We start from the raw sequence: 115,343 nt of genomic DNA on the forward strand, positions 1-115,343 counted from the left end.
ACGTCAATGCCTCTGGTTGGTTCATCAAAAATCACTACCCGTGAATTCCTTGCCAGCCATTTACCTACAACCACTTTTTGCTGGTTGCCGCCGGATAAGCTTCCGGCTTCCACTTCTGCGTTCGGCAGCTTGATTTTTAAGGAAACCACAGTTTTTTCCGTCATTTCCCGTTCTTTTTTCCTGTTGACGATTCCCAACTTTCCGCATAACATATCCAGATTGGGAAGTGCAATGTTATCCCGTATACTGAGTTTCGTACAGAGTCCATCCTTTTTCCTATCTTCCGGAGCCAGTACAATGCCTGCTTTTATGGAATCTTCTACCTTATGTATGATGACTTCTTTCCCATCTAGGAAAACCTGCCCGGATTCCTTTGGATCCGCTCCAAATATGGCCCTGGTGGTCTCTGTCCTTCCAGCCCCCATTAACCCGGCTATGCCGACGATCTCGCCTTCATTGAGTTCCAGATTGATGTCGCGGACCATATGTCCGGCATTTAAATTACGGACCTCCAGTATCTTCTTCCCTTTTGGACAGGAGACACGTGGAAATTTCTGTTTTATTTCACGGCCGACCATGTGGGAAATGATCTCATCCATCTGCTTCTGATCAAAATCCATGGATGTGATAAATCTTCCGTCTCTCATAATGGTGACCCGATCCACAATATGTTTCAGTTCTTCCAGGCGGTGGGATATGTATACAATTCCGCATCCTTCTTTTTTTAACTTTTTAATAATGGTGAACAGATCCGTGATTTCCTTTGATGTCAGAGCTGACGTAGGCTCATCCATAATTAGAACCCTGGCATTCATGGAAAGCGCCTTGGCGATCTCAACCATCTGCTGCTTGGATACTGCCAGATTGCCAACCAGTTCCTCCGGATCTAATTCTATATTCATTCGGCTTAAGATCTCGGCCGCCGCTTTGTTCATCTCTTTTTCAGAGAGGATCATTCCCTTTGTCCGTTCCCGGCCCAGAAATATGTTTTCCGCTACGGTCAAATGCTGACACATGTTCAGTTCCTGGTGGATGATCGCTATTCCCAGGTCCTTTGCCTTCTGTGTGGTCATTTCCCGGATATTGTCGCCGAATACCTCGATGGTCCCTCCATCTCTTGGATAGACACCGCTTAATATTTTAACAAGCGTTGATTTTCCCGCACCATTTTCACCCAGCAATGCCATAACCTCTCCTGATTTCAAGTAAAACGAAACATCGTCAAGCGCTTTTACACCAGGGAATGTCTTTATAATATTCTGCATCCGCACAATATCTTCCTGCATACCTATCACCCTCATATTTCTCTCAAATTCTAGCTTCTGTAAACAGTATATCATCGGAAACCCATGGATAGTAGGGGAGATTCTTCCGTTTAAGGGGGGCATTCTTTGGCAGTCAAATCCCTTGCGGAAATGAAAAACAGGCAGCCAGACCGCCTGTTAATCCTTTTCATTACCAACCTACTTTATAAAATTCCTCTTTGGCGTATTCTGCCGCCACTTTTCCATCCTGCAGAATTATCATCCGGTCTGATACATCCATGTTGTCGGCAAGGTTGCTGGTGAGAATGAGTACCGAAATCCCGCTGTTTTTCAGCTCCTGGATCAGGTCCAGCACATAACGTCTTAAGTACATGTCCCCTTTTGCCAGCGGCTGCACACACACAGCAACCTTAGGGTGAAGGAGATGGATCCGGTAATAGGCAAGGCCATATCTTTCCCGCAGGCTTAAACGGTCAATCTTTCCTGAATCAATGCAGGGCCCTACCTTTTTCATATATTCTTTCCGCACACTGCGAAGATGGCTGCGCTTTATATTCCCAAACCACACCTTCCGGTCCAAAAGAAACGTCAGGTTTTCCATATAGCTCATATCCCGAAACAGAAAGGTTTCTGCCGGATCATCCGGGATGACGGCAACCCCCTCCTTAAAAAAGTCCGTAGGCTCCTCTCCTGCAAAGACCCTTTCTCCCAGGTAAATCCTGCCGTCCCTGATTCCCCTGCTGCCGGAAAGGACCTCCACCAGAGGCTCCCAGGTCTGGTTATCCGTATCCAGTATCATCAGGCATTCCCCTTTTCGCAGAGAAAACCCCACCGGCTCTTTCCCATTTAAATGCACTCCGTCTAACTTAAGAACTGCCTCTTCCATAGGTTCCCGGACCTGGCTGCCTGATAAGTCAAAGGAGATGGTATAAGGCTGAAGGGCCGTTTCCACCATTTCCTCCTTTTCAAACACCTTCCATATGATTCCCTGATGAAAAAGAGCCGCCCGGTCCGCAATCTGGAACACCTCCTGATGGTGGTTTCCCATATAAAGAAATGCAGTCCCCCGTTTGGCCTGCTTCCTAATAATATCCTGAAACTGTTTAAGTTCCATCTGGCTTAAGAAATTGCTGATCCTATCCAGAATAATGAACCGGCACCCGGCCAAAATGGCTTTTAAAAGCTCAGTCACGCAGCGTTCAAAAGCGCTTAAGGTTGAAACCCGGCGTTTGGGATCAATGGACAACCCCAGTTCTGCCATTAAAAGCTCCACCTGATGATCCAGTACCCTGCTGTTAATAATATACTTTTTAAATCCCTTCCGCATAACAAACAGGTTATCGGATATGGTCAGGCTGTCTATGAGCCGTCCCCGCTCCTCAATGACATAAACCCGATTGTCAGTATAGTCCGCATGGGAATAATGATTTACCCGGTCTCCTTCATAATATACTCCGCCAAAGCTTATGGGAATATTATGGCAAATAAGGCGGATCAACTGGGAACAGCCCTTTGCATCGGATATGATGAGCCCCATAATTTCTCCCTTGAGAATATAAAAATCCAGATTATCCAGATAACGCTCTCCGTTTTCTTCCAGGGTAACATGATTCAGCCGGAGAATTTCCTTTCTCATCTCATCACCTCTTTGTCCTGTTAATCCTTTACCAGAGGAAGGGATATCTCCACATCCGTTCCTGCCTCCACCTGGCTGTAAACGTGTATGCCATATTCCTCTCCGAAGAGCAGCTTAATTCTATTATTGACATTCTGGATTGCAATGCCGCCTTTCCGGTCTATATCCGGGTTTACGTCGTCTAAGGATAAGCTTTTAAGCTTTTCATTCAGCATCTTCACCCTTTCAGCCTCCATGCCAAGTCCGTCATCAGATACCTTGATGATCAACCGGGAATCCGTTACCGAAATTTTAATGATCAGATGCCCTTCCCCTATTTTCCGTTCAATACCGTGATAAATGGAATTTTCAACAACCGGCTGCAAAGTCAGCTTTGGCAGGCGGTACTGCAGGATCTCCATTTCATCCAGTTCCTCTGAACATGCATATTGGATATTCAGCTGTAATTTTTTGCCGAAGCGGAACTGTTGGATGTAATAGTAGTTCTCAATATTTGCAAGCTCATCCTCTAAGTTTACCAGGTGGTCTACATTGGATATGGTATAACGGAAAAAGGTGGCAAGGGCCTCCGTCATCTCCGCTATGCTGTCTACCCCAAGGCTTAGCGCCTCACTCCGTATTCCCTCCAAAGTGTTGTACAAGAAATGAGGATTGATCTGGTTTTGCAGGGCAAGATATTCCGCCTGCTTTTTTGAAACATTGATCAGTTCCCTTGTTCCAAGCATTTCAAAAAACCTTTGATTTACTTTCTCGGATTCCGGGCAGTGGGGATAGCGTATCTTTAGTAAGTCATTTAAAACACTGCCAGAGGCAAACTGCCGTTCCACCCGTTTGGTTTCCTGCATGGGCTTATAAATGCCATAATAGCCGTTGTAAAAAAATAAGACTAAGAGAACGGAAGCTGCCATTAAAAGCCAAATCTGCTCCGGCTGGCCCCTGGTTAAGTACAGGGCATAGCAAAGCAAAAGCATGAACCCGGTCAAAATACCTGCCAATAGAAGAATCACTCTGACGGACAGAAACCGAAACTTTTCCTTCATAATACGCCTCCCATCAGGAATAAAGCTTCCGATACTCGTTTGGCTTTAAACCGGAATATTTAGTAAAGTTCTTTGTAAAATACTTTACATCGCTGTAGCCCACTTCCTCACATATGACGGCAACACTTAAATTTGATTCCTTTAGAAGGCCTTTCGCCTGTTCCATCCGCACCTCGGATAAAAACTCCAAAAAATTCTTTCCTGTCTCCTTTTTAAATAGGGAACTGAAATATGTAGGATTGAATCCGGCGACTTCACTGACTGTTTCTAAGGTAATGGCTTCCCTATAATGGTCCCTGATGTATTTTTTGGCTATGCGGATGGGGCGGTTATTCTCCTGCATCTTTCCGACCACGGCCTTATCGTAGGATGCGGAAATCTCTTTTATGAGATAGCGCAGGACCTCTCTTGCTGAAGAACAGAATTCCACTCCCTGATTAAACCGTTCCATAAAATTCTGTTCAATGGGGATCTTATGGTTTTTCATGAAGAACAGATAAAGATTGCAGACCTCTCTGCACATCTGCAAAATTTCATGTCCGGTCATATCCGGCTGCTCCAAGAGTCCGTCTTTCAGTTTCATCAGGCAATCTCCCACCTGCTGCCTGTCCAGACTCTCCAGAGCTGTGCTCATATTCTGGTTAAACTGTGTGAACCACTGACTTGATGCCAGATGAAAAGAGCTGCGCAGTTCCCCCTCTAAGAGTTTGCCGTTCCCGGCCACCAGCCGCTGCTCCACTAAGTACCTTGCGGATTTGAGGGAACTTCTCAGCTGAGTGATATTCCATACGGTTGTACCAAAGCCAATGGTCACTCGAAGCCCTTCCAAAATGGATTCCAGTACTGCAAGCTCATTTAATATATTTTTACATTGGCGGCGGATAAGCCTCCTGTTTTCCTCTCCATAATTCAGGAATAGATAAATATGGCTGTTTTCCACATACAATTCCCAGTCGAATACATGGCCTTTCAGCATTTGCTCAGCAATCTGAGTTGTCTTTTCTGTTAGAAATTCCAGGTTTTTCTCGTCAGGCATGGAAATTCCATCAAATTTAACACAAACAATCTGGAAATAGCCCGGCTTTAGCTGATAATAATACTGCTTATTGATTTCTTCCAGACTGGAGCAATCCTGTTCGCTCCGGTCCCGGTACAAGACATTGGAAAACCATGTGGTCCGAAGCCTCTCCGCATCACTTTTCCTCGCCAGCCTGACCCGTTCCTCGTAGGTCAGCTGCTCACTTTTTTCATTGTACCTTACTCTTATTTTTTCCAGAGTTTCTGTTAGCTCCTGCTTTTTGATAGGCTTTAATAAATAATCGCTGACCCCATATTTGATCGCTGTCTGGGCATATTCAAAATGGCGGTATCCGCTGATAATCACAAATTCCACACCTACATTCAGTTCCCTGGTCTTTTTCACCAGGTCCAGGCCGTCATATCCCGGCATTCGGATATCTGTAATCACCACATCAGGAGACAGGGCTTCGATCTTTTCAAGCGCCTCGATCCCATTATTTGCCACACCGCAGAGCTTCATATCCAGTGTCTGCCAGTCGATCAGTTTCTCGATCAGCTGACAAATTTTTTCTTCATCATCTGCTATCAGTACTTTTAACATGTTTATCCCCCTGCTTTGCCCCGATTCTTTTGTCATTATAACATGTCAATGCGGGTGAAGGAAGTAGGGTAAAAAATAAAAAGTTAATCCAATCTGTTATTCCCATTTGAAAAAGCGGAGGGAAATGCTGATACATATCACTGCTATGACGATCATCACCATAATCGGAATGAAAACCCTGTCCATTGGCAGCCCCAATGAAGCAGCCTTAAGAAGCTTTATTCCCTGTGTCAATGGAAGGATGTCTGCTGCTTTTTGGAATGCAGAAGGCATCACCTCATAAGGCAGAGTGGCACCTGAAAAAATAAGCATTGGAAAGTACAGCAGACTTGCGGCGGCACCGGCTATTTTCGTGTTCGGTGCAATTCCGCCCACCAACACCCCAATGCTGAACATAGACAACATAACCAGTAAGTATGCTCCCAGGAATGGAAGCAATGAGCCTTTTAATTGAAATCCAAAAAATAACGCCCCAGTTGCGTAGACAAGGATAAGGGATGCAAGCGAATAAAGTGCGTAAATAGCAACCTGCACCGCCAAGATAAGTGCTGGGTCAGTGGGTGTTACCTTAAACCGCTTTAAGATTTTTCTGCTTCGATAATCAGATACAACCAAGGGAAGCCCCATTACGCCTCCGGCACAAATGGCAATGGTTGAAACCGCACCAAAGGATTGCTCCAGGAATGTATATTCCGCACCATCAAAAGCGGGTTTGTCTCCAAAAACTGCCCCTAAGATTATAACCACGACGATTGGCATGCAAATAGCAAAAATAAACATATCCAGTCCACGAAGGGACAATTTTCCTTCTGTTTTAAGTAACGTTTTAAATGTTTTCATATTCACCCTCCCCATCCGTATACCATAGATATGCATCCTCAAATTTTTCATAAGGACTTGCTTCCACCGCTTCCTTTACGGAACCGCAAAATATGCTCTCCCCATTCTTCAAAATCATGATCCTGTCACAAAGAGTTTCCACCTCATCCATAAAATGTGAGGTCAGCAAAATGGTAATTCCTTTTTCTTTTAACTGGGAAAGACTCCTCCACACTTCCCTCCGTGCCCTGGCATCCAATCCTGTGGTCAGTTCGTCTAAAAACACTACTTCGGGATCTGGGATTAGCGCAAGCACGATAAAAAGCCGTTGCTTCTGACCTCCCGAAAGTTCACTGACCAGGCTTTTTGACTTTTCATAAAGTCCGAACTGTTCTAAAAGGACGCCATAATCCAAAGTGTTTTTGTAAAGCGAAGCAGTAACTTCACAAAGCTCATCTACTCTGATTTTTTCCTGATAATTGGCCTCTTGAAATTGAACACCCACCCTCTCAAAAAGTTTCTTTCGATCTTTTTTCGGATTCATTCCTAATATGGATACCGTCCCGCTATCCTGTTTTTTCGTCCCCAGGATACATTCGATTGCGGTGCTTTTACCCGCACCATTTGCTCCAAGTAAGCCAAACACTTCCCCGCGGCAAATTGAGATATTAATATTCTCTATGGCTTTTATTTGGGCGTAAGACTTGCACAGTTCCTTTACTTCAATGGTTGTTTCCATGCGATAAAATCCCTCCTTTTTTCTTTTCATAAAAAGAATAACACCAGAGCAAAGTCTGGTGTTAAAGTGTAGGGTTTGTTTCAAATTGTTTTTTCATCTCTTCAAGGTGCATCAGCATGACTTTCGCATTTTCTTCCGCATAATGCAGGGAAGTGAGAAGCTTATCGCATACGGAAATAATATCATCGCTTTCGTCCGGTGTATCAATCACTTGGCGGATATCTGCTTTGGGATTCTGGGATAATGTATTCAGCATTCGCAAAATTGCAGAAAGGGAATAATTTGCGCAGCGCAGAGAACGTATGATTTTGAGCCGCCGAATATCTTTATCCGTATAAACCCGGTATCCGTTTTGTTTTCGTTTTATAGTGAGCAGGCCATTCATTTCCCAATTTCTTAAAGCGTCCATTGAAATTTGTAAATAATCGGCCGTTTCTTTTCTGGTTAATACCATTGTGCCGGATTTTTCTCCCCTGCTGCTGCCTGATAACAGCCTTTGGGTGATTTCTATGGCTTCTTCCGCATTTTTCTGCTCATTTTTTATCTGCTGCAAATTATGTTCCGCCAAGCCAATCGCCTTATCAAAATTTCCGGAAGCTGAGGTCTTAATAATAGTAATTGCCTGTTTTCTCAATCCATTTTGCAAAACCTCGACCTTTAGCGCGATTCTTGCAAACTTTATCTGTTCCATATGAAAATCTGTAAATACGCGATACCCGTTTTCCTTCCGCTCCGCTTTAGGAATAAGCTCTAGTTCTTCATAAAGTCGTACTGTATTGGAATGGATTCCTATACTACGCGCAATTTCAGATGTCGTGTAAGTTTTCATTTTATCTATCACCACCATTCTATTCCACCATAATAGCATCATATAAAAGTCTGGTGTTATAGTGGATAGTTTGATTGTAACGAATAAGAATAAAAAGTACAAGGTCGGAATGATATCGGCTAAGCGCAAAAAAACAAGCATATCGTCCATCGTATACGATACGCTTGTTTTCCAGTCAGCCTTTCAGTGATATAAACAAAATTTACTCTTACCTATTTATTTCAAATTCAACCGCCCCGGCCGCTCCAGGTGCTATCTCATATTTGTCAAAAACTATAACCGGGTTTCCATTATCCTTCATATAAAATTTTGTCTCATCAGAAATACTTTCGAAACCGCCTTCCTCAGGAGTAAAAAACGGAATACCGATTTCCTTTGATTTTTCCTCTATCTGGCTATTAATGCTGTCATTTGCCTTATTGATGTAATCCTCTCCAAGAACATCACCTAGAGATAATAGCTTTCCTGATTTTAAGTCTATGTTATAATATTTTTCCTGACTGTAGGCAGAGGTCCAGCTCTCTGTTCCCCTTACCACAAAAGAAAGATAGTCATCGCTTTGGGCCTTGATCTCATACCACACCTTGATCTCGATCTTATGCTCCGCCCATTCTGCTTCTGTTCCTCCTGTATCCAAAAATGCCTGTTTGTAATCCTGTGCACGCTCCAATGATTCATCCGCATATCTGCTGCAGATTTCCTGGATTTCTTCATTTATTTGCTTGGAAAGTCCTTGGGTGTCATTTTGGATAAATTCTACCCCCGGCACTTCTACCGAAACTTTTTCATCCCCTACAGTCTTTTTATAGGAGCTTACAGTCAGGATCCTTGCTATGGCACCTACAACCGGAAGCTGATGTACCTCCTCAGCAAATGCTGTGTTTATGTTCAGTGCTGCAGTAAATGTAAGAAAGAAAGCTGCTGCTGTTCCCAATCCCCATTTATAGTACCTTCTTTTTCCGATCCCAGTATTATTCTGGCTGCTCGCTGCTTTTTTTTCTTCAAATTCCTCAATGGCCCCCAGTATACGTCCGTTTAATTCCTCTGGAATGGGAGTCTCATCGTATCTTTTTTTTGCATGATCCATCTGGTTCATAGGTTTACCTCCTGAATATTCTGCTTTAACATTTTTAAGCCACGGTACAGCCTTGCCTTTACCGTGTTTAAATTGTCACCGGTGATTTCTGCAATCTCTTTCAGCGACATTTCTTCAAAAAAACGAAGCTTAATGATGTTTTGTATTTCAATATCCAATCGATTGATCTCGTCATAAAGGTCATCCGATGGTTCATAGCCCTGTTCATAATAGGGGATCTCCAGACCCAGTTCTTCTCCTGAGGCGATCTCTTTTTTATTTTTCTTTAGGAAGTAAATGCTTTCGTTCACAAGAATTCTGTAAAACCACGTTTTAATAGCGTCGTAATTTTTTAAGGATTCATAATGATCCAGGGCTTTTAATACCGCATTCTGAACAATATCCAGGGCATCCTCCTGGTTCTGGGCGTAGCTGAATGCCAGCCGGTAAAATTTTTTCTGATTTTCAATGATGTAGCCTGTCATCTTATCATAGTTCTCTTGTCTCATTTGTTACCCTTTCTGTCTTTTAACAGACATTTTTGCCGTTCTGTTATATAGATGATTTCAGACGCAAAAAAGTTGCAGAAAATGAAAAAAAGGCTCTAAAAAATCAAGCCAGGCCGGCTCAGTCCCTTCCGATCTATAGCAAAGCGGCGGCTTAGAATCATTCCGATTACTAAACTGCCGCTTTTTTTATTGAATATGACACTCTGTAAATTTAACCGTCAATTTTGTGAACAGGGATCCATATCTCACTTTTATAATCCGGACTACTCGTATCTGGGGTTTCATTCCACAATAACTCTGGCCCCCCGGTCAATTCATATCCAGATGCCGGGAACCATTCAGCAAATATTTGGGACCACGTGTCCTGAATCGCATCCGGAAACGTACCAACCACTTTAAATACTGCCCAAGTAGAGGCTGCAACATGCAAGATGTCATAACCGTTTGAAGCCGCCCTGGAAGTGGCAACTCCCACATACTGGTCAAGCTGAGAGCCTTCTGTAGTACGTTCATCAAAATTCGCAGAAACACTGAGTATTCCCTTTGGTTCTACATCGCAAAAACCTTTTAACTCATCTATGACCTGAGGAGTTAGTTTTTGTACCAATGAGTCCATCTGTGTATTGATACCTTTAAACTGCATTGTAATTCTTTTTTTAAATCCAACAATATAAAATCCATCTTTTTCTACAACACGATAATTCATTTCCAATCCCCCTTTGATTGTTAACTGAAAAGTCATTGGCGGCAGGACTTTAAGTTCTGTATTTGCTTTCTTAGCTTGCGACGGGGTAACTCCATGCATCACTTGAAACGCTTTACTAAAGGCTTCCGGTGATTCGTAACCAAGCTGCAATGCTAAATCAATGACTTTTACTGATTCCTTCTGTAAGATAAGCCCTGCTACCGAAAGCCGTCTGCGGCGAATATATTCACCTAATGGCATTCCGGCAAGAAAAGAAAACATTCTGCGAAAATGGTATTCTGAACAGCCGGATATGCGTGATATTTGACTTGGCTCAATATCAAACATCAAATTTTTTTCAATATATGCCATCGCATCATTCCATTGAGCCAGTGTATTCATAGCCTGATTCCTCCTTTCAAAACAATCATACCTAAATTTTTAGTTAAATTCCGGATAATTTTGCTGCGGCTTTTCACAGATTTAATAATATACCGTTAATATGAGAATTTATAAGATTTTAAATGTTTTTACTATGTTCCACCTATTTTGATTTCATCATACCATGCAGCGTCTCCGGATAAAAGAAGAAATATTATGAATGATTCCAAAGCCAAAGAGGCAATTCATAAAAAACAGCGGCATCAGACCGAATTGATCGGTCTGATGCCGCTGCTAATAAAAATATAGATTATTCTTTTGTAACTAATTCATTTACGTTATCAGCTGTTACCAGTTCGTTATCCAGGATCACATACTTATCTACGTCTTTTCCCTGCAGATGATTGTATGCAGCGGTCATAATTGCTTTTCCCAGGAAGAAAGGAGGCTCTGCAATCGTTGCATTAACCTTTCCTGCTTTAATGGCTTCAATGGTGTCATCAATGGCATCACAGCCGATCATGGTAATCTCATCTAAACGGCCGGCAGCTTCAATCGCTTCCAAAGCACCAAGAAGCATTTCATCGTTGGCAGCATATAATCCGTCAATGTGGTCATTGGCCTGAAGGATATTTTCCATTACGCTCATGCCCTTAGCACGGTCAAAATCTGCAACCTGGCAGGCAACGATCTTCATGTCAGGATGCTGGCTTATGGCTTCGTTAAAGCCCTTGGAACGGCTCTGAGCCACATTGGTTCCCATAATACCCTGGATTTCTACGATATTTCCTTTGCCTCCAAGTGTATCTACCAGATACTCGCCGGCCAGTTTACCGGATTTGATGGCATCGTAGCCGATATGAGAAACCACTTCCCCGCCGCTGGCCTCACGGTCCATGGTAAGTACCGGGATACCGGCTTCGTTACAAGCTTCTATAGAAGATACAATTGCATCCGAATCACAAGTATCAATGATAATGCAATCCGGTTTTTTGGTGATTAAGTTTTCTACATCCTTCATCTGAATTGCAGGGTCATCCTGCGCATCTGTAATATAAAGTTCTACTCCTAATTCGTCTGCGGCCTTTTGTACCCCGTCTTTTACATCCACAAAGAATGGATTTGTCTGAGTATTCATAGCAAGACCTACTACGTATTTCTTGTCCCCTGACTTTGCCTCTGCCTTAGTTTCCGCTGCTGTCGTAGCTGCTTCTGTCTGTGTGGTCTCCTGTTTGGTTTCAGGTGCCTTTCCACCGCTGCATCCTGCCAGTGATGCAAGGACAAATCCTGCAGCTGCTAAAACTGCCATGTGTTTTCTTTTGATCATAATCTTTTACCTTCCCTTCTTTTATACATTAATAGTTTTATTTATTCTGCTTTCGCAGATAAATCCTTAACCTTTTTGTCCACCAGAACTGCAATGAGTACAACTGCGCCCTTAACAATATTGGTGGCATGGGGATTTACGTTCATAAGCGTAAGAATATTATCGATAATTCCCATGATCATGGCACCTACCACAGTAGGCAGCACAAATCCGGTTCCCCCGCTTAAACTAGTACCTCCAAGAATAACCGCTGCAATGGCATCCATCTCGATTCCCTGTCCGCTGGTGGATTGTGCAGATCCAAGTCTGGCTGTTAAAACCACTGCTGCGATGCCGCTTAAAAAGCCATTAATGATGTAAGCCATCCACTCCGTCTTTTTAACGGAAATTCCGGATAAGCGGGCTGCTTCCCGGTTTCCGCCAAATGCATAAATGCTGCGTCCAAAGCTGGTTTGTGTCAATATGTAGTGTGCCAGCAGGAAAAGAGCGATCAGTATAATAACAGGTACCGGAACCCCCAGAACCGTACCTTTTCCAATAAACTTATAGGAATCCACCTTGACAGGAATGGGAGAACCTTTGGTGTAGACCAAAACACAGCCACGAAGCAGGGTCATCATGCCAAGGGTGGCGATAAATGGGGGAATCCCGCACTGAGAAATAAAAAATCCATTTACAATTCCGCAGGTTATTCCGATTGCGACTGCTGTAAGTACCGCAAGAAAAGTATTGCCGGTGGAAGCCAGCACACCGGAGGCTACAACTCCGGCAAAGCCCAGAATGGAACCTACGGACAAATCGATTCCGCCGGTAAGGATTACAAAGGTCATGCCGCATCCGATGATGCCGGCAACTGTCACCTGCTTAAATACATTAAACAGGTTGGAAACACTTAAGAAGCTTTCCGATAAAAAAGCGGCAAAGATACAGATTACCAGCAAGATCAAAACCGAGCGATATATATTAATTTGGTTGATTAACCGTTTCTTAGTTTCCTGTTTCATTTTCACTTACCCCTCCAGACGCATGTGCTAATATTTTTTCCTGATTCATTTCCTGTTTGGAGATTTCTAATACCGTTCGTCCTTCCCGCATAACAATGACGCGGTCACTGACCCCAATCAGCTCCGGAAGATCCGTAGAAATTACCAGAATACTCTTCCCCGCTTCCGTCAGCTTGTTCATAATGGCATAGATTTCCGCTTTGGCCCCAACATCGACACCTCGTGTGGGTTCGTCTAAAATCAGAATATCAGAATCCGCTAAAAGCACCTTTGCAAACACTACCTTCTGCTGGTTGCCGCCGCTTAACTTTCCGGCAGGCTGCTGTGCGGAACTGACTTTAATATTAAGCGCTTTCACCTGTTCCTGTACACGGTCCGCTTCCAGCTTGTTATCCAGCCGGAATCCTTTGGTCAGCTTTTTTAAAGATGACATAGAGATATTTTCTTTGATGCTTCTTAATAAAACAAGCCCCTCCTGCTTTCTGTCATCCGAGACAAACCCGATTCCTGCTTCTAATGCTTTTCTGGGAGAAGAACAATCCTTTTTTTCACCATGTACGTAAATCTCTCCGCTATCCATTGGAATGGCCCCGTAAATCAGCTTGGAAAGTTCTATGGTACCGGCACCTAAAAGGCCTGTAATCCCCAAAATTTCTCCTTTGTGAAGCTTTAAGCTGACGTCATGGACCCCGCGGCTGTTTACTTTCCTGGCTTCAAATACCACTTCCTGGGTTTTATAATCCCTTACCGGATACAGATTGGATACATTGCGCCCGACCATCATGGATACCACATCATCATAATCCGTCTCTCCAATGAGTTTTGATGCAACGAATTTTCCGTCGCGGAAAACGGTAAGACGGTCTGAAATCTGAAATATCTCATCCATACGGTGGGATATATAAACGATTGCAATTCCCTTTTTCTTCAGTTCCTCAATTGTCCGAAAGAGAATCTGAATTTCCTCTTCTGCCAGTGCTGCGGTGGGTTCATCCATAATAATGATTTTTGCCCCGATAGTCAGGCACTTGGCAATCTCCGTCATCTGAGCCTCTGCCACCGACAGATTCTTTACCTTAGTCTTTGCACTGAACTTTAAACCCAGATGATCTAAATTTTCCTGTGCTTCCCGGTACAGCTTGTTCCAATCCACTTTCCCAAAGGGACTGACAGGTAGTCTTCCAAGATACATATTTTCTGCTACCGACAGTTCCGGAACCATATTAAATTCCTGATAGATCATGGCGATTCCATGTTTTTCCGCATCTTTAGCGGAATGGAACACCACCTCTTTCCCATCCAGATACATGGCTCCCGAAGTATAAGGCTGTGCTCCCGCGATTATTTTCATCAAGGTAGATTTCCCTGCCCCGTTTTCTCCGCACAGGGCATGGACTTCTCCCTCAAAAATCTCCAGATGAACCCCGTCAAGAGCCTTGACACCGGGAAACGTCTTTACGATTGATTCCAGTTTTAAAACTAACCTTCCTCCCATATGTTTTCACCACTTCCCCTTTGATTCCGGTCAATATGCGCATCCTGAGACTAATACTACGTTGGTATATCCTGTAAATTCGCCTGTCAGGATGATTGCCTTGGCCCCCTCAGTCATCTTTTTTAATTCCTTATGGGGTATATACTCCACCGGAATTCCTTCCGGCAGAAGTGCCAGCGCCTTTTTATGTAGTTCAGGGCTTACTGCAAGTGCCTCCTCTGCAAATATAGCCTTTTCCGTTACCATATACTTTTCTATTTCTTCCAGTACCTCAAGATAAGCAGGGCTTCCCGGCTTCCAGCCTAAGTCCACCCGTTCCACTCCCTTTGGAATTGGAAGTCCGGCATCTCCGATTACCAGCATATCCATATGCCTGAGTTCTGCCATGACTCTTGCTAATTGAGGGTGTAAAATTCCTGTTTTTAACATGACCGCTTCTCCTTCTCCTGCTCTTTAATAAATGAGTCAATTTCTTCCCGGTCAGGCATGGCCGGTGTGGTTCCGATCCTCTGTACCGAAATAGCGGCTAATGCGTTGGCAAAGGATGCCGCCTCCCATAGATCTTTTCCTTCGGCCAGGGCTGCCACCAGGCCGCCATTAAACGCATCCCCCGCGCCGGTCGTATCAACTGCATTTACCCGGTAAGCTGGCAGGATGCCCCTCTTCTCTGGAGTTGCTAAGTAAACACCTTTTCCCCCTAAGGTGATCAATACATTTTTAACCCCTTTTTCAAAAAAGTAATCTGCAGCTCTTCCTGCATTTTCTTCCCCATCCACTGGTATTCCGGTTAATATCTCGGCTTCCACCTCATTGGGCGTGATCAAATCCACTTTACTTAAGATGCTGTCACTGACCGGCTGTACAGGAGCTGTATTTAAAATGATTTTTACGCCTTTCTCATATGCGATATCAATTACTTTTTCTACAGAAGATATATTGGTTTCCAGCTGGGTAAGCAAAAATTCAGAATCATCCAGTAAGTCAGAAATTGATTCTACCTCTTCGTCTGTAATCGTGTCACAGGCGCCCAGAATGACAACAATTTCATTCTGACTGGTGTTTTCATCCACCATGATCAGTGCACAGCCGGTCTCTGTCTGTCCGGTGCGGAATATCCGCTTGGTATCCATTCCCAGGTCTTTCATGGTATTTAAAGCCACATCTGCGAATGCATCCTCTCCAAGCTTTGTTACCATGGTCACATCTGCTCCGGCCTTATGAGCAGCTACCCCCTGATTAAATCCCTTGCCGCCCGGACCCATTTTAAAAATACTTCCTTTAACCGTTTCACCCGGAACCGGAAGATGAGGGCTTCTTCCCATCAGATCCACTACAAAACTTCCGAAAACTGTTACTTTCTTCCCCATAATCCTTCTCCTTTTTTATAGCAAGGCGATTCCGTTGCCTGCTCCAATCCGGTCTGCTCCGGCTTCTACCATGGCCTTTGCCTCTTCTGGTGTGCGGATTCCTCCGCTTGCCTTTACTCTTGCCCGGTTTCCTACCGTCTGCTTCATAAGTGCTACATCCTCGGTTACAGCACCGCCTGTGCTAAAACCTGTGGATGTTTTTACAAAATCTGCTCCGGCTTCAATAGAAAGTTCACATGCCTTTACAATTTCCTCTTTTGTTAAAAGGCAGTTTTCTAAAATAACTTTAACAACCTTACCCTTAGAAGCTTCCACAACTGCTTTTATATCGTCACGCACCAGATCATAATTTTTATCCTTCATGGCACCGATATTAATTACCGTATCAACCTCATCAGCCCCTGCCTTCACTGCCTCAGCAGCTTCAAAGGCTTTTGCAGAAGCTAACATCGCTCCAAGCGGGAAACCTACTACACAGCAAACGGCAACTCCGCTGCCTTTTAATTCCTGTGCGACGAGAGGTACCTGACAAGTATTCACGCACACCGATGCAAATCCATATTCTTTTGCTTCTGAACAGTATCTCTTAATTGTTTCTGATGTGGCATCTGCCTTTAACATCGTGTGATCCACTAATTTTGCAATATCCATTTTCTTCTCCTCTTTTCTTTCATTCTCTATCACCCAGGATATGTAACCGGTTACATATCCTGGGTAAAAATAAACTGCTTACCGCAGCCTATTTTATTAATTCTGACCCGCGAAGCACCACCTGGTACGGAACAAAGATTTTTCTGCCGGAGCTTTTACTCTCCTTGTGGGACAGCTTGTCAATCAGCATTGCCATAGCTTCATATCCCTGCTTCTTTGCATCTCGTTCGATGGTAGATAGCCTGTAATCGATTATTTTAAGAGATTCAATCTGGTCAAAGCCTACCATTGATATGTCCCTGCCCATTTTAAGTTTCTGCTCGGTCAGATACTTAAGGACTCCCAGACTTGTCTGGTTATTGGAGGCAAAAATTGCGGTCGGCGGATCCGGAAGCTGCAGCAATTCCTTTGTCCTTTCATAGGCCTTGATGATCTTGAAATCTCCGGATACAATATACTCTTCCTTTAATTCAATCCTATAATCCATTAAGGCTACCTTGTATCCCTTTAACCGGTCCTTCCCCGGCATAGAGGTGCTGGGACCTGTAATAATTGCAATCTTACGATGACCGGCATGGATCAATGCTTCCACTCCTTTATAAGCGGCGGCGGCATTTTCTACGAAAACACCATCCAGATTGGAATTTTTAATATTACGGTCTACTAAAACCACTGGAATTCCCTTGTTTTCAAATTGTATCAGCTTATCCCGGGTTACCATATCAAGCTCAGAAACCGGGGTTATAATCAAACCGGAAAGTCTTTGTCCTTCTGCCATCTGAAGGTACTGATGCTCTCTTTCCTGCATTTCACCTGTATCAAACAAAACAATGTTATACTGGTTATTGACCGCGATCTCTCCCATTCCGCTAATAACGCTGGAGAAAAATTCATTGGCTATATCAGGAACTATAACACCGATACTGGAAGAGTCACGAGTGCTTAAACTTCTGGCTATAGCATTCGGCACGAAATCCGCTTCTTCAATCGCTGCTAAAACCTTCTGCTTTGTTTCGTCCTTTACGTATCCTGACTGATTAATCACTCTGGACACTGTCGCAGAAGAAACACCTACTTTTTTGGCAATATCCCGTATATTCATCTTATGTCTCCTTTATGTAACCGGTTACATATGCATATTAACATATTGTGCTGCGGATGTAAAGCTTATTTTATCATTTTTTACAATTCCTTCTGAACATTTTCAATAAAACTATAAAAATTGCCAGGCATTAAGGAAATGCATGGATGTCTATGACTAGTTATGGCTGTAAAAAACCACAATTGTAATTGCCCTATTTGGTGTAATTACCTATATAGCAAAAAACAAGGCTCTGAAAATTCAAGAGCCCTGTTTTTATAGCTTTATCCTCTATTGGCAGGAGGTTCCTTTATTCGTTTATTACCCCTTCCGCAATGGCTTTTTTCATCCAGTCCTTTCCGTCGACGATCCTTGCTATCACCATAGCAAGTCCTGTATCCCCGGTTACATTAACTACCGTAGCAGGAGCATCTGTTATGGTACCGATCAATACCATAACCGGTATGGCAACAGTAGGGAATCCAAATGCTGATATAATAAATATTTCGGCAACATATCCGCCAGCCGGAATTCCTCCCATGACAACAGATGCTACCACAGCCACAACGATGGACATAATAATATTTCTGGGCGTTGCATAAGGAATTCCAAATATAGAACATAAGAAAGCAATTTTCAGGATCTGGATAATACATGCACCGTCTTTATGTAAATTTGCTCCTAACGGTATGGTAATATCTGCAATATCATCAGGAATCCCCAATTGTTTGCCCTGAATCATATTCAGAGGCAGAGTTGCCGCTGAGGAACAAGTTCCCAGCGCTGTTAATGTTGGAGCCAGTGCTGTCTTCCACCACCGCTTCACTCCGGCTGTACCGGCACCAATATAAGCCATGATAGATTGTGAAAGAACAAAATAGACAATGATGACAGCACAATAAATGATAATGGCACGGGAAAGAGGTCCAATTACCTGATCCCCATATTCTCCGATTAAGATCGCAAAGTAACAACCTAACCCAATCGGTGCAATTTTCATTACGATTCCAATCACATTCACAATGATATCGGACAATGCTTCCATAAGTTTTAAAACCGGCTTTCCTTTTTCACCAGCCATAATAATTGCGATTGAAAACATAACAGTAAATACAATCAAAGCCATCAGATTGCTTTTAGAAAATAACAGCGGAAAATCTTTAACTGTAAACATACCTAAAAAATTCATGCTGCCATTTACATCTTCCACCTTTTCTGCCAGATCCAGCACAGCACCTTTGGCCGGGTCAAACATCAGTGCGGCAGCTACCATGAAAAGGCATGAAATCACTCCTGTTAGGATTGTGCCAATCAGAAATGTAATCAGTATTTTTCTTAGTTTTACCAAATTCTCCATTTTAGCAATCGCAGAAGTTAATGAGCAAAAAATCAGGGGAACAACACAACAGTAAAGCAAATTTAAGAAGATGTCTGCAACCGGCTGCAATATTTTTGCACCTTTCCCCCAGAAAAGACCGATCACTCCTCCCAGAACCATTGAACCCAGTAATATTACGGAAGATTTATATGTATTCCAAATGTTTTTCATATGTTTCTCTCCAATCACTTATCAGTATTTACCCATTAACTTTTCTTAAATTTGTCTTTATGCTATCAATTGCACTCATCACTATATCAGGCGTCGTTCCCAGGTTCAGCCGGATAAAACCTTTCCAGTTCTCACCAAACCACTCACCGTAATCGACAGCCAGTCTGCACTGATTTTGTGTAAATTCCTTTATTTGTTCACTGTCTACATAATTCCTTAAATCCATGAAAAGCAGGTAAGTTCCTTCAAGTGGAGCGATATAAACTTCCGGAAACTCTTTCATCTCTTCCACTACCATCTGATAATTGTGATAAATCACCTTCTTCAGGGATTGATACCACTCATTGCCACCTCTCAAGGCGGCCTCCACTGCCGTAATACCGAATATATTTACCTCCACATTATTAAACACTCTAGTAAACTCATCCCAGGTTTTTCTTAATTCTTCATTTTTGATTACAATCGTTGAAGTTAAGCAGGTGGCTAGATTAAATGTTTTAGATGCTGCAAAGGCAGTAATCATGTTGTCTGCATATTTTCCGTTCGCTATAGTAGCCGCCGGAATATGTTTTTTCTCTCCAAACACCAAATCCTGATGTATTTCGTCAGACACAACCAATACATTATGGCGCGCACAGATCTCCAGCATTTTCTCCAGTTCTACTTCAGTCCATACACGGCCTGCAGGATTGTGAGGAGAACACATAATATACATCTTTACTTGATTCTCTTCAATCTTCTTTTCAAATGCTTCAAAATCAATGGTATAGATACCTTTATCATAATTCAAATCACAAGTAACCAGATTACGATGGCTCTCTTTTACACAGTTGTGGAATGGATAATATACCGGTGTAAGAATGATGACAGAATCATCTTCTTTCGTATACATATTAACCGCCCAATATAAGGCTGCCACAACTCCGGGAGAAATCCGCATCCATTCTTTTTCCAGTTTGTAACCATGATGGCTGTATTCCCAATCAATAACAGCCTCGTAATAGGAATCCGGCACGAAAGAATAACCAAATATGCCGTGATCAACCCTATTATGTAATGCTTCAACAACTGCTTCCGGTACTTTAAATTCCATATCTGCCACCCACATGGATATCAAATCCGGATCCCCAAACCGTAGATCGAGTGCATCCCATTTTAAGGAAGCTGTCCCCATACGATCCACATAATACTTGCTGCAAAAATCTTTGACTCCCATTTAATAAACCCTCCTGTTAGTTTAATGCCTAAACCATTTTACATTTGAATTATATCCATATACATGGGACTTGTCAATATGTTTTTGTTTAATGTCTATACTATTTTGATGTTTTTATTGATTTTTTAATTGATTTTTTCAGATTATTGTGCTAGACTTATGATTGGGTAAGCTTACCTTTATGGAACATATACAAAATTTAATTAAAAGGGATTGAGTAAATGAAAGAGAACCAGAATTTAAATGATAGTATTATTGATGAAACTTTTCATACCTTAAACGAAAGGCACAATAGTATTTATCAGTTTGTTATGCGATATAATGACTATATAATCTCAACACATGATTATGGGCTTGGCATCCTGCTCAGCATGATTGAAGCACACACGCTCACTTATATTGAAGAAAATCCAGGTATCACCGTTACAGAACTGGCCTCCTATTGGAATAAGACAAAAGGTGCATTATCACAAACGGTCAGCCGGTTATCTGATAAAGGACTTGTTACAAAAGAAAAAAAAGAAGGAAACGCCAAGAATGTACTCCTATATGCTACAGAAATCGGAGTAAAGCTCAGCAAAGCACATAAACTCTATGATACAATAGATATCGCCAAGACAATGGGGGAACTAAAAAAAGAATGCAGCCCTGAAGAAATCGATAATTTTTATAAAGTAATATCGGTATACAACAAAGTCATCCAAAATGATTTTGAAATCAACCGGGGCAAGAAAAATAATGTACGTTCCTCTGAAGAATCTATTTAACTGAATTCTTTCAAAAAATGAAAAGTCAATACTACATTCAGCAATACCGAAAAAATACGGATAAAATCATGATAGTTTCCTTAAATCTTTTTATCGCATCATATCAAAAAAAGTACCCTGATAGTCAAGCACCGCCACTTTTTTGTGTCGAACTGTCAGGGTACCATTTTATCTATGGATTCTGAGGATTCTCCCCCAGCCACTCCACATCCAGTTCATGCAGCATGGTCGTATTCTGCCACCCACCTGAACCTGTGGTCCCGGTATGCAATAGGCTCACGCCACCAAAACCATTCTCTGTTATCTCTCCGTTCAAATCCACCGAATGAATATATCCATCCTTTGCCTGATCTGCCAACTGTGGAGTCTGGGTTTCCACATGAGCGGTCAGCTTCGTCCCCTCCGCCTTCATTGTAATTTCACAGCCGGTCAGATAGCAGGATGAAAGAACTTCATCGGATATGTAGCTTATCTGTCCTTTTTCATACCGAACAAGAACAAAGGTGCAGGCGTTGGAGGCTGCCTCGGTACGGATAATCCGCAGACCATAGCCGGTCAGTGTTTCTGTGTCAAACTTTATGCACAGGTCCATATACTGGCCTGCACTCCCGAAGCCCTGACCTGCTATTTTTGCGGGATCCGCCAGAAGCTTGAAGCTCATGCTTCCATACGTTCCTGCTACAGGTGTATACATAAGCCGTACGCCCTGGGTTCCCTGATAAATTCCCATTCCTACGCTGCCATCTCCCGTTTGACCATAAATCCAGGGCTGATTGGTGTCCTCCCCCTTCCAGCCGCTGTAATCCTTCATGTCAGCCGGTTGGAACGTATCAACGGTCCAGTATCCAGGCTTAATCTCCGTCTGCCGGACCACCGGAAAATCAGAAAAATCGGTGTGGAAATTGTGGGCCGTCACATTTGCTGCCGTGATTTTGTCTGGAAACATGGCTGATACGGCTGATCCCGGATTGCTCCGTATGTGCTTTGGCTCAACCTTGGCGGTCAGATAGCTGCCGATGTCACCCGCCGTAAGTCGGTATTCGTATTTGGGCTGATCCTGCGTTGAAACAGCAACCAGAATCGGGTTGCTTCCTGCTGCATCATGGCTGCGGTACCAGGAAATCACTGACTGGTCTTCCCTGTCTCCCAGATCCAGGTCATATTCAGCCGTCAGATAACCCTCCTTCTCTTTTTGAACCGTCAATTTCTTTGTGAATGATGGCGGCTCCAGAACACTTGGCTTAACGGTCAGTTCTAAGGATGCCTCCAGCCCCTCCGGCGTCTTTGCGTGAACCATAACCTGCTTTGTCTCGTCCTTATCATTGATTCCCTGAATGGTACAGGTCCCGTTCCCATGATCTGTAAGCGTCGCATAAGCCCCATCTTTTTCGGAAATTGTATAGGTCACAGCGCTGCCCGTTTCTTCCGTCTGATAGAAATACAGCACTTTGCTGGAAATAACCGCCTCATTGCTGCCGGATACAATGATATCTTCCGTTGTCTCCAGGGTAAGCATCGTCGGTATCTTGTCTGCTCCCGCTGCAGTTACGGAAGCTTTTACGTCCAGCGGATCCCACTGGTCATTTCCTCTTAAGAGATTATAAGTATTATAGTAACTCTTTCCATCAGATTCTATCCGGTAAGCTTTCAAAACCTCCGTACCGGTCATATCCACAGTTTCCTGTGCGCCCTCACCTGCAATTGTAATGGGTTTCCCATTGTGCAGGATGTTGTATTGGTAACATTTTAAGGACGATTCCGGATATTTGGTCCAGGCAATTTCAAACGGAATGTTAAAATTACTCTGATACGTACAGTCCACTGCCGCTATCGCGCCTCCCCGCTTGGTAAAATACTGCACAGGCTCTGTTTCCACAGTCAAGGTCACACACCAAAACGTACAATCTAAAAACACGGAACCAGTTTTTGTTGCCTCGGCCAGCGGCCTATTTCCGTAAAAATCAAAATCGCAGCCCACAAAAACTGCATTTCCGTTTATGGCATCATCTGTGCTCTCGAAATGGCAGTTATTGTACAGGCTTCTTTCTCCGCCATTGATGGGACGAAGATTTAAGCGGCTGATAAAATTACAGTTTTCCGCAAACATCCTATCCCCGGACAAATCTGCCAACTGGGCCTGTGTAATGGTGGAGGTTCGTTTCTCATGATTTAACTCCGGCTTCAGCGCATAATCTAAATTCACATTGCAGTAATTGCCAATCGTTAAATTCTGAACCTGCAGTCCGGTTCCATTGTTATTGAACCGGAACATCGTATAGTTTCCGTCGGCGCCGTGGGACTGGCCCCGGTTGCCTGCTAAAACCACATGGTCCGGGTCTTGGGTAAGTCCCTTTAGCGAAAGCCACTCACAATCCACCACCATACCGTAGGGAACCTCATAGCCTTCCGTTTTTTCCAGAGTATCTGACGCTTCCGGATCGTCAATCCAGTACACATATGGTGCAATATAAACCGTCATTGGCTCCTGCTCCGTGCCATTTGTCAACGTCTGGGCGCTTAAAGCCTCTGTTATGTCATTGTACACATAATCATAGCGGCCTGCTGTCTCATCGGCCAGGGAACCATCCAGATAGATTGCCTTTGGACCGAGAGGAATGGTTATTCCCTGATACGTGATATTAGTCCCGGCAAATTCTATGGGATCCTCCACGTTTAACGGGATATACTCTCCTGCCGGCACAGAATCCGTCACCGCAGCCACCGGCGCTGACTCATTTGCGCTCTTGTTTCCGCCGCATGCGCTTAAGGACACTGCCATAGCTGCCGCCACCCCTGCCGTTGCCCACTGTTTAACCTTTTTCATGGTTTTCTCTCCTTTCAACTTTTCGCTTAAATAAATGAGGTCTTAAAGCATGTTTAAGCGTCTTCACTTTTACTGTTATTGTAAGCGCTTACACTAAACTTTTTTAAATTATAGCACCTAATTCTTTATAATTCATTTCAAATATTATACAAAACATTGCAAATTTTGACATTCTATGGCTTAATTTTAATGAAATTCATAAAGGGTTTCAAATAAATGAAAGCGCTTACTTTTTCTCTTGTTCTGTAACTGGATATTTGGTAAATCTCGCAACTGTCCGATCAGTATTTATAAAGGACTGCAGGATACCGAAAAGTCTCTTACGTAAAGGGGAATTTTATTGTATTCGTTGAAACGGTCTGGCATCGCAAAAGGAAATCTCAGCCGTCCTCCTTACCCACGGTCATGATGATCATGCTGGTTGTGCAGCCTATTTTTAAAATCAAGGTGCAAAAATTAATGTTGGTGTCACCTCCCTGTGTTGCTGATTGCCAAAATTGATGATGTCAGGGTTTTATTTACAGGAGATATGTTTTTTTCGAGGATGAAACCGGGACAGACGTTAAAACCGGCTGGAAAGGGATCTAAGCTATAGAGCCAACATTATATTAGCAGGTCATGGGATTCCGTTCATCAATAAAAATGCAAAAGATGCGATTCGAAGCGCCTATAAGTACTTTTTATTAATAATAGGTAAAAAATTAACATAAAAATAGGCCGTCATTTTGACGGCCTAAAGCTCTGCTACATTCGTTAACCTTTGTTTTATTGAAATGCCACTAATACTTTCATAATTGCATCTGGATAATCTTTCACTTCTGTAAACGCCCTTTCTGCATCCGCAAATACATAAACACGGCTGATTAACTTACTCAAATCAAATCTGCCGGCCACGGCAAAATCAATCAGTTCTACAAAATCCTCCTTTACCGCATTACGGGAACCAAAAATGTCCAGTTCTTTCGTCTGAATACAGGAGTAAGCAAAGTCAAGATTCTTATTGCCGATTCCCACAACTACCACACGCCCGCGAAAAGACGCCGCATCAATACAGTTCTGGAAGGTCGAAGGCTGACCAACACACTCTATACAAACATCAAAACCGTCTCCACCGGTTAATTCACGGACACGCTCGTCGAAATTCTCCTTATTGATCACGATAACATCATCCGCTCCCATTTCCGTGGCAACCTGAAGACGTCCTTCACTTATATCGCTGACCGCGACCGTGGCTCCCATCAGCTTGGCGCCCATAACGGCTAGTACGCCGATCGGCCCGGCGCCAACCACCAGTACACGGTCCCCGGCTTTCACACTCCCCCGTTTTACTGCATGATAACTGATACAAAATGGTTCAATCATTGCCAACACCTGGGGATCCAGGCCTTTTCCGTCATAGATCCGTTCCACCGGCATGGAGAAATACTGACGGAAAATGCCATCACGTTGTGCTCCAAGAGTCTGATTGCTTGTACAGCAGTTGATCATACCACGTCGACAGGAATAGCAGCGGCCGCAATTAAAATAGGGATTACCAGTTACAATCATACCTCGCTTGATTCCATACTTATTGTCATCGACCGCTACCACACGAGCGGAAAACTCATGTCCGGGAATCCGCGGATAGCTGGAATACAGAAAGGTTCCCCGATAAGTTCCCATATCCGAACCACAGATGCCTCCAATTAATATTTCCAACAACGCTTCTCCTTGTTCCTTTTCCGGTTTTTCCATTTCCCGGACTTGTACCTTTCCCGGTTCTGGAATCAAGATATAATTCATCTTCTCCATGCTTTTTGCCCTCTTTCTCTCTGTGGATTAATGTTTTTCCTTGACCGACCGGTGTACTTACAAAAAGCAGCTGTGGTATGCTGGCTGGTTATTTCACAAGGAAGCCAGCGATCCCTGTTCCATCTATCTTTTTGCGAAAAATCTCAAAACTCCAAAATCATGCATTTTTTCTTCATCACCAATTAAATCAAGGTAATCTTCTTTCGATGTTTCGATATGCTCTGCAATTGCTTTTTGAGCCTCTTGACTGTTACCCTTTTTTAGGTTATCCAATACTCTATCATGCTCCCGAAATGCTTTATCCTGATGGGTTCTCTCCAAATAAGAAAGCATTCTGATCCGACGCAGCTGCATAAGTAAGCTTTCATGGAATCGCATCAGCTTTTTGTTCTCTGAAATATATACTAGATAATCGTGGAACTCCTGATCAGTCCTAAATGCATCATATATTTTCCCTTCCTTATTGAACGCTTCCATTTTATGATTAATCCTGTCAAGCTCCATAATCTTTAATTCAGTGTTTTCCTTCTCAAGAATCAGACGAACAGCCATAACCTCAATACATAAGCGGGCGTCAAACAACTCCTTAATCTCTTCCTTTGTAAGTCGGCTGACTTCATAGCTCTTCCCCAAACCAGCATTGATTACCAAACCATCCCGTTCAAGCCGTTGAAGGGCTTCACGTATCGGTGTCCGGCTCATGCCGATTTCCTTGCTGAGCGTAAAATCAGAAACAACTTGTCCTGGCTGCAATTCAAAATTACAAATCTTTTCTTTTATTTCCTCATATGCCTGATCTACTAGTGAAATTGCTTTATCCAATGTTATACCTCTCCTCTTAAAATCTTCTATATATATTACCATAAAATATGTCTTAATTAAACATATTTCTTTTAGTTTTAATAATATATCAATAAGGAGATGTAGTAGACTGCATTCTCAATTAACTTCAACCATTTTATGTAAATATTCAAGTCCTAATTTTGCTGCCGTTTTACCATCCGGGAATTGGAAACACTCTATTGTAACACTATTTTTATACTGTATTTCCTTTAATGCTTTACATATTTCAGCAAAATCGATGTGTCCCCAGTCAGGATAATTTCGGTTATTATCCGCAACATGGAAGTGTCCTAGATGATCACCGCAGCGCCGGATAGCCGCTGCCGGATTTTCTTCTTCAATATTCATATGAAACGTATCCAGATGCACCTTTAACCGGTTACTCCCTATCTTTTCTATCAAATCAAGGACCTCATCAGCGGAATAAAGATTATTGGTTTCATATCGATCGATTGCCTCAATAACAACATTTACATTCTTTTCTTCTCCATAAGCAGCCAGTTGCTTCATTGCATCATTCAGCCACTTTTCATAAACAGAAAAAGGGTACTTAGTCCCAATTGTCCCACGCATGGACCCCAATACAACATCACATTCTAAAACAGCCGCCAAATCCATCTGATCCTTTAATCTTTGAAGCGCTTTTCTGCGGATCCGTTCATCTTCATCAAGAAGAGTCAGGCCTTCATAATGAACAGCCATCCCTGTTCCAATGGTTGAAATCTCCAGATTTTTTAAATCACAATACTGCTTTACTGCCCTCCCGTCAATTTGGTCCGGATGTAAGAGGTGCAGTTCGATTGAATCAAATCCTGATTCTTTAACAAAATCTATGGTCGCATAGATATCTGTATCGACGATTGGGAATGGCGATCCCTCCGGCGCCTCCAGCGCAACGGTGATACCGAACTTCAAAGGTTTTCCGGATTCTTTCAGATGCTTCAAACCCTCTTCTACTGCAATAGCACTATTAGGAATCGGATAGCACTCCATAGATACGGAGCCTTTGTAATGGATTTTTTCAAGAGCACAAATAATTTCATTGAAATTAATGATACCTGCTCCTGGAAAAGCTCTGGTATTGTCTGCAACATGTACATGGCCAATATAGGAACCGCTCTCCAGTATAGCACTTATCATGCTGCTCTCCTCAATATTCATATGGTACGTATCTAAATGCAATTTAAGATACGGATTATCAATCATATCAATAAAGCGCCTCACCTCTGCCGCAGTATTTAAGAAGGGAAGCTCGTATCGATTAATAACCTCTAATACCAGAGTGACCTGTTTTTTCTCAGCATAACCAGCAACCTCTCCAAGCTCTTTTGCTAAAATAGAAGCGTATGAATCATAATCCTTGAGATTGTCAGCCTTCCCCCGTATACTGCCTAAAATCACAACCGCCTCCAGCTCTTTCGCCATATCGGTAAAGGCAAATAATCGCTCCTTTGCTTTTGCCCGTACCTCTGCATCAGAATCGGTTAATGATAAACCGTCCATAACATAAGCTAATCCGGTTCCAATTGCAGAAACAGCAATGTGATTATCTGCAAGAGACTGCTTGAGTTCTTTCATATCAATTAAATCAGGTTCCCGCAAATGAAGCTCGATGGTATCTGCGCCGGCCATCGCCGCAATTTTTGCATTTTCATAAGGATCTCCGGTATAAAGTACCGGGAATTTCTCTGGCGCTTCTACCGCAATTGCAAATCCATATTTCACTATCAATACCTCCTGGTCTTATATCACTGATTTTTTAAATTTTCCTAAATATGCCTCAACAACACGTGGATCATTCCTTAATTCCTTTGCCCGACCTTCAATTGTAATTTTACCTTGTTCGATTACATAAGCATGATGGGAAACCTCTAACGCCAACTTTGCATTTTGCTCTATCAATAAAATAGGAATTCCTTCTATCTTATTAATTTCAACAATTTTTTCGAACAATTCCGCCACGATTACAGGAGCAAGGCCCATGGATGGTTCATCCAATAACAGCAATTTGGGATGCCCCATAAGTGCCCGTCCAATCGCAAGCATCTGCTGCTCCCCACCTGACAAGCTCCAGGCTAGCTGCTTATTCCGTTCTTTTAAACGCGGGAAAATCTCAAAAACTTTTTCCATATCTTCCTTGTATGGTTTATTACCGAAAAAACCATGCCAGTTTGCTGTTCCAACTTCCAAGTTCTCATACACACTTAATCCCGGAAACACATGACGGCCTTCTGGTACATGCATAATACCTGCTTTCGAAATAGCAATCGGGCTGCTGTAGATGATTTCATTTCCATCAAACACAATACTACCTTTACGAGTAATCATACCAGAGATGGATTTTAATGTTGAGGTTTTCCCGGCTCCGTTCGCTCCAATTAAACAGCAAATCTCTTTTTCCCCAACGGATAGCTCAATCCCTTTTATGGCTTCTATCGCGCCATAATATGAATGTAATTCTTTAATTTTAAGCATTTAACACCTCCACCGCATTGCCGTCTTCCACTTCGAGGCGCTTTCCTAAATATGCTTCTATCACTAAATCATTGGAAAGCGCTTCTTCCGGAGTTCCCTGAGCAATAATACGCCCAAAGTTTAAAACAGATACATTGTGGCAAATGTTAAGAACCATATCCATTTGATGTTCTATTAAGACAATCCCCATGTTCCTTTTTTCACTTGCTAAGCGAAGAAGATTATTTGCATTTTCGATTTCTTTATTATTTAACCCGGCCGCAGGTTCATCTACAAGCATTACACTTGGATTGGCCAGCATCGCTCTGACAATCTCCAGTAACTTCATCTGGCCATATGAAAGGGAAGAAATATCATCATCTAAATTAATCGAAAAACCGGCAACGTCTAAAAGCCTGTTCAGTTCTGCTTCAAAATTTTTTCCGGCATTGCCCTTAATGTTAAAATAAGATTTAAAATATCCCAACTGATCCGCTAGGTCTGTTCCCAATTCCAGGTTCTCTCTGATATTTGAACGCTGTAAGAACCGCGGCGTCTGGAACGTCCTTCCAAGTCCCATGCGTGAACGCAGATGTGCTTTCATATTGGTTACATCCTGATCAGCAATCAGTACCTTACCAGCGTCTACATCATAAATCCCACTTATAAGATTAAGAGTTGTGCTCTTTCCTGCCCCATTAGGACCAATCAATCCCATGATTTCTCCGCGCTCCACGGTGAAATTCACATTTTCGGCAGCTACAACACCTCCAAAGGCTTTACAAACACCTTGCAATTCTAAAATTTTAGACATTCTGCTCCACCGCCTTTCCTTTTGCTTTCCGGAACATATTTTTCATTTTTGCATGCAGAATATCCCACATACCAGCAAGTCCCATCGGCATAAATATCATCAAAAGAATAACAAACACACCATAAATAAGGCGCATATATGTTTGCAGCGGACGTAACCATTCCGGTAGCATGGTAACCAGCAGAGAACCGATAAAGGTGCCGATTGTGGAATTTATACCGCCAAGCATGACAATAACAATATAATTAACGGTTAAGTCGTAAGTATAGAGATATGCACTGATTGCCGAATTATGATGAGCTAGCAGTGCGCCGGCAAATCCGGCGAGGGCTCCGGCAATGACAAATGCATTTACTTTTGTATTATAAACATCCACGCCAAGGGAAAGGGCTGCAATTTCATTATCACGGACTGCCCCCAGCGAACGTCCTAATGATGTCTGGCGTACATGTTCCACAAGCATAAGGCAAATAGCAGAAAGCACTACTAATATATAAAACCAGTGAATCGGTTTTGTAGGTGTGAAAAAAAACAGATTCAACTTTGGAATTCCTGTAATTCCATCTGGCCCTCCGGTAACCGGCTTCCAGTTTAAATATACGTTATTCATAATCTGTGCAAAGCCGATTGTTGCAAATGTGAAATAGGTACCTTTCAGCCGAAACAAGACCTTTCCTAATATAAAAGCCGATACCATACAGAACAGTACCGCCAGAATTACTGACAACACCGGAGGTATTCCGAAATTTTTCGATAGAATTGCAGATGTATAAGAACCGGCTCCTAAAAATGCAACGGTCGCAAATGTAACCTGCCCTCCCATTCCCAGCATCATCGTCACTCCCAGCGCTGCAATAAAATGCAGCATGACCAAATTCATGACACCCATTGAATAATTGTTTGTTACCATCGGGATGATAATTGAAAAAGGAATCATGAGTAAAATAAAAACCAACGTTTGTTTGTTTAGCTTCTTAATGCTATTAATCAATTTGCTCACCTCACGCCTTATCTGCAATTCGGTCACCAAAGATGCCCTGGGGACGTACAATCAGGAATATAATCAAAACCAAAAATACAATTGCATCCTTATAGGTTGATGTAATCAAAATACTAAATGATTCAACTAAGCCAATAAGCAAACTGCCAATCACCGCGCCCTTAAGATTTCCAAATCCACCAATAATGGCTCCTGCAAATGCTCGTAACTGAATCGTACTTAAAGATACAGAAACCAGAAAAATAGGTGCCACTAAATATCCCGCCATACCGGCAATAACCATAACGATCATATAGGTAACCATTGTAGTAATAATGTTAGGAATGCCCAACAGGGATGCCGCGTATGGGTCCTGTGCCGCAGCCTGCATTAAACGTCCGGAATACAGTTTCTCAAATAATTGGAATATACACCAAATCATAACCGCACCAACTGCAATGATGATTAAATACTGATACTCTAATCTAGTCGGACCAATCTGTACATATCCTTTAACAATCGGATCTACGCCCAATGGGGAACCGCCCCAGATCAATTTTGCCCCTTCTTTAATAACCATAGATGCGCCAATGGTACAGACAACCGCTGCAGTTGGCCATTTCGATTTTCTGACCGGCCAATACACGGAAAACATAAATAACGCACCAAAGACCACAAAGAATAATATAGATACAATTAACATTGGAACTAACGGCAGGTTTAAGGGGCCGCCCAGATGATATGTCGCAAATGCTCCAAGCATCAGCAAATCTCCCTGTGCAAAATTCAGAACACCAATTGCACGAATCAGCAAAATGAGACCCATTGCCAGCAGCGAATATATCATCCCCATTGCAATACCATTTACAGATAATTGAACTACAGTATTTAACATCTCCAACCTCCCATCCGCGTTATAGAGCAGTTATCCTGACACTCTATAACGCGGTATATATACTAACGAAATGTTTCCTTTACCGGTTTACTATTTCAATAACCTCTACTTCACCATTCTCGACCCTTACCAATGGCTGAGAATTCGCTAAACTACGATCTTCATGCCAGGTGTATTTACACATAACACCATCATAATCTTTGATTTTCTTAATACCTTCCAGCACCGAAGCCGGGTCTGACGCACCTTGAAGCTTAATTGCTTCACACATAAGCATTAATGAATCGTAAGTAATAACTGCTGCTTTGTCTGGTTTTGTCCCAAATCGTTCCTGAAAACGAGCAGAGAATTCTGCGCCCTTTTCATTAATTGCATTAGGCGACCAATCACCGATAGAATACCATCCGTCCATTGCATCACCGGCAGCATCAATGGATATAACAGAACAGTAGGAGGCTGAACCAATAAGCGGTAAATCAATGTTCATTGACTGTACAGTTTTGGCAAGAACCGCCGCGTCAAAATTATGGCTGACTGCTATAATGCCATCACAACCACTGTTCAGAACCTGAGTTAAGATTGGGGTAAATTGTTTTTCATCTACATTGTAAGAAACGACAATCGCTGGAGTGATTCCGTAAGTTTTAAGATTTGTAATAATTTCCGAAGATAAGCTGGTTCCGTATGCTTCCGATACATGGATAATGGCAGGATTTTTCATTTTCAGTATTTCTGCCACTGATTTTGCAAATAAAGCACCCGCATGATCATCACTCATACGATTAAGAAGCATATAAGGATTATTTTCTTTATAAATATTGGCACTGCTACCAAAGACAAAACATGGTACTTCTGATTCTAAAATGGACGGAGCAGATGCCAGTGCATCAGCACTTGTATTGCCGCAGCCAAACCATGCTGAAATATTCTCACGCGCCAATAATTTGTTTGTCGCATTAATCGAACCTTGCTGATCGGAGCCGCAGTCCTCAACAACAACCTCTACCTTTTTTCCTAGAACATCCATCTTCTCAACATCTTCCAAAAATAATTCCAAGCCTTGTTGGCAAAACTCACCGCTTGCACTTAAGTTACCTGTTAAAGTGAAAGTTGCACCTAATTGAATAACATCTGAAACCTCGCTCTTTTGTGAACATCCCATCACGCCTGTACTAACCGCTAGCGTCGATGCCAGCAATCCTGCAATTATTCTTTTTTTCATAAGCTTATAATCTCCTTTTTATATTTTTTCCATTGTGCAAATTTTTGTGTACTGTTCACTTGTGAGTTTATATTATCCTATTTTAAAATACTTGTCAATATTTTTTGTATATTTTTTATGTATACACTCAATTTTATAATATGTATACATAAGTTTTGTACAATAAAATGCATTTTTAGCATTTAAAACGCTCTCATGCAGATGGCTGCCCATTATTTAATTGGCCGCATATCAAATCGCTTGTACAACCGTTTGGTATATGGCAGTTCTCTAGTTTTTACAGATTTCCAGATAATATCCTGCCATGTAACTTTATCCAGGAAGGGCTATTTTTATCAGTGAGCACAATGTTTAATAATTGTGCCATTCGTCAATATCCTTTACAACTATCAACTAATTCATGCTCTCTCTTCTCCTGAAACCTCATGGCACTAAAAATCAAATACCTTGTTTTAATTTCTTTCACTGCTTTCACTAGGCTGCCGTGTGGATTGTGGATTATTAACCCATTTGAACCCTTGCTTAACGGACACAAAAAAATCCAGCCTGGTGATCATTGTCAATACACTGGCTGGTTTCCGCTATTCCATTATTCTATAAAATCATAGTTAAATAAAAGCAAAAGGATGTTTCATCGTATGGTTGTAGTCCATGCTCGTCACACATAAAAAAGCTGCTACTCAATTCCTTGAGTAACAGCTTTTTTTAATGTAATTTTCTAATTAATTCTTACACGGTTTAAATCTTATTTCATAAAATCCGTAGAAAATTAAGCTTCAACATTGATGATTTCTTTCTTGTTGTAAGAACCGCAAGCTTTGCATACTCTGTGAGGCATCATAAGTGCACCGCACTTGCTGCACTTCACTAAGTTTGGAGCGCTCATCTTCCAGTTTGCTCTACGTTTGTCTCTTCTTCCTTTAGAAGATTTGTTCTTTGGACAGATAGACATGGTTACACCTCCTTAAACTTTTTAAAAATATCCTGGATGACTGCCATTCTAGGGTCTGTCGACCTAATATCGCAGTCACAAGTCTCATGATTGAGATTTGTTCCACATCTATTACAAATCCCCTTGCAGTCTTCACTACAGAGAACTTTCATAGGCAGGTTCAGTATGAGTTCATCACAAACCAACTGGTCTACATCCAGATTATAACCATTAATAAATGGTTGTTCTTCGAAATCCTCTACAATTCCCGAATCCGTTTCACTTAAATCAAGAGCACGGATCACATCAAAACTTAAGTCAACACGCACCGGATCCAAGCAGCGGTCACATGGAATGATCAAAGCTAATTTCACTTTTCCTTCCACTACCAGCTTTTTGTCTCCCAGGTTCATAATCCGCAACAGCACAGGTTCTGCATCCGCTACTTCATAATCACCGTTTGGCCCGTGATATACCTTCATATCGATATCGGGTGTGTAAGTTTTCTCTTTCCCTTCCAGGGTGAACAACTCAGTCAAATTAATAAGCATACTAGTCTCCTAATACGCACCTATGTTATTATACATATGAGTGCAACATTTGTCAACAAATATTTCCATATTTGAAGTAACAGTTCAGCCATGCTTATGAATGGTATGGCTGAACTGTGACCCATACACAACATCATGTACCGTTTTTCTACGGATTATACCAGTGCCTTTGTCTCTCTTGCAATAGCCAGCTCTTCATTGGTAGGAATTACACATACCTTTACCTTAGATTCTGGTGTGGAGATCATGACACGCTTTCCTCTTGCTTTATTGGCTTCTGCATCAATGGAAATACCAAGGTAGCCTAAATATTCGCAAACTGCACCTCTGATCGGCTTATCGTTCTCGCCAACGCCTGCAGTAAATACAATCGCGTCAACACCGTTCATTGCTGCTACATAAGAACCGATGTATTTTGCTACACGGTAAATAAATGCCTGGATTGCAATATCAGCCAGCTGATTGCCTTCTCCCTGTGCCTTCTGAACATCACGGAAATCGCTGGAAATGCCGCCGGACATACCAAGGATACCGGATTTTTTATTTAAAATATCCAGGACCTCATTCACGCTCTTGCCTTCCTTGTTGCAGATAAACTGAACAACAGCAGGATCGATGTCACCACTTCTGGTTCCCATGATAAGACCCTCTAATGGAGTAAGTCCCATGCTGGTATCCACGCACTTGCCGCCGATGGAAGCAGAAATGCTGGCTCCGTTTCCTAAGTGGCATACGATTACCTTGCCATTTTTATGATCCAGATCACAATATGTTAAGGCTTCGTTGGATACAAATTTGTGGCTTGTTCCATGGAAACCGTAACGGCGAATGCTGTATTTCTCATAATATTCATGAGGAATAGCGTACATACCGGCTTTGTCAGGCATACCCATACCGAAAGAAGTATCAAATACCGCTACATTAGGAACTCCCGGTACTGCTTCCTCACATGCTTCAATTCCCATCAGGTTTGCAGGATTATGCAAAGGTCCTAAATCAAAACAGTCACGGATAACCTTTTTCACGTCTTCATTTACTACGATAGAATCGCTGTAAATTGTTCCGGCATGAAGAACCCTGTGTCCTACTGCAGAAATTTCACTGGTATCTTTGATTACACCGTATTTCGGGTCAACCAATGCATCCAGAACCAACTTGATCGCAACGGTATGGTTCGGCATCTCTTTCTCTACTACCATATCCTCATTGCCTTCTGACTTGTGAGTCAGCTTGGAACCGGCAATGCCGATTCTCTCGCATAAGCCTATTGCTAAGACTCCCTCGTTCTCCATATCGATCAGCTGGTACTTTAAGGAAGAGCTTCCGCAGTTAATAACTAAAATTTTCATATTTCTTTGATTCTCCTTCATTTATTTAATAATTTCGCCGTATTGTTCTCTGCCACAGCTTGCTGCGTTGGATTCATCTGTATCGATGTGCATAGCCAAAGCATAATTTTCATTTACACGCACAACCACATCTCCGAAAATAAGGCTTCTACCGTCTGTGTCTATTTTCACAGAAACAACTTCACCATCTTTAACACCAAGCTTTTCTGCTTCTGCAGGAGTTGCATGGATATGACGCTTTGCAACAATCACGCCCTCTGTTATCTCAATTTCACCAACAGGTCCAATGATCTTGCATGCACCGCTGCCGGCAACGTCGCCGGATTCTCTCAATGGGGCAGCAATTCCAATGGAACGGGCATCGGTTGCAGAAAGCTCTATCTGAGTCGCTTTTCTAACCGGGCCTAAAATGGAAATTCCTTTAAACTCGCCCTTGGAACCAACAACAGTTACTCTCTCCTCACAGGCATACTGGCCTGGCTGAGATAATGATTTTTTCTTTGTTAACTCATAGCCGGTTCCAAATAAAATCTCAAGATGTTCCTGAGTTAGATGTACATGTCGAGCTGATGTTTCAACGATAAAATTCATACCTATCTATTCTCCTGTTCTTTTAATCGATGTTTTTCACCGATTCTCACTCTATTCTATGAGGATTCGCTAAAATTTTCAAGTGTTGTGCTAAAATAATTTGCATTTTTTGCGAAACAATCGCATAATAGAGGATAAGAAAAAGAAAAAGGATATTTTTTACCATGAAAAACAATAGTTCTCTAGCCGTTGGTATTATCGCTGAATACAACCCTTTCCACGATGGACATGCCTATCATATTAAGAAAGCCAAGGAAATGACTCAGGCAGACTACTGCATCGTTGCTATGAGCGGGGACTTTGTCCAAAGAGGAGGTCCTGCGATCTATGATAAATATACCAGAACAGCCATGGCTTTATCTTGCGGAGCCGATTTAGTGATCGAACTTCCTTCAGTCTTTGCTTCCAGCAGCGCAGAGGATTTTGCGGCCTGTGGGATCGCCCTTCTTAACAATCTGGGAGTGGTAGGCAGCGTTTGTTTTGGAAGCGAATGCGGAAATGTGGAAAAACTTTCCGGTATTGCTTCTATTTTAGCCACAGAACCCCCTGTTTATACGAAGGAGCTGCGCAGAGAGCTAAAAAAAGGAGCCACCTTTCCCCAAGCAAGAAATCTGGCTCTTATTTCCTGCGGGATCTTAAATGAAGATGAGGCCTCCATTCTGGCATCCCCAAATAACATTCTGGGAATTGAATATTGTAAAGCTCTTTACAGGCAGAAAAGCCCTATGACTCCTGTCACCATTTCAAGAAAAGGATATGGATACCACGATACCAGTCTTGCCCCGGAAGGGTTCAGTTCTGCCACCGGAATCCGGAAAGCCATTCATGAAAACCCGGATATCCTCATGCAGATGGAGTCTTCCCTCATACAGGTGCCAGATCCAGTAAAGCAGATGATGTCACAAGGCTTTCCTGTATTCCCTGATGATTTCAGCGCTTTATTAAATACCACGCTGCTTAAATTGGACTGTGAAGGAATTCCATTTGAGAAGTATGCCGACGTATCAGAGGAACTGGCAGCCAGACTTTTAAGGCAGCTTCCGGATTACCTTCCTTTTGAAGAAAAAATCAACCAACTAAAAACTAAACAGTATACTTATACGCGGATCAGCCGGGCACTTCTCCATATCGCTCTTGGAGTTACTACCCAGCAGGTTGTTTTGGGCCGGAACGCCGGCTACGCCCCTTATGCCCGTATTTTAGGCTTTAAAAAAACTTCCGCAGATCTTATGGGAGAAATAAAAAAGAGAGGGAGCATCCCTCTCATCACAAAAACTGCCGATGCCAGACTCATTCTTTCCGGAGCAGCCTGGTCTATGCTCCGCCAGGATTTTTACTGCTCCCACATTTATCAGACCATTGTGCAGGACAAATATCAAATAAAAATGAAAAATGAGTTCACTCATTCCGTCGTCATCCTATGACGACGGCTGAATGAATTCCCTGATCTTATCTTTATATAGAAGAAACCGGGATTTCGGAACTACGATTCCCTGCTTCCACATCTCAAGGAGCTGTTCAAACGTAACAAATTTCGCATCCACCACTTCTTCTTGCTGAATGGTTATGTCCTTTATGGTAACATTTTGTCTGGTGATATAGGTGTCCACAAACCGCTCTTTCAGACGGATGGCATGAATCAGGCGGAGCTGCTCTTTTACCGCCCGGATCCCAACCTCTTCAGAAAGCTCTCGAAGGGCTCCTTCTATGCTGGTTTCTCCCGCAAGGACAGAGCCCCCAGAGCATTCCCACATAAGCCCATAAGGCTTATCCGGATGCCTTTTGGTGAGCAAAATCTCCTGATTCCCATTGACAAGCCAGATATCCGATACAAGGTGATATTCTCCTGTGCCAAGCGGAACTCCGCGAACATGAGTTTTTCCAGTGGCCACCCGGTTTTCATCATAAACATCCCAAAGCTCCATAAACCATTCCTCCCGACCTAAGAATAAGCTGGTGCAGCTAAAAGTTTCCCCCGTTCCAACCCCAGTGATCCACTTCCTCATATTTCACATAAATTTTATCCTGGGCAATGGAAAGCACATCTTTATAGATTTTACAGATTTCAGCGGTCAGTCTGTCGTAATCCCGCTCTGATGCATGACCGAAAATCTTCACTTCCACAAAAGCCAGCTTTGTATTATTATTCCCCTTAAAGTAAAGGGAACAGTTATCCTCAAAGCCAACCATGAGCCAGCTTTCCGATTTGCCGGGTATGAGGCTGATGGCCTGTCCAAGCTTTGTTTTTAGTGCTGTTTTTTCTTCTTCTGATAATGCAACATTTACTTTCGAGTTGATGAAAGGCACTGATTTCTCCTCCTTAAATCGTTTTTTATATCATACCACATATAATCAAAAATTACCATCCACTTTCTAATTCATATCCTCTTCTAACAGCAGATCAGCAAGAGTCAGCTTCCCATGAAGAAATTCCAAGATCTCCTGGATCTCCTTACGGTTATCCTTCTTTCCGCCCTGTTTTACTCCGCGGATCAGAATATTTTTCGGTGTATGCTCCATATCAATGAATTCCAGGATTTGAGTCCGGTATCCCTGGTTTTCCAGAATCTCTGCTCTGAGTGCATCCGTATAAAGAGCTGCCATCCGTTCCCGGATCAGACCATATTGAAATACCGGAGCCATAAGCTCCTGATCCATGGTTTTATTCAACTCATGCTGGCAGCAGGGAACAGACAAAATAACAGAGGCGCCCCAGCGCACCGCCTTTGCCATGGCATAATCCGTAGCAGTATCACAGGCATGAAGAGTTACCACCATATCCACATGATCCACCCCCTCATAGGAAGCGATGTCTCCATGATAAAATTTTAACATATCATATCCATACCGCTCTCCCAGACGGTTACAGTCGTCAATGACCGTCTGCTTTAAATCCAGCCCAATAACACGGATCGAATATCCCTTCAGCTCATGAAGATAATAATACATGGCAAAGGTCAGATAGGATTTCCCACAGCCAAAGTCAATGATTACATTTTCTCTGCTCTTATCAAGCCTGGGGAGAATATCCTCAATAAACTCCAAGAACCGGTTGATCTGGCGAAACTTATCATATCTGGAAGCAATGATTTTCCCTTCCGCTGTCATGACTCCCAGATCCACCAGAAAGGGGACTGGTGTGCCTTCTTTTAAAATATAACTTTTCTGTCTGTTATGCTGAAGAACCGAGGAAGGCGCCGCAATTTTTTGCTGCCGCTTTATCTTGATGCTTGGACACCCCTTTTTGCTCATCAGTACTCTGACCTGGCCTTTTCTGGACTCCAGCTCCATCTGGCGAAGCGTTCCATCAAGCAGATCCACGATATAGGAGATGCATTCTTCTGCAGAATAATTCTTATGAAAAGCCTGGGTTCCCAACAGCTCTTCCGCTTGGAAAATCAAGCTTCCTTTTAGTAAAAGCGGGCGTACCTTTACTTTGGAAACGCCCTGCTTATCCGAAGGATTGCTGATTACGATCCGAAGCAGATTTTCATCAAGAAACTCTCTTCCAATCTGAATTAATTGTTCTTTTTCCTTTTCTTCCATGAAATCAGGCAATTCCTTTCCTATTTCAGTTTTCTGCATCCACCCAGCTTGCCCGCAAAAGCTCCGGGTAAGGCTCCAGATGCGCATAATCATTAAAACGCTCCATTAAGAAACGCCCTGTTTTTTCGTTCCAGTGCACTTCTGTAATACTGCAGTTCTCAAGGGAATTTCCAAGGAGACGATAATATTTCGGTTCCATATGAAGCAATGCGGATGTCACGGTGCGGATCACGCCTCCGTGAGTCACAACAGCTACATTCTGATAGCCGCTTGCAGCAATTTCTTCAAGGACAGGGATGGCCCGTTTCATTACATCCCCGGCGCACTCGCCTCCCGGATAAGGATTGTCGTGTTCCAGCCGCTCCTGTTCTTTCTTAAAATCTCTAAAATTTACAGCTATCTCCTCATCCGACATGCCTTCCATATCTCCGAAGGAAATCTCCCTAAGCTCCTGTCTTATGATGTGCTTTGCATTCCAGTACCGGTTTGCTTCCCTGGCTGTTTCCACCGCCCGGATCAAATGGCTGGAATATACCGCTTCAATGCCTGCACAAGCCAGCCGTTCTCCGACTAAAGCCGACTGACGGCGGCCTGCCTCGGATAAATCTACATTGATATTACAGAGTTTGCTGCTTTGCCGTCCATGGCGAATCAAATAGATATTCATCTTCCGTATCCATCCTCCACCGGCATTTAATTCTTGAAGCTATGAATAGGCGCCGGAATCCGTCCGCCTCTGGTTACGAATTTCTCGCAGGAGTACTTGCTGACCGGCATAACAGGCGCATATCCCAATAAACCGCCGAATTCCACCGTATCTCCCACGGATTTTCCAATAACCGGAATAATACGGACTGCCGTTGTCTTCTGGTTTACCATTCCGATCGCAGATTCGTCTGCAATAATACCTGCGATGGTAGTTGGAGGTGTATCTCCAGGAATTGCGATCATATCAAGACCAACCGAGCAGACGCAGGTCATCGCTTCTAACTTCTCGATATTTAACGCTCCCATGGCAACCGCATCGATCATTCCCTGATCTTCGCTGACCGGAATAAACGCACCGCTTAAACCGCCTACATAAGAGGAGGCCATAACGCCGCCTTTTTTTACCTGGTCATTTAACATGGCTAGAGCGGCCGTGGTACCTGGTGCACCTACCCGTTCCAGGCCGATTTCTTCCAGTATTTCAGCCACACTGTCGCCAACGGCCGGAGTCGGTGCAAGAGATAAGTCAATGATACCAAATGGAACATTCAGCCTTCTTGACGCCTCCTGGGCAACCAGCTGACCAACACGTGTTATCTTAAAGGCGGTTTTCTTAATGGTTTCACAGAGAACTTCAAAATCCTTCCCTCTGGCTGCTTCAATGGCAGTCTTAACAACTCCCGGGCCACTGACTCCCACATTAATGATGACATCCGCTTCCGTCACTCCGTGGAACGCTCCTGCCATAAAAGGATTATCATCCGGTGCATTGCAGAATACCACCAATTTGGCACAGCCAAGGGAATCAATGTCCTTGGTGGCCTTTGCCGTTTCCACTACGGTCTCTCCCATAAGGGCTACCGCATCCATGTTAATGCCTGTTTTTGTGGAACCTACATTGACAGAGCTGCATACACGGTCTGTACAGGCGAGGGCCTTTGGTATGGAGCAGATCAGGTTTTTATCCGCTGCGGTCATTCCCTTGCTCACCAGAGCAGAATAGCCGCCGATGAAATTAACGCCTACTTCCTTGGCTGCACGGTCAAGAGTCTGTGCAATGGTCACAAAGTCTTCCGGGCTCTTGCAGGCTGCGCCGCCGACTAAGGCAATGGGGGTCACAGAAATTCTTTTATTTACAATGGGAATTCCAAAATCCTTTTCAATCTCCTTCCCCACTGCTACAAGATCTTTTGCAACGGTTGTGATTTTATTGTAAATTTTTTCATTTACTGCTTTTAAATCACTGTCACTGCAGTCAAGAAGGCTGATGCCCATGGTTATGGTACGTACATCAAGCAGCTCCTGTTCGATCATTTTATTGGTTTCATTCACTTCAAACATATTTAACATATCGGGAACCCATCCTTTTCTTGTGCCTTGAACTTGTCATCAGATACGGTGCATGCTGGTAAAAATTTCCTCACGCTGGCATTTTACCTTTACTCCGATTTCATCGCCAATCTGTTCCAGCTCGTCAGACAACTCACCAAAAGGTTTTGTTGCATCATTGATATCCACGATCATCATCATGTTAAAGAAGCCCTGGACAATGGTCTGGGAAATATCCAATATGTTCACCTGGTTGCTTGCTAAATAAGTACAAATCTTTGCTATAATCCCTACGGTGTCTTTCCCAACTACTGTAATAATCGTTTTGTTCATAATTTTTCTCCTCTTCATTAGATTATATCGTAATAATCTCTGACATCTGATCCCTTTTTGCAACCGCAATGGAAAAATCCGATGCCTTAAATGGATTATCTCCTTCTGTAATCTCAAGTCTTACCGTCTCATAAGCAAGCTCTTCATAATTGTTCTCTTTGCTCAAGTGACCAAGCAGAATCTTCTTTAAGTTTTCATGAAGAATACAGCATAATAGCCGCCCTGCATTCTCATTGGAAAGGTGTCCGTGATCCCCAAGGATCCGGCGTTTTAAATAGTAGGGATAAGGCCCTGCCTGCAACATATTTACATCGTGATTGGACTCAATAAGTACTGCATCAAGTCCCTGAAGATGCTCAATAATATACTGGTCGTAATGCCCCATATCCGTGGCAACCGCAACAGACTTGCGGCCATGCTGGATCCGGTAAGCCACAGGCTTCACCGCATCGTGATCAATGGAAAATGGCTTTACTTCCAGATCCCCAACATTAAAATCCACGTCAGGCCTGATGGCACAAAATAATTCCCTAGGGTATTCTCCCAGATACTTCTGCTTTGATATCTCTTCTAAGGTCTCACTGGTTCCGTAAATAGGAACCCCATATTTCCTGGCCAGCACTCCCAGTCCTTTCGTATGGTCGGAATGTTCATGGGTAATTACGATCCCTGTCAGTTCACTGCCCTTTACTCCGATTTCATTTAACCCCTGTTCAATCCGTTTGTTGCTTATCCCGGCATCCACCAGGATATGCGTGGTTTCGGAACCCACATAAATGCAGTTTCCGCTGCTTCCGCTTGCAATACTTACCAATCTCATATTATCCTCTTTTCAGACCTGCTTTTTAGGGAACATTCCCGCAGGGTGTTACCCTCTACTTCTCAATATTTCAGCCAGCTGGCGTTTTACATCTTCCATGGAGCCGTTATTTTCAATCACCCGCGTACAGCGGTTTAAAAACTCAGATTCAGAGGCTTGACTCGCTATAATACGTTCCGAATGCTCTCTCGTATAGCCCCTGTTTTCCTCCAAACGGCGGATCCGGTTCTCCTTTGATGCACGGACGTACCACATTTCCTCCCAGCTGTCATCCATTTTTTCGTCCATAATTGCAAATTCTACCACAATAAGCCCTGCTTGGGAAGTAGCAATTTTATCCCTGATGGTTTTCCATACCATAGGGTGAATGATTCCATCTACGGTTTTTCTTGCCCTGTCATCCTGAAAGATGCGTGCGGCCAAAGCCTTACGGTCAATGGTTCCATCGGGGTTTAGAAGGTCTTCCCCCAAGGCTGATTTAACAGCCAGATAGCCTTCTTCTCCCGGCTCCATGAGCTCATGGGCCACTTCATCCGCTTTGATTACTTCCGCACCGTACGTCTCTTTTAAAATGGAAAGAACCAGACTTTTTCCGGCTCCGACTCCTCCGGTCAATCCAATCACTCTCATCCTGTCACCAACCCTTTATTCTCGTAAAGGCCGCAAGCCAAACGGACATGCCTGCATGACCATCTGGCGGCGGCCCATATAATACGTTGTAGCCTGCTGCGAGGTATTTTACTTTGCATCAAACCAGGAGTCACCTACATTGGCCTCTACCTCGAGGGACACTGCAAGGTCCGCTGCATGTTTCATTTCTTCCGCAAGAAGCTCTTTTACCTTATCAACCTCATTCTGATATGCTTCAATGAGAAGCTCATCATGAACCTGAAGGACGATCCTGGACTTTAATCCCTGTTTTCTTAGGGCATTGTCCACCCGGATCATAGCAATCTTAATAATATCTGCCGCAGTACCCTGGATCGGTGAATTCATGGCGACCCGCTCTCCAAAGGAGCGCTGCATGAAGTTTGAGGATTTTAACTCAGGAACGGGACGGCGTCTGCCAAACATGCTGACCGCATAGCCCTGTTCTTTCGCCTCAGATACAAGGTCGTCTAAAAACGTCTTCACACCCGGATAGGTTTCAAAATATTTGCTGATATATTCCGAAGCTTCTTTTCTGGTAATGCTTAAGCCCTCGCTCAGTCCAAAGGAGCTGATCCCATATACAATACCAAAGTTAACGGCCTTTGCGTTCCTTCTCTGAAGCGGAGTCACCTCATTTAGGGGTACATGAAACACCTGGGAAGCCGTGATGGCATGGATATCCTCTGCCTGTCGGTAAGCATCAATCAGACGCTGGTCCCCTGACATATGAGCCAGCACCCTAAGTTCAATCTGAGAATAGTCCGCATCAACAAACCGGCAGCCCTCCTGAGGTACAAAAACTTTCCTGATTTCCCTTCCCAACTCCACGCGGACCGGAATATTCTGTAAATTAGGCTCTGTGCTGCTGATTCTTCCCGTAGCCGTAATGGTTTGGTTAAAGGTTCCGTGAATCCTCTCATCCGGCCCAATATAAGCTGCCAACCCGTCCGCGTAGGTAGAATTTAATTTCGTCAGCTGTCTGTAATCCAGAATTAAGTTGACCGCAGGCCAGTCAGGCGCCAGCTTTTCCAATACATCCGCTGCCGTTGAATAACCGGTTTTTGTCTTTTTCCCTCCCGGAATCTTCATACGGTCAAAGAGAACTTCTCCCAACTGCTTAGGAGAATTGATATTAAAGGTTTCTCCTGTTTCTTCATATATCTTCTGCTCCAGCTCCGCAATGCGGACCTTTAAGCGATCACCATATTCCTTCAAGCGTTCCCTTTCCACACGGATTCCTGCTTCTTCCATGTGAAACAGGCTGTAGATCAATGGCATTTCGATCTCATAAAACAGCTTATCCATGCGTTCCTTTTCCAATGACTCGTGAAGCAGGTCATGGCATTTTAAGGCAACATAAGACATATAGCAAATGCAGGAAACAGCTTTTTCCCTGTTTTCTTCCAGAGCACGTTTAAAGGAGCTTTTTCCTATAAGTTCTGTTTTTGACGGGATGGAGAGATCTAAGTAATCCTCCGCCAGATCATTGTATTCATAGGAATCCTTTAACGGATCTAACAGATATCCGGCAACTCCTGCATCAAATACCGGACTATCCAGCGTAAGCTTTAAAAACGCCAGCTGGCTCTTTAAGTGAAGGACGGTTGTCTGTCCTGCTCTTTTACAAATTTCCTCTGCTTTCTCTGCCAGATATTGCGGACTAAGTTCCCCCGCAGAAATGAAGCAGTAGCACTCCGTCTCACTGAGGCAAAGTGACAGGGCTGACACAGCCTTGTCCTCAACCACCAGCTGAAGCCCCAGCCGGCACCCCTCCCCGCACTTTAAGAATATGGTTTCAGCTTCCGAAAGGTCTGTTACGGCATGAAAACCAGATTCCAAGGACGGTTCCTCATCCTCTCCAGGGAAAACAGCCGGAACGAAATCCATATCAATAATTTTCTGAATCTCTGCCTGCTCAATAGTTTTCGTGTAATCCAGGTGGATATCGCAATCCCTTCGAAGAGAAGCAAATTCTTCCTTCTGCTTTATCGCTTCCTGATTCCCGGTAAGCGCATCTTTGATTCTCTGAGATCCTATTTCTTCTATGTGGTCATAAATTTTTTCTACGTTGTGATACTCTCTTATTAACTGACAGGCGGTTTTCTCGCCTATCCCCCAATCACCGGCCAGTGCAAAAACTCCGGCCAGGGACTCCGGCTCCAGGCCAAATTCTTCCCGTATAAGCTCTACGGAGTAGGACTTAAACTCCAGCCCCCCTTCTTTAACAACCGGAATCTTAAGGGTCACATGCTCTTCCACTGCCTGCAAAAGCTTTCGTTCCCCAGACAGAAGTAGAATTTCCCTCTCTTCTTCCTGGCACCTTTTTGCCAGTGAAGCCAGAATATCGGCGGAAGCATATCCTTCCTTATCCAAAACAGGAATATCCAGAGAGACCAACGCCTCCCTTAAGCGCTCTTCCTCCTTTAATAGCCCTTCATACACCGCTGTGTTTTTATACATCTCCTTACAGCTGCCTTCTGTTTTGGAATCAAAGGCCACAGCCAGAAAGTCCGCTTCTTTTGCCTCTAAAAGCTTCACGATCAGATTTTGAATGCCTCTCGCTCCATTGGAAGGAAGTCCAAAAAAAGCGTTCCTTAGCATACTGCTTCCATCTACTAAAACTATATTTTTTCTATTCATGTTACCTCTTTCCTGCCCATGCTCTTTGGGCATAAAGGTATACCCGGTATACCCATTGTGCACGTTCTCCCATCATAGTAAGCCCCACTGCAACCAGATCCGGCATTGCAGAAGGACCGTGAGAAACAGTGCCATTACACTTATCGTAGCCACCGCATACCTGGCAATTTTAATGCACTGTATAACCTGAAGCCTTTGTCTGGACTGTTCTATGGTTGCCTCCAGCGCTCCTTTTATATTATAATTCCCTGTTTCGGAATCCAGCTGCCTGATTCCCACGTCCACAGTAAAGTATATTTCCAGTTCCTCCCGGCAATCCGGACAGGACTCCATATGTTCCAGAAATTTACTTAACTCTTCATCTGTCAATTCATCATTGATGTATGGCATGACCAGACGTTCTGCTTCCTTACATGTCATGGTCCAGACACCTCCTTAATTACATCTTTTGTCTATCATACAATATATTTAACTCATTTTCAATTTAATAATCGCAAAAAAACACTTGCCAAATGGAAAATCCTATGATAAAATAATGAGCGTTGTAAGAAAGGCCGGCATGTCGGAATGGCAGACGAGGCGGACTCAAAATCCGTTGATGGCAACATCGTGTGGGTTCAAGTCCCACTGCCGGCACTACACCCTTGGCAGGGAGCAAGGCTCTGGAAAGCTGAAAAAGTTCAGTTTTCCAGAGCCTTTTCTCTATTCTGCGTCTTGTACATCTCTTCGCAGCTTGACTTCTAAAATTTTCCTATATTTTTCTTAATTCGACGGAAATCACAGGCACATCTGCTATATTTGTGATATACTGTAGAAAAATCCGCAATACAAAAGGGAGGTAATCCTATGAAACGAAATAATGTTATCCCAGCCCTTTTCATCGGCTGCACCCTTATTTTAAGCGGCTGCGGGCAAAAAAATTATGTTAAAACAGACTTACCAGCCACCTCCGCCGCTGCATCCGGAGAAACCATGTCCGCTGCCACAGAAGCATCAGAACCTGTAAAAATCGAAAACCCGGATACCCAGGCTCAGCAGACGGAATCAGGCACGAACACCTCTGCCGCCGGCATCACTGCTGCCCTCCACACCTATAAGGAGGGAAACGTTTCCATTCAGTATCCAGCCGTCTCCGGATTGGATGATGGTGCTATGGAAGAAAAAATCAATGCTCTGTTAAAAAGCAATGCCCTTGAGATATTAAAAGCCTATTCTGTCAGCGGGGAAAAGGACAGCCTTTCTCTTACAGCAAAAGTAAACTCCGTAGACAGGAAGCGCATCACAGTTGTATATACCGGACTTTTTTCCGGGGATGGTGCAGCGCATCCGATTAATTTGTTTTTTACTAACACGGTTGATCTGTCTCTGGCAAAGGATCTAAGCCTCACGGATTATGTGGACCCCAATGCGCTGGCTGAATACATCCGTTCTGATGACTGTCAGCTCTATGATGCCACTCCTGAACTTACGGAAGCCCTGATCCCTTATTTGGCTCAAACCAGCCTGGAAACCTATACAAAGATGTTCCAAAAAGCGGATTTTCCTATGGAGGCAGCATCTTCAGGCCACACTCCTGCCTTTCCGGAATCCTTTAGCTATGAAGATCGCGGCACCATTATTATTTCCATTCCGGTACCCCATAGTCTGGGTGATTTTGCGCTAATAAAATATACTCCTGAGACAAAATAGGAAAAATAGTTGCCTTTTACCTCGTTCTCTGTTAAAATAGGACGGAAAATAAAAGGAATTGGGGTAGAAAAATGAGTAACAACGAAAAACTGACCACCCGAGATTATCTGCTCAGTATCCAGCATCTGTTCACCGCCTTTGGTGTAACCGTGCACAGTCATACTGACAAGTCACAATCCATCGCTGGCATTACTTTCCACAGGTGCCGGCAACTTAATATTCCACTGCTGTACTAAATTTAAGGTTCCTGTATTTCCTGGTTCCTCCTTCGCTTTTCTGGCCGCTGCCACCGCAGTTATCCGGCCGGAAGGAACCGTGATCCCAGGAAACGTACCTTTAGCACAGGGTGGAATTATTTTCGCCCTGGGAGGAACATTACGACTAACGGTACTGTTGCATGGAAAAACTTTTAAAGGAAAGCAAATCGTTGTTCTCATAAACCTCATATTACCGGTAACCCCTGATACTCTAAGAGAATAAAGAAAGGATTTAAAACAATTATGGACTTTTCAATGGACAATGTAACCGTTTTTACTCACCCGCTTATTCAGCACAAGATCTCTATTTTAAGAGATAAGAGGACAGGCACCAATGAGTTCCGTGCCCTCATCGAAGAAATCGCAATGCTGATGGGATTTGAGGCCTTAAGAGATCTCCCCTTACAGGATGTAGAGGTGGAAACTCCCATTGAGACCTGTATGACTCCTATGATTGCCGGCAAAAAAATGGCTGTCGTTCCGATCCTTCGTGCAGGACTGGGCATGGTCAACGGAATCCTGGCTTTGGTTCCCTCAGCAAAGGTAGGCCACATCGGTCTGTACCGGGATGAAGTTACCCATGAGCCTCACGAATACTACTGTAAGCTGCCAAGCCCAATCGAGCAGAGAACCATTGTTGTGACAGATCCCATGCTGGCAACCGGCGGTTCCGCAGTAGCCGCTGTGGATTTCATCAAACAGCATGGCGGAAGAAACATCAAATTCATGGCCATTATCGCTGCTCCGGAAGGCTTAAAGAGACTTCGTGAGGCACATCCTGACATACAGATCTATATCGGACATCTGGACCGCCAGTTAAATGATAACGCCTATATCTGTCCTGGTCTTGGAGATGCAGGAGACAGAATCTTCGGTACAAAATAACAGACCACAAAGAACCACAAAAAACGCGCTTTGATCCGGCATATCCTGCCACTTCAAAGCGCGTTTCTTATTAACTTTATTTTATCCGATTCCTTTATATAGAATACTAAGTGCGAACACTAACGCAGCAAGGAAAACATAGACGTATTTGGCAGTAAAAAGATAAGCGGCCCCTAAAGGCTTCTTCCTTCCCCTGTTTAATTCTTCCATAATCTTTCCATCTTTTAATACCCAATAAATCATAATAGAGCATAAAACAGCTCCAAAGGGAACTACGTATATTGTAATCAGATCCATAAAGAATCCCATATAAGGCTCGTATTCAATGAAGAGTCCCGGAATAAACACCGCAGCTCCTACCAAAAAGATAGCCTTTTTACGGGACAAATGCAAGTGAGTCTGTACAGCCTCTGAGCACACCTCAAGCATGTTTACCAGAGAAGTGACTCCTGCAAACAGCACAGAAAGGAAAAACAGCACTGCCACCCATCTTCCTGCCGGAATCATGGAAAAGACCTTTGGTACTGTGATGAACATAAGAGGCGGACCGCTTGCAGGGTCCATCTGGAAAGCAAATACCGCCGGTATGATGGCGAAACCAGCCAATAGGGCAGCAACCGTGTCAAGTAATGCAGTCGTAACGGCTGCCTTGGGTATATCTTCTTTCTTATCCAGATAACTTCCGTAAATAACCATTCCGGAGCCCGTAATGGATAAGGAAAAGAATGCCTGTCCCATAGCCATCACCCAGGTTTCCGGCTTCAGTAAGTACTCCCATCTGGGAACCAGCAGGTATTCATAGCCTGCCAGAGCACCTGGAAGAAAAAAGACCCGGATCGCAATGATCGCAAACAGGATAAAAAAAGACGGCATCATGATTGCATTTACTTTTTCAATCCCCTTTAAAACACCACCTGCAAGCACTGCCACAGTAATGACAACAACAAGGAAATGCCAGGGTACGCTGCCAAATTTTCCTGTCATGCTGGAAAAGTATTCCGTTGCATCCGTATTCATCATCACGCCGCTTAAGGATCCGAATAAATACTTAAGAACCCAGCCTACGATGATGGCATAGCCAATGGCAATGCCAAAAGACCCGATCAAAGGAATTGCTCCAATAAAGGCGCCTCCTTTTTTTCCTCTGGTCTTCATGGCATAGTCGTAAGAACCAATAGGTCCTGTCCCTGTCAGCCTTCCAAAGGCAAACTCACCGGAAAGCCCGACCATACCAAACAAAAACACAAAGCCAAAATACACCAATAAAAAAGCAGCTCCCCCATACTGGCCCAGGCGGTAGGGAAACATCCAGATGTTTCCCATACCTACCGCAGAGCCGACAGAAGCGAGAATAAACCCGATCCTGGAACCAAAGGTTCCATTCTTCGCCGCAGTGTGTTGTTTATCCATTGTACTGTTCCTTATTCCTCAATCATTTTTTTCTCTACGATTTCTCCCTGGTTCTTATAGATGGAGTTAGCATCCACACAACCTCTAACGCAGGAAAGAGGATAAATATTGGATTTCGGTCCAATTACGGTTCCTGGATTCAAGACTGCACCGCAGCCAACTTCCGTGAAATCACCAATGATCGCACCGAATTTCTTAAGTCCTGTCTCAATATCCCCGTCTTCTGCATGAACAGTAACCAAAGACTTGTCGGATTTAACGTTGGAAGCCAGAGAAGAAGCGCCCATATGAGACTTGTAGCCTAAGATGGAATCTCCTACATAGTTATAGTGAGGAACCTGTACGCCATCAAAAAGAATGGAGTTCTTAATTTCAGAAGAGTTTCCTATTACAGCACCTTCTCCAATGATAGCGTTGCCTCTAATAAATGCACAATGACGGATCTGTGCGCCCTTACAGATGATTACATGCTCACCCATACAAGCTGTTGGCGGAAGATTAATGGATTTATGAATCCACACTGCTTTTCCTACGTGAACATACTCATCCTTTGGAAGACGCTCTCCCAGAGAAACAATGAATTCACTGATTTTCGGGATGATTTCCCATGGATAAGTGGTCTGCTCAAATAATAATTTTGCTATCGTATGGGTAGTATCAAATAAATCCTGGTTTGTCATATCTTCTTTTTTCATTTTATAATCTCCTATTTTTGTTTATTATAATTAGCTGCCGCAGCATCAAATACACCATGCAGATCGTAATGATTGTTAAGTCTCAAAACTCCTGCGGTCCGCCCGGCAACAAAATTCTCCAGCTTCTGCATATACTCTTCCGGGGTTATGGACCCCTCGGCCACATAAGTCAGCCCTTTTTCCCAGCTTGCTGTCAATTCCGGATTAAGAAGCTGTCTGATGGAAGCATTGACTACGTCGAAAATCATTTCTCCCAATAGAGTGGGAACAATTACCTGGGTCTTGCTGTTCAAGGAAAGATACTTGATATTGCACAGCTTTTTTAAAATCTCAGCCCGGGTAGCACTGGTTCCTATTCCGCTTCCCTTGATCTGGGCGCGGAGCTCTTCATCTTCTATAAGCTGTCCGGCGTTTTCCATGGCTAAGATCATGGAACCGGAGGTATAGCGCTTGGGAGGGGAGGTTTCTCCTTCTTTAATCGTCAGCTTTTTAAGAGGAAGCTTCATTCCTTTTTTCAGAGTGCCAAGCATGGCAACGAATGCGGGATTATCCATTTGATTCTGAGAGGACTCCTGGTTGTTCTCCTCTTGTCCATTGTCCTCAGATGGCGCTTCGCCGTTTCCTTCATCCTGCTGCTTCTTTTTTCCCCAGGACACGTCTGCGACTTTTAAATATCCCGCTTCCAGCATGACCCGGAAATTAGCATAAAAATGTTCCTTTCCCGGCTCCTGATTCGGGGCTGGATCTGAAACGGGGCCTGTATCCGCCACAAGCTCCAAAGCATACTTCTGATAAATAGCCGGCGGATAAAAGACACTTATAAATCTTCTCGCTATGACTTCATAAACCTTCAATGTCAGGGGAGACAGTCCCCTCAACGCGCCAAGTCCCTGACCGGTGGGTATGATGGCATAATGGTCCGTGATCTGCTTATCATTGACGTACCTGGTTTTTTCAATTGTCTTAAAAGAGCCCTTCTCCATAACCTCTGCCGCTGCTTCTGCCAAAGGTTCAAAGCCCTTAAGTCCGGCTATGTTCTTATGGATCTCCTTTGCAACCGCCGTGGATAATACTCTGGCATCGGTTCTTGGGTAAGTGACCAGTTTCTTTTCATAAAGCTCTTGAACCTGCTTTAGGGTCTCATCAGGACTGATCTTAAACATCTTAGAGCAGTCATTCTGAAGCTCAGCCAGATTGTAAAGCAATGGAGGGTTCTTTGTTTCCTTTTTCTTTTCGATGGAAGCAACGGTTCCTTCCATGGGATCCATGAATGACAGGGTGTTTATCAGCTCTTCTGCATACTTTCGTTCCTTAAAGCCGTTTTCCTTATAAAGGAACGGGGATTCAAAGTACTTGGACCCAGGAGCGCTTCTCCACTCCCCATCAAAATCCATACCCGACAATTCGGGGTTCGCCGCATCCTCTCTGGAAAAGGTTCCGATTACACGGTAAAACGGAGTTTTAACAAAATCCCTGACCTCTCGCTCTCTCCGCACCACCATTCCCATGACACAGGTCATGACCCGGCCGACGGATATTACCGTATTCTTCCCGCTTTTTAAGTAATTGGAAATATGCTGGCCATATCTTAGTGTAAGCAATCGGGAAAAATTAATTCCCATGAGATAATCTTCTTTTGCCCTTAAATAGGCTGAGGCTGAAAGATTATCGTATTCGGATTCATCCTTTGCTTCCCGTATACCTCTTAAAATCTCATCCTCTGTCTGGGAATCAATCCACACACGTTTCTGCTTCTTGTCCCTCACTCCTGCCATTTGCGCCACCAGGCGGTATATGTACTCTCCTTCCCGCCCGGAGTCCGTGCATACATAAATGGTATCCACATCAGGACGGTTTAGCAGACTGCTAACAATTTTAAATTGTTTTTCAGCGTTTGGAATCACCTCGTACTTAAATTCCTTGGGAAGAAAAGGAAGGGTGGATAGACTCCACCGCTTAAATTTGGGATCATAGCTTTCCGGATAGCTCATCGTTACCAGATGCCCTACGCACCAGGTAATGATCACCTGATCCGATTCTATATATCCATCCCTGCGCCTTCCGTTCGCCTTTAAAGCATTGGCAAACTCTTGGGCTACACTTGGTTTTTCTGCAATGTATAACGATTTCGACATATATCTCCCTACCGCTTTATGATAGTAACCTGTTCATTATAACACTAAAATTCATGAATGGCAAATCTTTCTGATAACTATGCGTTCGCGGAACCTTTCCTTTTATATTCAGATAAGATGACGGAGGCGAACATCAGCACACATCCTGCCGCCAGTTTTATCGTCACCTGCTCCCCCAAAAACAGAACGGAAAACATCAGGCCGAATACAGCTTCAAAGGATAAAATAATGGAGGAAGTATTGGGAGTCAAATGCTTTTGTCCCACATTCTGGAGAAGAAAACAGATCATCGTGCAAAAGATACCCAGATATAACAAACCGGTCATCATAGAAGTGTCAATCACGGTTAAATCTAAGGAACCTTCCAAAAACGGAGCAATTGCCCAGCTTAAGATTGCAGCCAGGACCATCTGGATCACAGTCAGGATAATGGGATCATGGTCTTCGGTATAACGGTCAATAAAAACAATATGAAACGCAAAGAAAAAGCCGCATACCAAAGTCATCAAATCCCCAATATTCACGGAAAGGTCTCCCTCCAGGGACAACAGCGCAAGTCCCAGCACTGCGATTCCTGCTGCCGCCACATTGTTTCGGGAAGGCTTTTTTCTGTTATAAAACCAATGGAGAAATGGAACCAGGATTACGTACAATGTGGTGATAAAGGCATTTTTACTGGCAGTGGTATATTTCAGTCCATAGGTCTGAAAAAGATAACTGACAAATAAAAATACGCCTAAAAGTCCGCCGCACATCAGATCCGATTGATTGATCTTTTTTATCCGCTTCCAGAATACAGCTACCAGCGCAACAGAAGCAATGGTAAAACGTAAAGCCAGCAAGTAAACCGGAGTAACCACTTCCACCGAATTCTTCATCACAACAAAGCCGCTGCCCCATATGATGGTTGTAATAATCAGACCCAAGGCAGATAATGCCTTAATCCCTTTTCCGTCCTGTTTATTCATATGTACACCTAGATGTCCTTTCACATAAGAGCAGGGGCGCAGTCTCCTGCGTCCCTGGTTTATTTTATCTGCTCATTACTATTTGATATTTGAGAACTTGTAAATGGTTGTTGTCTTATATTCTTCGCCGGCTTTTAAGACTGGAGACTGGAATTCCGGTTTATTTACGGAATCAGGATAATACTGGGTTTCAAAGCAATAGCAGCAACGTTTTTCATATACCGCTCCGCCTTTTCCCGTCATATTTTTCAAGAAGTTCGCAGTGTAGAATTGTATTCCAGGAAGGTCAGTATAAACCTCCATCCGGATGCCTGTCTTATCTGATTCCGATGCGGCACACAGGGAAACCTCACCTTGCGGATGGTTTAAGACCCAGTTATGATCATAACCTCCGCCGAATACCAGTGCCTCATAGTCTTCATGGATATCCTGCTCAATGGGTTTCATCACAGTGAAGTCCATAGGGGTTCCCTTAACAGGGGTGAACTCCCCGGTGGGAATCGAGCCTTCATCTGCCCTTGTATATGTATCTGCATCTATCCAGACACGCTGCTTCAAGGTATCTTTGCCATCATGTCCATCCAGGTTGAAATAACTGTGATTGGTAAAGTTTGCTACGGTATCTGCATCGCAGATCATATGGTAGGAAATATCAAGGCTGTTATCCGGTGTAAGTGTATAGGTTATTGTAATGTTTGCATTCCCAGGAAATCCCTGATCTCCATCTGGCGAAAAGAGAGAAAAGCTGACACTGGTTCCAAGGTCATTTTCCTCCGCCTCACTGTCCCAAAGACGGCTCTGGTAAAGATCCGGGCCGCTGTGAAGATTGTTAGGTCCATTATTGGGCTCCAGTTTGTAATCTTTTCCATTAATGGTGAATTTCGCACCTGCAATACGGTTGGCATTCCTTCCGATGGGAGCTCCAAAATGAGGCGGGTTTATAAGATACTCATCCGCACTGTCAAATCCCAGAACCACATCAACTACATTCCCATCCCTGTCAGGCACATTCATATTGACCCAGACTGCACCCAGATTAGTGAAAGAAGCGGAAACTCCGTTTCTATTTACCAGTGTATACAAATACACTTCCCTTCCATCGGGCATGTTTCCCCAAAGCTCTTTCTTGTATGCCATTTTCCTTCCTCCATATATCTTTTTACTTAAAGCTCTCTCCCGGAAGGTCGAGAGCTCTATGATCCAATCATTCTTTGGCTTTGATATATCCTTTTGCGGTTAAAAGCTCTGCTGAGAGAACTGCACCGCCGGCCGCACCGCGGACCGTGTTGTGGGACAGACCCACAAATTTATAATCGTAAACAGAATCTTCTCTTAAACGTCCTACTGAAATTCCCATTCCCTTTTCAAAATCCACATCTAGAGTTACCTGGGGACGGTTATCCTCTTCCAGATACTGTATAAACTGCTTGGGAGCACTAGGAAGATCAAGTTCCTGTGGAAGGCCTTTAAAATTCACCATGCGGTCAATCAATTCCTCTTTGGTAGGTTTTTTGCGGAATTTTACAAATACAGCTGCCGTATGTCCATTTAATACGGGTACCCGGATGCACTGGCAGGTGATGACCGGTTCACTGGCTTTAACGATCTCTCCGTTTTCAATCTTTCCCCAGAGGCGAAGAGGTTCCTGCTCGCTCTTTTCTTCTTCTCCTCCTATATAAGGAATGATGTTTTCTACCATCTCCGGCCAGTCTTTAAAGGTCTTTCCGGCTCCGGAGATTGCCTGATAGGTGGTAGCCACCACTTCATATGGTTCAAATTCCTTCCAGGCGGTCAAAACAGGTGCATAACTTTGGATCGAGCAGTTGGGTTTAACCACAATGAATCCACGGTCCGTGCCCAGACGCTTTTTCTGATCCTCAATGACTTCAAAATGCTCAGGATTGATCTCAGGCACCACCATAGGAACATCCGGTGTCCACCGATGGGCGCTGTTATTGGATACAACCGGTGTTCCGGTCTTTGCATATGCTTCCTCAATGGCCTTTATTTCTTCCTTGGTCATATCCACAGCGCTGAAAACAAAATCAACACTTGCGGCAACTGATTCCACTTCATTTACATTCATGACAGTTAGATTTTTTACGGCCTCAGGCATTGGAGTGGTCATTTTCCAGCGGCCGCCCACTGCTTCCTCATAAGTTCTGCCAGCAGAACGAGGACTTGCTGCCACTGTCACCACCTCATACCATGGATGATTCTCCAGAAGAGAAATAAATCTCTGTCCCACCATACCGGTTGCTCCTAAAACGCCAACTCGCAATCTTTTTTCCATCGCTTTCTCCTCTTTTCTTTTCATTTTGTATTCTTATCATATGCTAAATTCTTAACTATCCTATAACAAAGTGAAAAAAAAATCAATATTTATTCGTCAGAAAAATACATTTGTGCGCCACGGGCGTACATTTCTTAAAAGTGTATGCTGCAGCCAAGCATTAAAGGCGTACCTTGCTGCCCTTTCCGTCACGTTTTCCGATCTTCAGCCGGTTTAAATGGACCTCTTTTTCCTTGTAATGAATGATAGGATCCTCGCCTAAAAGATATACAGTCTCCAGTTCTTCACCAGGCGCCAGCTTGATTCCCCGCACACCTCTTGCATTCTTCTTCATCTCAGGAATCTCTTCCGTCTGGAAACGTAAAAATACGCCTGCCGACGTCTGCAGCACCACATCCGTCTGTCCTTCCACAACCTGAACGCTGATGACCCCATCTTCGTCCTGAAGCTTAGTAGCCGCTACAGTCCTGTTATTTGTTTCAAATTCCTCGCCCGGTACCAGTTTTACAAGGGCTTGTCTGGTAGCGAATAAAAATTTACGGTTCTTGAAGCTCTGTGCATGGCATAGGTGTATGATCTCTTCCTTTGCCCCATCAAACTTGCTTAAATTATCTATAGGTGTCCCTTTATCCCGCAGCTTGCCGCCTGGGATATCCAGGACCTTCACCTGATGTAAGTTTCCTGTATTGGTGAAGATACATATTTTATCCGTATTCAGACAGTTTACCACATAAGGATTCTCTGTTTCAATGGTTTCTTTGTTTCTTTCGTAGGTATTCTTATCAAGCACCTTACAGTAGCCAAAACGGTCCATGACAAAGGTGACCTCTGATACGGCGACTGCGTCTTCCTCATAAACTGCTTCCCTGCCATCCTCAATAAGAGTCCTTCTTGGAGTCGAATATTCGGCTTTGATATTGTCCAAGTCTTTTTTAATGACTGCATCCATATTTTTGCGGCTGGACAGGATTTTTTCATATTCAGCGATTTTAGCAAGCGTTTCCTTATACTCCTTTTCCAACTGAAGGATCTCTAAGCCGATCAACTTGTAAAGACGCATTTCCAGAATGGCTCCCGCCTGTTTTTCCGTAAAGCACAGCTTCTTCGCATCCTCTTCAAATCCCTTGACCCGGAAATTAATATTGGAGATATCCCCGGTCATCAGACAGTTCTTTGCGTCTTTTAAGTTCTTGGAACCTCTCAAAACTGCGATGATCAAGTCAATGACGTCACAAGCTTTTATAAGGCCTTCCCGGATCTCTTTCTTCTCTAACTCTTTTTCCAAAAGGGTCTGATATTTTCTGGTAGCATTTTTATATTGAAAATCCAGGTAGTTTTTAAGGATTCCCTTTAAATCCAGGGTTTCCGGGCGCCCGCCTGCAATGGCCAGCATGTTGACTCCAAAGGTATCTTCCAGCTTTGTTTTCTTATAAAGGATGTTGCGGATTTTCTCCACATCTGCATCCTTTCTCAGCTCCAGAACAATCCTGATCCCATCTTTGTTGGACTGGTTGGAAATATCTACCACATCCGTAAGCTTTTTGCTCTCAACCAGGTCTGCCACATCGATCAGAAATTTATTGATTCCGGCTCCCACCATGGTGTAGGGGATCTCAGTGATTACCAGTTTATCCTTATCTGCCTTTCGTTTTCCAAGCTCCACTTCTATTTTGCCTCTGAGCTTGATTTTTCCTGCACCGGTTTCGTAAATGGCAGGTAGATCACTTTTATTAGCTATAATACCGCCAGTGGGAAAATCCGGCCCAGGTAAATACTCCATTAATTCCTGAATGGAAATATCCGGATTGTCAATATACGCACGAACCGCATCTAACACTTCACCAAGGTTGTGGGGGGGAATGCTGGTGCTCATGCCTACCGCAATCCCTTCCGCCCCGTTGATCAGTAAGTTCGGAACCCTAACGGGAAGAACTTCCGGTTCCTTTTCCGTTTCATCATAATTTGGAACAAACTCGACCGTCTTATCTAAGTCCTTTAAATAGACTTCTTCCGCAAATTTTTCCAGCCTGGCTTCCGTGTAACGCATGGCTGCCGCCCCGTCTCCCTCAATGGAACCAAAGTTTCCGTGGCCGTTGACCAGAGGCATCCCCTTTTTAAATATCTGGGACATGACTACCAAAGTTTCGTAAATGGAGCTGTCTCCATGGGGATGGTATTTACCCATGGTATCACCCACGATACGCGCCGACTTCCGGTGGGGCTTATCATGATTTAAATGAAGCTCGCTCATGTCATATAATACTCGCCGCTGTACCGGCTTTAATCCGTCTCTTGCATCCGGGATCGCTCTGGCTGTGATTACGCTCATGGAATAATTCATGTAGCTCTTCTGCATTTCCTCGGAATACTCTGTTTTAATGATTTTTTCTGCCATTACTCCTTCTCCTTACGCGTCAATCTCAGCTTCATCCGCATGCTCATAGATAAACTGCCGCCTTGGAGGCACATCACTTCCCATGAGCATTTCAGTTATTTCCGAAGCCATACGGGCATCCTCGATTTCCACCTGTTTCAGCACCCGCCTTTCAGGGTCCAGAGTGGTTTCCCACAGCTGTTCTGCATCCATTTCTCCAAGTCCCTTATACCGCTGCAGGGTAAATTCTCCCGTATGGGTTCTGCGGTAGCGCTCCAGCTCCTTTTCATCATATAGGTACTGTTCTGCTCCCCGCTTTGGAATCACTTTAAACAGAGGCGGCATGGCAATAAATACATGTCCGTTATAAATAAGCTCCGGCATAAACCGGTATAAAAAGGTGAGAAGAAGGGTGTCGATATGGCTTCCATCCACATCGGCATCGGTCATAAGAATGATTTTATGATACCGCAGCTTTGAAATATCAAAATCATTGCCATATCCTTCTGAAAAGCCGCAGCCAAAGGTATTGATCATGGTCTTGATCTCCGCATTGGCCAGAACCTTGTCCATAGAGGCCTTTTCTACGTTTAATATCTTTCCTCGGATCGGAAGAATGGCTTGATGCTGCCTGTTACGGGCCGTTTTCGCAGAACCGCCCGCAGAATCTCCCTCTACGATAAAAATTTCACATTCTTTGGCGTCCCGGCTTTCACAGTTTGCCAGCTTCCCGTTGCTGTCAAAGGAAAACTTAGACTTAGAAAGCATGTTGGTTTTCGCCTTCTCTTCTGCTTTACGGATCTTTGCAGACTTTTCCGCACAGCCGATCACTGCTTTTAAGACTTCCAGATTTCGGTCAAAATATCGCTGAAGCTCATCTCCTGCCACAGTAAATACCGCCTTTGTGGCATCAGCGCTTGCAAGCTTTGTCTTAGTTTGTCCTTCAAAAATGGGATCCGGATGCTTTACTGCCACCACGGCTGTTAAACCGTTTCTCGTATCGGCTCCTGTAAAGTTGGCATCCTTTTCTTTTAAGATACCCAGTTCTCTTGCATAGTTATTGATCATTTGAGTGAAGCGGGTCTTAAATCCAGCTAAGTGGGTTCCCCCTTCCTGGGTGAAAATATTGTTACAGAAGCCAAGGATATTCTCCTCAAAGGTATCCACAAACTGCAGGGAAGCCTCCACTTCAACCTTATCCAGGGTTCCCTTAAAATAAATCGGATCGTGAATTGCATCCTTCCCGGAATTTAACTCCCTTACATAAGCGATAATTCCATCCGGTTCATGATAAATGACGGTCTCCTCTTCTCCCTGCCTTTTGTTGACATAGGTGATATGAAGCTCCGGATTCAAATACGCGGTTTCATGAAGACGGCTTTTTAACCATTCCGCTTTAAAACGGATCCGTTCAAAAATCTCACTGTCAGGCAGGAAGTTGATTTCTGTTCCTGTCTCCTTTGTTTTTCCTAACGTGGGAAGCAGGCCATCCACCAGATCTACCGTTGGTATGCCCCGCTCATATTCGTCGTAATGAATCAGACCATTCTTATATATTTTAATTTTCATGTGGGCAGACAGGGCGTTCACAACCGAGGAACCGACTCCGTGTAGGCCGCCGCTGGTCTTGTAGGCGTCATTATCAAATTTACCGCCTGCATGAAGGGTAGACAGTACGACTCGCTCTGCCGATATTCCCTTTTTATGCATCTCTACCGGAATTCCTCGTCCAGCATCCTTTACGGTACAGGATCCATCTGCTTCCAGGGTGACCCATATCTGACTGCAAAAACCGGCAAGATGCTCGTCTACCGCGTTATCTACAATCTCATAAATCAAATGGTTCAATCCCTTTGTCCCAACACTGCCTATATACATGCCCGGACGTTTTCGAACCGCCTCAAGGCCTTCCAATACGGTAATACTATCCGCATTATACTGTGCTTTTGCCATGTTACTCCTCCACATCTGGTATTATCATTTCCCATTATACAATGCCTTTTCCAGTTTTGGCAAGTTTCTGGCATTTATTTTGATAAATTCATAAAAAAGTATTGAACTTTTCCAACACCCTATGCTATAATGTAAAACGTATCGAATGAGAATATGCAGATATAGTTCATTGGTAGAACATCAGCTTCCCAAGCTGAGGAGGCGGGTCCGATTCCCGTTATCTGCTTTAAACCTTTTATTTACAAGGAAAAAGAGGGCTTCCAAAATAATTTGGATAGTCCTCTTTTTTTGACTTGACACCACTTTGACACCACTTCTATTTTTTTACAGTATTTTTTCGATCTTTTTCATTTCCTCGGCTTTCGTATCGGGCAGTACATGCGAATATAAATCTGCAGTCATGGCAAGGCTGCTATGGCCTAAGATCACCTGCATGACCTTTAATGGAATTCCCTGTTCCAGGCCTCTTGTGGCAAATGTATGGCGTAAGGTATGTGGGGTTATTGGATCGAATTCTATACCATCTTTCTTGATCTTATTGGCGATTTTTTTCATGTCCACCCGGATCCCCGTATCCCAAAATGCTCCGCCATCTTCATAAGTTAAGACCATATTCTTTAGGTTATCTTCTTCTTTCCATTTTTCGCCCAGTTTTAACCGGTTTTCAAGCTGCCTATGCCTGATATTTTTCAGAAGTTCTTCTATATTATTAAGCATCGGTATATCTCTCCGGCTGCTCTCTGTCTTCGGGCTATCCTTGTACCGGCCTGATCCCTCACGAAGATATACCAGGGTCCCTGTTACATGGATCAGCTTATTCTTCCAATCTATATCGGACCATTGCAGGCCGGTTATCTCATTGACACGCATTCCCGTTGATAAAGCCATGACGTAAAAATCATAGTATACGGAATCTTTTGCATATTTCAAAAATAACTTCTGCTCTTCCAGTGACATTACCCTTTTTTCACTTTGACCCTTTTTCCTGTATTTGGGAAATACCAGAGCATCAGCCGGGTTATTTATTATTAGCTTATTCTTCTGTGCCTGATTAAACATTCCTGTCAATATAACAAATACAAAATTAACTCTAGACTTGGAGAATCCCTTCTTGTAAAGATCATTAATGATTTTCTGTAAAACCTGCGGCTGAATATCTGTCACTTTTCTTTTGCCCAAGATCGGATTAATATAACTTGCGTAAGATTGCCTATAAGTCTGGATTGTTGAGGCTTTGCTCGTATTATTCTTGTATTGCTCCAACCATGTTTCAAACCAGGCAGAAACCGTAATTTCTTTGGGCTTACAGAAAATTCCATGCTTCAGCTCATATTTCATGTTGTCCATCTTTTCCAGTAAGTCTTTGATATTAATATCATAAATAGTATACCGCTCTCCATCATACTGGAAACGGGCCATGTATCTACCGTCTGAGCGCAGGGTAATTCCTTTCGGTAACGTCTTTCCGTTCTTATCTAATGCCATATCTTCTCACTCCTTTTTAGAAAGGCAGCAACTAAAAACACTATCTACTGCCCTCCTCAACATTATTCAACATCAAACTGCTTTTCCTGAAACCCCCAAAGATAAATAATATACACGATCCAATGCTTCCTCATCCATCTCCATTAGGAGCCTTATTACTCTTTCAATACGCCACGGATTTTCTCGAAAGTGCTTTACTGGTTCCAAAGATCTATTATGCTCTACCAATTCTTCCCTTGCTTCATAATAGCTATCTATCATGCGATTGTACTGCTCAACCGGCACAAGAATCATTTTCTGCATAATCTTCCCCCAATTCTTCCCGCTTACATTGAATGACCAGATCAATAAGTCCGTTACAACATTCCTGTATTTCCACGCTACGATCAGAATGCTCGACTTGTTTTAACCATAGAGGCCTAAGAGTTTCTAGTTCTTCTATACTTAATCCAAATAATTGTTCAATCATTTTTCGGGCTAATCTATCTTCTTTATTCATTTCAAATACCCCGTTCTTCCTCTGGAAACTGGACAAGAGTATCTACTACATCAGCATTAATACCGATGGTGCTTTTCAACTCTTCCCCCGACTCCTCCATCTTGATTCTAATAGCAAAATCAAAGCATTTTCTCCCTGAATACTTCAGCTTCTCAAACATACCATTATCAGCAACACGTTCTATATCTTTAAGATACATTTCTCTCATGATTCCAAGTTCCTTCACACTGTAACACGTTAGTGATTTAAGGAGCTCCACAATTCTTTCATCTGATTTACTCATTTCGAAATCCTCTCTTTTACAGTTTGCAAAGGGATAAATCTGTGTTATAATCAAAATATCCCTTTTGCATGGTGTGTGATCGGGTTATATTTTTTTATTAGCCCTGTGCGTTTGCCGATGCATGGGGTTTTTACTTTGGTGTGTGGTCCGGCAGCAGTTAAAAGTAATTGCCGTTACTCGCTGCTGCCAGTTATTCTTTTATTAGTCCTGAGCGCTTACCTGGACTGTTATGCTACGGTAAAGCGTTACCATCTGTCTGCTTTAGGTACTGGATGTAAAGGGCTTCATGCTCTTTCCTGAATGCCTTGCTGTCAAATCGGTTGCCTATAACACGCTTCTACCTTACAAGGAAGTTTCCTACCTGCATTTCCTCCGCTCCTCTGGCTTCCAGCTCCTTCTTGATCTCCACCTTTAGCTTGTCTGCCTCCAGTTCCAGTGCTTTGATCTGCTCCTCGATTGCTTTCAGCTTTTTCACTCTGTTTTCAATAGCTCTTTCTCCCATATTGCAATTCTCCTTTCCTTCAAGTGGATTCATCCTGACTATTGCTCGCCAGCATTGGCATCTCCTCACCGGAATTGAATCCTTGCACCGTTCCTGTAATCTTCCCGACTATTAGTTTTGCCGTTACTCACTCACAGGTATATTGACTGGAATTTCATAACCATTTCGGGGTTATCGGTGCTTTGTTGTTTCCTTTACTGTAATTACAGCATAACCCTTTTCGGGTTATTTGTCAACCTTTTTATAATACATTTTTTATTATTTCTATGCTTTTTTGTTTGACTTATAACCAATATTAGGTTATAATCATAATATAAAGAACCAGGAGGAATTAAAATGTCAATTATATACCAAAGCAATGATCAAATTATCATTGAGATTAAAAAACTCATGTTAGAAAATAATGTATCTCAGAGAGAAATAGCTGAAAAGTTAAATATTACTCCTCAAGGTCTCACGAAGCTTCTTAATAAAAAAAACTTTGGTTTTGAGGATGCCAGTAAAATTCTCAATGCAATGGGTCATGTACTTATTTTGCAATTTGATAAACAATAGAAGAAATATGAGTGTTATTTACAACCAGGTTGGTAAATTGTAAATAGACTAAAGCAAAACTGCTATTGTAGTGGACCAGCTCTCATGCGGATTTTTTGGAATATAAGCATTTAGTGAAATATGTACCAGACGAGAAAGAATAGGCCTAAAATGTTGCTCCAGATATGCTTATGGAATTCGTGTTTTTTATTTTTCTCATTCACATGTAAATAAAGAAAACCATTGCAACAATGCCTTAGATATGCTATATTGAAACTACAAAAGGAACAACCGCCCACAAGGGGTTGACCCGAATTAGGATAGAGAAGCCACCCGTACCGGTCAAGTATCAGGGTGGTTTTTCTTATGTATTGCTACTTACTAAACGTAAAAACGAACGTAAGTAATGCCAGAAGGAAAAGACCAAAGGTCATAAGATCTTTAAAGTCGAACTTCATTAGCATCACCCCCATTCTATTAAAGAATGAGGTCAACACACCCTGTAACACGATTGTTCCATGTCACAATGGTAACATATCCAATTTCAATGTGCAATTACTTTTCCCGGTTACAGCCGGACTTTTCTTTTTCAGATTCATTCTTATCTCTGAGGCTCAATAATTTGACTTCCACCCCATACTTATCACCGATGATCCTTCCAAGGGCCTCAAAAGCTTTCCAGGGATCGAGTGTACCAACAGTGGTTATTGTATCTTCCATAATATCACCTTGCTTTCTGGTAATTTATTTATAAAACGGCTCCCTTTTAGAGTGGAATTCTCCACCCTGACTGCTCAAAATTTAGCCGTCCTTTTATTTAGACTATAAAAAACTGCGTTGTCCTAATCCAATATAGAAATTCCTTGTACAGTACACCCCCGTACCTTAAAGCACAAGGACTCCTCACCTATATACTTATTTCTCTGCCAACACCTCCAATAACCATACCTTTCCGACCGGGAATCTTTCTATATGTGTCTTCCAGTAATTGAAGGTACTAAGAGGGGTGTCGAGCTTCTTGGCCAGTTGAGCATTCGTAAATTTATACTTAATTTTTACTGTAGCTATAAGTATTCTTAATTCATCTGCTCGTTGTTGCACGTGACATTTTTTCATTGTGGTTTTCTCCTTTAATTTAAAATTTATTTAAATACTATTACATGAGAATTGTACCACTATATCTAAGCCTTTTTCCCTCATAGATATAAGTTCAAATAACTTTCCTATATGTTGTCAGCCCCTACGCTCGTCTACTGGCACTACCCCGAAGGGAACGTCAATTTGCCGCCCCCCTTCTTCCTTACTGTGCAAAATTGCGTTGTCCTTCACTCAGCCGAATTTTCGGCTCACTTGATTTGGATTCTTTTCTCCACAAGTGGGAAATCAATCAAGAGTAATAGTCCTTAGTCAACTTTGAAAACCGATATCAGTACAACGGAATTTTCCGTTCTATTCCGCTTTGCTTCTTACAAAAATATTCTCATAAATAAAATATTGCATCACAGCCTTATTTTCGGCTCAGACCTGCAGCAGCCGTTGTAACTCCTCCGGGCCCCGTTTTAAACTGTAGTTCCAGCTCCAACGCTTTCAGAACCAGATTAGCCGAATAAAAAATTGAATTCGCTTCCTTTGCCGTGATCTCCCCATTCAGTACCATGTTATTAATCTTTGCCAGGGAACGCCGTACTTCTGTCGGAGTATTCCATCGAAGCTTTTTCTTTTTACCGCCGTTCTCCTTTTCTTTCATTAATAGCGAAAGGCGGTATCTCTCTACAATATCACTCATTTTATAAACCTCCTGTAGCATCTATAACTTTTAAATCTTGTTTTGGTGGGTACATCTCCGCAATCTGCCGCAGCTGCTTAAACGCAGTTTCCTTGCATTTTGACTGTATCTTGATATCACTTGCCCCATATCTGGCTTGTTCTTTTCCTTTCTCCTTTAACAGTAATATCCCCTCATAGTTCTTTGTCTCTTCCAAATAAAACACTGATGCCATGATTACAAAGTATTGTTCTGTTACTCCTGCTTTAATTGTAATGTTTTGCATATTATCACCTCGATTTTCGCTATATTGTTTTCTCTGCCGGCCGCATAGAATAAGGGATTTTCGCACTATACTCCCTTTAAAAGCCTATAATCCCCCTTTAATACGCCAACATCATCAATTTAATATATCTTAAAAAATAAGCTCATTTTTGAGCCAAAGTCCGTTTACTCTCCTAATCTGGCAGCGGAATTTTCCGCCACGAGTATACCGAACGTTCGCAACGTTGCGTTGTGCTTTTGGCGTTGCGTTTACATGCTATCGTTGCATATAAAACAACCGAAAATTCAGCATTTAAGGCTATTTTCACCATTTGAGTTGTTTTTCAAAAATACAAAATACTAAGATGATTTTAGTACAACACTTTGGTATGCATTCGCATTACTAAAAATTCCCGACACCTCTATATCATTTGGATTCCCCGGAAAATCTATATAACCTTTATCCCAGTTATAGAAGTATTTATCAATGTCATACAAGTCAAGGACATAAAGTAAAGTATTCTTGCCCTGCATCACACTCCTTATTGTTTTCTCAGAATATCTCTTATTGAAAGAAAGTGCCTGGATTCGCATATTTTCCAATCCCTGGAGCTTCTTCAGAATCATTTCCCATGCATCATCATTCTTGCCCTTTGGCTTTGGGTAGATGTAATAATGAAACGGACCTTTTAAAATAATTCCATTCTTTGCAGCAAATCGCTGCATTCTATATTTTATGTATTTGCTTCCACCCTTTGTAGTATGTGTAAGACCACTGTAAATGGAATACGGAAGGCAATCTCGACATAATAGCTTTCCACCGCACAGATAAAGCTTTACACGCCTATGGGCGCATCTAGGGCAGTATAGAAAGGCCTTTTTTCCGAAGCCTGTCTTTTGATATCCTATTCTTACATGAAAAGGCAACTCATCAATAGATAAATATGCATTATATTGGTCTGCACCTGGATACTCTGATCCCTTCATGATTTTCAATACTTCTTTTACATCAATATAACGCACATCTGCTCCTTTTCATATTTATAAAATCATTTTAAAAGTACTTCCTACATTAAGGTGCTGGCAATGCCAAGCTGAAAACAGCTTATCATCTTCATCATGCAACTAATTATAGGGCTGTTAGTTGGCTGAATTTACAAAGGTTTTGAATAAAATTTCCTTATTCGAGTTTTTTATTTTCTTCTGATTCTTGGTCCTTATGTTCAGCAAGCCTACGTTCGTTCTCTTCATAGGCTTCTATGACAGCTTTAGTCCATCGCTGCTGATAACCGGGTGTTAGAATAAAGACTACCTCTGGTTTTTCATGTTTTCTTTTTCCCATAATCATTCCACCTTTTTTATACGCTTTTTTGATTAATTATCAGGTATAGATAAAAATGATACAGATGAAATATCTTTCTTTCACATACCGATCTCGTCCGATTCAATAGCATTATGTTCTATTGTAGCAAGCCGCCCCGATTAATGACATCATATTAAATGTCAAACGGACAAATTGGCCTTATGCCATTAGCTCCCTATAGACTTACTATAAAACATTGCAACCGTCTGAATGAAAGTAAGGGATTCACCTATACTAGCATGTGCTTTATACTTGCTCCTTTCCCCTGATGATCTGTAATATTTCCTGATCGCTCAATCCAAGGATTAATACCAAGGTCCATAAATCGTCTAACCTCATTATTTCAGGGTGTGCAAAACGATTGTACAAAGTACTTGCTGGCATGTTTATCCTCTTTGCTATTCCCTTCACGCTAATTTGCTTAATCTCCATTCGATTTTTAATTGTTGCACGGGCAATTAGTCTTTTTTGTTCATAATCAGTAAGTTTTACTTTTGGCATACTTTTGCCTCCTTCATTTGTGATGATTTCAGTATATCACCGAACAGAATAATTGAAAGTTACCTAAAAATATTTAAATTTTATCCTCTATCATACCTCAAAATGAAGGGCTGCTCTTTCCGTTGCACTGGTCCATGTATGGTTAAACCTATCTAGACCAGTTCCTTTTAAGCCCATGTTGTAGATTTCTTCTGCCTCTGTCAGGAATGGCCGCAGTCTCCTTGCATTACGAGGCTTACGCAATTCCCGAAACGCCTTACTTTGATCCTGCCGGATAGCTTCTCGCCAGACCCCTAAAGATTCCCCGATTGCATCTAAAGTCATATTATCCTGGAATCTTTTACGGATAATTTCCGGCTGTCGCCCCGGCAAACTATCTACACATTCCCATAGTACCGTAGAAAGCTGTTCCTGCTGCAACCGGTCAAGCGTTTCCTCTTCCATATCTTCAGCCGATGGAATACCGTCACCCGTTGAAAACCCTTCCTCTTCAAATCCCTTTATAGGAGCGTCCAGGCTTACCAAATTCTCCATGCAGGCATTCTTATGGATTTCTCTTACCTGATCTATACTTAAGCCCATAGAAGCGGCTATTTCGGCTTCTAAAGGTTCACGACCATATTCTTTCACAAAGGAATCACGGAACCGTTTATACTTCCGTAATCTTGCCTGGCTTTGATAAGAAATCCGTAGACTACTAGAGTTTTTTTCTATGTATCTCCCCATGGCCTGTCTAACCCAACTCTCCGCATAGGTAAGAAATTTATATCCAGTGTTCGGATCATAACCGTCAATGGCATCGTACAAAGCAAGATACCCTTCTTGCTCCAAATCCTCTATTTCTTCCCGTCCCCGATACTTCCAGGCAATAGAGCTAATAAAGGCTTTTACCTGCTCATACAGGACAAGCATGTTTTCCTCCGGGTCTATACCAGTCTTGATTCTGATTACAAGTTCCTCGTTGGTCATATCCTGCTGCCTCCTTGCATTTAACAATATAGGTTTAAACTTCAACTTTTTTCAATGTTTGCATTCCCATTCACATATAATCCGTACCACCCTTATTAGACAGTTTGGGAGGTGGCTGGATTTTCAGCCTTCCCCCCTCCATACAAATCCCGTATCTTCCCACAACTTCTTAGGAGAAATATAGAAATTTCTTTTACTTCCTCTCCACACCATGTGACCAATAGGCAACCAACCATCTTCTATCCCTTGGCGAACCCATGTAGCATCTTTCCCGTAAACGTTTGCAGCTATTTCCATCGGCACACCACCAATGCCAAATTGGGGGTATTGAGCTGCGCTTAATAAGATACGGACCACATGCTCCGCTATCTGCTCCGCATCATGTACAATTTTAACTTCCTGTTCTGCATTCATTTATTTTTTCCTCTACTTTCATAGTATTTAAAATAATATTTTTACGACTTTTTACTCTTTTAATACTATAAATAATAGAAACTGAGGTTTTCTGAGGTACTTACCCCCCATTCGTTACCATTCTAACGCCTACGCGCTGTTTTTCGTTGTTGTTGTACTTGTAAACTAACTGCCCGAACTTTGTACCATCAAGAATCATATCAGCCTGTACGGCGCCGCCACTAAGTCCGCCCATTTCTCCAATGGCTTCCTTAAATGCCTGTTTCATTGTTTCTAGTGGAGATACTACTTCATAATCCTTGTTGTTATCTCCTAAGATTGCGGCGAATTCCCCAGCTTTAGGAGGTACTACGGTTCCGGTTGCCAAGCGTGGCATAATTGAAGAATATGAAGCATAGGCAGAGGTAGGATAACCAGAGGAAGAATAACCATTTCCAATTCCGCTATATGAATACTTACCGGAGATATCTACATGTTTTATATTAAATCCAAAAGATTTACCGCCAATTTCAGGAATCCAGTCAGGTACATCAAATTTAAGTTTATTCAAAACATCAATTATGGCATTTATTGCATTTGTAGCTATATTCTTTGCACTATCAAACGCACTTTGGAAGCCGTCATTAATCTTTTCAGATAGGTTTTTCAGTGGCCGTACAAGATTACCCATTGAATTTTCAAGCCCTTGAATCAAGCCATCAATTAAATATCTGCCGATTTCTGCCATAACTGTAGATGGAGAATGGATACCAAATAAATCTTTAATCCAGTTAATGAATGGGTCAACAATATGTTTCTTAATCCATGCCCCGGGATCTTCTGAAAATTCTGCAATTCCTTCTGTAATACCTTCCCATAGGGCCTTTCCCACCACTTTTAACATTCCCCATGCGGCTTTTACCACCGCCAAGGCTATCCTGGCTACTACATCAACAACACTGGTAAAAACGCCCCACCAGTCGACATTTACAAGAAATTCCCCAATGTCCTCGCCTATAGCTTCCCAGTCGGTTTCTTTTAAAGCTGTGCGCAGAGTTTCCAAGAGGCCTAATGCAAAGTCACTTAAGGTCTTACCGAAATCAGCCCAATCAACATTAGCAAAGAAATTATTGATACTATCTGAAATTTTCTCCCCTACCCCTGACCAGTCTATTGTGTGTATAAAATTATGTACAGTACTGATAGCTCCTGACAAGGCTTTCCCCAGTGTTTCTCCAAATCTGGCCCAATCAATCCTATTTATCAGACCCATTACACCCTCTGCCAGTGCTTTTCCAATAGCAGGCCAGTCCGCAGTTGTCACAAAACCATACATTAAATCAATCTTTGCCTGTATAAAACTTCCAATTGTGGCACCAAATTTTTCCCAGTCTACCTCATAAACAAGGCCATTTACTCCCGTAGCTAAAGCCGCCCCTAGCTTCCTCCAATCAATCCCATTCAGGAGTAGGTATAAGGTATTGACAGCCGTGTTTATCCCCTTACCTACCATTCGCCCCAAGGAATCCCAATTTATTGTTGACACCAGAGAATTGAACATATTTACAAACCTTGTCACAATTTCAGTAATTCTGTTGCCTACGTTATTCCAGTCAATGAATGAACTGATTCGTGCTATCGCTGCATTAATTTTCTGTCCTAATAGTTCCCCAATGCCGGCAAAATCTGCACTATTGAGCAATTCCCTTATTTTGTCCGCAGACTTCTGTACATTCTCCGCTATTTTCGCAGTTTTAAACATCTGCTCCGGTGTCGGACCTTTGTATTCAGTTTCTTTTTTTTGCAACTGTATAAGCGTATCAAAGGCAAATGAACGCTTCATTTCCTTGGCTGCGTCCTTTGTGGCCTTTTTTGTAGCATCGAGGCTGGCAGCATAATCTTCTTGTACCTCCACAGCTTTCACAAAAGTGTCCTTCCCAGCCAGAGCCGCCATCGTTTGTGCAATCCAGTTATTCAGCTCTACCACTTTTGATATTAACTTTGTTAATGCCGGTGTCACGTACTCTATGACAGGTGCAAATGCTACCGCAAAGCTGTTTTTTAGCATAGTTAATGATGACATCAGTTTGGAGATTGTCTGGTTGGTATCGTCAGAATATCGTGCCAGATTTTCCATTCCTTCTTTTACAGCAGATGTGATTCCTCTTATTGCCCGATAAAACATACTGAACACAAGTGTATGAAAAAGCATTTTCAGTATGCTAAAGCTTTTCCCCGTTTTCTGTGTGTTCTTTCTAAGACTCAACAAAGATATTGCAATTTGCCCGGCTGACTTCATCACACTTTTAGCTAGGTTTATCATTTGCCCTGCTGCCTTCATTGCCAACTTACCAAGAGAGGCAAAAGCCACCTTTCCTGCTGCTGCCATACCTTTAAATGCAGTCCATGCAATAACCGGAAGCTTATTGAATCCCGATCGAATAATAGCTGGAATATTGACAATTGTAGAAATTAAAGTGTCTTTTACTGTGCTCATTCCCCATAAAATAGAATCTTTCAGGCTTACCATTGATGTTTCTCCAATAGATGCAGTTGACTTCAATGAGGCCGCGGCTTGCTGGCTTTCAACACTTATTTCATTCATAGCTTTTCCCGCTTGCTGCCCATACATCTGAACCGCCTGTGCATAGTTCCTAATTTGAGTAGCTGACTTACCAAATACCATCTCCATTGCCTTTGGGTCATAGCCGGAACTGACATTTTGTGAAGACTGAGCCGCTTCTTTCATGGACTTTGAAAAAATACCTTTTATACTGTCACCTGCCTTTTGAGCACTGGACACTATTTTTTCAAATTCTGATTTTAGATTTCTCGTTCCTTTTTCTGCCCCATCAGTATTTATTTTAGAATCAATAAGCACTGAACCGTCATATTGTTCCATCTTCCACCACCTTAAATAAAAAGGCCGACAGCTCCCATTTCTGAAAGCCATCGGCACCACTTAGCCATTAACAAGCACCTTTTTGCCTGTCACACTTATATACAATTTTCTTTACTACTTCTAGAACAATAACATCATCTTTACGCTGTTTGATTTCCGCCGTATTCCCCCGGCTATGTATTTCTGCTATCACTCGCTGCATTTCATCATTCATATAAAATCAACTCCGTACATTCTTTTTCCTATATTTTGACGCATACTTATCCACTCTTTCCCTTGTGGCTTTCTCCACCTCTTCATTAATCACATTAAATGCAGCGTCCATGAAAGCCTCGAATAGTAATTGTCTGTCTTTCCCCACAATCGCAAGGGGAGACTGTCCATCAAATATAGTATCGTATACATCGGATTTAAAAATGAAATTCAACTTTTCACGAATAACCTGATTGAACTTTTCCAGCACTTCCGAAGTCTTTTCCAGTGTGGCATCATCATCAACTGCAATGGTACCATCTGGATTGAGGCTTACATCTTCTAGCCCGTCCTTTTCTTCTCTCAGTTCTTTCATAACCTGGTTAAATCGCTTAATTATATCAATATCGGTGGGGTTAAACCGAATTACCCTGGCCGGATCATCATTAATACAGAATGATTTATAACCGTCCGAAAAATTGATGCTTTGCATTTTATTACTCATTGATATTTTCCTCCATCATTATTTCTTCATATTTCTTCATTTCTTTATCGTACTTCTGTTTATATTTTCTCATGCGTTCAGCTTCCCTTTGCATAGAATGTGATGCTGCATTAAGAACAATGGGAAGTCCTTCCTCTGCCTGTTTAATAACAGGTTCAAAGCCTCTTAATGCTTCCATCACCCCGCCCAAGCACCCTGAAATCAAATCTCTTTGATTTTGCACGTTATTTTTATTCATGCTTCTTTTCCTCCATCTTTCCGTAAATTGCTGCTAACTCACATATAATCACAAATAATAAAATACCAACTGCTATCATGTTCATAAGTTCCTTTCTTCTTTTATTTCCAAGACCTGTGCCTTTGATTTTGATACCGCGGCAAGCCACTACAGCCCCCACTCCGTTTTAAGCAGATTAAGAATCTTCATTTCCTCTGATGTATCTTTCCCTGGGTTACTGTCTGGGTGATATACTTTGGAAAGCGTCCGATAAAACTGCTTAAGAGTGGCTTTACTCTCCTCATTTCGTTGACCGCCTACAGAACCAAAGCTACCGGAACTATTTCTATTGTAGTTACTGTAAGAATCTTCATAATACCTACGGCTTTGCTCCCGGCTCTTTTGTTCGTAGTTTATTTTATCTAAGTATTCCTCCTCTATCTCCTTAAGCCTTTGAGGGTTCTGTAACACTCCAAAAACGTCATAGCACTGGTCATAAGCATTAGAGCCTACAGTTCCATACCTTTCATTAAACTCGGCCTTACTGACAGCGTATAGAGTCGTTATACGCTCATGTTCTTTATGAACCTTAAACTCTTCCGTTTGAGCAAATTCAGATTGAATACATTCTATAAGAGGATTTAGCTTCTTTTCAATCAGGTTATATAAAGATTCCACAGAACAGTGCAAGGCATCTGCTGCAATGCACATCTTCTTATCTCCCCAATCATAAAGAGTAAAGATATCATCAGCTAAATCATAATAATTCACAGTACATATTACAAACTGCTTTTTCTTGACTCTTCCAGACTCCCGAAAGCTTTCATGAACGCTAATTCGATAAGCTTTCTTGATCGTTCTTTCAAACCGCTCCGTACTGTAGCGATAACTGTAGTAACTGGGTATCACAATACTTTTAGTAAAGCAAGTTTCTATCCGCTTTGGATGCCCATTCTTTTGCATCCTCCTGGTTTCAATTTCCTGAATGACACAGTACATCCTCTTTCCTTTCCTGTAGTTACTGCGTTATAAACCATAATAACCACGTCTTTTACTACATATTATTTATTTCTTTTTGCTTTTAAAAGAATCCTCCTGACAGGTAATAATCTATATTCTTTCTTGATTTTACGAGCCACTCCCATAAAGGGTGATCGCTGGCGCATTTCTTCTCGGATCAATTCCAGGGCACTGATGCTTTCTGGTAACTGTAATGACTCTGCTTCTCTGCACAGTTTTTTTAAGCCAGGATTACTCATATCCCGCAAGACTTGAACGGCAGTATTAATATTGGCATTTATGGATTCCTCAGAACACATCCACCTGAACGCATCACGAAGAGTTTCTTTGCCAATGTACGATTCCAGAATATCCCGACACACCATAATTCCGTCGGCAGTAAGGCAAAGTCCTGGCATATTGATAAAATCGATATGCACGTCCTCCATGTCAATAAGATTTGCATCCGCTATGCGATCACAGCACAGACTGGCCCACGTTTCCACCTTGCCTATTCTTAGAAGGTTATACACACTAATCATCGGCGGGCTTAAATCCTTCCTTGCTTTGATTGCTGTTAAAGCCCTTTCTCTTGCTGACTCCATATTTTCTTCTCCCTCCATTCATTTTCTTTCTGTTTAAGCCTTTTCCGCATCAAGAAGTCCTTGAATAAATTTTCTATTCGCTTCTGCTGCCTTTTCCCTACGAATACTGCGCTCCGGCATTTTTACTTCTGTAGAAATCGAAACAATCCGGTCCACAGACCTATCGTCCATTTTCAGTTGCTCGGAATCGCAATTACTTGTAAATATGGTCGGAAGAAATTCCCTCTTGCGATAATCAATCAAACGGAAAAGAGCATTGTCAATCCATTCCTGTTTTCCGGTCTGTGCGCCTATGTCATCTAAGACCAAAAGTCGGGCCTGATACAAAGATTCAGTTTTTTCCTTGCTCATGTCGCTTTTGTCCTTAATCAGTTCTACAAAATCAGGCACCGATATAAATTTCACAGGAATGCCGTATCTTTCTATGACCTCATTGCACAGGCAGCATGCCAACATTGTTTTACCGGACCCCTTAGTCTCGGAGTATATGTATAACCCGCGGCCTTGCTTTTCAAAAGCCTTGAAATTGACGATAAAAGCATTCACGATCTGCCGTTGAAGATTCACATTCTCGCCATATATATCCCACTGGAAATCTTTGGCTCTTTTATATACATACTCTGGAGGTATCATGCTTTGACTTCTTCTCGTTTCTATGCCCTGTACAGTTCCATCAGGTGACCAAAACGGCTGTGTCTCGCCATAATTCGGTATATTGTAAATTACAAATGCCCCACCTGGTACAGCATCTACCGACTTAACCAATGCTTGCACCGTATTTCCTGCGATAGTAATCTGCTGTTGACTCCCCACCGTTAATTCCATCTGCGTTCTCCTCCTCTCCTTGCTGCTGGTTAAGATATCCTTCAAACTTAGTTCCGAATAATGTTTCCGGCCTTAGGTACTGCTCCATCTTTCCGCCCTTCCACTCGGCAGCCTTGTTTCCTATGACCTTCTTAAAATCCTCCAAGGTGTACCCTTCCGCAAAACGAGCATTGATATGGCCTTGTGTAGCCTTTCCCTGCCACCGATATCCCTTATCTGTTTTGGCATTAAGATAATCAATGATTTCCTTGTATGGGGGCTTGTCGAGATCCTTCTCGACTATATCTTTATATTCTTTATTGTTATTGTTAATATTGTTAATGTTAATACTGTTACTGTTAGTACTAAGGTTTTCGGCACTCTCATTCTCGGCACTCTCATTTCCCGAGTGTCGGGAAACTTGTTTTTCTATGATTTGAATTTCATGGTTTATAGTGTATATATTTTTCCCATACACATTACCGTTTCGCTCTCTCGTTACTGAAACAACTCCAAGTGTTATTAAAGGATTCATGTGCTTTGAAAATCTTGTTTCGCTCATCTGTAATTCTTTCAACATCATTTTCCTGGATGGGAAGCAAGTATTTTCGCAACCGGCAAAACTGGCCAGATAGCCATATATTGCTTTACTTTCTGGACTTAACTCCGAGCTCCGCATTACATTTTGATACACTATTCCATATACTCCTTTCTTTCCATTCATCAAAGGCCCTCTCTCAACCTGGCATATTCGTCCTTTTATTTGTCATCGGAACCCTGCTGCCGTAAGAATCCCCTGGCTGAACGCAGCGCCAAAAAGGTATTCTTAGCCCGGCTCTCCAAAGTCTTTATGAACTGCCGGACTTCCCGGTCATTCTCTGGAAGAAAGTATCCGCCGCCGTCTTGGCAGGTGGATAATATTACCGCTCCGGCATTTCTTTCTCTGGCAATCTCATGCTGCAGCTCCCGGACGCTGTTGAATCCCAGGAAATCACATAACGCTTGCGCACTAATGGCATGTTCTTTTCCAGTATGTAAAGCCTCCATTACCACAAATGGTAAGGTTTTGTCAGGTTCGGTTGCCGCCGTTCCCTGCACTGGTGGTGTGTGGTTCTGATCTTTTTTTATTAGCCCCATGCGCTTACTTTCCTGCATAGTTATACTCCCGTTAATTCATTAAGGTACTGATCCAGCTTCACGTGATCCCAAAGTACGCGCTTTCCTACTTTCACTTTCGCTCCAATTTCTTCCCCTAACTTCATAGCATTGTTGCGACCCAGATTTGTGTAGGCTCGTAACTCTTCCGTATCCATCAAACGACATTCTCCTGATACTGTATTCATGGTTTTTGGTCTCATTGTGTTAACTCCCTCCTGTTTATCATTGTTTAAATTGGCATTGCATGATTTGTTGCTGTGTGTTACAATTTAATTATATACATTAATTATTGTTACGTCAATACATTCGTTACATTACTTTGCCAAATGTAACAATGATGAATATTCAGGAGGTTCGCCATGAACAATGTCACAGATATTTTTCCAAAACGTTTAAGGGAATTACGCGGAAATAAAAGCCAACAAGAAGTTGCTGATTATTTAAAGATTTCTAGAGTTTCTCTAGGATATTATGAAAGTGGAGAAAGAAAGCCCGATATAGAAGTATTAAGCAAACTTGCTACTTACTATAAAGTAACATCTGATTATCTATTGGGTCTTTCTGATAATTCTACAACGGATATAAATATACAAAATATTTGTCAAAAAACAGGTCTTTCCGATAAAACAGTTGAAAATATCATAAAATTGAATCAATTAGATTCTGTTACGGGCAACCAATATACATGGCTGCGAGGGATAGATTACCTTTTTTCACAAACCATGCTAATCAATATAATAGATGGAGAAGAACCTGATAAAGATTATTGGGATTCTGTTAAAGGAAAGGACTATAAAGGCTCATGTACAATTAACACACAGGGGCGAATAAACACATTTTTTTACTACGGAAAAGGGATAGATTTCCTACGAAATTTAAACCATATTCTTTTTGATAAATATATTGATTTTAACCCCTATCAGCCAGTAGGAAAAAATGGCAACATTATTAGCGTAATTAATAAGGAAAATCTAACTCCACTAGAAAATACTTTCACAATACTGGATGATGCAGGTTCTTCACACATTTTTAACTTTTCTATTATAACCAAAGCTTTGCTTCTTGAAATGAACGAACTGTTAACAGAATTACGAGAAGATATAAAACATGAAGATACAAAAGAATTTATAATTTCAGTTGATGAAAGAATTAACAATATGTACAAACTTAGCAAACAAAGACAAATTTCTGACTATGAAAATAAAACTGAATCATAATAACCGATTCCCTGCATTGAATTTTTTCAGTTTAACCAAGTTTATTATGTATAATGCAAAAAGACATTAGAAAGGCGTAGGAATGAGAGAATCCAAAACTGGACTATCCTATTCCTACGCCTTGATATGACTTCTTGATGGATTATACGGTATTCCGGGAGACTGTTTTTTACATTGAACTTCTCACATACCTTTTAATGTCCTTTGTTTCCTTTCATCAAATTCACTTTCTGAAATCATTCCCATATCGAACAAATCTTTTAATGCCTTAATCTCTTCTAGTGTCTTTACCGCTCCGGCAGCTGCTTCACGTGCCTGTAATTTAAAGCATTTCAGTTTTGCGTCTATATCAGTATTGCATTTCACAGACAACTTATAAGCTTCATGCGTCTCTGGATTTTCAAGAGTGATGAAAGCTATTGTATCATTTTCAACATGCTTTTCAATCGTTGTGGAACTGGTGCTGGTTGCTCCCTTCGTTCTTGATTTCCCCTTACTTCCGGCTCCCATCGCTCCACCAACAAGCGTCCCTGCAGGCCCAAACACACTCCCAACAATAGCCCCTGCACCGATTCTAAGAGCTTTCCCCTTTTTCTTTGTCTCGCTATTGCTTACCGTCTGCCCGGAGGAACTTATGGTTTTGTCATATTCTGGACCTTCCCATTCGTAGCCAGTCATTGCATAATAAATCTGGTTATCATCATTAAAATATGTTCCACCGTCTGCACGCTGTTTTATGACCACACGCTGGGAGGATAATCCCATTTCTTTATGTCCATTTATTATGAATAACATTACACTATGTTCTTTTGTCAAATCCTTTTTTGTCACACAAACAATTAACAATTCTGGACACGCATTCGCTATGTAATCCACTGCTAGCCCTATTTTATCATTAGACTTTACATTAAATTTAAACCTTCTCTTTTCTTCATTAGCAATAAAATCAATATATCCTGAATTGAGCGTTTCTGCATATTTGTAATCTATTCGCTTCATATCAGCATATTCTACCGTTTCTTTGTTTCCCCAAAAAGTAATAATATTAATTTCTTTCTTCCCTATGTACAAATCTTCTTTAATTCCTTTTATACTCATTTCCCCACCTCATTTATTTTACTGTATGGATATATTTTACAATTAAATCATCCAAAAGAAAACACCCAGCTTTCCAGAATACACACATAAATAATGGCATGGAGCTTCAGGTAAATATAGTTGATTTATGCTTTCTAAATTGGGTTTTCATACCTACTCTTTTCCCCTGACGATTTGTAATATCTCCTGATCACTCAATCCCAAAGCAGACACCAATGCCCACAAATTAGCAAGTCGCAAAGTATCCGGATGCTGCCACCGATATCTTATTGTGCGTTCCGGTGTGTTAAGCCTTTTGGATATCTCCCCGTTTCCAACCCGTCTAAGCTCCATCCGCTTTTTGATGGTCACTCGAGCAATCAATTTTTTCTGTTCAAAATCCGTAAGTTTAACTTTTGGCATCTTATTACCTCCTCAAATAGTATTACATTCAGTATATCACCAAACTGAATAATTGAAAGTCATCCAGAAACCACATACTTACGCCTTAACTTCTAGGCGGTACTCTCCAATATTGGATAAGGACTCTTCATTTTTCGCTATTCGATTCTGACACCACTTTGACACCACTTTATATAAATAAAGGCAATTAAGGATAAATAGATATCGGAGAATTTCCTTGTAAATAAAACAAGATAAACCATAACAAACCCCATTCTAAAGAACATCAGCTTCCCAAGCTGAGGAGGCGGGTCCGATTCCCGTTATCTGCTTTTTTAAAAAACCCTAGTAATTACAAGAAATCCTTGTAGATACTGGGGTTTTTGTTATTATCGGATTGCACTAAAAAGCGATATTGTGCTCTAAAAAGCACTTATTTACGCCCAAGTATCACACGAAATATCACACGAAATCCTTGTTTTTCTAGGGATTGTTAATTAGAAATGAGATTTTATAACACAGCCAGAAATGATATAATTCACTCGCCAAATAGGCGGGCCAAAAAGCCCGCCTTTTACATTACCCTTTTAAATAGCAATTTACGCCTGGGCATATTTGACTGCCTCAGCCCGGAAGAACATGAGACCTTTGGGAATTATCTTGCCCGTATGATGTCCGGGGGAGGCTGATTTGGCCTCCATCCTGTAATAATGTGATAAAACAGGATATAAAAAACTAAAAAATTTTTAGGTATACTAAAATTAATTGTGCACAATGCCGATATTTCATATGGAATTTAAGTAACAATGTCCATTGTAGGTGTGAATCCTTAGTGATAAGATTATTGAATAAAAAATATTTAGATAACACAAAAAAAAATAAGGGGAGTTTGCTTGTGAAAAATTCAGACATGTTTAAACGTTATGGACTGTTTATTGCAGGAGTTATATTCAGTGCATTGGGAATCAGCCTTATAACGAAAGCAGGGCTTGGTACATCACCGATTACAAGCCTTGCTTTTGTGTTGACCTTTATCTTTCCTAAGAGCCTGGGCGTATTTACAATGTTGGTTAATTTTGCTATGTTTCTGCTTCAGGCAGTTCTTTTGGGAAAAAACTTTAAGAAGATCCAGCTTTTGCAGCTTCCTGCCGCACTTCTGTTTTCCCTGTGCATTGACGTATGGATGTATCTGCTCTCCTTCTGGCAGGTGGGAAATTATCTGGGTGAGGCTCTGATGATGCTCTCGGGCTGTGTATTCTTAGGCTTTGGAATATCACTTGAAGTGATTCCCAATGTGCTTATCCTGCCTGGAGAAGGTCTGGTAAGGGTGATAGCAGGGCTTACAGGCTGGAGGTTCGGCAGGGTTAAGACCGGATTTGACTTGAGTATTGTTATCAGTGCTGTGATTGTGTCTGTACTTGTGACAGGCAGCGTGCTGGGAATCAGGGAGGGAACAGTGATCGCTGCTCTTATTGTAGGAAGTATTTCTCACTTTTTTATAGACAAGGTATCTGGCTGGCTTGCAGGGTGGATTCCCGATTATACCAGTACAGGGGATGTCTGTCTGTAGGCGTTGTTTCTGTTATCTTTATTTTTTTTAATCCCATTAATACTATTAGTCAATATGGATTTAACTGCATTTTCAATTTCTTCATAACCTGTGCATCGGCAAAGATTGGTAAGCCCCATGAAGGGACTGGTTTACAGATTCTTTTATTCATTAAAATAACAATATGTCGGTACATTAGTTATAACTTAAAACACCTCCTGCAATTAGCAAAAATAGATTGCAGGGGGTGTTTTCGATTGTGCTATTTATTGCCCATCTTGCTCATTTTTTTCGTCAGCATTCATATCTTCGTCGTCATCGATCACATCCTTGCTTGATTCGTTCCTTATCTCTTCAATGGATTTCTGAACATTCTCCAAATTCTGACTTATGTTGTCGTCGAGCTTCAGTGACCGGCCCTTAAGCTCTGCCGCCTTTTTAGATTTGGCTTCTATATTGCCTATGCCTCTGGCCATTTCTACATCCAGGACCCGGATGTTTCCATCCAAATGTTTTTTCTCCTGGTGGATTGTTTCCGCCTGCTCTTGGTTGGTAGAAAGTGCAGTGATGCCGTTTAGCTGGTCTACCTGGGCTTCTTCCTTTGTCTTTGGCTTATCATAGATCCTGCCATCGGAATCATCCTCATCCGTTTCTTCTGCCTGCCTTGCCTGAAGTTGAGAAATCTGATTGTCGATTTCCTTCAGTCGCTTTTCGTATTCTTCCATCTGTGCTTTTACATCAGTTCCATTTTCTTGAGATGAGTCCATAAGGGACTTTTTCTGTTCCTGTAAGAATTCCTTCTGCTTCATCAGCAACTCAAGCATACTCTGGTTTTTGCCAACAGGAGAAATGACGGTGGCATCCCGGTTCTCATCGTCTTTCTTTTTTCCAAACAAGGCCTCTGTCTGATTAGCGGCGGAACGGTTGATGGCATTGATATTTAGGAAAGGCATCTGTCCGTTCAATTTTCCAATATACATAAGATATCCCCTTTTCTTCTTACTTTTCTATTCTATTTTTGATATCGGCAGAAAAAGTGAATATATAAGGTCAGACCTGTATAAGCAGCCCGCCGTAGGAGAATCTTGTTTTTTTTCTTCACTTCAGATGAAGCAATACAGTGCTATCCAATCCGCCGGATTAACTGAGATATACTTGACCGCCCCAGTTATCATTCCATTCCTGGATTCTGGACTTTGTCAGCTGTAATTTTGTTTCCCATGGCAAATATTTTTTCTGCGAAAACTGCCACTCATTAAGTTTTAAATCATCTTCTTTTATAAACATTTCTGAAAGGAGCCGACAGTCTACTACAAGGGAAGCATATCAACTGATAGTTAGTAGTTTTCATTACATATTTAATATTATTGGCTTAACATTATTATCATAATCTCTGCTATAAATTATAACTGTTTCTTTAATGTATATAGTCTAATATCATCGGGAAAACCGTTGACTTCTCCACAAATAACATATCCTTGCTTTTGATAAAAAAGTGGAGCTTGAAAAGAATATGTTGTCAGATGAACAATCTGGCACCCAGCGTCTTTTGCCTGATTTTCAATTACTTCCAATAAACGCGATGCTATTTTTTGTCCCCTATAAGCCTCCTGTACCCAAAGAACCTCTATTTCTAAGGAAGAGAGATAAGTAGATCCCGATACACCACCTACAATAACTCCCTTTTCATTGCGTGCTATATTCGTAAACTCCATATTTGGTACTTTTAATTTACCGTTTGTTTTTTTCATATTGTGCTCAAGCAACCCATTTATACGAACTGAATTTATAAACTCTTGCTCACTACAATCATTATAAATAGTTATAAACATTTTTGTCACCTCCATAAAACAAATATAAATAATTCTTATAAATAAAATATCATCAAGCTTGCTAACTATCAATATTAAGTTTCCAATGTACACTAAAACGATAAAAACTAATTTTCTGGAATCCAATTCTGTCCACGACTGCATTCTCGACACTCATCCGCTTGCTGATGACACTCTACACCATCATAAAACTTGCATTCGTCACATAAGGAATTACATCTGTAACCGCATGTTTTGCACGTTTTTTCTTCCATATTTTTACCTCCAACCAATTTCTCAACTTGTGTAAAGGTATCTTTTCCTTGTCAACAACGCCGCGCCATGCTCTTTGTGGTTTTTTTGATGTTTTCTCAATCTATCACTTCTCTATTTCATTAAAATGTCTATATACCTGTTACCATTATTGATGTAAAATATATTTAAACGACTAGAAAGGAATAAAATATGTCAGGAAAAAATAAAATTAAATCCATCCACTCTGGATTAGCTATTGGTGCTATCCTAGGTTTGCTATTTGGATTGCTATTTGATAATATGGCCCTTGGTTTATCATTGGGCTTGTTGTTTGGAATTGCGGGTGATCTAAAGATCCTAAAAAAGAAATAAATACTAATTTTGCTACCGTTCAAACCTATCACAGCCATCTTTTTCGCTATGAAAAATACAAGTCCAGAAGTATTTGCATAACAAGCAAGTCTTCATTATAATTTTTCATGACAGACTTTGCCTTGTGTTTCATGAATATGTATTCTATTTGCGATACGGTCTTGAATGCATCAAAGATCCATCCACCTCATAAAATTCTTCAGTGCCAATTCCCCGGAGAATACCGCAGCATTATTTCCGGTTTCTAACGCATCCAAAACCATTTCAGATATGACACTGGAATTAAGCCAGACATAACAGTTACATAGCCTTTTTTTAATCCTCTCAGTTTCTTGTCAATATCAGCAATTTCACTTTTCACGAATCTTTCTTCCGGTACCTGCAGGTCTAAAATATTTCTTACTGTGAAAAACACCGGATTCCCTTGAACCGGCACAATGCTCTGTACTGGCCGTTGCTGTACCGGTAACCGCGAATAAATCTTGCGCTTCATATTCCTGCTTCCTTTTATTTTTTCAATAACAAACTCTGGGAACTCCATTTGACGATAGCTGCCATAAGTCTTAGGTTGTTTGACGTGCCACAGTTTATCGGGACCTATAACCATACTCTTTAAAATAGAAGGCTTCCAAAATTACTTGAATCCCGATTCCAGATATGCTATTCTGACTTTTCTCGAAATTCACTCATGGTAATATTCATTTTTATTCCTTCAAAACATTCTCCATATATATCCCCGCTACATTTTACAAAGGAATAATCCCTAAATGCCCAAGCAATATTTTCAAACCAATCAAAACTAATATAATACCTCCAGCCAGCTCCGCTTTCGATTTGAACCTTGTGCCGAATACATTTCCTATTTTAACACCGATCATGGATAAGACAAATGTTGTAATCCCGATAAAAGAAACCGCCGGAACGATGTTGACCTGAAGGAAGGCAAAGGACACTCCCACAGCCAGAGCGTCTATACTCGTTGCAAGGGCAAGGGGCAGCATCTCGTCGGGCTTTAAAGTGGCTTCCTTGTTGTCAGGCCGCTTTCCGCCGGGGCAGTTTCTGTCTTTGCACGTTTCAACCGGACAGACTCTGTCAGGACATCCCCCTCCTTTGAAACTTTCAAAAATCATTCTGCCGCCTAGAAAGCAAAGCAATGCAAATGCGATCCAATGGTCATAGGAGATAATCTTGTCCGCAAACCATGTAGCGGCAAAATACCCGATAAGCGGCATAACCGCTTGAAATATACCAAAGTACAGACCGACAATCATTGCCTTTTTTACAGTAGCTTTCTTCATTGTCAGCCCGACGCAGATTGCAACGGCAAAGGCATCCATAGATAGCCCCACTGCGAGAATAAATAGTTCGATTAAATTCATTTTACTTCCTCCGTACCAAATCGTTTATTCAACAAAAAAAGACTCCCGTACAACCCTGTCAGGTTATACTTGAGCCAATATAAAGCAAAAGACCTATGTATAGCCTGGGCTATACATGAGTCTCGTTTTTTAAGACAAGCCAGACCATCATGGTCAGTATGTTGACTTGACACGCGGCAGTCCGCGCAAACTACTCCCTCATGAGCGATTTTGTTGTGTTGGTAGTATAACATGGGTATGCAGCCGCTGTCAATCTTTCTCATTTAATACCTTACCCGGAAACCGCTTTCTTTCACTGGAGGGATCTCTGCCGTCTGGAAGCTGTCAATCATAATGTATCGATCCTGTTTTAAATGGTCAAACAGGCGGTCTATTTCTTCTTCCCGCCCCTGCAGTTCCATTTCCACCCGCCCGTCATCTAAGTTTCTCACCCAGCCGGTAAGGTTAAGGCCCCGGGCCAGCTGCTGGGTTCGGAAGCGGAATCCCACTCCCTGGACCCGTCCACTGACATAAACATGCTTTCGAATTTCACCCCATTTTTCCATCGCAATCACCTGCATCCTGCACCTCCTTAGTGACAGGGTTTCTCCTTTATTAATAATAGTCTCATCAATGGTCTTATATATTCTATTATAAAAAACGAACCGGCTTTCCGGCTGACTCATTCCGCAATTATGTGTAAAAAAACTACTTAAAAATAAGCGCTCTCTCCTGGAATCTTTTACTAATTATAACTTTATATGGGGAGTTTGGCAATCCTTACGCAATTTAAGTTTTTTTTCAAGTAGGGGTTGATTTTTTGCCATTTAGCTGTTATACTATCAAAGGTTCAGACCTTATAATTTTACAACCGGATTGCTTCCGTAGCGCAGTTGGTAGCGCAACGCATTCGTAATGCGTGGGTCGGGGGTTCGAGTCCCCCCGGGAGCTTTACAGACACCTCGTTTTTACGAGGTTTTTTCTTATTTAAAAGGTAAAATTTCACCTATTATATCACTGGAGGTTTTTCTTGGAGCTAAAGCTGCTGTGGTCACATCAGCATAGCAGGTGGTTATTAAAAGATCGTCATACAACGAAAAGAACCTGCAAGCATTGGCTCACAGGCTCATCTATTATTGGCAAACACCATCTGCCGGATTCTTTACCCAGCAAGATATAGCACATGTATTATCATTCCGCAGATATTTCCATTCCCCACTGTCTAATAACCACTGTCCCTGAGCTAATTCCGGCGAAAGCTGTGTTGCTGCTTCTCCCTCATAGGCAGCTAAGATAATCATAATACTGGTACCTTGTTTGTAATATCCTACTCTAGTGTACCAGAGATTTAACAAAACATCATCTGCACCGCTTGAAAGAAACAATTAATTCCGAATATTCCTTTTATTTATGGGGATTATAATTATGACCCATCTCGTGTATAAGCCTGAGTAACCTACCTTTTCGTTACTTGGGCTTTTCTCCCCCCAAAATTTAATCTCCTATGTAAATCTGCCGAATTTGATTAATTATCAACCAGATCCGGCGGATTACTTGGAATACTACCTTAAGACTTCGCACTTATAACCAATCATCGCTACCGCATACATCACTTTTAGAGTCAAATACTGGTCTTGATATGGTAAATCCTAGTGTCATGAATACTGCCATAGCAACAACATAAAGTGTAGATACTCTAACCAATGTGGTAGCTGTTTTTATCATTTTTATTATCATCCATCTTCCTTTCTTAGGACCACTGAATATGCCTCTATAAATATTTTCACTTAGCATACCCAGCGAAAGATAATGTAATCCATTTATAACGTATTTCCCTGGTTCTTCCAGTCAGACAGAAGGTTATGTATAGCTTGTTCATGTTTTTTATGTAAACGCATATATTATTGTTATGAACAGATTATCAAACGTAGGGGAAACTCTTTTCACTTCTTTCAGAGAAAGAATACCTTATTAATACTTCTTCGTCCTAGTTCCTGATAAAATGTTCTGTTGCACTTACCGATCATGATTGTATTGTGTACTCCAGGGGTGGAAATCATATATTTTCACCCCTTATTAAATTAAACTTTGGTTTACCTACCAGACTGTTCGGTTATTAATTCTCATTTAATTTCATCGGTTAAGTCTAAGACTTTTTCAAAAAGCAGACTATCAACCCAACCATCATCTTTCAAAATATACTGACTATACTTTCCTACAAATTGAAAACCATTTTTAATTAGAACAATTTGAGAGCCTATATTTTGAGGAGAGGTTCCAGCTTCAATTCTATGTAGCTTATGCACCAAGCTAGCTTGCTTAATAATTATCTTTACAGCTGCGGTTGCAAATCCTTTTCCTAGATGTTTTTCACCAATTCTGTATCCTAACTCGGCTTTATTTAAGGGTTCTTTTATAACATCAGTAAGGTTAACTCTACCAACAACCTCACCCTGCGCATTCATTACCAGATACATATAGTGAATATCTTTTTCTTGTTCAGCTACTAAATTTTCTATTATCTCTTGAAACGAAGCACGATTATAATAAGCGTCACTTCGAGACAAACCAATAGTATCAAAATAGGAATGGTTTTCTACTTCAAATTCAAAAAGACTGTCTGCATCAACTAAAGACAGTAACTTAACTGAAACCTTATTCATGGTATCTCCTCCAATTATATAAATTATCCTTTTGAATATACTATCATCTAACTTATTTATTATCAATATAAGTTTTCAGTGCACAATAATTCATTAAATTATAATTATCATAATCAAATGATTGTTTTAATGTTTGATTATATGCCCGCATATTCTTTGATTTGATCTCATAAACTATTAATAATACACATGGAGTTCATTATATGAAACCTATTAACAAAAGTGCTCTTGCAATATCAATTCTTATACCTTTGGCTGTTGGATCTTTATCAGCCCTTATAAGTGGTAACATGTCAATATATTCCTCACTAAATAAACCCTCCCTTAGCCCTCCAACCTATATTTTTCCCATTGTTTGGACAATACTTTATATCCTCATGGGAATATCTTCATACATAATTTATGTGTCAGGAAATGTTAATTCAGCTAAAGCTCTAAAAATCTATGCACTACAACTTTTCTTTAACTTTTGTTGGAGCATTATTTTTTTCGGATTTTCTCAATATTTGCTTGCTTTTATATGGCTGATATTATTAATCATTCTGATAATTATAATGATCCAACGGTTTTATGAAATAAATACTTTTGCAGCATCCTTACAAATACCATATCTTATATGGTGCATATTTGCAGCTTTTTTGAATTATACAATTTTAATGATGAATTAAAACCTTTACCTTGCTGGTGTACTTATTGACTCCTTCTCAAAAGTGAATTTAGATAAAAGCACATTATTTCACCCACAAAAAGCGCCCAGCCGAAGCCAAGCGCACGTTGATATATTTTTAACTGATATCATATTATGAATGAGAAATGTGGGATTGTTAAAACACATATTGTGATTTTTTTACACAGGTCATTTTAAATAACCAGCAGGATCGTTATTACATTCCTCTATATGTTCCCAATATTGGGGATCGCCACCACAATCGTATGCTATAACCCCCTTTTTAATAGTTCATACCAAAACATATACTACAATCCACTGTTTTGGAGGTAATATCTCTCCTACCGCCCTTCGTTATCTGTGAAGGCAGTTAAAAAAATGGACCAAAATTTGCATTTTTCGGCCTTAAAATTTCCCCTGTTTTTGTTCCATAACCACAATATATTGTAATTCAATTTCCCTTATTTCTCCTTCCGGCTACAATTCGTCATCATTATTATACACTCCACATGCGGTGACACGAAAGTTTATACTACCAGGCGAAAATACGGGGTTTTACAACTAAATCTTAGAAACGGTTTCGGTCGAACAATTGTCTTAAAAACAAAAGTCTGATAATATCTCTTAAATTAAAATCATGAAAGCGACGGCGGCGTCTGCGGCGGTCTCTGTCCCTATCTCTGTCCCTATCTCTGTCCCTATCTCTGTCCCTATCTCCGAAACCATCAAAAGGTATCTGCTGAGATAAACTCTCTCCCATCTCCTGTCCATAATAATCCTCGTACTCGAAATTACTAACAAAATTATCAATCATATTGTCCCAATCCCTGAGAGACTCTTCCCCGGTCATATTGTTCGCCGCAATAGTGGATCTAACGGTTTCATTTAACATTGCAAATAATTCCGGAAATTCAGAGGCGAATGCATATAATTCCATATAATAATAACTCCTTATTCATTTTTTAGCTATATTACTTTTAATATATAATATTAAGTAAATCAATAATAGTTCACGAATTTTATTAAATTATTTATCACATAGGGGGCAGCATGAAACGAACCTCAAACAGATAGCGGGGTTTATAATTATGATTCGTTATCCCGTGTGTCCTTTATAGTCTTACATCTTTAATTCCTGTCATTGCTATTTGTATAAGACGTCTTCATGATCTTGACAAATCAGGATACTGGTTATTTTTAGTATTGGCTCCTTTTGGACTTATTCCTCTTCTTGTATGGTTTTGTTCCGGAAGTGTATATGAAGGCAACCGTTTTGGTACAACACGGGTTTAATAGTAATTTAGCAACCTATGCGATACTTTCTTTTTTCTCTTTTTCTTTTACTGTTATTACCATAATATTTATATAGATTATGCTCATAATAATATTGTGTTCATCAAAAAACACATCACACGAAGGTATCAGGATGGCAATGCGGAAATAACAATAGGTTGTTAATGAAGTATTTGTTGACTGCTTAAACCTTTGTTAGAAAAATGTCCTCATACTAATCTTGGGGACATTTTTCTTTATATCCCGTGATTTATATTCAACTTTAGTTTGCATATTACTTCCTTCTTGAAATATCAGTTTTGTTGATCAGCCTATTACATTTTGGGTACAAAAAAACTACCAGCTCAATACTGATAGCTAGTAGTTGCTTTTTACTCATAATTCAACACAAATGGGAACTATGTTGTCAATACTCACCCATATCTCTATACTTTTGCAATATGGCTATATAATCATGAGAACTTCCTGTAAAGGTTTCTGGATTGACAGGGTAATGTACGTTATAAAGCAATCCTTTCTCGCCATAACGTCCTTGTATTACCTCATCTAAATTCGCTTCATCAATACAAATATTTGTCACCTTAAAACACATTAGAACATGATCGTCTCCTTCTTCAATCTCACGCTCCCATAAATATCGACTTTCAAGAGAAAGAAAACATTCTTTGATACGTGGTGCATTTACTGTGGAAGCAGGCTCTGATGTAAGACCAGAAAGATAAATTTCATCATCATCAAAACCATTATTCTTAATAGTTTCCATGCACAGCGGATAAATGTCTGCAGACGGGAAATTAAATACAGCCTCCCCTTTTTCTTTAATCGTCCGATATAAATGTCCCGCTTTGTTAACATTGGATAAAATAGCATAAAAGCCCTTTTCTCCTCCATTGAAACATGACCATGACTGCAAACACGCATTTGGCTTGCCGTTTGATTTATAAGAAGTGACCACAAACAACGGTGACGGTATAGCAGTCACGAAATCCATCCAGGAAAAACCGTAGGTATTCATTTCCTTCATTGACTGTGGTATTGTATTATATTCCTTTTTCATGGTTTTCTTCCCCCAAAATAAATATTCTATATTTAGAATATCATCAAATTTACTAACTATCAATATTAAGTTTTCAAAGTACAGTAATACGTAAAATACTAATTTTCATAATTAATTGATTGTTGGTTAGTTTTAATTTGTAGTTTTATAAATACTTTGATTTCCCCCACGAATATGTTACAATCTATAAAGAATCTTTAATCCCTACAGAAGACGCCATATGAGGAAACAAGTTAAAAAACAAAAACGAATTGACAATATAGTACTGGTTATGTCTACACTGCTTGCTATTTTATTGAATATTCTTCTTGATGTGTCAATTAAAGGTAAGGTTATGATTTTAATTGTTCATGGCGTTACGCTTATAGCGGAAGCTATTTTAGATCGGTGTCCTTATTGCCACAAATTTTTAGGTGCCCGGAATTCACGCCGCTGCCCAAATTGCGGAAGAGAATTTCGTTTAATTCTAATTCTCCTTATAGTCTCTCAGGACATAATTTAGGAGAATATTTCCTGGCAAGAGGCGTATATTTTTATACTCAACATAAAAATAGAAAAGGAATGATACTATGGCAAGCATAAGGCAGCGCGGAACCTCTTTTCAAGTAACGGTTAGCAACGGCCGATGCTCTGATGGTTCTCAAATAATCGAAACAGATACATACACACCGGATCCAGGCATGACAAAGCGTCAAATAGATAAGGCTCTCAATGAATTTGTTGTAGACTTTGAGAGAGATGTTAAGGCCTGCAAAAACGTATAAGGTGAACGCATGACTCTTAAGGACCTTTCCGTTTCATATCTCAAAGACATGGCTCCTCCTGTCCTTAAAAAAACTACATATCACGATTATAAACGTAAATTAGAGCTTCGGATTCTCCCCCGTATTTCGGAATCCCTGAGAAAAGATGATGTGTGACAGGATGGAAAGAAAGGAGGCTTATCAGAAGGGACCATATCTAAGGATCTGGCCATTATCAGTGCAATGTTGAGTTACGCTGTAGGTGAAGCCTGCATATAATCAATCCCATTATCTATTCTGGGAAACAGAAACAGGGCCGTAAGGCCAAGAAGGAGTATGAGGTGAACTATTTCACCATTGAGCAGACAAAGTGGTTCCCGGGAAGTCCTATCACGTACCAGAGTATACCCAGGGATGGCGCTTACCACTAAAATAGAGAGTTTATTTTTTACATTGCACTCTTCACTGGGGAACGACGCGGTGAAAATGTTGCTCTCACCAGGAAGCACCTTAATTTTGATTCCTATATTTGACAAACCATATGACACAAAATCCCACTTTTAAGATTCGTAATGTGTGGGTCTTCGAGTCCCTCCGGGAGCTTTACAGAAACCTCGTTTTTACGGGTTTTTTTCTACATATAAAGAATTATTAACACGATGCATTTGAAACTTTTTATGATTGAAAGGAGAAATTATGTTAGAGATCATTTTACCATTCGTTCTAATTGCTGTAGCAGTAATCATCTTGCTTGGTATCTTAGCAAGCGGATATGTGAAGGCTCCGCCTGACAGGGCTTTCATTATCTCAGGATTGAAGAAAGAGCCGAAAATTTTAATTGGACGCGCCGGAATCAAAATCCCATTTCTTGAACGATTAGATAAGCTTTATCTTGGCCAGATGACGGTGGATATCAAGACAGAACAATCTGTGCCAACAAATGATTTCATCAACGTGAATGTTGACGCTGTCGCGAAAGTAAGAATAGAACCAACAGAAGACGGAATCAAATTAGCAGCAAAAAACTTCTTAAATAAAAACCAGGATCAAATTACCCAAGACTTACAGGATTCCCTTCAGGGTAATATGCGTGAAATTATCGGTACACTTACTTTAAAGGAAATCAATACTGACAGAGATTCCTTCTCAGATCAGGTTATGGAAAAAGCTTCAAAGGATATGAAAAAACTTGGTATTGAAATTGTATCATGTAATATCCAGAATATATCCGATGAAAATGGCCTTATTAAGGACCTTGGAGCCGACAATACGGCAAGAATCAAGAAGGACGCGTCTATCGCAAAAGCCCAGGCTGAAAGAGACATTGCTATTGCCCAGGCGGAAGCGGATAAAGCCTCTAATGATGCAAGAGTCCTTGCTCAAACAGAAATTGCCCAGAAGAATAATGAACTTGAGATCCGGAAGGCTGAGTTAAAGAAAGAATCTGATACGAAGCGTGCGGAAGCTGACGCAGCTTATGAAATTCAGAACCAGGAACAGCAAAAAACTGTTCAGACTGCTACGGTAAACGCACAGATTGCAAAAACAGAACGAGAAGCGGAACTAAAGAACAAAGAAGTCGCCGTTATGCAGCAGACTTTGGAAGCAGAAATTAATAAAAAGGCCGATGCAGAACGCTATGCCGTAGAACAAAAAGCTTCTGCTGACTTAGCAAGAAGACAGCGAGAAGCCGAAGCAAAGAAATATGAGCAGGAAAAAGAAGCCGAAGCAAGAAAAGCCCAGGCGGAAGCAGAAAAATTTGCTATGCTCCAGGAAGCCGAAGGTATAAAAGCCAAAGGAGAAGCAGAAGCTGCTGCGATTCAGGCGAAAGGTATTGCAGAGGCGGAAGCAATGGAAAAGAAAGCGGACGCAATGAAGAAATACGGGCAGGCCGCGATGATGGAAATGATCGTGCATGCCTTACCTGAGATGGCAAAGGCAATTGCAGAACCATTAGCTACCATTGATAAGGTTACAATTATTGATAGCGGAAATGGTGATGCAGGCGTAACTTCCATGGGAAGCTATGTACCAGCTGTCTTAGCTAAGACCATTGAATCTGTAAAAGAAACAACCGGTTTGGATATCACAGAGATCATGAAGGCAAATACATATGATGCCAAAGTAACCAGAAATGTAAATATTACCGGAATTCCTGAAGGTACAACTATTAATGAACCGGCAAATGAAGTAACTGTTGCAAACATAGTCAAGGAAATTGCTGAAAGCACAGATAAAGAGTAAAAACAGAAATAGAAAACCACCCTGATAGGGTGGTTTTTTCTATTATATATCGGAACTTTTTTCCTTTTTTGCTTTGTACATCTTTTCATCCGCCCTGCGTATAAGCTCCTCCGCAGTCACAGGAACATCCTTCATGGTTTCTATCCCAAAAGAGATGGAAAGAGAAACTCCTTCAGCAGCCTGATTCACCGGCATTTTCTCAATTTCCTTTTGCATGTATTCTACAATTGCACGTGCCTGGTCTTCATCGGTATCGCTCAGGCAAAGAAGGAACTCATCTCCTCCATATCTCGCTACCCATACATCTTCATGAGAAATATTCCGGGAAATGACTTCGCCTGCCGCTTTGATCGTTAAATCTCCCGTCTCATGCCCATAAAGGTCATTAATTGATTTAAAGTTGTCAAGATCAATAAAACATACAGACAATGGCTTATGCTTTAGCAAAGCATTAATAATATCAACAGGAAGGCGCTCATTCACAAAACGCCTGTTATAAAGGGATGTGAGCGGATCTCTCACCGCCGCATCATTAAGCTCCTTGATAAAGCGGGAAAAGATTTCTCCTTCATTATAATCCCCGTTCCCAACTAACATGGTATCGGTAGCGTCTTTTAACAGCTTCAGCACTGCCGGGCTGTCGGCGTTATCAATGGGAATCGCTGTAACAAGAAGAACATTATCACGGCTTTTTTCCATTTTTACAAAGCTTTTATTTTCGTAATAGGATCTTATAGAAATACAGTTATCACAAATTCTGTTGTTTTCCCAATAATGATAGCATACATCCGGTGTTCCGACTAACGATGACTGCCGGTAGTCCAGCACGCTTTTGTTGATCGGGTCAACCAGACGTACGATATCATACATTTTATAAAAAAAATCCAATTTGTCCTTAATCTCATCGAGCGAAATATTATCCATTTTAACCCCGTAATTCTTATAAATCCCGTATATAATTTATAAGTGGCAATATCGTTTCTTTATCTATAAAATCAACGTTTTTTCCGTAACTTGCTAACATCCCTTTGTCTTCGTCAGTCAAAGAGCTTTGATCCTTTTTTTCTATTATCTTACATGCAAAACTCATCATGGCCCGATGTACCGGGCTGAGTTTTGAATAATCCATGGCACCGCGTAAATGGAACAGTTTGATCTTATCCTGCATTTCTTCGGTTAACACCTTTTTCAGACTCTTTTTAATGTTATCCGTATTGACCGGATCGGAGGGATCGGCCAGCCCGCAGGTGAAAAGTACCAGATTCTTGCCTGAGAACTTAGAGAAGTTCTTTGTCAATATCTTAATCCCATTGACACCCCCGGCATACAGGCCACCACCTAAGATAATGGTATCATATGGTTCCAGATTATCTGCCTTTATATCTTTTCCTTCAAACAGATCACAGGATAATTCCTCAGCGATCCACTCCGCATATTTTCTAGTCGCTCCATATTTCGATTGATATACTACAGCAATCATCTTCATAACAGGCTCCTCCTGATTCTTTATCTATGACAAACCTATGTATTCCCAATCGTTTTATACATCAATCAAAAAAAATTACAGCACTCCTATTTTAAAACTGTCCCACTTAACGCAAAAACCCCCAGGCTGCTCCTGAAGGTTTATACTATGACCTATCCGAGAATCGAACTCGGGTTTCCGCCGTGAGAGGGCGGCGTCTTGACCGCTTGACCAATAGGCCATTTACAGCATATTAATGATACAGAATCGAGGCGACAAGATTCGAACTTGCGACCTCTGCGTCCCGAACGCAGCGCTCTACCAAACTGAGCCACGCCTCGATTACGTTAGGTAGTATAATATAAATCCCAGCAAATGTCAACCTTATTTTCAAAATTTTTTTATTATTTTTAAATTCTGGAAAAATTTCAATAAATTTCTGTAATAACCTGTCCGAAAAAGCCCCCAGGCTTCAGGGGGAATCTTATCCCCCCTTCTAACCCAGGTCAAACAAGGACAGCTGATTGGATTCCGGGAGTTCAAAAAGAAGTCCTAAATCTCCCATCAAATCGCAGACGGTCTTACTGACTTTTGTCCTGTTTCTGAAATCTTCCCTTGACAGGAAGGCTCCATCCTTCACTGAATCCACGACGGCATCAGCCGCTTTTTCTCCCAATCCGTCAATACTGCTTAAGGACGGCATTAATTTGCCGTCAATGATCTGGAAATGCCTTGCTTTTGCCCGGTAAATATCGATGGGCATAAAGTCAAACCCTCTGGCATACATCTCCTGTACGATTCTCATATCCCTTAGGGTGTCCTGCTCTTTTTTAGAAAGAGTGTCGATCCGCTTCCTATAGTCGGCCAGATAATACTCCAGCTTATCCCGCCCCTGGCACATCAGCTCATAGCTGAAGCCATTGGCACGGATGCTAAAGAAGGAGGCATAATAAGCCAGGGGATAAAACACCTTGCAGTAGGCAATACGCCAGGCCATCATAACATAGGCGGCAGCGTGGGCCTTAGGGAACATGTACTTGATCTTTTTACAGGACCAGATATACCAGTCCGGAACTCCGTGGGCGGTCATCTCCTCCTCCCACTCAGGCTTTAACCCCTTTCCCTTTCGAACGCTCTCCATAATGGAAAAGGACAGCCCCTCTTCGATTCCCATTGATATTAAATAGACCATGATATCATCACGGGTACAGATTGCCGTCTGAATGGTGGCCTTCCCCTCCTGAATCAGGGCCTGGGCATTTCCAAGCCAAACATCCGTACCATGGGCAAGACCGGCGATTCGTACCAGGTCAGAGAAATACTTGGGCTGCGTGTCAATTAACATCTGCATGGCAAAGTCCGTACCAAACTCAGGTACCCCAAGAGCTCCAAGCTTACAGCCTCCAATATCCTCCGGCGTGATCTTTAAGGCTGAGGTGTTCTGAAACAGCGACATGACCTCCTTGCTGTCCAGAGGAATATCCTTAACCGGATCAAATCCAATTAAATCCTGAAGCATACGGATCATGGTAGGATCATCGTGCCCCAGAATATCAAGCTTCAGTAAGTTGTGGTCAATGGAATGGTAATCAAAATGAGTGGTTACCGTCATGGTAGTCATATCATTGGCAGGCCGCTGAACCGGAGTAAAGGAATAGATTTCCTCTCCATGAGGAAGTACGATAATTCCACCCGGATGCTGTCCGGTAGTTCTTCTTACTCCAACACAGCCTTGTACGATCCGGCTAATCTCACAATTGCGCTTTCTTACCCCACGCTCTTCATAATAATTTTTTACATACCCAAAGGCAGTCTTATCTGCCAGGGTACCAATGGTTCCTGCCCGGAAGGTCTGACCTTTGCCGAAAATAACCTCTGTATAGTCATGAGCCTTACTTTGATATTCACCGGAGAAGTTTAAGTCAATATCCGGCTCCTTGTCTCCCTTAAAGCCCAGGAAGGTTTCAAAGGGAATATCAAATCCATCTTTTTCCAAAGGACGTCCGCACACCGGACAAACCCTATCCGGCATATCACATCCAGCCATACCGGAAAACTGTTTTACTTCTTCTGAATCAAAATCATAATAATGACAGGATGTACAATAATAATGTGGGCTTAAGGAGTTTACCTCCGTTATTCCTGATAAATAAGCGACAAAGGATGAACCGACAGAGCCTCGGGAGCCTACCAGATACCCATCCTCATTGGATTTCCAAACCAGTTTCTGAGCGATGATATACATAACCGCAAACCCATTGGATATGATGGAATGAAGTTCTCTCTCCAGACGTTCTGTAACAATTGTGGGAAGGGTTTCTCCATAGATGGCATAAGCCCTGTCATAACAGATCTTTCTTAAATCCTCATCGGAATTTTCAATGACAGGGGCGCACTTATCCGGGCGTACCGGAGAAATCTTTTCGCACATATCGGCAATTTTTCTTGTATTTTTTATTACTACCTCTTCTGCCTTATTGGGCCCCAGGTATTCAAATTCCTTTAACATTTCTTCTGTGGTACGCAAATACAAAGGTGCCTGATCGTCGGCATCTTTAAAGCCCTGGCCGGTCATAATGATCCTTCGGTAAACCTCATCCTCCGGATCCAAGAAATGAACATCACAAGTGGCACAAACCGGTTTTCCAAACTGCTCTCCAAGGCTTACGATTCTTTTATTAATGTCAATTAAATCCTGTTCCGACTTTATTGAACTTTTTTCATCCCGAAGCATGAATGCATTGTTTCCCAAAGGCTGTATTTCCAAATAGTCGTAAAAGTTAACCAGCTTTGCGACCTCCGCATCAGAAACGCCCCGCAGGATGGCCTGATACAGTTCCCCTGCCTCACAGGCGGAGCCTATAATCAGCCCTTCCCGATACTTATTCAGCACGCTTTTGGGAATCCTTGGCCTTCTTGCATAGTAATTAATGTGGGAATATGAGATCAAACGATAGAGATTTACCCTCCCCACATCGTTAGCCGCCAGTATGATCACATGATAGGTAGGAAGCTTTTTAATCATATCCGCCGACATGGTGCTTAGCCCATTGAGCTCATCAAGAGTTTCCACGCCCCGCTCCCGGATCATTCTCACAAATGCCACAAATATCTCAGCCGTACAGCCTGCATCGTCGACTGCTCTATGATGATTCTCCAAGGATATATTAAGTGCCTTAGCAACCGTATCCAGCTTATAACGGTTAAGCTTGGGAAGGAGGAGCCTAGCAAGCGCCACCGTGTCAATGACGGTAGGATCGAAGGCTATGTTAAGCCTGGCTGCATTATAAGCGATAAAGCCCACATCAAAAGATGCATTATGGGCTACCAGGACCGAATCTCCGCAAAACTCCAGAAACTGAGGCAGTATTTCATCGATTTTAGGGTAAGGAAGAACCATATTGTCATTGATACCTGTAAGCTGTTCGATCTCAAAAGGAATGGGCACATCGGGATTTACAAAGGTGCTGAATTTATCCGTAATATTCCCGTTAACTACCCTTACCGCTCCGATTTCAATGATCCGGTTTCTGGACGAGCTAAAGCCTGTTGTCTCGATATCAAATACTACATAGGAATCCGACAATCCCTGGTTTCTGGATTTTTCCACAAGCTGCTTTAAATCATCTACCAGATACCCTTCCACGCCATAGATCAGTTTAAAGGAATCGCCCTTATCCAGGGCATGATTTGCATCCGGGAAGGACTGGACACATCCGTGGTCAGTTATGGCAATCGCAGGCATACCCCATCGTTTTGCCCGTTTCACGATATCTTTGACTTCTGATACCCCATCCATATCGCTCATTTTCGTGTGGCAGTGAAGCTCCACTCGTTTTTCAAGGCTGTTATCCACCCGTTTCCCGGTAAAGTCCTCGGACTTCTTGATTCCAACCACTGATCCAAGAGTCAGCTCTCCGTCAAATTTATCAATGGTAGTGACGCCTTTGATGCGTATAAAGCTTCCCTGTACCACTGCTGCTTTTAGATCATCAATCTGCTCTTCCCTGGCAAACATTTTCACTGTGATTGTATCGGTAAAATCCGTCACATCAAAGATCATAATGGTCTTCTGGCTTCTAAGCTCTCTGCTGTCCACAGTTAAAATCTTGCCTCTTACGGCCACTTCTCCGATCTCGCCATCAATTTTATCGATCTCTATGATTTCCCCGTCAAAGTCACGTCCGTATAAAACATCCGGATTGTCCGAACGGCGTCCGTAGGAGCCGCCGCCCTTTTTATAATCCTTCCACTCCTTTTTCCCGGTATCTGAATCGCCTGTCTTAGTGGTTTCCTTTTTCCCTCCCATACGCAGCGCAGGTGCAGGGGTCTGGGAAGCCTGATCAGACGGAGCGAGGGCTGTATATTCTGCAGTCAAGGTATCCAAAGAAATGCCATCCGCCATGGAAGGACCGGCAGTTCCCTCACTTGCCCCGGCAATATACTCATTCTGGCCTTCTTCCCTATTTACAGCAAAGGAAGTACGGCTTACAATTTCCTCCACCTCCCGCTGCATCTGAAGCTCTTTTTGCTTAGCCAGTTCATTTTCCTTAGGGGCCACATATTCATACTGGACCTCTACCGGCATGCTGCACCGTTCATGGAAAATCTTTTCCAGGACACGTTTTAAGTCTCCGGCCTTCTCATGGGTAACAATGGTATCTTCCACCGTCATCTTAAGAAGATCCGGTTCAGGAAACTGGAATTGTGCTTTACGGAACATGTTGTATTCAATAATACTGTAATTTTTTAGTTCCATTAAAAGGCTTTCCTTATAGGCCTTTAACAGCTTCTGAGGGGTGTACTGACCCGATAAACGGAACCGTTCAATAATCTTTATGGTAATCCGCTTAGATGGAAACAGCTGGTCCTTGATCCCCTTTTCCAGCCCGTAAATATTTTGTTTATGTATGAGTCTTGGGCTCATAAGATAAATACGAATAGAGCTTCTATCCCTGCCTAAAGTGACCTTCTCCACTTCTACCAGATTTAAAAGCTCCCGTAATTCCTCTGTAATATGTAAACTTGGAAAAACCTCCAAAAAATTTTTAGACATTCTATCACCTATTGCATCTTCATAAGCTCTTCCTTTAGGGCCTGAAGCAGTTCATCTTCCGGAACCTTTCGGATAATTTCTCCTTTTTTCATTAAGAGGCCTTCTCCGATTCCTCCGGCAATTCCAAGATCTGCTTCCCTGGCTTCTCCCGGTCCATTTACCACGCAGCCCATAACAGCTACTTTAATATCCAGATGGTCAAATTCCGAAACCATTTTTTCCACCTGGTTTGCCAAAGAGATTAAATCGATCCTGGTCCTTCCGCAGGTCGGGCAGGATACCACCTCTACTCCGCCTTTTCTTAAACCAAGTGTCTTTAATATCAATTTTGCGGTCTTTACTTCCTCCACCGGATCTCCAGTTAAGGAAACACGGATGGTATCCCCGATTCCTTCATGAAGAATGATTCCAAGGCCTACTGAGGATTTGATTGTCCCTGAGACATAAGTGCCTGCTTCGGTTATTCCCACATGAAGGGGATAATCCGATTGCCTGGCAATCAGTTCATGGGCTTTGATGCACATGAGCACATTGGAAGATTTAATGCTGATGACAAGATTTTCATATCCCAGTTCTTCAATCATCCGGACTTTTTGAAGAGCGCTTTCCACAATACCTTCTGCAGTCACCCCGCCGTATTTTTCAATCAGATTCTTTTCAAGGGAACCGCTGTTCACCCCGACCCTGATGGGAATATTATATTCCCTGGCCTTTTCCACAACTGCCCGGACCCTGTCGGCCGATCCAATATTCCCTGGATTAATCCGGATCTTATCCGCTCCGGATTCTATGGCAGCGATGGCCAGCCGGTAATCAAAGTGAATATCCGCAACCAGCGGAATAGAAATCTGTTTCTTTATCTGCTTTAATGCGGCCGCTGCCTCCATGTCCGGCACTGCTACCCGGATGATATCGCAGCCAGCCTCTGTCAAAGCTTTAATCTGACCTACTGTCGCCTCCACATCCTGCGTTTTCGTATTGCACATGGACTGGATCAGTACCGGATTTCCTCCGCCGATTACCCGGTCTCCGATACGGATTACTCTTGTTTTCTCTCTGCTCATACGTTCCTCCATTCTGCATATACCTCAAAACCGGAAGCAACCCGCTGCGCGAGTTCCATCCGGTTATTGCGGCAGACGCCAAAGGAACATGCATACACATTCCTTTGTCTCATTGCCGAGTAATTATGGTTCGCTTACGTAAACCTGCTGATATCGTTAAACACCACAAAAATCATGAGGGCCATAAGAGCAGCCATGCTGATTAAATTAACCAGGCCCTCTTTCTCCGGATCCATACGCTTGCCTCTGATGGCTTCAATAATAAGAAACAAAAGCCTCCCTCCATCAAGAGCGGGGATGGGAAGAAGATTCATAACTCCCAGGTTTGCGCTCAGCAAGATACACATGCTGATCACATTCATAAGTGCTGCTACAACGCTGACCGTAAGCCCAGCCTTAACAGAATCATCAATCATGACCACAATGCCCACCGGACCGCTTAAATCATTAACACTCGCCTTACCGGTAAAGAGCATGCCAAGGCTTTTTACTGTCAGCTTTACATCGTATTCCATTTCCATGTATCCGTATTTTACCAGTTCGCCAAGAGAGGCGGCCTTTTTATTCTCAGGAGCAATGATAATACCTATCAGGTATTTCCCGCTTTCCTTTGAATACTCTGGATTGACGGAAACAGAATGGATACTTTCCGTTCCGGTTGTTGGATCGATTCTGGAATATTCCACAAGATTCATCTTTTCCTCAGGCTTTAAAAGCTTATAAAGAATGTAATCCCGATACATGGATACACTTTCCCCATTGATCCGGAGCAGCTTATCACCCGGTCGGATTCCTGCCTCATAAGCAGGCGAACGATCGGTTACTTCCTTTATATAGGTCGTATCATATCCATTCATCCCTACAAGAATAACAGCCAGGAAAAAGGCTAAAATAAAATTAAAGATAGGACCGGCTGCAATTACCGACATCCGGGCCGGAATTGATTTATTCTGGAACGCCCGCTCATCGGGATTTTCCTCATCTTCTCCCAGCATCATACAGGAACCGCCTAAGGGCAGTGCCTTTATGGAATAAATAGTCTCACCTTTTTTAAAACGGACCAACCTTGGTCCCATGCCGATTGAAAACTCAACCACTGCGATTCCGTTCATTTTTGCGAACAAAAAATGCCCTAATTCATGAATTAATACGATTAGCCCAAAGACCAGAATCGCTACGATAACGCTGGACAATTTACCACCTGCTTTCTATATATTCATAAGCTGCAGCCTCTGCTTCAAGAATATCCTCTACTGTTGGATTCTCCTTTACAGTATGCCCGTTCATAGCTCCCTCTATCATATCAGTTATGGTTGGATATGAAATTTCTCTGTTCAAAAATTTGGCAACTGCCCGTTCATTGGCAGCATTGAAAACTGTTGGAAGTGTTCCGCCTTTCTTCCCGGCAATATATGCCAATTTTAAGCCAGGAAAGTTTACCATATCCGGTTTTTCAAAAGTTATTTGATTGATGCTCCAAAAATCCAGGCGGTCACCGGGAAGAAATCTCCTCTCCGGATAGAAAAGTGCATACTGGATCGGAAGCTTCATATCCGGCGTTCCAAGCTGAGCCATGACAGCTCCATCCTCAAACTCCACCATGGAATGAATTACACTCTTAGGCTGGATCACCACCTGCACCTGTTCCATTTCCACGCCAAAAAGCCACTTTGCTTCCATCACTTCAAGACCCTTATTGACCATCGTAGAAGAGTCAATGGTAATTTTCCTGCCCATAGACCAATTGGGATGATTTAAAGCATCTTCCACCTGCACAGACTCCAGCTCTTTTCTGGTTTTTCCCCGGAAAGGACCGCCGGATGCTGTCAAAAGGATCTTATGTATGGCCTTTTTATCTTCTCCGTTTAAGCACTGAAAAATAGCGCTGTGTTCACTGTCCACAGGAAGAATCTTCACTCCCCGTTCCTTTGCCAGAGGCATAATGATGTGCCCGGCAGTTACAAGGGTTTCCTTGTTGGCAAGAGCGATGTCCTTTCCCGCCTCAATGGCTGCGATGGTAGGACGGATTCCTATCATACCCACAATGGCAGTGACCACAATTTCTGCAGAGCTTTCCGTGGCTGCTTCAATAAGGCCTTCCATTCCGGAAACAATGCGGACCGGTAGATCCTTTACCGATGCCGCCAGTTCCCTGGCCTTATCTTCTCTCCATACGCATGCTATCTTTGGATAAAACTTTCTGATCTGCTCCTCTAACAGGCAGATGTTACTGCCTGCCGCCAAGGCGGTCACTTCTATATCCTTCTGATTTTCAGCCACCTCCAGAGTTTGTTTCCCGACGGATCCTGTTGAACCCAGGATTGCTATTTTCCTCATCTTATGCCGCTTACTCCTTTTCTTTTCCAATTTACTGCCACATTTTAGTTGTTTTCAAATTTTTAATCAAAAATAATCTTTTAACGCAAAAATGTTACCGCAAAATAAATGGCAGGCGCCGTAAAAAGCATGCTGTCAAAACGGTCCAGAATTCCCCCATGGCCCGGAATCAATTTTCCATAATCCTTTACTTGATGATTGCGTTTGATTGCAGATGCCGCCAGATCCCCAACCTGGGATATTACCGCCCCAATGGCGCAAGCCAGTCCACAGGCTGCCTGAGGATTGCGTATCTCTGTCATGTATCCTCCAAAAAGAGTTGCATAAAGAATTCCAAGAAGAGCTGCGCCGGCTACTCCGCCGATTGCCCCTTCTATGGACTTTTTAGGGCTGAGTACAGGAGCCAGCCTGTGCTTGCCTATAAGCATACCAACGCAATATGCACAGGTATCACACCCCCATGAGCTTAAAAACACCAGCCACACCAGATATTTCCCGTCTGCCATGGTACGGACCTGATAAAGATAGGACAACATGACCGCAACATAAAAAACTCCAAAAAAGGCTACCGTTACCTCTTCCATCTGATACCTTGGAAAGGCAAATACATAAATACTCATAAGGATCATCAAAAATGCAATAGACATGAGCATCTTATACTGATCTCCATGAAACCAAATCAGCCCATAGTAAGACAGGGCCGTTAAATACCCCATAAATCCCAATGGGTTTTTCTGTATCTTCATCACGCGATACAACTCAAACAAACCAATCATAGAAATGGAAATGGTCGTAGCAAAAAGCAAGATTCCCCCGCTTCCGACTGTAAAAAGAGCAATGATAACGAGAATGACTCCGCTTATCAGCCTGGTTGTAAACATGGTGTTTCCTCCCTCCGAATCACTTCACTCCCCCAAATCTTCGTTCCCTACTATTGTACGCAGCAATTGCCCTTTTCATTTCTTCCATATTAAAATCAGGCCAATAGCAATCTGTAACATAGAGTTCCGTATAGGCCAGCTGCCACAGCAGATAATTGGAAAGCCGCAGCTCCCCGCTGGTGCGTATGAGAAGGTCTGGATCCGGAAGTCCTTCTGTATCCAGATAAGAAGAAAATACTTCTTCCGTCATGTCCTCCGGTAAAAGCTTTCCTTCTGCCGAATCTTTGATGATCTTCCTGGCAGCCCTGACGATCTCATCGCGGCCGCCGTAATTAACCGCAATAATAAAGGTCAGACCTGTATTATCTTTCGTCTCTTCTACTAACTTACCGATTCCCTCTATAATGTCCTGGTCAAACCGGTCCCTGTCACCAATCATCTTTACACGCACATTATTGGCTTTGGCGACCTTCAAAAGCCTGACCATATAATAACGGAACAGCTGCATTAAGGCTCCAACTTCATCTGAAGTACGTTTCCAGTTTTCGGTTGAAAAACCATAAACCGTCAAATACTTAATTCCCAGCCTCGCTGCATCCTCTACCGTTCTTTCTACGGTCACGCATCCTTCCTTGTGGCCCATACTTCTTGGAAGCCCACGCTTTTTTGCCCATCTGCCATTGCCATCCAATATAATAGCCACATGCTCCGGAATCACCATATTCTCATTCATTTTGTCCATATAATGCTGCTCCTTTTAAAACACAAAACAGGACAGGCAAAATGCCTGCCCCTGTTCAAGATTTTTATACAGTAAGAAGATCCTTTGACTTTTCTTCAATCATTTTGTCAACTTGGGTGATCATCTTGTCTGTCAGCTTCTGAATCTTGTCTTCAGCCTCTGCCTGTTCATCTTCAGAAATTTCCTCTGCCTTTAACTGCTTTTTAAACAAGTCATTGGCATCCCGGCGGATGTTACGGATTGCAACCTTGGCTGCCTCTCCTTTTTTCTTAACATCCTTAACCAGATCCTTTCTGCGTTCCTCAGTAAGCTCCGGAAATACAAGGCGGATTACATTGCCGTCATTGGTAGGATTAATTCCCAGTTCAGAAGTGAGAATTGCCTTTTCAATTGCCTTTAACAGGGCCTTCTCCCATGGCTGGATCACAATCATACGGGCTTCCGGAATAGAAATGTTGCCGACCTGCTGGATAGGGGTGGGTGTTCCATAATAATCCACTCTTATTTTGTCCAGTACATGCGGATTGGCACGTCCTGCGCGGATTGTCATATAGTCATTCTCCAGCGCTTTTAATGTCTTGTTCATCTTGTCTTCGTAAACCTGTAAACTCTCCTGCATATCGTCCTCCTGGTTTATGCGGTCACTATGGTACCGTTTATTTTTCCTTGCATTGCATTGGCAATGCCATCTTTTTCATTTAAACTAAATACCGCAAGGGGCATTTTATTTTCCATACACATGATGGAAGCCGTTAAATCAATAACACCAAGCTGCTTCTCGATGACCTCCTGAATGGAAATCTTCTCATATTTAACAGCATTGGGATTTGTCTTCGGATCACTGTCATATACGCCGTCAATCGATTTAGCCAGTAAAATATAATCTGCCTCCATCTCAATGGCGCGAAGCGCAATGCCTGTATCGGTTGAAAAATAAGGATGGCCTGTTCCTCCGGCAAAAAATACCACTTTGCCCTCGCCAAAATACTTGTTAGCTCTATCCTTGGAAAAAAGTTCTGTCATGGAACCACACTCAAACGGGGTCAGTATCTGTGTACTCATCCCGGCATTACGGAAAATCTCAGAAACATAAATGCAGTTCATTATTGTAGCAAGCATACCAATCTGATCCGCTTTAGGACGGTCAATGGCATCGCTGGTTCTGCCTCTCCAGAAGTTACCTCCGCCAATGACAATGCCTACTTCGACACCTGCATCTACGGATATTTTAACCTGCCGTGCGACTTCCTTAACAGTCGCTTCGTCAAAGCCCGTCTTATTCGCACCAGCAAGAGCTTCGCCACTAAGCTTTAATAATACTCGTCTTGAATTCATAGCCTTACTCTCCTGTACTTTTGTATTGTCTTAGGAGATTATAACATACTTTCGTAGGGTTGGAAAGAGGAAGTTTGCAGGCAGGAAGCAAAGACCGGACAAAAGCAAAACGCCCGGGAGATAATTCCCGGGCGCTATCTTAAAATTCAGACAAACCTTTCTATTCCATAGTAGCGTACTGGAAGAACCAATATCCATATGGAGAATACCATGTTCCCTTTAACTTAGGATCCTGTAACCATGGCTGGCTGTAATAAGCAACTGGTGCGATAGCGGAATCCTCTAAAATCATGTTCTCTGCGTCGTGCAGCAATGCATAGTGCTTTGCAACATCAGGAGTGGAGTTCGCTTCATCAAGCTTCTTATCAACTTCAGGGTTATTGTACTTACCATCGTTATTACCGCTGGTGGACTTAAGTAAGTTCAGCATATTGGATGGGTCGTCATAGTCTAATAACCAGCCGTTACGTGCGATCTGGAAATCTCCTGCACGACGGGTAGGTGTAAAGGTAGACCATTCAACAATCTTAATGTCCATAGTAATTCCCAGTGTTTCCTTCCAGCAGCTCTGTAAATACTCAGCTAATGGTTTATGGAACAGCTGGTCATTGGTCATGTATTCAATGGTTGGGAATCCCTGACCATCCGGATATCCTGCTTTTGCAAGAAGCTCTTTTGCCTTTGCAATATCAGCATCATGATCGGCAACATTAAAGAAATCGGCGCCATTATTCTTACGAGTCACATCTTCAAAGGAAGAACCATTCTCTGCATCAGAGATGCCAGGTCCAACGAAGTTCTTTGCCGGAGCATAAATTCCCTGCATAACTGTATTGGCAACATAATCACGGTCAATGGCAAGGCTTAATGCTTTACGCACATCCGGATTGTTAAACGGTTCCTTCTGGGTCTGGAAACTGATATAATATGTACCCATGGTGGATCCGATCTGGAAATCCTCGGTATTTCTAAGGCTTGGAATTTCTTCGGTAGGAAGGGTTTTAATCATGGATACTTCACCTGACTGGTATGCGCTGTAAGCTGCGTTGGCATCTTCCATCAGGACAAATTTCAAGGTATTTAAAGTAACCTTGCTTGCATTCCAGTAATTCTCATTCTTAGCGAAGGTAATGTGGGAACCAGGTACCCATTCAACCATCTTTAACGGACCGTTGCTCACATAGGTTTCTGGCTTTAAGGTCCACTGGTCGCCATTGGCTTCAATGGTAGCTTTCTGTACCGGAACCATGGATGCATGAGTGATCAGCTTTGAAAAATATACACAGGGAACTTCAAGCTCAACCACAAAGGTCTTATCATCAGGAGCAGAAACAGCAAGAGCATCCAGATTGCCTGCCACTGCTTCTTCATATCCCTTTACGTAACCCAGCATATCTTCTCCGTAAGGAGCAGCTGTATTGGGATCAGCAAGTCTCTTCCATGAATATACAAAATCTTCAGCGGTCAGCGGTGTGCCATCACTCCACTTTAAGCCCTCACGCAGATGGAAGGTGTAGGTGAGTCCATCTTCCGATACATCAAAAGATTCCGCCTGGCCTCCTACAATCTTGTTATCCGGATCCACGATCATCAAAGGTTCATACGCATGAACAATAATATTGGCACCATCTGCGGCGCTGTTCAGTGCCGGATCAATGGTCTCGGGATTTGGACCAACCTGTACTGCAAGATCAAGTGCTGTAGAACTTCCATTCGCGGGAGCTGTGGTTTCAGTGTTAGCCTCCGCAGCTTTGGTGGTGTCAGAGCCTGCTTTCGTGCCAGCAGTATTATTTCCGCCGCAAGCGGAAAGAATCATACCGGAGGCCATAACAGCAGCTAACACAAGTGACATTTTTTTCATAGACCGTCCTCCTAATAAAGTTATAATCGATCAACGCAATAACACTTTAACCAGTTACTGCAACGACTTATTCTTTAATATAACATAAATATAGTAAAATAGCAATGATAAAATGGTATACTTAGAAATGAATAAATGAAGGGTAAAAAAACACCCAGGAATATTTCCTGGGTGCAATTAATAAATAACATGTTATTAGTCCATGGTAGCAAACTGGAAGAACCAGTATCCATACGGAGAATACCATGTTCCCTTTAACTTAGGATCCTGTAACCAGAATTCATTCCGGTAATTAAGCGGTGCAATGGCTGCATCGTTAAGGATCATATTTTCTGCCTCATGAAGCTTCTCATAATGCTCATTAACATCAGCTGTAGAGTTGGCCTCATTGAGCAGTTTGTCAAGCTCCGGATTTTTGTACAAAGCATTATTATTGCCGCTTGTAGACATCATCAGGTTTAAAAGATTGGAAGGATCATCATAATCAAGACTCCAGGCATCACGAGCAATCTGATAATCTCCTGCACGGCGGGTAGGTGTAAAGGTAGCCCACTCAAGGATCTTAATATCTACGTTAATGCCAAGTGCTTCCTTCCAGCAGCTCTGCAAGTATTCTGCTACAGGTTTGTTATAGCCTGCATCGTTGGTCATATACTCAACTACAGGGAAACCTTTTCCGTCAGGATATCCTGCCTTTGCAAGAAGCTCTTTCGCCTTTGCAACATCTGATTCATAATTTTCAACATTAAAGAAGTCGCCGCCGTTATTCTTGCGTGTTACATCTTCAAAGAAGGTTCCGCCTTCTGCATCAGAAACACCACGTGGAACGAAGTTTGCCGCAGGAGCGCCAATACCCTGCATAACGGTATTAGCCAAATAATCACGGTCAATGGCAAGGCTTAACGCTTTACGCACATCCGGATTATTAAATGGTTCCTTCTGGTTCTGGAAATCGATATAGGAAATACCCATGCCTGGTTCTACATGGAACTCTTCTGTTCCCTTAAGAGCCGGGATCTCCTCTGTAGGTACATCCTTGATCATGGATACTTCTCCGGTCTGATAAGCGCTGTAAGCCGCATTAGCATCTTCCATCAGGACGAATTTTAAAGTATTTAAAGTGATCTTATCTGCGTTCCAATAATTTTCATTTTTTGCAAAAGTAATATGGGAGCCTGGAACCCACTCAATCATCTTTAAAGGTCCGTTAGAGACATAAGTGTCAGGCTTTAAGCACCACTGATCCCCAGCTGCATCTACAACTGCCTGCTGCACAGGAACCATGGAGGCATGAGTAACCAGCTTTGAGAAATACACGCATGGAGCGGATAATTCTACTACGAGAGTCTTATCATCGGAAGCGGAAACGCCAAGGGCATCCAGATTTCCGGCAGCAGCCTCTTCATAGCCTTTTACATAGCCCAGCATATCTGCAGCATAAGGAGCTGCTGTATTAGGATCTGCCAGCCTCTTCCAGGAATACACAAAGTCATTGGCTGTAAGGGGCGTACCATCACTCCACTTCAAACCATCACGAAGATGGAAGGTATAAGTAAGTCCATCCTCAGATACATCGAAAGATTCCGCCTGACCGCCTACAATTTTGTTCTCTGAATCTACGATCAACAGAGACTCAAAGGCATGTACGATCACGTTAGCACCATCAGCCGCACTGTTTAAAGCGGGATCAATGGTTTCCGGGTTCGGGCCGACCTGAACTGAAAGATCAAGACCTCCAGTTGATTCTCCTCCTGGGGTAGTTGCTTCCCCATTCGCTGCATTGGTTGTACCACCTGCAGATGGACCGGTTGATTTATTACCGCCGCAAGCGGAAAGGATCATGCCGGTTGCCATAACAGCAGCCAATACAAGTGACATTTTTTTCATAAATTCCCTCCTATAGAATATATTTAAATCGGCACAGCAATACGTCCTTCGTCTGTTGTGCCGATTCTTTCCTCAGCATAGCATAAAACCTATAAAATGGCAATGAAAATTAATTTACCTTGTCCAGATGGTGACATGCAGCGAAATGACCGGTAGAAACTTCTCTCCACTCTGGCTCTTGGGCAGCACAAAGCTCATCCGCATAAGGGCAGCGTGTACGGAATCGGCAGCCGGATGGCGGATTTACCGGGCTTGGTACATCCCCTTCCAGAACAATTCTCTTCGACTTACGGCTGGTTTCCGGATCTGCAATCGGGATTGCAGAAATCAGGCTCTTGGTATATGGGTGAACGCTGTGGAAGGTCAGTTCATAGCTGTCTGCAAGCTCTACCATTTTCCCTAAATACATAACTCCGATCCGATTGGAAATATGCTTCACAATAGAAAGGTCATGGGCAATAAACAGATAGGTCAGTCCCAGTTCCTCCTGAAGCTGCTCAAACATATTAACAACCTGCGCCTGAATGGAAACATCCAAGGCTGATACCGGTTCGTCACAGACGATGAACTGAGGGTTCACTGCCAGAGCGCGGGCAATACCCACACGCTGACGCTGTCCGCCGGAAAATTCATGAGGGTAACGGTTTGCATGCTCTGAATTAAGTCCTACCGTTGACAGAACAGAAATAATCTGGTCCTGACGATCCTTTTTATTAGAAGCCAGGTGATGAATGTCAATCGCTTCGCCGATAATATCCCCAACAGTCATACGGGGATCCAGGCTGGCATAAGGATCCTGGAACACGATCTGCATTTTCCTGCGGTAAGGGAGCATGTTTACCTTGGTAATATCTTCTCCGTCAAAGAAAATCTTTCCTGCTGTAGGCTCATAAAGACGGAGCAAAGTACGGCCTGTGGTGGTTTTTCCGCAGCCGGATTCTCCAACCAGTCCCAAAGTCTCGCCCTTTTTAATTCCAAAAGAAACGTTATCTACTGCTTTTACGACTTTTTTCTCAAATAACTTGCCACCGGCAACAGGGAAATACTGCTGTAAATTCTGCACCTCTACAAGATTTTTATTTTCCATCATGCATCTCCCTTCTGTGCCTGTTCATACTCCTGTTTCTGAAGCAGCCAGCAAGCACTATAATGAATATCGGATATATCCGTATATGGCGGCATTTCACGCAGGCAAATCTTCATGCAGGCCCTGCATCTGGGCGCAAAAGGACAACCAGCCGGCGGATTTAACATATCCACAGGGCTTCCTTCAATAGGAACCAGCTTGCTGTGCTCTTTTTCCGTAAGTTTCGGAATGCTTCGGATCAGGCCTTTTGTATATTCATGGCTTGGATTATAAAAAATATCATCCGTATTGCCGTATTCTACTACTTTTCCTGCATACATAACTGCAATTCGGTCGCACATGTTCGCAACCACACCCAGGTCATGAGTGATCATGATGATCGCCATACCAAGCTTATCTTTTAATTCCATCATGAGTTCCAGAATCTGTGCCTGAATGGTAACATCCAGAGCGGTAGTCGGCTCATCCGCAATCAAAAGCTTTGGCTCACATGCAAGAGCAATGGCGATCATGATACGCTGACGCATACCACCGGACAGCTCATGAGGATACTGCTTCAGACGCTTATCCGGCTCATTGATCCCTACCAGGGTCAGAAGCTCCTTTGCTCTTTCATTGGCCTGCTGTTTATTTTTATTTGTATGAAGCATGACCACTTCTGTAATCTGGTTTCCAACTGTGTAAACCGGATTTAAGCTGGTCATGGGATCCTGGAAAATAATAGAAATTTCATTTCCGCGGATCTTTCTCATTTCTTTCTCTGTCATCTTCTCAATCTGGTGTCCGTTAAACTGAAGGGATCCACCAATCAAGCGTCCAGGATAAGCTGTAAGTCCCATAAGACTGTAAGCCGTTACAGATTTACCGGAACCGGACTCACCTACAATGCCCAGAACTTCTCCCTCACGAAGATGAAGGGATACATCATTAAGAGCCTTAACTTCTCCAGCTGGAGTAAAGAAGGAAAGACGTTCATTTTCAATATTTACCAAATATTCGTTCATCGAATCTCTCCTCCTTAATCTTTCAGCTTTGGATCGAATGCATCACGCAGACCATCGCCCAACAGGTTGAAACTTAAAATAATGATAGAAATCATAAGAGCCGGTGCAAACAAACGGTGCGGATAACTTTGAAGACCATTTAACGCAGCGCTTGCAAGACTTCCCAAAGAAGGCATAGGTGCAGCAACACCAAGGCCAAGGAAGCTTAAAAAGCTCTCCGTAAAAATGGAGGATGGAATCTGCAGAGTAGTTGTAACAATTAAGGTACCAATGCAGTTTGTAAGTAAATGCTTCTTAATGATATGACCGCTGGATGCTCCAAGGGCCCTTGCCGCAGTTACATATTCCTGCTCTTTTAAAATCAGGATCTGGCTTCGTACAATACGTGCCATACCTACCCAGTAAAGCAGGGCAAATACGACAAAGATACTGATTAAGTTAACACCGATGACCTGGATCCACTGAAAACCGGGCCTTTGGGACAAGGCTTTTAGAGGCTGGTCAAATGCAACGGAAAGCAATACGATAATCAAAATATCCGGTACCGTATAAATCATATCCACAATACGCATCATAATCATATCCACCCAGCCGCCGAAGAAGCCTGCGATGGAACCGTAAAGGGATCCAATAAGTAAAATGATACAGGAAGCGATCAAACCTACCATCAGGGAAACACGGCTTCCCATCATAACACGGATCGCATAGTCACGGCCCAGATTATCCGTTCCTAAAATATGAGGAAATACATCCTCTCCCGCTTCCATTGCAGTCAACTCTTTTTGGGAATACTGCATAGGAGCAAGGTTTTCGCTTCCGCGGATTTGCTGCTCATATCGATATGGGTAGAATTGTGGAACTAAAAAGGACAAAATAAACACAACAATGATAACAGCTAGGCTGATCATTGAAATCTTATTCTTTTTAAGGCGTCTGATTCCATCCTTCCAAAATCCAACGCTCTTACGCATGACTGTCAGGCTTTCTTTTTCTGCATCACTTGCCGGGAGAAAGTCTTCTACATTAAGCTGTAATGATAATTTATTCTTTGGCATTTCTTTCTCCTTTCTCTTACTTCAGATTAATTCGCGGATCGATGAATTTATAAGCAACGTCGACCAGCACATTCATGATAACCATTAAAGTAGCAAGGAAGATCGTAGTGCCCATGATAAGAGGATAGTCACGTCCTGTAATGGAACCAATGAATTCAGATCCCAGGCCCGGAATCGTAAATATCTTTTCAACAATAAAACTTCCTGTTACGGTATAGGCCAAAAGCGGTCCTAAGTATGTAACAACCGGAAGTACGGCGTTACGAAGTGCATGCTTAAAGATGCTGACCATCTGAGAAAGACCTTTGGCACGGGCGGTTCTCATGTAATCCTGTCCCATAACATCCAACATGGAAGAACGCATCAGACGTGCGATATAAGAGGACGGATAAAAGGAAAGAGCCATGACAGGCATAATGTAGTTTTTCCACGATGCCAGTCCAAACGTAGGTAGCAGCCCCAACTTCAGACTCAAAACATACATCAAAATGGTACAGACCACAAAGCTTGGTACTGCGATGCCGCATGTACTGAAGATAATAATAATATTATCAATTGCGGTTCCACGTTTAAATGCGGCAATACTGCCTAATGGAACTCCAACAAGAACAGCGGTTAAAATTGCAATTCCGCCGATCTTTGCAGATACAGGGAACTTTGTTTCAATAATCATGTTTACTGTACGGCCGCGCTGTTTTACGCTTAATCCTAAATTGCCGTGAAGTAAATCCTTCATATAGGTAATATACTGCTCGCTTAACGGTTTATCCAGGCCGTACTTTTCATTAAGGGCCGCCTGGGCCTGTGGGCTGATGGCCTTCTCAGACATGAAGGGGCCGCCTGGCACCATATTCATGACAAAGAAAGTAACCGTTGCAACAGCAAAAATGGTTACAATCGCCATAGCGATACGCTTTATAATATATTTTGCCACTTTCCTCAACTCCTTTGGTATAGTGATGTCCGTCAGTTATGGAAACATCTGTCAATGGTAAACGGACACTGTGTTTTAAAAGAAAAATCCCATGGATACCCATGGGATTCCCCCCAGAATCCTGCTACAAGATTACTGCATCTGCCTAGCAACTTCTTCTGCAAAGTTCTCTTCCTTCTTTTCAAGACCTTCACCGGTCTCAAAGCGTACGAACTTTTTCACATCTACCTTACCGCCGACTTCCTTAGAAACCTGCTCTAAGTACTTTCCAACAGTTAAATCTCCGTCTTTTACATAAGCCTGGTCTACCAGACAGAATTCTTTTAATTCTTTATTTAAACGGCCTACAATCATCTTCTCAAGAATGTTATCTGGCTTATCCGGATTCTCATTCTTAGCCTGGGCCTTTAAGATTTCCGTTTCATGATCAATGAACTCCTGAGGAATTTCATCTCTCTTCACATACTTTGGTGTTAATGCAGCGATCTGCATAGCAATATTCTTTAAAGCTTCCTTTACTGCATCATTTACTACTTCTGCCTCAGCTTCAATTAAAACACCGATTCTTCCGCCGCCGTGGATGTAATCAACAACCACACCATCGGTAACGATCTTCTCATATCTTCTGATGTTCATTTTCTCCCCGATTACTGCAATCTGGCTGGATAATGCCTGAGCAACGGTTAAGGAACTGTCCTGTGCCCAAGTCTCTGCAAGGAATGCATCCATATCAGTAGCCTGAGAAGTAAGCACCTGATTTGCAACATCTGCAACATAGGTCTGGAACTGAGCGTTCTTTGCAACAAAGTCTGTCTCACTGTTTACTTCTACGATTGCTGCAGATTTTCCGTTTTCTGTTACAACGGTGGTAACAACACCTTCTGCTGCAACTCTTCCTGCCTTCTTAGAAGCAGCTGCAAGTCCTTTTTCTCTTAAGAACTCTACTGCCTTTTCCATATCACCATCGGTTTCCGCAAGAGCTTTCTTACAATCCATCATGC

Annotated in this window: 118 protein-coding genes and 5 tRNA genes (2 of these 123 only partly in view); 17 read left to right on the forward strand and 106 right to left on the reverse strand. The window is 42.3% G+C overall.

All coding sequences use genetic code 11. From position 1 onward, the window contains the following. The 19 genes from ACHZES_RS03265 to ACHZES_RS03355 all read right to left on the reverse strand — a co-directional run. Positions 1–1,286, reverse strand: the 5' portion of a protein-coding gene (locus ACHZES_RS03265; protein ID WP_038281857.1) for a sugar ABC transporter ATP-binding protein. It extends 217 nt beyond the left edge of the window; only the first 1,286 of its 1,503 coding nucleotides appear in the window; its start codon is at positions 1,284–1,286; its stop codon lies beyond the left edge, outside the window. A 169-nt stretch (positions 1,287–1,455) separates the two neighbouring features. Next, the gene (locus ACHZES_RS03270) at positions 1,456–2,901 is read right to left on the reverse strand and encodes an ATP-binding cassette domain-containing protein (protein WP_154520574.1); all 1,446 of its coding nucleotides are present in this window, start codon (positions 2,899–2,901) and stop codon (positions 1,456–1,458) included. Between the two features lie 20 nt (positions 2,902–2,921). Next, on the reverse strand, positions 2,922–3,941 hold the full coding sequence (locus ACHZES_RS03275; RefSeq protein ID WP_038281850.1) for a sensor histidine kinase: 1,020 nt from the start codon (positions 3,939–3,941) through the stop codon (positions 2,922–2,924). Between the two features lie 13 nt (positions 3,942–3,954). Next, positions 3,955–5,562 (reverse strand): response regulator, encoded by a 1,608-nt coding sequence (locus ACHZES_RS03280; RefSeq protein WP_395547917.1) that lies wholly within the window; start codon positions 5,560–5,562, stop codon positions 3,955–3,957. A gap of 96 nt (positions 5,563–5,658) precedes the next feature. Then, a complete protein-coding gene (locus ACHZES_RS03285) occupies positions 5,659–6,402 on the reverse strand; it encodes an ABC transporter permease (RefSeq protein WP_395547916.1) in 744 nt (247 codons plus the stop codon). Then, positions 6,389–7,120, reverse strand: a complete 732-nt coding sequence (locus ACHZES_RS03290; RefSeq protein WP_154520563.1) for an ABC transporter ATP-binding protein — start codon at positions 7,118–7,120, stop codon at positions 6,389–6,391. Before ACHZES_RS03290 ends, ACHZES_RS03285 begins: the two co-directional genes overlap by 14 nt. A gap of 61 nt (positions 7,121–7,181) precedes the next feature. After that, a complete protein-coding gene (locus ACHZES_RS03295; protein ID WP_395547992.1) occupies positions 7,182–7,949 on the reverse strand; it encodes a MerR family transcriptional regulator in 768 nt (255 codons plus the stop codon). Positions 7,950–8,157: 208 nt separating this feature from the next. Then, the gene (locus tag ACHZES_RS03300; protein ID WP_395547915.1) at positions 8,158–9,045 is read right to left on the reverse strand and encodes an RsiV family protein; all 888 of its coding nucleotides are present in this window, start codon (positions 9,043–9,045) and stop codon (positions 8,158–8,160) included. Continuing rightward, on the reverse strand, positions 9,042–9,533 hold the full coding sequence (locus tag ACHZES_RS03305; RefSeq protein ID WP_089992350.1) for an RNA polymerase sigma factor: 492 nt from the start codon (positions 9,531–9,533) through the stop codon (positions 9,042–9,044). Before ACHZES_RS03305 ends, ACHZES_RS03300 begins: the two co-directional genes overlap by 4 nt. A 211-nt stretch (positions 9,534–9,744) precedes the next feature. Beyond that, positions 9,745–10,620, reverse strand: coding sequence for a GyrI-like domain-containing protein (locus ACHZES_RS03310; RefSeq protein WP_395547914.1), 876 nt, complete (start codon positions 10,618–10,620; stop codon positions 9,745–9,747). A 289-nt stretch (positions 10,621–10,909) separates the two neighbouring features. After that, positions 10,910–11,923: a substrate-binding domain-containing protein gene (locus tag ACHZES_RS03315; protein ID WP_395547991.1), complete on the reverse strand. Its 1,014-nt coding sequence runs from the start codon at positions 11,921–11,923 to the stop codon at positions 10,910–10,912. Positions 11,924–11,967: 44 nt separating this feature from the next. Next, on the reverse strand, positions 11,968–12,930 hold the full coding sequence (locus ACHZES_RS03320) for an ABC transporter permease (RefSeq protein WP_038281836.1): 963 nt from the start codon (positions 12,928–12,930) through the stop codon (positions 11,968–11,970). Next, the gene (locus ACHZES_RS03325; RefSeq protein ID WP_154520559.1) at positions 12,914–14,425 is read right to left on the reverse strand and encodes a sugar ABC transporter ATP-binding protein; all 1,512 of its coding nucleotides are present in this window, start codon (positions 14,423–14,425) and stop codon (positions 12,914–12,916) included. Before ACHZES_RS03325 ends, ACHZES_RS03320 begins: the two co-directional genes overlap by 17 nt. Before the next feature lie 30 nt (positions 14,426–14,455). Next, on the reverse strand, positions 14,456–14,854 hold the full coding sequence (gene rbsD / locus ACHZES_RS03330; protein ID WP_038281832.1) for a D-ribose pyranase: 399 nt from the start codon (positions 14,852–14,854) through the stop codon (positions 14,456–14,458). After that, positions 14,848–15,792: a ribokinase gene (gene rbsK / locus ACHZES_RS03335; protein ID WP_395547913.1), complete on the reverse strand. Its 945-nt coding sequence runs from the start codon at positions 15,790–15,792 to the stop codon at positions 14,848–14,850. Before rbsK ends, rbsD begins: the two co-directional genes overlap by 7 nt. Positions 15,793–15,807: 15 nt before the next feature. Next, a complete protein-coding gene (gene deoC, locus ACHZES_RS03340) occupies positions 15,808–16,443 on the reverse strand; it encodes a deoxyribose-phosphate aldolase (protein ID WP_395547912.1) in 636 nt (211 codons plus the stop codon). Positions 16,444–16,531: 88 nt separating this feature from the next. Then, positions 16,532–17,545, reverse strand: a complete 1,014-nt coding sequence (locus ACHZES_RS03345) for a LacI family DNA-binding transcriptional regulator (RefSeq protein ID WP_395547911.1) — start codon at positions 17,543–17,545, stop codon at positions 16,532–16,534. 289 nt (positions 17,546–17,834) lie between these two features. Then, on the reverse strand, positions 17,835–19,073 hold the full coding sequence (locus ACHZES_RS03350; RefSeq protein WP_038281825.1) for a dicarboxylate/amino acid:cation symporter: 1,239 nt from the start codon (positions 19,071–19,073) through the stop codon (positions 17,835–17,837). A 28-nt stretch (positions 19,074–19,101) separates the two neighbouring features. Beyond that, on the reverse strand, positions 19,102–20,289 hold the full coding sequence (locus ACHZES_RS03355; RefSeq protein WP_395547910.1) for a MalY/PatB family protein: 1,188 nt from the start codon (positions 20,287–20,289) through the stop codon (positions 19,102–19,104). A gap of 221 nt (positions 20,290–20,510) precedes the next feature. On the opposite strand from ACHZES_RS03355, the gene ACHZES_RS03360 reads away from it, so the two are divergent. Beyond that, a complete protein-coding gene (locus ACHZES_RS03360; RefSeq protein WP_395547909.1) occupies positions 20,511–21,056 on the forward strand; it encodes a MarR family winged helix-turn-helix transcriptional regulator in 546 nt (181 codons plus the stop codon). Positions 21,057–21,228: 172 nt separating this feature from the next. On the opposite strand, the gene ACHZES_RS03365 is transcribed toward ACHZES_RS03360, so the two are convergent. Next, on the reverse strand, positions 21,229–23,880 hold the full coding sequence (locus ACHZES_RS03365) for a hypothetical protein (RefSeq protein WP_395547908.1): 2,652 nt from the start codon (positions 23,878–23,880) through the stop codon (positions 21,229–21,231). Positions 23,881–24,257: 377 nt separating this feature from the next. On the opposite strand from ACHZES_RS03365, the gene ACHZES_RS03370 reads away from it, so the two are divergent. Continuing rightward, positions 24,258–24,320 (forward strand): MBL fold metallo-hydrolase, encoded by a 63-nt coding sequence (locus tag ACHZES_RS03370; RefSeq protein WP_404820381.1) that lies wholly within the window; start codon positions 24,258–24,260, stop codon positions 24,318–24,320. Positions 24,321–24,645: 325 nt separating this feature from the next. Here the strand turns inward: ACHZES_RS03370 and ACHZES_RS03375 are convergent, their stop codons facing one another. From ACHZES_RS03375 to pduL, 12 genes are all read right to left on the reverse strand, one after another. Further along, on the reverse strand, positions 24,646–25,662 hold the full coding sequence (locus ACHZES_RS03375; RefSeq protein ID WP_395547990.1) for a zinc-binding alcohol dehydrogenase family protein: 1,017 nt from the start codon (positions 25,660–25,662) through the stop codon (positions 24,646–24,648). 132 nt (positions 25,663–25,794) lie between these two features. Further along, positions 25,795–26,493 (reverse strand): GntR family transcriptional regulator, encoded by a 699-nt coding sequence (locus tag ACHZES_RS03380; protein WP_395547907.1) that lies wholly within the window; start codon positions 26,491–26,493, stop codon positions 25,795–25,797. Positions 26,494–26,610: 117 nt separating this feature from the next. Further along, complete coding sequence (locus ACHZES_RS03385; RefSeq protein WP_395547906.1) at positions 26,611–28,239, reverse strand: TIM barrel protein; 1,629 nt, start codon at positions 28,237–28,239, stop codon at positions 26,611–26,613. Positions 28,240–28,257: 18 nt separating this feature from the next. Then, positions 28,258–28,989: an ABC transporter ATP-binding protein gene (locus ACHZES_RS03390; protein ID WP_038281820.1), complete on the reverse strand. Its 732-nt coding sequence runs from the start codon at positions 28,987–28,989 to the stop codon at positions 28,258–28,260. Continuing rightward, entirely contained in the window at positions 28,982–29,782 is an 801-nt protein-coding gene (locus ACHZES_RS03395; protein ID WP_038281818.1) for an ABC transporter ATP-binding protein, read from the reverse strand. Before ACHZES_RS03395 ends, ACHZES_RS03390 begins: the two co-directional genes overlap by 8 nt. After that, the gene (locus ACHZES_RS03400) at positions 29,775–30,782 is read right to left on the reverse strand and encodes a branched-chain amino acid ABC transporter permease (RefSeq protein WP_404820323.1); all 1,008 of its coding nucleotides are present in this window, start codon (positions 30,780–30,782) and stop codon (positions 29,775–29,777) included. The genes ACHZES_RS03395 and ACHZES_RS03400 overlap by 8 nt, the downstream gene beginning before the upstream one ends. Position 30,783: 1 nt before the next feature. After that, a complete protein-coding gene (locus ACHZES_RS03405) occupies positions 30,784–31,656 on the reverse strand; it encodes a branched-chain amino acid ABC transporter permease (RefSeq protein WP_038281813.1) in 873 nt (290 codons plus the stop codon). Between the two features lie 79 nt (positions 31,657–31,735). Continuing rightward, on the reverse strand, positions 31,736–32,878 hold the full coding sequence (locus ACHZES_RS03410; RefSeq protein WP_395547904.1) for an ABC transporter substrate-binding protein: 1,143 nt from the start codon (positions 32,876–32,878) through the stop codon (positions 31,736–31,738). Positions 32,879–33,647: 769 nt separating this feature from the next. After that, positions 33,648–33,830 carry a 50S ribosomal protein L32 gene (gene rpmF / locus ACHZES_RS03415; RefSeq protein ID WP_038281809.1) on the reverse strand — a complete coding sequence of 61 codons (183 nt, stop codon included), beginning with the start codon at positions 33,828–33,830 and terminating at the stop codon, positions 33,648–33,650. A 2-nt stretch (positions 33,831–33,832) separates the two neighbouring features. Beyond that, positions 33,833–34,360 carry a DUF177 domain-containing protein gene (locus tag ACHZES_RS03420; protein ID WP_038281805.1) on the reverse strand — a complete coding sequence of 176 codons (528 nt, stop codon included), beginning with the start codon at positions 34,358–34,360 and terminating at the stop codon, positions 33,833–33,835. A gap of 155 nt (positions 34,361–34,515) precedes the next feature. After that, a complete protein-coding gene (locus tag ACHZES_RS03425; RefSeq protein WP_154520538.1) occupies positions 34,516–35,709 on the reverse strand; it encodes an acetate/propionate family kinase in 1,194 nt (397 codons plus the stop codon). Between the two features lie 21 nt (positions 35,710–35,730). Further along, complete coding sequence (gene pduL / locus ACHZES_RS03430) at positions 35,731–36,300, reverse strand: phosphate propanoyltransferase (RefSeq protein ID WP_038281801.1); 570 nt, start codon at positions 36,298–36,300, stop codon at positions 35,731–35,733. 164 nt (positions 36,301–36,464) lie between these two features. On the opposite strand from pduL, the gene ACHZES_RS03435 reads away from it, so the two are divergent. Further along, positions 36,465–37,724: a nucleotidyltransferase gene (locus ACHZES_RS03435; RefSeq protein ID WP_395547903.1), complete on the forward strand. Its 1,260-nt coding sequence runs from the start codon at positions 36,465–36,467 to the stop codon at positions 37,722–37,724. Here the strand turns inward: ACHZES_RS03435 and ACHZES_RS03440 are convergent. From ACHZES_RS03440 to ACHZES_RS03485, 10 genes are all read right to left on the reverse strand, one after another. After that, the gene (locus ACHZES_RS03440) at positions 37,719–38,225 is read right to left on the reverse strand and encodes an NUDIX domain-containing protein (RefSeq protein WP_395547902.1); all 507 of its coding nucleotides are present in this window, start codon (positions 38,223–38,225) and stop codon (positions 37,719–37,721) included. The genes ACHZES_RS03435 and ACHZES_RS03440 overlap by 6 nt on opposite strands. Before the next feature lie 37 nt (positions 38,226–38,262). Beyond that, on the reverse strand, positions 38,263–38,607 hold the full coding sequence (locus ACHZES_RS03445) for a phenylpyruvate tautomerase MIF-related protein (RefSeq protein ID WP_038281794.1): 345 nt from the start codon (positions 38,605–38,607) through the stop codon (positions 38,263–38,265). Positions 38,608–38,673: 66 nt separating this feature from the next. Next, complete coding sequence (locus tag ACHZES_RS03450) at positions 38,674–39,846, reverse strand: class I SAM-dependent methyltransferase (protein WP_395547989.1); 1,173 nt, start codon at positions 39,844–39,846, stop codon at positions 38,674–38,676. Positions 39,847–39,871: 25 nt separating this feature from the next. Continuing rightward, on the reverse strand, positions 39,872–40,513 hold the full coding sequence (locus ACHZES_RS03455; RefSeq protein ID WP_154520535.1) for a histidine phosphatase family protein: 642 nt from the start codon (positions 40,511–40,513) through the stop codon (positions 39,872–39,874). A 26-nt stretch (positions 40,514–40,539) separates the two neighbouring features. Continuing rightward, positions 40,540–41,904: a PFL family protein gene (locus ACHZES_RS03460; RefSeq protein WP_038281790.1), complete on the reverse strand. Its 1,365-nt coding sequence runs from the start codon at positions 41,902–41,904 to the stop codon at positions 40,540–40,542. Between the two features lie 39 nt (positions 41,905–41,943). After that, a complete protein-coding gene (locus ACHZES_RS03465; protein WP_038281788.1) occupies positions 41,944–42,216 on the reverse strand; it encodes an ACT domain-containing protein in 273 nt (90 codons plus the stop codon). A 22-nt stretch (positions 42,217–42,238) separates the two neighbouring features. Beyond that, complete coding sequence (locus ACHZES_RS03470) at positions 42,239–43,036, reverse strand: MBL fold metallo-hydrolase (protein ID WP_038281785.1); 798 nt, start codon at positions 43,034–43,036, stop codon at positions 42,239–42,241. A 48-nt stretch (positions 43,037–43,084) separates the two neighbouring features. Continuing rightward, positions 43,085–43,666 carry a dephospho-CoA kinase gene (coaE, locus tag ACHZES_RS03475; protein ID WP_038281783.1) on the reverse strand — a complete coding sequence of 194 codons (582 nt, stop codon included), beginning with the start codon at positions 43,664–43,666 and terminating at the stop codon, positions 43,085–43,087. A gap of 108 nt (positions 43,667–43,774) precedes the next feature. After that, positions 43,775–46,327, reverse strand: coding sequence for a DNA polymerase I (gene polA, locus ACHZES_RS03480; RefSeq protein ID WP_395547901.1), 2,553 nt, complete (start codon positions 46,325–46,327; stop codon positions 43,775–43,777). A 72-nt stretch (positions 46,328–46,399) separates the two neighbouring features. Continuing rightward, positions 46,400–46,747 carry an anti-sigma factor gene (locus ACHZES_RS03485; RefSeq protein ID WP_038281781.1) on the reverse strand — a complete coding sequence of 116 codons (348 nt, stop codon included), beginning with the start codon at positions 46,745–46,747 and terminating at the stop codon, positions 46,400–46,402. A 133-nt stretch (positions 46,748–46,880) separates the two neighbouring features. Here ACHZES_RS03485 and ACHZES_RS03490 point away from each other — a divergent pair. Together ACHZES_RS03490 and ACHZES_RS03495 are read left to right on the forward strand one after the other, a co-directional pair. Next, positions 46,881–46,963 (forward strand) — tRNA-Leu (locus ACHZES_RS03490). 210 nt (positions 46,964–47,173) lie between these two features. Next, positions 47,174–48,016 (forward strand): DUF4163 domain-containing protein, encoded by an 843-nt coding sequence (locus tag ACHZES_RS03495; RefSeq protein ID WP_395547900.1) that lies wholly within the window; start codon positions 47,174–47,176, stop codon positions 48,014–48,016. A gap of 170 nt (positions 48,017–48,186) precedes the next feature. Here the strand turns inward: ACHZES_RS03495 and ACHZES_RS03500 are convergent, their stop codons facing one another. Next, complete coding sequence (locus ACHZES_RS03500; RefSeq protein ID WP_330372953.1) at positions 48,187–48,453, reverse strand: hypothetical protein; 267 nt, start codon at positions 48,451–48,453, stop codon at positions 48,187–48,189. A 75-nt stretch (positions 48,454–48,528) separates the two neighbouring features. On the opposite strand from ACHZES_RS03500, the gene upp reads away from it, so the two are divergent. Then, the gene (gene upp / locus ACHZES_RS03505; protein ID WP_025232901.1) at positions 48,529–49,158 is read left to right on the forward strand and encodes a uracil phosphoribosyltransferase; all 630 of its coding nucleotides are present in this window, start codon (positions 48,529–48,531) and stop codon (positions 49,156–49,158) included. An 81-nt stretch (positions 49,159–49,239) separates the two neighbouring features. Here the strand turns inward: upp and ACHZES_RS03510 are convergent, their stop codons facing one another. The 8 genes from ACHZES_RS03510 to ACHZES_RS03545 all read right to left on the reverse strand — a co-directional run bounded on the left by ACHZES_RS03510 (position 49,240) and on the right by ACHZES_RS03545 (position 60,986). Continuing rightward, complete coding sequence (locus tag ACHZES_RS03510) at positions 49,240–50,568, reverse strand: sodium-dependent transporter (RefSeq protein WP_154520531.1); 1,329 nt, start codon at positions 50,566–50,568, stop codon at positions 49,240–49,242. 11 nt (positions 50,569–50,579) lie between these two features. Next, positions 50,580–51,263 (reverse strand): UDP-N-acetylglucosamine pyrophosphorylase, encoded by a 684-nt coding sequence (locus ACHZES_RS03515; RefSeq protein WP_038281772.1) that lies wholly within the window; start codon positions 51,261–51,263, stop codon positions 50,580–50,582. 11 nt (positions 51,264–51,274) lie between these two features. Then, on the reverse strand, positions 51,275–53,398 hold the full coding sequence (locus tag ACHZES_RS03520) for a DNA topoisomerase (RefSeq protein ID WP_395547899.1): 2,124 nt from the start codon (positions 53,396–53,398) through the stop codon (positions 51,275–51,277). 77 nt (positions 53,399–53,475) lie between these two features. Then, complete coding sequence (locus ACHZES_RS03525; protein ID WP_038281767.1) at positions 53,476–54,366, reverse strand: DMT family transporter; 891 nt, start codon at positions 54,364–54,366, stop codon at positions 53,476–53,478. A gap of 78 nt (positions 54,367–54,444) precedes the next feature. Continuing rightward, entirely contained in the window at positions 54,445–55,503 is a 1,059-nt protein-coding gene (locus ACHZES_RS03530) for an aldose epimerase family protein (protein WP_038281765.1), read from the reverse strand. A 67-nt stretch (positions 55,504–55,570) separates the two neighbouring features. Further along, positions 55,571–56,659, reverse strand: a complete 1,089-nt coding sequence (gene asd, locus ACHZES_RS03535) for an aspartate-semialdehyde dehydrogenase (RefSeq protein WP_395547898.1) — start codon at positions 56,657–56,659, stop codon at positions 55,571–55,573. 160 nt (positions 56,660–56,819) lie between these two features. After that, on the reverse strand, positions 56,820–59,054 hold the full coding sequence (locus ACHZES_RS03540; protein WP_395547897.1) for a DNA topoisomerase (ATP-hydrolyzing) subunit A: 2,235 nt from the start codon (positions 59,052–59,054) through the stop codon (positions 56,820–56,822). Positions 59,055–59,066: 12 nt separating this feature from the next. Further along, on the reverse strand, positions 59,067–60,986 hold the full coding sequence (locus ACHZES_RS03545; protein WP_038281760.1) for a type IIA DNA topoisomerase subunit B: 1,920 nt from the start codon (positions 60,984–60,986) through the stop codon (positions 59,067–59,069). Positions 60,987–61,141: 155 nt separating this feature from the next. On the opposite strand from ACHZES_RS03545, the gene ACHZES_RS03550 reads away from it, so the two are divergent. Next, positions 61,142–61,212, forward strand: a tRNA-Gly gene (locus ACHZES_RS03550). Between the two features lie 98 nt (positions 61,213–61,310). On the opposite strand, the gene ACHZES_RS03555 is transcribed toward ACHZES_RS03550, so the two are convergent. The 5 genes from ACHZES_RS03555 to ACHZES_RS03575 form a co-directional block, all read right to left on the reverse strand. Next, positions 61,311–62,471, reverse strand: a complete 1,161-nt coding sequence (locus tag ACHZES_RS03555) for a tyrosine-type recombinase/integrase (RefSeq protein ID WP_395547896.1) — start codon at positions 62,469–62,471, stop codon at positions 61,311–61,313. A 72-nt stretch (positions 62,472–62,543) separates the two neighbouring features. After that, the gene (locus ACHZES_RS03560; protein ID WP_395547895.1) at positions 62,544–62,774 is read right to left on the reverse strand and encodes a hypothetical protein; all 231 of its coding nucleotides are present in this window, start codon (positions 62,772–62,774) and stop codon (positions 62,544–62,546) included. Next, entirely contained in the window at positions 62,746–62,970 is a 225-nt protein-coding gene (locus ACHZES_RS03565) for a hypothetical protein (RefSeq protein ID WP_395547894.1), read from the reverse strand. Before ACHZES_RS03565 ends, ACHZES_RS03560 begins: the two co-directional genes overlap by 29 nt. A 1-nt stretch (position 62,971) precedes the next feature. Beyond that, positions 62,972–63,253 carry a hypothetical protein gene (locus ACHZES_RS03570; protein ID WP_395547893.1) on the reverse strand — a complete coding sequence of 94 codons (282 nt, stop codon included), beginning with the start codon at positions 63,251–63,253 and terminating at the stop codon, positions 62,972–62,974. Positions 63,254–63,590: 337 nt separating this feature from the next. Then, entirely contained in the window at positions 63,591–63,755 is a 165-nt protein-coding gene (locus ACHZES_RS03575; RefSeq protein WP_395547892.1) for a hypothetical protein, read from the reverse strand. A gap of 336 nt (positions 63,756–64,091) precedes the next feature. On the opposite strand from ACHZES_RS03575, the gene ACHZES_RS03580 reads away from it, so the two are divergent. Continuing rightward, on the forward strand, positions 64,092–64,310 hold the full coding sequence (locus tag ACHZES_RS03580; RefSeq protein WP_395547891.1) for a helix-turn-helix domain-containing protein: 219 nt from the start codon (positions 64,092–64,094) through the stop codon (positions 64,308–64,310). 534 nt (positions 64,311–64,844) lie between these two features. On the opposite strand, the gene ACHZES_RS03585 is transcribed toward ACHZES_RS03580, so the two are convergent. The 18 genes from ACHZES_RS03585 to ACHZES_RS03670 all read right to left on the reverse strand — a co-directional run bounded on the left by ACHZES_RS03585 (position 64,845) and on the right by ACHZES_RS03670 (position 77,126). Next, positions 64,845–65,009, reverse strand: a complete 165-nt coding sequence (locus tag ACHZES_RS03585) for a hypothetical protein (RefSeq protein ID WP_395547890.1) — start codon at positions 65,007–65,009, stop codon at positions 64,845–64,847. Positions 65,010–65,796: 787 nt separating this feature from the next. Further along, entirely contained in the window at positions 65,797–66,075 is a 279-nt protein-coding gene (locus ACHZES_RS03590) for a hypothetical protein (RefSeq protein WP_395547889.1), read from the reverse strand. Between the two features lies 1 nt (position 66,076). Beyond that, the gene (locus ACHZES_RS03595) at positions 66,077–66,340 is read right to left on the reverse strand and encodes a hypothetical protein (RefSeq protein WP_395547888.1); all 264 of its coding nucleotides are present in this window, start codon (positions 66,338–66,340) and stop codon (positions 66,077–66,079) included. 338 nt (positions 66,341–66,678) lie between these two features. Then, positions 66,679–67,341: a hypothetical protein gene (locus ACHZES_RS03600; RefSeq protein ID WP_404820324.1), complete on the reverse strand. Its 663-nt coding sequence runs from the start codon at positions 67,339–67,341 to the stop codon at positions 66,679–66,681. Positions 67,342–67,498: 157 nt separating this feature from the next. Further along, complete coding sequence (locus ACHZES_RS03605) at positions 67,499–67,660, reverse strand: hypothetical protein (protein WP_395547886.1); 162 nt, start codon at positions 67,658–67,660, stop codon at positions 67,499–67,501. Positions 67,661–67,927: 267 nt separating this feature from the next. Then, positions 67,928–68,182, reverse strand: a complete 255-nt coding sequence (locus tag ACHZES_RS03610) for a hypothetical protein (RefSeq protein ID WP_395547885.1) — start codon at positions 68,180–68,182, stop codon at positions 67,928–67,930. A 90-nt stretch (positions 68,183–68,272) separates the two neighbouring features. After that, complete coding sequence (locus tag ACHZES_RS03615) at positions 68,273–69,151, reverse strand: sigma-70 family RNA polymerase sigma factor (RefSeq protein ID WP_395547884.1); 879 nt, start codon at positions 69,149–69,151, stop codon at positions 68,273–68,275. 123 nt (positions 69,152–69,274) lie between these two features. Continuing rightward, positions 69,275–69,565: a hypothetical protein gene (locus tag ACHZES_RS03620; RefSeq protein ID WP_395547883.1), complete on the reverse strand. Its 291-nt coding sequence runs from the start codon at positions 69,563–69,565 to the stop codon at positions 69,275–69,277. 100 nt (positions 69,566–69,665) lie between these two features. After that, complete coding sequence (locus ACHZES_RS03625) at positions 69,666–72,446, reverse strand: hypothetical protein (RefSeq protein ID WP_395547882.1); 2,781 nt, start codon at positions 72,444–72,446, stop codon at positions 69,666–69,668. A 67-nt stretch (positions 72,447–72,513) separates the two neighbouring features. After that, the gene (locus tag ACHZES_RS03630; RefSeq protein WP_395547881.1) at positions 72,514–72,660 is read right to left on the reverse strand and encodes a hypothetical protein; all 147 of its coding nucleotides are present in this window, start codon (positions 72,658–72,660) and stop codon (positions 72,514–72,516) included. 6 nt (positions 72,661–72,666) lie between these two features. Further along, a complete protein-coding gene (locus ACHZES_RS03635) occupies positions 72,667–73,143 on the reverse strand; it encodes a hypothetical protein (protein WP_395547880.1) in 477 nt (158 codons plus the stop codon). Next, a complete protein-coding gene (locus tag ACHZES_RS03640) occupies positions 73,136–73,381 on the reverse strand; it encodes a hypothetical protein (RefSeq protein WP_395547879.1) in 246 nt (81 codons plus the stop codon). Before ACHZES_RS03640 ends, ACHZES_RS03635 begins: the two co-directional genes overlap by 8 nt. A gap of 147 nt (positions 73,382–73,528) precedes the next feature. After that, on the reverse strand, positions 73,529–74,323 hold the full coding sequence (locus ACHZES_RS03645; RefSeq protein WP_395547877.1) for a hypothetical protein: 795 nt from the start codon (positions 74,321–74,323) through the stop codon (positions 73,529–73,531). A gap of 98 nt (positions 74,324–74,421) precedes the next feature. Next, entirely contained in the window at positions 74,422–74,964 is a 543-nt protein-coding gene (locus tag ACHZES_RS03650; RefSeq protein ID WP_395547876.1) for a hypothetical protein, read from the reverse strand. 33 nt (positions 74,965–74,997) lie between these two features. Beyond that, entirely contained in the window at positions 74,998–75,789 is a 792-nt protein-coding gene (locus tag ACHZES_RS03655) for an ATP-binding protein (protein ID WP_395547875.1), read from the reverse strand. After that, on the reverse strand, positions 75,722–76,492 hold the full coding sequence (locus tag ACHZES_RS03660; RefSeq protein WP_395547874.1) for a conserved phage C-terminal domain-containing protein: 771 nt from the start codon (positions 76,490–76,492) through the stop codon (positions 75,722–75,724). The genes ACHZES_RS03655 and ACHZES_RS03660 overlap by 68 nt, the downstream gene beginning before the upstream one ends. A 35-nt stretch (positions 76,493–76,527) precedes the next feature. Then, entirely contained in the window at positions 76,528–76,923 is a 396-nt protein-coding gene (locus ACHZES_RS03665) for a hypothetical protein (RefSeq protein ID WP_395547873.1), read from the reverse strand. A 2-nt stretch (positions 76,924–76,925) separates the two neighbouring features. Beyond that, positions 76,926–77,126, reverse strand: coding sequence for a hypothetical protein (locus tag ACHZES_RS03670; RefSeq protein ID WP_395547872.1), 201 nt, complete (start codon positions 77,124–77,126; stop codon positions 76,926–76,928). A gap of 159 nt (positions 77,127–77,285) precedes the next feature. Here ACHZES_RS03670 and ACHZES_RS03675 point away from each other — a divergent pair, with 159 nt between their 5' ends. Next, entirely contained in the window at positions 77,286–78,143 is an 858-nt protein-coding gene (locus tag ACHZES_RS03675) for a helix-turn-helix domain-containing protein (RefSeq protein WP_395547871.1), read from the forward strand. Positions 78,144–78,326: 183 nt separating this feature from the next. On the opposite strand, the gene ACHZES_RS03680 is transcribed toward ACHZES_RS03675, so the two are convergent. Together ACHZES_RS03680 and ACHZES_RS03685 are read right to left on the reverse strand one after the other, a co-directional pair. Then, the gene (locus ACHZES_RS03680; protein WP_395547870.1) at positions 78,327–79,241 is read right to left on the reverse strand and encodes an SHOCT domain-containing protein; all 915 of its coding nucleotides are present in this window, start codon (positions 79,239–79,241) and stop codon (positions 78,327–78,329) included. Positions 79,242–79,394: 153 nt separating this feature from the next. Continuing rightward, a complete protein-coding gene (locus ACHZES_RS03685) occupies positions 79,395–79,643 on the reverse strand; it encodes a hypothetical protein (RefSeq protein ID WP_395547869.1) in 249 nt (82 codons plus the stop codon). Positions 79,644–80,517: 874 nt separating this feature from the next. On the opposite strand from ACHZES_RS03685, the gene ACHZES_RS03690 reads away from it, so the two are divergent. Then, a complete protein-coding gene (locus ACHZES_RS03690) occupies positions 80,518–81,192 on the forward strand; it encodes a YitT family protein (protein ID WP_395547868.1) in 675 nt (224 codons plus the stop codon). 245 nt (positions 81,193–81,437) lie between these two features. Here the strand turns inward: ACHZES_RS03690 and ACHZES_RS03695 are convergent, their stop codons facing one another. From ACHZES_RS03695 to ACHZES_RS03705, 3 genes are all read right to left on the reverse strand, one after another. Next, on the reverse strand, positions 81,438–82,151 hold the full coding sequence (locus ACHZES_RS03695; RefSeq protein WP_154524109.1) for a hypothetical protein: 714 nt from the start codon (positions 82,149–82,151) through the stop codon (positions 81,438–81,440). Between the two features lie 160 nt (positions 82,152–82,311). Next, positions 82,312–82,458 (reverse strand): hypothetical protein, encoded by a 147-nt coding sequence (locus ACHZES_RS03700; protein WP_395547867.1) that lies wholly within the window; start codon positions 82,456–82,458, stop codon positions 82,312–82,314. Between the two features lie 116 nt (positions 82,459–82,574). Continuing rightward, positions 82,575–83,003, reverse strand: a complete 429-nt coding sequence (locus tag ACHZES_RS03705; RefSeq protein ID WP_395547866.1) for a GNAT family N-acetyltransferase — start codon at positions 83,001–83,003, stop codon at positions 82,575–82,577. 444 nt (positions 83,004–83,447) lie between these two features. Between ACHZES_RS03705 and ACHZES_RS03710 the strand changes: the two genes are divergently transcribed. Further along, positions 83,448–83,609: a hypothetical protein gene (locus ACHZES_RS03710; RefSeq protein WP_395547865.1), complete on the forward strand. Its 162-nt coding sequence runs from the start codon at positions 83,448–83,450 to the stop codon at positions 83,607–83,609. Between the two features lie 244 nt (positions 83,610–83,853). Here the strand turns inward: ACHZES_RS03710 and ACHZES_RS03715 are convergent, their stop codons facing one another. From ACHZES_RS03715 to ACHZES_RS03725, 3 genes are all read right to left on the reverse strand, one after another. Continuing rightward, positions 83,854–84,102, reverse strand: coding sequence for a hypothetical protein (locus tag ACHZES_RS03715; RefSeq protein WP_404820325.1), 249 nt, complete (start codon positions 84,100–84,102; stop codon positions 83,854–83,856). Positions 84,103–84,355: 253 nt separating this feature from the next. Continuing rightward, entirely contained in the window at positions 84,356–84,988 is a 633-nt protein-coding gene (locus ACHZES_RS03720) for a manganese efflux pump MntP family protein (RefSeq protein WP_154524112.1), read from the reverse strand. Between the two features lie 263 nt (positions 84,989–85,251). Beyond that, positions 85,252–85,548 carry an acylphosphatase gene (locus tag ACHZES_RS03725; RefSeq protein ID WP_395547862.1) on the reverse strand — a complete coding sequence of 99 codons (297 nt, stop codon included), beginning with the start codon at positions 85,546–85,548 and terminating at the stop codon, positions 85,252–85,254. A 297-nt stretch (positions 85,549–85,845) separates the two neighbouring features. Here ACHZES_RS03725 and ACHZES_RS03730 point away from each other — a divergent pair. Continuing rightward, positions 85,846–85,918 (forward strand) — tRNA-Thr (locus tag ACHZES_RS03730). A gap of 182 nt (positions 85,919–86,100) precedes the next feature. On the opposite strand, the gene ACHZES_RS03735 is transcribed toward ACHZES_RS03730, so the two are convergent. The 3 genes from ACHZES_RS03735 to ACHZES_RS03745 form a co-directional block, all read right to left on the reverse strand. Continuing rightward, entirely contained in the window at positions 86,101–86,268 is a 168-nt protein-coding gene (locus ACHZES_RS03735; protein WP_395547861.1) for a hypothetical protein, read from the reverse strand. 280 nt (positions 86,269–86,548) lie between these two features. Further along, positions 86,549–86,761 carry a hypothetical protein gene (locus ACHZES_RS03740; protein WP_166429726.1) on the reverse strand — a complete coding sequence of 71 codons (213 nt, stop codon included), beginning with the start codon at positions 86,759–86,761 and terminating at the stop codon, positions 86,549–86,551. 329 nt (positions 86,762–87,090) lie between these two features. Further along, positions 87,091–87,630, reverse strand: coding sequence for a GNAT family N-acetyltransferase (locus tag ACHZES_RS03745; protein ID WP_395547860.1), 540 nt, complete (start codon positions 87,628–87,630; stop codon positions 87,091–87,093). A gap of 203 nt (positions 87,631–87,833) precedes the next feature. Here ACHZES_RS03745 and ACHZES_RS03750 point away from each other — a divergent pair, with 203 nt between their 5' ends. Further along, positions 87,834–88,298: a TspO/MBR family protein gene (locus ACHZES_RS03750; RefSeq protein WP_154524124.1), complete on the forward strand. Its 465-nt coding sequence runs from the start codon at positions 87,834–87,836 to the stop codon at positions 88,296–88,298. Between the two features lie 567 nt (positions 88,299–88,865). On the opposite strand, the gene ACHZES_RS03755 is transcribed toward ACHZES_RS03750, so the two are convergent. Then, positions 88,866–89,234, reverse strand: a complete 369-nt coding sequence (locus ACHZES_RS03755) for a hypothetical protein (protein ID WP_395547859.1) — start codon at positions 89,232–89,234, stop codon at positions 88,866–88,868. A 215-nt stretch (positions 89,235–89,449) separates the two neighbouring features. On the opposite strand from ACHZES_RS03755, the gene ACHZES_RS03760 reads away from it, so the two are divergent. Further along, positions 89,450–89,590 carry a DUF805 domain-containing protein gene (locus tag ACHZES_RS03760; protein WP_404820382.1) on the forward strand — a complete coding sequence of 47 codons (141 nt, stop codon included), beginning with the start codon at positions 89,450–89,452 and terminating at the stop codon, positions 89,588–89,590. 406 nt (positions 89,591–89,996) lie between these two features. On the opposite strand, the gene ACHZES_RS03765 is transcribed toward ACHZES_RS03760, so the two are convergent. Then, entirely contained in the window at positions 89,997–90,647 is a 651-nt protein-coding gene (locus tag ACHZES_RS03765; protein WP_395547857.1) for a flavin reductase family protein, read from the reverse strand. Positions 90,648–91,216: 569 nt separating this feature from the next. On the opposite strand from ACHZES_RS03765, the gene ACHZES_RS03770 reads away from it, so the two are divergent. From ACHZES_RS03770 to ACHZES_RS03780, 3 genes are all read left to right on the forward strand, one after another. Next, on the forward strand, positions 91,217–91,411 hold the full coding sequence (locus ACHZES_RS03770) for a hypothetical protein (RefSeq protein WP_395547855.1): 195 nt from the start codon (positions 91,217–91,219) through the stop codon (positions 91,409–91,411). A 48-nt stretch (positions 91,412–91,459) separates the two neighbouring features. After that, positions 91,460–91,567 carry a hypothetical protein gene (locus ACHZES_RS03775; protein WP_404820383.1) on the forward strand — a complete coding sequence of 36 codons (108 nt, stop codon included), beginning with the start codon at positions 91,460–91,462 and terminating at the stop codon, positions 91,565–91,567. A gap of 519 nt (positions 91,568–92,086) precedes the next feature. After that, a complete protein-coding gene (locus ACHZES_RS03780; protein WP_038281733.1) occupies positions 92,087–93,634 on the forward strand; it encodes a flotillin family protein in 1,548 nt (515 codons plus the stop codon). Between the two features lie 42 nt (positions 93,635–93,676). On the opposite strand, the gene ACHZES_RS03785 is transcribed toward ACHZES_RS03780, so the two are convergent. The 19 genes from ACHZES_RS03785 to tsf form a co-directional block, all read right to left on the reverse strand. Then, entirely contained in the window at positions 93,677–94,558 is an 882-nt protein-coding gene (locus ACHZES_RS03785) for a GGDEF domain-containing protein (protein WP_395547851.1), read from the reverse strand. Between the two features lie 16 nt (positions 94,559–94,574). Then, positions 94,575–95,120, reverse strand: a complete 546-nt coding sequence (locus tag ACHZES_RS03790; RefSeq protein ID WP_395547849.1) for a flavodoxin domain-containing protein — start codon at positions 95,118–95,120, stop codon at positions 94,575–94,577. Between the two features lie 148 nt (positions 95,121–95,268). Beyond that, positions 95,269–95,340: transfer RNA gene (locus ACHZES_RS03795), tRNA-Glu, on the reverse strand. A 26-nt stretch (positions 95,341–95,366) separates the two neighbouring features. After that, a tRNA-Pro gene (locus ACHZES_RS03800) sits at positions 95,367–95,440 on the reverse strand. Positions 95,441–95,595: 155 nt separating this feature from the next. Further along, positions 95,596–100,155 (reverse strand): PolC-type DNA polymerase III, encoded by a 4,560-nt coding sequence (locus ACHZES_RS03805; RefSeq protein ID WP_154524142.1) that lies wholly within the window; start codon positions 100,153–100,155, stop codon positions 95,596–95,598. An 8-nt stretch (positions 100,156–100,163) separates the two neighbouring features. Next, positions 100,164–101,219 (reverse strand): flavodoxin-dependent (E)-4-hydroxy-3-methylbut-2-enyl-diphosphate synthase, encoded by a 1,056-nt coding sequence (gene ispG, locus ACHZES_RS03810; RefSeq protein ID WP_395547847.1) that lies wholly within the window; start codon positions 101,217–101,219, stop codon positions 100,164–100,166. A 134-nt stretch (positions 101,220–101,353) separates the two neighbouring features. Further along, on the reverse strand, positions 101,354–102,412 hold the full coding sequence (gene rseP / locus ACHZES_RS03815; protein WP_038281724.1) for an RIP metalloprotease RseP: 1,059 nt from the start codon (positions 102,410–102,412) through the stop codon (positions 101,354–101,356). A gap of 1 nt (position 102,413) precedes the next feature. Then, on the reverse strand, positions 102,414–103,556 hold the full coding sequence (locus ACHZES_RS03820; RefSeq protein ID WP_395547846.1) for a 1-deoxy-D-xylulose-5-phosphate reductoisomerase: 1,143 nt from the start codon (positions 103,554–103,556) through the stop codon (positions 102,414–102,416). 80 nt (positions 103,557–103,636) lie between these two features. Continuing rightward, entirely contained in the window at positions 103,637–104,437 is an 801-nt protein-coding gene (locus ACHZES_RS03825) for a phosphatidate cytidylyltransferase (protein ID WP_154524151.1), read from the reverse strand. 19 nt (positions 104,438–104,456) lie between these two features. Beyond that, the gene (locus tag ACHZES_RS03830) at positions 104,457–105,179 is read right to left on the reverse strand and encodes an isoprenyl transferase (protein WP_038281717.1); all 723 of its coding nucleotides are present in this window, start codon (positions 105,177–105,179) and stop codon (positions 104,457–104,459) included. A 64-nt stretch (positions 105,180–105,243) separates the two neighbouring features. Further along, the gene (gene frr, locus ACHZES_RS03835) at positions 105,244–105,798 is read right to left on the reverse strand and encodes a ribosome recycling factor (protein ID WP_395547843.1); all 555 of its coding nucleotides are present in this window, start codon (positions 105,796–105,798) and stop codon (positions 105,244–105,246) included. 14 nt (positions 105,799–105,812) lie between these two features. Next, on the reverse strand, positions 105,813–106,514 hold the full coding sequence (gene pyrH, locus ACHZES_RS03840) for a UMP kinase (protein WP_038281713.1): 702 nt from the start codon (positions 106,512–106,514) through the stop codon (positions 105,813–105,815). A 160-nt stretch (positions 106,515–106,674) separates the two neighbouring features. Next, on the reverse strand, positions 106,675–108,375 hold the full coding sequence (locus ACHZES_RS03845) for a peptide ABC transporter substrate-binding protein (RefSeq protein ID WP_038281710.1): 1,701 nt from the start codon (positions 108,373–108,375) through the stop codon (positions 106,675–106,677). Between the two features lie 195 nt (positions 108,376–108,570). Further along, positions 108,571–110,262, reverse strand: a complete 1,692-nt coding sequence (locus ACHZES_RS03850) for a peptide ABC transporter substrate-binding protein (protein WP_154524154.1) — start codon at positions 110,260–110,262, stop codon at positions 108,571–108,573. A 109-nt stretch (positions 110,263–110,371) separates the two neighbouring features. Beyond that, positions 110,372–111,349, reverse strand: coding sequence for an ABC transporter ATP-binding protein (locus ACHZES_RS03855; protein WP_334290969.1), 978 nt, complete (start codon positions 111,347–111,349; stop codon positions 110,372–110,374). Continuing rightward, entirely contained in the window at positions 111,349–112,353 is a 1,005-nt protein-coding gene (locus ACHZES_RS03860) for an ABC transporter ATP-binding protein (protein ID WP_038281704.1), read from the reverse strand. Before ACHZES_RS03860 ends, ACHZES_RS03855 begins: the two co-directional genes overlap by 1 nt. Before the next feature lie 14 nt (positions 112,354–112,367). Beyond that, a complete protein-coding gene (locus tag ACHZES_RS03865) occupies positions 112,368–113,408 on the reverse strand; it encodes an ABC transporter permease (protein ID WP_038281701.1) in 1,041 nt (346 codons plus the stop codon). Positions 113,409–113,424: 16 nt separating this feature from the next. Further along, positions 113,425–114,342 (reverse strand): ABC transporter permease, encoded by a 918-nt coding sequence (locus ACHZES_RS03870; protein WP_038281699.1) that lies wholly within the window; start codon positions 114,340–114,342, stop codon positions 113,425–113,427. Between the two features lie 132 nt (positions 114,343–114,474). After that, positions 114,475–115,343: the 3' portion of a translation elongation factor Ts gene (tsf, locus tag ACHZES_RS03875; RefSeq protein WP_395547842.1), read on the reverse strand. The gene runs 55 nt beyond the window's last position; only the last 869 of its 924 coding nucleotides appear in the window; the start codon falls outside the window, past its right edge; the stop codon is at positions 114,475–114,477.

Origin of the sequence: Lacrimispora sanguinis (genome assembly GCF_044987295.1) — a bacterium.
In the GTDB taxonomy this organism is placed as follows: domain Bacteria; phylum Bacillota; class Clostridia; order Lachnospirales; family Lachnospiraceae; genus Lacrimispora; species Lacrimispora celerecrescens_B.

Bases quoted from the DNA above. Each gene is read 5' to 3' on its own strand.
- ACHZES_RS03270 (WP_154520574.1), bottom strand. From the start codon at position 2,901: ATGAGAAAGGAAATTCTCCGGCTGAATCATGTTACCCTGGAAGAAAAC.
- ACHZES_RS03275 (WP_038281850.1), bottom strand. From the start codon at position 3,941: ATGAAGGAAAAGTTTCGGTTTCTGTCCGTCAGAGTGATTCTTCTATTG.
- ACHZES_RS03280 (WP_395547917.1), bottom strand. From the start codon at position 5,562: ATGTTAAAAGTACTGATAGCAGATGATGAAGAAAAAATTTGTCAGCTG.
- ACHZES_RS03285 (WP_395547916.1), bottom strand. From the start codon at position 6,402: ATGAAAACATTTAAAACGTTACTTAAAACAGAAGGAAAATTGTCCCTT.
- ACHZES_RS03290 (WP_154520563.1), bottom strand. From the start codon at position 7,120: ATGGAAACAACCATTGAAGTAAAGGAACTGTGCAAGTCTTACGCCCAA.
- ACHZES_RS03295 (WP_395547992.1), bottom strand. From the start codon at position 7,949: ATGAAAACTTACACGACATCTGAAATTGCGCGTAGTATAGGAATCCAT.
- ACHZES_RS03300 (WP_395547915.1), bottom strand. From the start codon at position 9,045: ATGAACCAGATGGATCATGCAAAAAAAAGATACGATGAGACTCCCATT.
- ACHZES_RS03305 (WP_089992350.1), bottom strand. From the start codon at position 9,533: ATGAGACAAGAGAACTATGATAAGATGACAGGCTACATCATTGAAAAT.
- ACHZES_RS03310 (WP_395547914.1), bottom strand. From the start codon at position 10,620: ATGAATACACTGGCTCAATGGAATGATGCGATGGCATATATTGAAAAA.
- ACHZES_RS03320 (WP_038281836.1), bottom strand. From the start codon at position 12,930: ATGAAACAGGAAACTAAGAAACGGTTAATCAACCAAATTAATATATAT.
- ACHZES_RS03325 (WP_154520559.1), bottom strand. From the start codon at position 14,425: ATGGGAGGAAGGTTAGTTTTAAAACTGGAATCAATCGTAAAGACGTTT.
- rbsD (WP_038281832.1), bottom strand. From the start codon at position 14,854: ATGTTAAAAACAGGAATTTTACACCCTCAATTAGCAAGAGTCATGGCA.
- rbsK (WP_395547913.1), bottom strand. From the start codon at position 15,792: ATGGGGAAGAAAGTAACAGTTTTCGGAAGTTTTGTAGTGGATCTGATG.
- deoC (WP_395547912.1), bottom strand. From the start codon at position 16,443: ATGGATATTGCAAAATTAGTGGATCACACGATGTTAAAGGCAGATGCC.
- ACHZES_RS03345 (WP_395547911.1), bottom strand. From the start codon at position 17,545: ATGAATATACGGGATATTGCCAAAAAAGTAGGTGTTTCTTCTGCGACA.
- ACHZES_RS03350 (WP_038281825.1), bottom strand. From the start codon at position 19,073: ATGAAAAACATTTGGAATACATATAAATCTTCCGTAATATTACTGGGT.
- ACHZES_RS03355 (WP_395547910.1), bottom strand. From the start codon at position 20,289: ATGGGAGTCAAAGATTTTTGCAGCAAGTATTATGTGGATCGTATGGGG.
- ACHZES_RS03360 (WP_395547909.1), top strand. From the start codon at position 20,511: ATGAAAGAGAACCAGAATTTAAATGATAGTATTATTGATGAAACTTTT.
- ACHZES_RS03365 (WP_395547908.1), bottom strand. From the start codon at position 23,880: ATGAAAAAGGTTAAACAGTGGGCAACGGCAGGGGTGGCGGCAGCTATG.
- ACHZES_RS03375 (WP_395547990.1), bottom strand. From the start codon at position 25,662: ATGAATTATATCTTGATTCCAGAACCGGGAAAGGTACAAGTCCGGGAA.
- ACHZES_RS03390 (WP_038281820.1), bottom strand. From the start codon at position 28,989: ATGCTTAAAATTAAAGAATTACATTCATATTATGGCGCGATAGAAGCC.
- ACHZES_RS03395 (WP_038281818.1), bottom strand. From the start codon at position 29,782: ATGTCTAAAATTTTAGAATTGCAAGGTGTTTGTAAAGCCTTTGGAGGT.
- ACHZES_RS03405 (WP_038281813.1), bottom strand. From the start codon at position 31,656: ATGTTAAATACTGTAGTTCAATTATCTGTAAATGGTATTGCAATGGGG.
- ACHZES_RS03410 (WP_395547904.1), bottom strand. From the start codon at position 32,878: ATGAAAAAAAGAATAATTGCAGGATTGCTGGCATCGACGCTAGCGGTT.
- rpmF (WP_038281809.1), bottom strand. From the start codon at position 33,830: ATGTCTATCTGTCCAAAGAACAAATCTTCTAAAGGAAGAAGAGACAAA.
- ACHZES_RS03420 (WP_038281805.1), bottom strand. From the start codon at position 34,360: ATGCTTATTAATTTGACTGAGTTGTTCACCCTGGAAGGGAAAGAGAAA.
- ACHZES_RS03425 (WP_154520538.1), bottom strand. From the start codon at position 35,709: ATGAAAATTTTAGTTATTAACTGCGGAAGCTCTTCCTTAAAGTACCAG.
- pduL (WP_038281801.1), bottom strand. From the start codon at position 36,300: ATGAATTTTATCGTTGAAACATCAGCTCGACATGTACATCTAACTCAG.
- ACHZES_RS03435 (WP_395547903.1), top strand. From the start codon at position 36,465: ATGAAAAACAATAGTTCTCTAGCCGTTGGTATTATCGCTGAATACAAC.
- ACHZES_RS03440 (WP_395547902.1), bottom strand. From the start codon at position 38,225: ATGGAGCTTTGGGATGTTTATGATGAAAACCGGGTGGCCACTGGAAAA.
- ACHZES_RS03450 (WP_395547989.1), bottom strand. From the start codon at position 39,846: ATGGAAGAAAAGGAAAAAGAACAATTAATTCAGATTGGAAGAGAGTTT.
- ACHZES_RS03455 (WP_154520535.1), bottom strand. From the start codon at position 40,513: ATGAATATCTATTTGATTCGCCATGGACGGCAAAGCAGCAAACTCTGT.
- ACHZES_RS03460 (WP_038281790.1), bottom strand. From the start codon at position 41,904: ATGTTAAATATGTTTGAAGTGAATGAAACCAATAAAATGATCGAACAG.
- ACHZES_RS03465 (WP_038281788.1), bottom strand. From the start codon at position 42,216: ATGAACAAAACGATTATTACAGTAGTTGGGAAAGACACCGTAGGGATT.
- ACHZES_RS03470 (WP_038281785.1), bottom strand. From the start codon at position 43,036: ATGAGATTGGTAAGTATTGCAAGCGGAAGCAGCGGAAACTGCATTTAT.
- coaE (WP_038281783.1), bottom strand. From the start codon at position 43,666: ATGAGAGTGATTGGATTGACCGGAGGAGTCGGAGCCGGAAAAAGTCTG.
- polA (WP_395547901.1), bottom strand. From the start codon at position 46,327: ATGAATAGAAAAAATATAGTTTTAGTAGATGGAAGCAGTATGCTAAGG.
- ACHZES_RS03485 (WP_038281781.1), bottom strand. From the start codon at position 46,747: ATGACATGTAAGGAAGCAGAACGTCTGGTCATGCCATACATCAATGAT.
- ACHZES_RS03495 (WP_395547900.1), top strand. From the start codon at position 47,174: ATGAAACGAAATAATGTTATCCCAGCCCTTTTCATCGGCTGCACCCTT.
- ACHZES_RS03500 (WP_330372953.1), bottom strand. From the start codon at position 48,453: ATGAGAACAACGATTTGCTTTCCTTTAAAAGTTTTTCCATGCAACAGT.
- upp (WP_025232901.1), top strand. From the start codon at position 48,529: ATGGACAATGTAACCGTTTTTACTCACCCGCTTATTCAGCACAAGATC.
- ACHZES_RS03510 (WP_154520531.1), bottom strand. From the start codon at position 50,568: ATGGATAAACAACACACTGCGGCGAAGAATGGAACCTTTGGTTCCAGG.
- ACHZES_RS03515 (WP_038281772.1), bottom strand. From the start codon at position 51,263: ATGAAAAAAGAAGATATGACAAACCAGGATTTATTTGATACTACCCAT.
- ACHZES_RS03520 (WP_395547899.1), bottom strand. From the start codon at position 53,398: ATGTCGAAATCGTTATACATTGCAGAAAAACCAAGTGTAGCCCAAGAG.
- ACHZES_RS03525 (WP_038281767.1), bottom strand. From the start codon at position 54,366: ATGAATAAACAGGACGGAAAAGGGATTAAGGCATTATCTGCCTTGGGT.
- ACHZES_RS03530 (WP_038281765.1), bottom strand. From the start codon at position 55,503: ATGGCATACAAGAAAGAGCTTTGGGGAAACATGCCCGATGGAAGGGAA.
- asd (WP_395547898.1), bottom strand. From the start codon at position 56,659: ATGGAAAAAAGATTGCGAGTTGGCGTTTTAGGAGCAACCGGTATGGTG.
- ACHZES_RS03540 (WP_395547897.1), bottom strand. From the start codon at position 59,054: ATGGCAGAAAAAATCATTAAAACAGAGTATTCCGAGGAAATGCAGAAG.
- ACHZES_RS03545 (WP_038281760.1), bottom strand. From the start codon at position 60,986: ATGGCAAAAGCACAGTATAATGCGGATAGTATTACCGTATTGGAAGGC.
- ACHZES_RS03555 (WP_395547896.1), bottom strand. From the start codon at position 62,471: ATGGCATTAGATAAGAACGGAAAGACGTTACCGAAAGGAATTACCCTG.
- ACHZES_RS03560 (WP_395547895.1), bottom strand. From the start codon at position 62,774: ATGCAGAAAATGATTCTTGTGCCGGTTGAGCAGTACAATCGCATGATA.
- ACHZES_RS03565 (WP_395547894.1), bottom strand. From the start codon at position 62,970: ATGAATAAAGAAGATAGATTAGCCCGAAAAATGATTGAACAATTATTT.
- ACHZES_RS03570 (WP_395547893.1), bottom strand. From the start codon at position 63,253: ATGAGTAAATCAGATGAAAGAATTGTGGAGCTCCTTAAATCACTAACG.
- ACHZES_RS03575 (WP_395547892.1), bottom strand. From the start codon at position 63,755: ATGGGAGAAAGAGCTATTGAAAACAGAGTGAAAAAGCTGAAAGCAATC.
- ACHZES_RS03580 (WP_395547891.1), top strand. From the start codon at position 64,092: ATGTCAATTATATACCAAAGCAATGATCAAATTATCATTGAGATTAAA.
- ACHZES_RS03585 (WP_395547890.1), bottom strand. From the start codon at position 65,009: ATGGAAGATACAATAACCACTGTTGGTACACTCGATCCCTGGAAAGCT.
- ACHZES_RS03590 (WP_395547889.1), bottom strand. From the start codon at position 66,075: ATGAGTGATATTGTAGAGAGATACCGCCTTTCGCTATTAATGAAAGAA.
- ACHZES_RS03595 (WP_395547888.1), bottom strand. From the start codon at position 66,340: ATGCAAAACATTACAATTAAAGCAGGAGTAACAGAACAATACTTTGTA.
- ACHZES_RS03605 (WP_395547886.1), bottom strand. From the start codon at position 67,660: ATGGGAAAAAGAAAACATGAAAAACCAGAGGTAGTCTTTATTCTAACA.
- ACHZES_RS03610 (WP_395547885.1), bottom strand. From the start codon at position 68,182: ATGCCAAAAGTAAAACTTACTGATTATGAACAAAAAAGACTAATTGCC.
- ACHZES_RS03615 (WP_395547884.1), bottom strand. From the start codon at position 69,151: ATGACCAACGAGGAACTTGTAATCAGAATCAAGACTGGTATAGACCCG.
- ACHZES_RS03620 (WP_395547883.1), bottom strand. From the start codon at position 69,565: ATGAATGCAGAACAGGAAGTTAAAATTGTACATGATGCGGAGCAGATA.
- ACHZES_RS03625 (WP_395547882.1), bottom strand. From the start codon at position 72,446: ATGGAACAATATGACGGTTCAGTGCTTATTGATTCTAAAATAAATACT.
- ACHZES_RS03630 (WP_395547881.1), bottom strand. From the start codon at position 72,660: ATGAATGATGAAATGCAGCGAGTGATAGCAGAAATACATAGCCGGGGG.
- ACHZES_RS03635 (WP_395547880.1), bottom strand. From the start codon at position 73,143: ATGAGTAATAAAATGCAAAGCATCAATTTTTCGGACGGTTATAAATCA.
- ACHZES_RS03640 (WP_395547879.1), bottom strand. From the start codon at position 73,381: ATGAATAAAAATAACGTGCAAAATCAAAGAGATTTGATTTCAGGGTGC.
- ACHZES_RS03645 (WP_395547877.1), bottom strand. From the start codon at position 74,323: ATGCAAAAGAATGGGCATCCAAAGCGGATAGAAACTTGCTTTACTAAA.
- ACHZES_RS03650 (WP_395547876.1), bottom strand. From the start codon at position 74,964: ATGGAGTCAGCAAGAGAAAGGGCTTTAACAGCAATCAAAGCAAGGAAG.
- ACHZES_RS03655 (WP_395547875.1), bottom strand. From the start codon at position 75,789: ATGGAATTAACGGTGGGGAGTCAACAGCAGATTACTATCGCAGGAAAT.
- ACHZES_RS03660 (WP_395547874.1), bottom strand. From the start codon at position 76,492: ATGAATGGAAAGAAAGGAGTATATGGAATAGTGTATCAAAATGTAATG.
- ACHZES_RS03665 (WP_395547873.1), bottom strand. From the start codon at position 76,923: ATGCAGGAAAGTAAGCGCATGGGGCTAATAAAAAAAGATCAGAACCAC.
- ACHZES_RS03670 (WP_395547872.1), bottom strand. From the start codon at position 77,126: ATGAGACCAAAAACCATGAATACAGTATCAGGAGAATGTCGTTTGATG.
- ACHZES_RS03675 (WP_395547871.1), top strand. From the start codon at position 77,286: ATGAACAATGTCACAGATATTTTTCCAAAACGTTTAAGGGAATTACGC.
- ACHZES_RS03680 (WP_395547870.1), bottom strand. From the start codon at position 79,241: ATGAGTATAAAAGGAATTAAAGAAGATTTGTACATAGGGAAGAAAGAA.
- ACHZES_RS03685 (WP_395547869.1), bottom strand. From the start codon at position 79,643: ATGCCAAAAGTTAAACTTACGGATTTTGAACAGAAAAAATTGATTGCT.
- ACHZES_RS03695 (WP_154524109.1), bottom strand. From the start codon at position 82,151: ATGTATATTGGAAAATTGAACGGACAGATGCCTTTCCTAAATATCAAT.
- ACHZES_RS03700 (WP_395547867.1), bottom strand. From the start codon at position 82,458: ATGTTTATAAAAGAAGATGATTTAAAACTTAATGAGTGGCAGTTTTCG.
- ACHZES_RS03705 (WP_395547866.1), bottom strand. From the start codon at position 83,003: ATGTTTATAACTATTTATAATGATTGTAGTGAGCAAGAGTTTATAAAT.
- ACHZES_RS03710 (WP_395547865.1), top strand. From the start codon at position 83,448: ATGTCAGGAAAAAATAAAATTAAATCCATCCACTCTGGATTAGCTATT.
- ACHZES_RS03715 (WP_404820325.1), bottom strand. From the start codon at position 84,102: ATGAAGCGCAAGATTTATTCGCGGTTACCGGTACAGCAACGGCCAGTA.
- ACHZES_RS03720 (WP_154524112.1), bottom strand. From the start codon at position 84,988: ATGAATTTAATCGAACTATTTATTCTCGCAGTGGGGCTATCTATGGAT.
- ACHZES_RS03725 (WP_395547862.1), bottom strand. From the start codon at position 85,548: ATGCAGGTGATTGCGATGGAAAAATGGGGTGAAATTCGAAAGCATGTT.
- ACHZES_RS03735 (WP_395547861.1), bottom strand. From the start codon at position 86,268: ATGATTATCTTAGCTGCCTATGAGGGAGAAGCAGCAACACAGCTTTCG.
- ACHZES_RS03740 (WP_166429726.1), bottom strand. From the start codon at position 86,761: ATGCTAAGTGAAAATATTTATAGAGGCATATTCAGTGGTCCTAAGAAA.
- ACHZES_RS03745 (WP_395547860.1), bottom strand. From the start codon at position 87,630: ATGAATAAGGTTTCAGTTAAGTTACTGTCTTTAGTTGATGCAGACAGT.
- ACHZES_RS03750 (WP_154524124.1), top strand. From the start codon at position 87,834: ATGAAACCTATTAACAAAAGTGCTCTTGCAATATCAATTCTTATACCT.
- ACHZES_RS03755 (WP_395547859.1), bottom strand. From the start codon at position 89,234: ATGGAATTATATGCATTCGCCTCTGAATTTCCGGAATTATTTGCAATG.
- ACHZES_RS03765 (WP_395547857.1), bottom strand. From the start codon at position 90,647: ATGAAAAAGGAATATAATACAATACCACAGTCAATGAAGGAAATGAAT.
- ACHZES_RS03770 (WP_395547855.1), top strand. From the start codon at position 91,217: ATGGCAAGCATAAGGCAGCGCGGAACCTCTTTTCAAGTAACGGTTAGC.
- ACHZES_RS03775 (WP_404820383.1), top strand. From the start codon at position 91,460: ATGGCTCCTCCTGTCCTTAAAAAAACTACATATCACGATTATAAACGT.
- ACHZES_RS03780 (WP_038281733.1), top strand. From the start codon at position 92,087: ATGTTAGAGATCATTTTACCATTCGTTCTAATTGCTGTAGCAGTAATC.
- ACHZES_RS03785 (WP_395547851.1), bottom strand. From the start codon at position 94,558: ATGGATAATATTTCGCTCGATGAGATTAAGGACAAATTGGATTTTTTT.
- ACHZES_RS03790 (WP_395547849.1), bottom strand. From the start codon at position 95,120: ATGAAGATGATTGCTGTAGTATATCAATCGAAATATGGAGCGACTAGA.
- ACHZES_RS03805 (WP_154524142.1), bottom strand. From the start codon at position 100,155: ATGTCTAAAAATTTTTTGGAGGTTTTTCCAAGTTTACATATTACAGAG.
- ispG (WP_395547847.1), bottom strand. From the start codon at position 101,219: ATGAGCAGAGAGAAAACAAGAGTAATCCGTATCGGAGACCGGGTAATC.
- ACHZES_RS03820 (WP_395547846.1), bottom strand. From the start codon at position 103,556: ATGAGGAAAATAGCAATCCTGGGTTCAACAGGATCCGTCGGGAAACAA.
- ACHZES_RS03825 (WP_154524151.1), bottom strand. From the start codon at position 104,437: ATGTTTACAACCAGGCTGATAAGCGGAGTCATTCTCGTTATCATTGCT.
- ACHZES_RS03830 (WP_038281717.1), bottom strand. From the start codon at position 105,179: ATGGACAAAATGAATGAGAATATGGTGATTCCGGAGCATGTGGCTATT.
- frr (WP_395547843.1), bottom strand. From the start codon at position 105,798: ATGCAGGAGAGTTTACAGGTTTACGAAGACAAGATGAACAAGACATTA.
- pyrH (WP_038281713.1), bottom strand. From the start codon at position 106,514: ATGAATTCAAGACGAGTATTATTAAAGCTTAGTGGCGAAGCTCTTGCT.
- ACHZES_RS03845 (WP_038281710.1), bottom strand. From the start codon at position 108,375: ATGAAAAAAATGTCACTTGTGTTAGCTGCTGTTATGGCCTCCGGTATG.
- ACHZES_RS03850 (WP_154524154.1), bottom strand. From the start codon at position 110,262: ATGAAAAAAATGTCACTTGTATTGGCTGCTGTTATGGCAACCGGCATG.
- ACHZES_RS03855 (WP_334290969.1), bottom strand. From the start codon at position 111,349: ATGGAAAATAAAAATCTTGTAGAGGTGCAGAATTTACAGCAGTATTTC.
- ACHZES_RS03860 (WP_038281704.1), bottom strand. From the start codon at position 112,353: ATGAACGAATATTTGGTAAATATTGAAAATGAACGTCTTTCCTTCTTT.
- ACHZES_RS03865 (WP_038281701.1), bottom strand. From the start codon at position 113,408: ATGCCAAAGAATAAATTATCATTACAGCTTAATGTAGAAGACTTTCTC.